At 72.9% G+C, this 112,690-nt stretch carries 104 protein-coding genes and 3 tRNA genes (2 of these 107 only partly in view); 62 read left to right on the top strand and 45 right to left on the bottom strand.

Annotated elements, in window-relative coordinates; translation table 11 throughout:
- The 3 genes from OG370_RS15290 to OG370_RS15280 all read left to right on the top strand — a co-directional run.
- Positions 1–1,135, top strand: the 3' portion of a protein-coding gene (locus tag OG370_RS15290) for an RDD family protein (protein ID WP_328464555.1). 158 nt of this gene lie to the left of the window's left edge; the window shows 1,135 of its 1,293 coding nt (coding positions 159–1,293); its start codon lies beyond the left edge, outside the window; it ends in the stop codon at positions 1,133–1,135.
- A gap of 103 nt (positions 1,136–1,238) precedes the next feature.
- Positions 1,239–1,913: an RDD family protein gene (locus OG370_RS15285; RefSeq protein ID WP_328464553.1), complete on the top strand. Its 675-nt coding sequence runs from the start codon at positions 1,239–1,241 to the stop codon at positions 1,911–1,913.
- A 133-nt stretch (positions 1,914–2,046) separates the two neighbouring features.
- Positions 2,047–2,520: an RDD family protein gene (locus OG370_RS15280; RefSeq protein WP_328464551.1), complete on the top strand. Its 474-nt coding sequence runs from the start codon at positions 2,047–2,049 to the stop codon at positions 2,518–2,520.
- 53 nt (positions 2,521–2,573) lie between these two features.
- On the opposite strand, the gene OG370_RS15275 is transcribed toward OG370_RS15280, so the two are convergent.
- The gene (locus OG370_RS15275) at positions 2,574–2,858 is read right to left on the bottom strand and encodes a hypothetical protein (protein WP_328464549.1); all 285 of its coding nucleotides are present in this window, start codon (positions 2,856–2,858) and stop codon (positions 2,574–2,576) included.
- A gap of 290 nt (positions 2,859–3,148) precedes the next feature.
- On the opposite strand from OG370_RS15275, the gene OG370_RS15270 reads away from it, so the two are divergent.
- Positions 3,149–5,590: an immune inhibitor A domain-containing protein gene (locus OG370_RS15270; protein ID WP_328464547.1), complete on the top strand. Its 2,442-nt coding sequence runs from the start codon at positions 3,149–3,151 to the stop codon at positions 5,588–5,590.
- A 92-nt stretch (positions 5,591–5,682) separates the two neighbouring features.
- Positions 5,683–5,997: a hypothetical protein gene (locus OG370_RS15265; protein WP_328464545.1), complete on the top strand. Its 315-nt coding sequence runs from the start codon at positions 5,683–5,685 to the stop codon at positions 5,995–5,997.
- On the opposite strand, the gene OG370_RS15260 is transcribed toward OG370_RS15265, so the two are convergent.
- Positions 5,981–6,577, bottom strand: coding sequence for an isochorismatase family protein (locus tag OG370_RS15260; RefSeq protein ID WP_328464543.1), 597 nt, complete (start codon positions 6,575–6,577; stop codon positions 5,981–5,983). The genes OG370_RS15265 and OG370_RS15260 overlap by 17 nt on opposite strands.
- Before the next feature lie 171 nt (positions 6,578–6,748).
- A complete protein-coding gene (locus tag OG370_RS15255) occupies positions 6,749–8,080 on the bottom strand; it encodes a nicotinate phosphoribosyltransferase (RefSeq protein ID WP_328464541.1) in 1,332 nt (443 codons plus the stop codon).
- A 178-nt stretch (positions 8,081–8,258) separates the two neighbouring features.
- Between OG370_RS15255 and clpS the strand changes: the two genes are divergently transcribed.
- The 8 genes from clpS (at position 8,259) to OG370_RS15215 (ending at position 13,841) form a co-directional block, all read left to right on the top strand.
- On the top strand, positions 8,259–8,564 hold the full coding sequence (clpS, locus tag OG370_RS15250) for an ATP-dependent Clp protease adapter ClpS (RefSeq protein ID WP_328464539.1): 306 nt from the start codon (positions 8,259–8,261) through the stop codon (positions 8,562–8,564).
- The gene (locus OG370_RS15245; RefSeq protein WP_328464537.1) at positions 8,564–9,127 is read left to right on the top strand and encodes a DUF2017 domain-containing protein; all 564 of its coding nucleotides are present in this window, start codon (positions 8,564–8,566) and stop codon (positions 9,125–9,127) included. The genes clpS and OG370_RS15245 overlap by 1 nt, the downstream gene beginning before the upstream one ends.
- 86 nt (positions 9,128–9,213) lie before the next feature.
- Positions 9,214–10,788 carry an amino acid permease gene (locus OG370_RS15240; RefSeq protein WP_328474119.1) on the top strand — a complete coding sequence of 525 codons (1,575 nt, stop codon included), beginning with the start codon at positions 9,214–9,216 and terminating at the stop codon, positions 10,786–10,788.
- 31 nt (positions 10,789–10,819) lie between these two features.
- Positions 10,820–11,230, top strand: a complete 411-nt coding sequence (locus tag OG370_RS15235; RefSeq protein WP_328464535.1) for a M67 family metallopeptidase — start codon at positions 10,820–10,822, stop codon at positions 11,228–11,230.
- 85 nt (positions 11,231–11,315) lie between these two features.
- Positions 11,316–11,405, top strand: a complete 90-nt coding sequence (locus tag OG370_RS15230) for a putative leader peptide (protein ID WP_328464533.1) — start codon at positions 11,316–11,318, stop codon at positions 11,403–11,405.
- A 133-nt stretch (positions 11,406–11,538) separates the two neighbouring features.
- Positions 11,539–11,865, top strand: coding sequence for a MoaD/ThiS family protein (locus tag OG370_RS15225; RefSeq protein WP_328464531.1), 327 nt, complete (start codon positions 11,539–11,541; stop codon positions 11,863–11,865).
- Positions 11,865–12,815, top strand: coding sequence for a PLP-dependent cysteine synthase family protein (locus tag OG370_RS15220; protein WP_328464529.1), 951 nt, complete (start codon positions 11,865–11,867; stop codon positions 12,813–12,815). Before OG370_RS15225 ends, OG370_RS15220 begins: the two co-directional genes overlap by 1 nt.
- 273 nt (positions 12,816–13,088) lie before the next feature.
- On the top strand, positions 13,089–13,841 hold the full coding sequence (locus tag OG370_RS15215; protein ID WP_328464527.1) for an MBL fold metallo-hydrolase: 753 nt from the start codon (positions 13,089–13,091) through the stop codon (positions 13,839–13,841).
- Between the two features lie 8 nt (positions 13,842–13,849).
- On the opposite strand, the gene OG370_RS15210 is transcribed toward OG370_RS15215, so the two are convergent.
- Positions 13,850–15,124, bottom strand: coding sequence for a PTS transporter subunit EIIC (locus OG370_RS15210; protein WP_328464525.1), 1,275 nt, complete (start codon positions 15,122–15,124; stop codon positions 13,850–13,852).
- A 606-nt stretch (positions 15,125–15,730) separates the two neighbouring features.
- On the opposite strand from OG370_RS15210, the gene OG370_RS15205 reads away from it, so the two are divergent.
- From OG370_RS15205 to rdgB, 4 genes are all read left to right on the top strand, one after another.
- On the top strand, positions 15,731–15,964 hold the full coding sequence (locus OG370_RS15205; RefSeq protein WP_328464523.1) for a PTS glucose/sucrose transporter subunit IIB: 234 nt from the start codon (positions 15,731–15,733) through the stop codon (positions 15,962–15,964).
- 45 nt (positions 15,965–16,009) lie between these two features.
- A complete protein-coding gene (gene rph, locus OG370_RS15200) occupies positions 16,010–16,744 on the top strand; it encodes a ribonuclease PH (protein WP_328464521.1) in 735 nt (244 codons plus the stop codon).
- A 185-nt stretch (positions 16,745–16,929) separates the two neighbouring features.
- Positions 16,930–17,496 carry a hypothetical protein gene (locus tag OG370_RS15195; protein WP_328464519.1) on the top strand — a complete coding sequence of 189 codons (567 nt, stop codon included), beginning with the start codon at positions 16,930–16,932 and terminating at the stop codon, positions 17,494–17,496.
- A gap of 7 nt (positions 17,497–17,503) precedes the next feature.
- Complete coding sequence (gene rdgB / locus OG370_RS15190; protein ID WP_328464517.1) at positions 17,504–18,109, top strand: RdgB/HAM1 family non-canonical purine NTP pyrophosphatase; 606 nt, start codon at positions 17,504–17,506, stop codon at positions 18,107–18,109.
- Between the two features lie 56 nt (positions 18,110–18,165).
- On the opposite strand, the gene OG370_RS15185 is transcribed toward rdgB, so the two are convergent.
- The 4 genes from OG370_RS15185 to bcp all read right to left on the bottom strand — a co-directional run bounded on the left by OG370_RS15185 (position 18,166) and on the right by bcp (position 20,027).
- A tRNA-Leu gene (locus tag OG370_RS15185) sits at positions 18,166–18,250 on the bottom strand.
- A 62-nt stretch (positions 18,251–18,312) separates the two neighbouring features.
- The gene (locus tag OG370_RS15180) at positions 18,313–18,822 is read right to left on the bottom strand and encodes an HNH endonuclease signature motif containing protein (protein WP_328464515.1); all 510 of its coding nucleotides are present in this window, start codon (positions 18,820–18,822) and stop codon (positions 18,313–18,315) included.
- Positions 18,819–19,469 carry an HNH endonuclease signature motif containing protein gene (locus OG370_RS15175; protein ID WP_328464513.1) on the bottom strand — a complete coding sequence of 217 codons (651 nt, stop codon included), beginning with the start codon at positions 19,467–19,469 and terminating at the stop codon, positions 18,819–18,821. The genes OG370_RS15180 and OG370_RS15175 overlap by 4 nt, the downstream gene beginning before the upstream one ends.
- A 90-nt stretch (positions 19,470–19,559) precedes the next feature.
- Positions 19,560–20,027, bottom strand: a complete 468-nt coding sequence (bcp, locus tag OG370_RS15170) for a thioredoxin-dependent thiol peroxidase (protein ID WP_328464508.1) — start codon at positions 20,025–20,027, stop codon at positions 19,560–19,562.
- Between the two features lie 99 nt (positions 20,028–20,126).
- On the opposite strand from bcp, the gene OG370_RS15165 reads away from it, so the two are divergent.
- Both OG370_RS15165 and OG370_RS15160 read left to right on the top strand, forming a co-directional pair.
- Positions 20,127–20,453 carry a DUF3618 domain-containing protein gene (locus OG370_RS15165; protein WP_328464506.1) on the top strand — a complete coding sequence of 109 codons (327 nt, stop codon included), beginning with the start codon at positions 20,127–20,129 and terminating at the stop codon, positions 20,451–20,453.
- 49 nt (positions 20,454–20,502) lie between these two features.
- The gene (locus OG370_RS15160) at positions 20,503–20,802 is read left to right on the top strand and encodes a GroES family chaperonin (RefSeq protein ID WP_328474117.1); all 300 of its coding nucleotides are present in this window, start codon (positions 20,503–20,505) and stop codon (positions 20,800–20,802) included.
- Between the two features lie 59 nt (positions 20,803–20,861).
- Here the strand turns inward: OG370_RS15160 and OG370_RS15155 are convergent, their stop codons facing one another.
- Complete coding sequence (locus OG370_RS15155) at positions 20,862–23,234, bottom strand: transglycosylase domain-containing protein (protein ID WP_328464504.1); 2,373 nt, start codon at positions 23,232–23,234, stop codon at positions 20,862–20,864.
- Positions 23,235–23,518: 284 nt separating this feature from the next.
- Between OG370_RS15155 and OG370_RS15150 the strand changes: the two genes are divergently transcribed.
- The 3 genes from OG370_RS15150 to OG370_RS15140 all read left to right on the top strand — a co-directional run bounded on the left by OG370_RS15150 (position 23,519) and on the right by OG370_RS15140 (position 26,364).
- Positions 23,519–24,322: an ABC transporter permease gene (locus tag OG370_RS15150; RefSeq protein ID WP_328464502.1), complete on the top strand. Its 804-nt coding sequence runs from the start codon at positions 23,519–23,521 to the stop codon at positions 24,320–24,322.
- Positions 24,323–24,494: 172 nt separating this feature from the next.
- Positions 24,495–25,259 (top strand): ABC transporter permease, encoded by a 765-nt coding sequence (locus tag OG370_RS15145; protein ID WP_328474115.1) that lies wholly within the window; start codon positions 24,495–24,497, stop codon positions 25,257–25,259.
- Positions 25,260–25,269: 10 nt separating this feature from the next.
- Positions 25,270–26,364: an ABC transporter ATP-binding protein gene (locus OG370_RS15140; protein ID WP_328464500.1), complete on the top strand. Its 1,095-nt coding sequence runs from the start codon at positions 25,270–25,272 to the stop codon at positions 26,362–26,364.
- A gap of 213 nt (positions 26,365–26,577) precedes the next feature.
- Here OG370_RS15140 and OG370_RS15135 read toward each other — a convergent pair whose 3' ends face one another.
- The gene (locus tag OG370_RS15135) at positions 26,578–27,708 is read right to left on the bottom strand and encodes an aminotransferase class V-fold PLP-dependent enzyme (RefSeq protein WP_328464498.1); all 1,131 of its coding nucleotides are present in this window, start codon (positions 27,706–27,708) and stop codon (positions 26,578–26,580) included.
- A gap of 133 nt (positions 27,709–27,841) precedes the next feature.
- On the opposite strand from OG370_RS15135, the gene OG370_RS15130 reads away from it, so the two are divergent.
- Complete coding sequence (locus OG370_RS15130) at positions 27,842–29,233, top strand: DUF445 domain-containing protein (protein WP_328464496.1); 1,392 nt, start codon at positions 27,842–27,844, stop codon at positions 29,231–29,233.
- A 305-nt stretch (positions 29,234–29,538) separates the two neighbouring features.
- A complete protein-coding gene (locus OG370_RS15125; RefSeq protein WP_328464494.1) occupies positions 29,539–30,393 on the top strand; it encodes a fumarylacetoacetate hydrolase family protein in 855 nt (284 codons plus the stop codon).
- A 36-nt stretch (positions 30,394–30,429) separates the two neighbouring features.
- Here the strand turns inward: OG370_RS15125 and OG370_RS15120 are convergent, their stop codons facing one another.
- Positions 30,430–31,509, bottom strand: coding sequence for a Gfo/Idh/MocA family oxidoreductase (locus tag OG370_RS15120; protein WP_328464491.1), 1,080 nt, complete (start codon positions 31,507–31,509; stop codon positions 30,430–30,432).
- A 161-nt stretch (positions 31,510–31,670) separates the two neighbouring features.
- On the opposite strand from OG370_RS15120, the gene OG370_RS15115 reads away from it, so the two are divergent.
- The 11 genes from OG370_RS15115 (at position 31,671) to OG370_RS15065 (ending at position 44,212) form a co-directional block, all read left to right on the top strand.
- Positions 31,671–32,423: a GntR family transcriptional regulator gene (locus tag OG370_RS15115; protein WP_328464489.1), complete on the top strand. Its 753-nt coding sequence runs from the start codon at positions 31,671–31,673 to the stop codon at positions 32,421–32,423.
- A gap of 131 nt (positions 32,424–32,554) precedes the next feature.
- Positions 32,555–33,673 (top strand): TIGR03364 family FAD-dependent oxidoreductase, encoded by a 1,119-nt coding sequence (locus OG370_RS15110; protein ID WP_328464487.1) that lies wholly within the window; start codon positions 32,555–32,557, stop codon positions 33,671–33,673.
- Between the two features lie 5 nt (positions 33,674–33,678).
- Positions 33,679–34,389: a phosphonatase-like hydrolase gene (locus OG370_RS15105; RefSeq protein ID WP_443060867.1), complete on the top strand. Its 711-nt coding sequence runs from the start codon at positions 33,679–33,681 to the stop codon at positions 34,387–34,389.
- A 1-nt stretch (position 34,390) separates the two neighbouring features.
- The gene (locus tag OG370_RS15100) at positions 34,391–35,707 is read left to right on the top strand and encodes an ABC transporter ATP-binding protein (protein ID WP_328464484.1); all 1,317 of its coding nucleotides are present in this window, start codon (positions 34,391–34,393) and stop codon (positions 35,705–35,707) included.
- Positions 35,694–36,608: a 2-aminoethylphosphonate ABC transporter permease subunit gene (locus OG370_RS15095; RefSeq protein WP_328464483.1), complete on the top strand. Its 915-nt coding sequence runs from the start codon at positions 35,694–35,696 to the stop codon at positions 36,606–36,608. The genes OG370_RS15100 and OG370_RS15095 overlap by 14 nt, the downstream gene beginning before the upstream one ends.
- Positions 36,595–37,392 (top strand): ABC transporter permease, encoded by a 798-nt coding sequence (locus tag OG370_RS15090; protein WP_328464481.1) that lies wholly within the window; start codon positions 36,595–36,597, stop codon positions 37,390–37,392. The genes OG370_RS15095 and OG370_RS15090 overlap by 14 nt, the downstream gene beginning before the upstream one ends.
- A 73-nt stretch (positions 37,393–37,465) precedes the next feature.
- Positions 37,466–38,557: a 2-aminoethylphosphonate ABC transporter substrate-binding protein gene (locus OG370_RS15085; RefSeq protein WP_328464479.1), complete on the top strand. Its 1,092-nt coding sequence runs from the start codon at positions 37,466–37,468 to the stop codon at positions 38,555–38,557.
- A gap of 89 nt (positions 38,558–38,646) precedes the next feature.
- On the top strand, positions 38,647–39,426 hold the full coding sequence (locus OG370_RS15080; protein WP_328464477.1) for an HAD-IIA family hydrolase: 780 nt from the start codon (positions 38,647–38,649) through the stop codon (positions 39,424–39,426).
- Positions 39,427–39,668: 242 nt separating this feature from the next.
- Complete coding sequence (locus tag OG370_RS15075; RefSeq protein ID WP_328464475.1) at positions 39,669–40,346, top strand: hypothetical protein; 678 nt, start codon at positions 39,669–39,671, stop codon at positions 40,344–40,346.
- Between the two features lie 5 nt (positions 40,347–40,351).
- Entirely contained in the window at positions 40,352–41,053 is a 702-nt protein-coding gene (locus OG370_RS15070; protein WP_328464473.1) for a class F sortase, read from the top strand.
- A gap of 192 nt (positions 41,054–41,245) precedes the next feature.
- Positions 41,246–44,212, top strand: a complete 2,967-nt coding sequence (locus OG370_RS15065; RefSeq protein ID WP_328464472.1) for an FAD-binding and (Fe-S)-binding domain-containing protein — start codon at positions 41,246–41,248, stop codon at positions 44,210–44,212.
- A gap of 239 nt (positions 44,213–44,451) precedes the next feature.
- Here OG370_RS15065 and OG370_RS15060 read toward each other — a convergent pair whose 3' ends face one another.
- Positions 44,452–45,660 carry a PP2C family protein-serine/threonine phosphatase gene (locus OG370_RS15060; RefSeq protein WP_328464470.1) on the bottom strand — a complete coding sequence of 403 codons (1,209 nt, stop codon included), beginning with the start codon at positions 45,658–45,660 and terminating at the stop codon, positions 44,452–44,454.
- Between the two features lie 341 nt (positions 45,661–46,001).
- On the opposite strand from OG370_RS15060, the gene OG370_RS15055 reads away from it, so the two are divergent.
- Together OG370_RS15055 and OG370_RS15050 are read left to right on the top strand one after the other, a co-directional pair.
- Complete coding sequence (locus tag OG370_RS15055) at positions 46,002–47,438, top strand: M1 family metallopeptidase (RefSeq protein WP_328464468.1); 1,437 nt, start codon at positions 46,002–46,004, stop codon at positions 47,436–47,438.
- 19 nt (positions 47,439–47,457) lie between these two features.
- Entirely contained in the window at positions 47,458–48,345 is an 888-nt protein-coding gene (locus tag OG370_RS15050) for a pentapeptide repeat-containing protein (protein ID WP_443060674.1), read from the top strand.
- 113 nt (positions 48,346–48,458) lie between these two features.
- Here the strand turns inward: OG370_RS15050 and OG370_RS15045 are convergent.
- Both OG370_RS15045 and OG370_RS15040 read right to left on the bottom strand, forming a co-directional pair.
- Positions 48,459–48,532 (bottom strand) — tRNA-Lys (locus OG370_RS15045).
- A gap of 45 nt (positions 48,533–48,577) precedes the next feature.
- Positions 48,578–49,336, bottom strand: coding sequence for an IclR family transcriptional regulator (locus OG370_RS15040; RefSeq protein ID WP_328474113.1), 759 nt, complete (start codon positions 49,334–49,336; stop codon positions 48,578–48,580).
- A gap of 398 nt (positions 49,337–49,734) precedes the next feature.
- Here OG370_RS15040 and OG370_RS15035 point away from each other — a divergent pair, with 398 nt between their 5' ends.
- Both OG370_RS15035 and OG370_RS15030 read left to right on the top strand, forming a co-directional pair.
- Entirely contained in the window at positions 49,735–50,859 is a 1,125-nt protein-coding gene (locus OG370_RS15035; protein WP_328464464.1) for an LLM class flavin-dependent oxidoreductase, read from the top strand.
- Between the two features lie 409 nt (positions 50,860–51,268).
- Positions 51,269–53,137 carry a glycosyl hydrolase family 18 protein gene (locus OG370_RS15030; RefSeq protein WP_328464462.1) on the top strand — a complete coding sequence of 623 codons (1,869 nt, stop codon included), beginning with the start codon at positions 51,269–51,271 and terminating at the stop codon, positions 53,135–53,137.
- A 113-nt stretch (positions 53,138–53,250) separates the two neighbouring features.
- On the opposite strand, the gene OG370_RS15025 is transcribed toward OG370_RS15030, so the two are convergent.
- Positions 53,251–54,144 carry a hypothetical protein gene (locus OG370_RS15025; RefSeq protein ID WP_328464460.1) on the bottom strand — a complete coding sequence of 298 codons (894 nt, stop codon included), beginning with the start codon at positions 54,142–54,144 and terminating at the stop codon, positions 53,251–53,253.
- Positions 54,145–54,302: 158 nt separating this feature from the next.
- On the opposite strand from OG370_RS15025, the gene OG370_RS15020 reads away from it, so the two are divergent.
- Positions 54,303–54,503: a hypothetical protein gene (locus OG370_RS15020; RefSeq protein ID WP_328464458.1), complete on the top strand. Its 201-nt coding sequence runs from the start codon at positions 54,303–54,305 to the stop codon at positions 54,501–54,503.
- A gap of 153 nt (positions 54,504–54,656) precedes the next feature.
- On the opposite strand, the gene OG370_RS15015 is transcribed toward OG370_RS15020, so the two are convergent.
- Positions 54,657–55,583 (bottom strand): winged helix-turn-helix transcriptional regulator, encoded by a 927-nt coding sequence (locus OG370_RS15015; protein ID WP_328464456.1) that lies wholly within the window; start codon positions 55,581–55,583, stop codon positions 54,657–54,659.
- A 78-nt stretch (positions 55,584–55,661) separates the two neighbouring features.
- Here OG370_RS15015 and OG370_RS15010 point away from each other — a divergent pair, with 78 nt between their 5' ends.
- Positions 55,662–57,065, top strand: coding sequence for an MFS transporter (locus OG370_RS15010; RefSeq protein ID WP_328464454.1), 1,404 nt, complete (start codon positions 55,662–55,664; stop codon positions 57,063–57,065).
- A 78-nt stretch (positions 57,066–57,143) separates the two neighbouring features.
- Here the strand turns inward: OG370_RS15010 and OG370_RS15005 are convergent, their stop codons facing one another.
- Positions 57,144–58,037: an oxidoreductase gene (locus tag OG370_RS15005; RefSeq protein ID WP_328464452.1), complete on the bottom strand. Its 894-nt coding sequence runs from the start codon at positions 58,035–58,037 to the stop codon at positions 57,144–57,146.
- Positions 58,038–58,186: 149 nt separating this feature from the next.
- Here OG370_RS15005 and OG370_RS15000 point away from each other — a divergent pair, with 149 nt between their 5' ends.
- Positions 58,187–58,612, top strand: coding sequence for a hypothetical protein (locus OG370_RS15000; RefSeq protein ID WP_328464450.1), 426 nt, complete (start codon positions 58,187–58,189; stop codon positions 58,610–58,612).
- A 23-nt stretch (positions 58,613–58,635) separates the two neighbouring features.
- Here the strand turns inward: OG370_RS15000 and OG370_RS14995 are convergent, their stop codons facing one another.
- On the bottom strand, positions 58,636–59,478 hold the full coding sequence (locus OG370_RS14995; protein WP_328464448.1) for a sulfite exporter TauE/SafE family protein: 843 nt from the start codon (positions 59,476–59,478) through the stop codon (positions 58,636–58,638).
- 102 nt (positions 59,479–59,580) lie between these two features.
- On the opposite strand from OG370_RS14995, the gene OG370_RS14990 reads away from it, so the two are divergent.
- Entirely contained in the window at positions 59,581–60,375 is a 795-nt protein-coding gene (locus OG370_RS14990; RefSeq protein WP_328464446.1) for an AraC family transcriptional regulator, read from the top strand.
- A 77-nt stretch (positions 60,376–60,452) separates the two neighbouring features.
- Here OG370_RS14990 and OG370_RS14985 read toward each other — a convergent pair whose 3' ends face one another.
- The gene (locus tag OG370_RS14985) at positions 60,453–62,213 is read right to left on the bottom strand and encodes a putative bifunctional diguanylate cyclase/phosphodiesterase (protein WP_443060673.1); all 1,761 of its coding nucleotides are present in this window, start codon (positions 62,211–62,213) and stop codon (positions 60,453–60,455) included.
- 605 nt (positions 62,214–62,818) lie between these two features.
- On the opposite strand from OG370_RS14985, the gene OG370_RS14980 reads away from it, so the two are divergent.
- Both OG370_RS14980 and OG370_RS14975 read left to right on the top strand, forming a co-directional pair.
- Entirely contained in the window at positions 62,819–64,075 is a 1,257-nt protein-coding gene (locus OG370_RS14980) for a M6 family metalloprotease domain-containing protein (protein WP_328464444.1), read from the top strand.
- Positions 64,076–64,077: 2 nt separating this feature from the next.
- On the top strand, positions 64,078–65,394 hold the full coding sequence (locus tag OG370_RS14975) for a M6 family metalloprotease domain-containing protein (protein ID WP_328464443.1): 1,317 nt from the start codon (positions 64,078–64,080) through the stop codon (positions 65,392–65,394).
- A gap of 68 nt (positions 65,395–65,462) precedes the next feature.
- On the opposite strand, the gene OG370_RS14970 is transcribed toward OG370_RS14975, so the two are convergent.
- The 8 genes from OG370_RS14970 to OG370_RS14935 all read right to left on the bottom strand — a co-directional run bounded on the left by OG370_RS14970 (position 65,463) and on the right by OG370_RS14935 (position 73,274).
- Positions 65,463–65,891 (bottom strand): OsmC family peroxiredoxin, encoded by a 429-nt coding sequence (locus tag OG370_RS14970; protein ID WP_328464442.1) that lies wholly within the window; start codon positions 65,889–65,891, stop codon positions 65,463–65,465.
- A 210-nt stretch (positions 65,892–66,101) separates the two neighbouring features.
- A tRNA-Lys gene (locus tag OG370_RS14965) sits at positions 66,102–66,175 on the bottom strand.
- A 56-nt stretch (positions 66,176–66,231) separates the two neighbouring features.
- The gene (locus OG370_RS14960; protein ID WP_328464441.1) at positions 66,232–66,813 is read right to left on the bottom strand and encodes a bifunctional DNA primase/polymerase; all 582 of its coding nucleotides are present in this window, start codon (positions 66,811–66,813) and stop codon (positions 66,232–66,234) included.
- A gap of 136 nt (positions 66,814–66,949) precedes the next feature.
- Positions 66,950–67,312 carry a hypothetical protein gene (locus OG370_RS14955; RefSeq protein ID WP_328464439.1) on the bottom strand — a complete coding sequence of 121 codons (363 nt, stop codon included), beginning with the start codon at positions 67,310–67,312 and terminating at the stop codon, positions 66,950–66,952.
- Positions 67,313–67,662: 350 nt separating this feature from the next.
- Positions 67,663–68,943, bottom strand: coding sequence for an AAA family ATPase (locus OG370_RS14950; RefSeq protein WP_328474109.1), 1,281 nt, complete (start codon positions 68,941–68,943; stop codon positions 67,663–67,665).
- A 110-nt stretch (positions 68,944–69,053) separates the two neighbouring features.
- Entirely contained in the window at positions 69,054–70,682 is a 1,629-nt protein-coding gene (locus OG370_RS14945) for a hypothetical protein (protein WP_328464437.1), read from the bottom strand.
- A complete protein-coding gene (locus OG370_RS14940) occupies positions 70,679–71,953 on the bottom strand; it encodes a hypothetical protein (RefSeq protein ID WP_328464435.1) in 1,275 nt (424 codons plus the stop codon). Before OG370_RS14940 ends, OG370_RS14945 begins: the two co-directional genes overlap by 4 nt.
- Positions 71,954–72,197: 244 nt before the next feature.
- Positions 72,198–73,274: a phosphatase PAP2 family protein gene (locus tag OG370_RS14935; RefSeq protein WP_328464433.1), complete on the bottom strand. Its 1,077-nt coding sequence runs from the start codon at positions 73,272–73,274 to the stop codon at positions 72,198–72,200.
- Between the two features lie 237 nt (positions 73,275–73,511).
- Here OG370_RS14935 and OG370_RS14930 point away from each other — a divergent pair, with 237 nt between their 5' ends.
- From OG370_RS14930 to OG370_RS14900, 7 genes are all read left to right on the top strand, one after another.
- Entirely contained in the window at positions 73,512–74,201 is a 690-nt protein-coding gene (locus OG370_RS14930) for a TetR/AcrR family transcriptional regulator (RefSeq protein ID WP_328464431.1), read from the top strand.
- A gap of 64 nt (positions 74,202–74,265) precedes the next feature.
- Positions 74,266–74,856 (top strand): histidine phosphatase family protein, encoded by a 591-nt coding sequence (locus tag OG370_RS14925; protein ID WP_328474107.1) that lies wholly within the window; start codon positions 74,266–74,268, stop codon positions 74,854–74,856.
- A 226-nt stretch (positions 74,857–75,082) separates the two neighbouring features.
- On the top strand, positions 75,083–75,499 hold the full coding sequence (locus OG370_RS14920; RefSeq protein WP_328464429.1) for a hypothetical protein: 417 nt from the start codon (positions 75,083–75,085) through the stop codon (positions 75,497–75,499).
- A 115-nt stretch (positions 75,500–75,614) separates the two neighbouring features.
- Positions 75,615–76,469 carry a spermidine synthase gene (locus tag OG370_RS14915; protein WP_328464427.1) on the top strand — a complete coding sequence of 285 codons (855 nt, stop codon included), beginning with the start codon at positions 75,615–75,617 and terminating at the stop codon, positions 76,467–76,469.
- Between the two features lie 47 nt (positions 76,470–76,516).
- Positions 76,517–76,996: a hypothetical protein gene (locus OG370_RS14910; RefSeq protein ID WP_328464425.1), complete on the top strand. Its 480-nt coding sequence runs from the start codon at positions 76,517–76,519 to the stop codon at positions 76,994–76,996.
- Between the two features lie 147 nt (positions 76,997–77,143).
- On the top strand, positions 77,144–77,836 hold the full coding sequence (locus OG370_RS14905; RefSeq protein WP_328464423.1) for a response regulator transcription factor: 693 nt from the start codon (positions 77,144–77,146) through the stop codon (positions 77,834–77,836).
- 25 nt (positions 77,837–77,861) lie between these two features.
- Positions 77,862–79,205, top strand: a complete 1,344-nt coding sequence (locus tag OG370_RS14900) for a sensor histidine kinase (RefSeq protein ID WP_328464421.1) — start codon at positions 77,862–77,864, stop codon at positions 79,203–79,205.
- Positions 79,206–79,457: 252 nt separating this feature from the next.
- Here the strand turns inward: OG370_RS14900 and OG370_RS14895 are convergent, their stop codons facing one another.
- A complete protein-coding gene (locus OG370_RS14895) occupies positions 79,458–80,159 on the bottom strand; it encodes a flavin reductase family protein (protein ID WP_328464419.1) in 702 nt (233 codons plus the stop codon).
- Between the two features lie 65 nt (positions 80,160–80,224).
- Here OG370_RS14895 and OG370_RS14890 point away from each other — a divergent pair, with 65 nt between their 5' ends.
- From OG370_RS14890 to OG370_RS14880, 3 genes are all read left to right on the top strand, one after another.
- Positions 80,225–80,983: an ArsR/SmtB family transcription factor gene (locus OG370_RS14890; protein ID WP_443060672.1), complete on the top strand. Its 759-nt coding sequence runs from the start codon at positions 80,225–80,227 to the stop codon at positions 80,981–80,983.
- Between the two features lie 184 nt (positions 80,984–81,167).
- Positions 81,168–82,316 carry a right-handed parallel beta-helix repeat-containing protein gene (locus OG370_RS14885; protein WP_328464415.1) on the top strand — a complete coding sequence of 383 codons (1,149 nt, stop codon included), beginning with the start codon at positions 81,168–81,170 and terminating at the stop codon, positions 82,314–82,316.
- A gap of 47 nt (positions 82,317–82,363) precedes the next feature.
- Positions 82,364–83,470, top strand: coding sequence for a methyltransferase (locus OG370_RS14880; RefSeq protein ID WP_443060671.1), 1,107 nt, complete (start codon positions 82,364–82,366; stop codon positions 83,468–83,470).
- Positions 83,471–83,609: 139 nt separating this feature from the next.
- Here OG370_RS14880 and OG370_RS14875 read toward each other — a convergent pair whose 3' ends face one another.
- The 7 genes from OG370_RS14875 to OG370_RS14845 form a co-directional block, all read right to left on the bottom strand.
- Positions 83,610–83,936: a TcmI family type II polyketide cyclase gene (locus OG370_RS14875; RefSeq protein ID WP_328464413.1), complete on the bottom strand. Its 327-nt coding sequence runs from the start codon at positions 83,934–83,936 to the stop codon at positions 83,610–83,612.
- Between the two features lie 6 nt (positions 83,937–83,942).
- On the bottom strand, positions 83,943–84,449 hold the full coding sequence (locus OG370_RS14870; protein WP_328464411.1) for an SRPBCC family protein: 507 nt from the start codon (positions 84,447–84,449) through the stop codon (positions 83,943–83,945).
- A 29-nt stretch (positions 84,450–84,478) separates the two neighbouring features.
- Positions 84,479–84,763, bottom strand: a complete 285-nt coding sequence (locus tag OG370_RS14865; RefSeq protein WP_328464409.1) for an acyl carrier protein — start codon at positions 84,761–84,763, stop codon at positions 84,479–84,481.
- Between the two features lie 53 nt (positions 84,764–84,816).
- Positions 84,817–86,076, bottom strand: a complete 1,260-nt coding sequence (locus OG370_RS14860) for a beta-ketoacyl synthase N-terminal-like domain-containing protein (RefSeq protein ID WP_328464407.1) — start codon at positions 86,074–86,076, stop codon at positions 84,817–84,819.
- A complete protein-coding gene (locus OG370_RS14855) occupies positions 86,073–87,356 on the bottom strand; it encodes a beta-ketoacyl-[acyl-carrier-protein] synthase family protein (RefSeq protein ID WP_328464405.1) in 1,284 nt (427 codons plus the stop codon). The genes OG370_RS14860 and OG370_RS14855 overlap by 4 nt, the downstream gene beginning before the upstream one ends.
- The gene (locus OG370_RS14850) at positions 87,353–87,802 is read right to left on the bottom strand and encodes a cupin domain-containing protein (RefSeq protein ID WP_328464403.1); all 450 of its coding nucleotides are present in this window, start codon (positions 87,800–87,802) and stop codon (positions 87,353–87,355) included. Before OG370_RS14850 ends, OG370_RS14855 begins: the two co-directional genes overlap by 4 nt.
- A gap of 79 nt (positions 87,803–87,881) precedes the next feature.
- Positions 87,882–89,048 (bottom strand): SchA/CurD-like domain-containing protein, encoded by a 1,167-nt coding sequence (locus OG370_RS14845; protein ID WP_328464401.1) that lies wholly within the window; start codon positions 89,046–89,048, stop codon positions 87,882–87,884.
- A 366-nt stretch (positions 89,049–89,414) separates the two neighbouring features.
- Between OG370_RS14845 and OG370_RS14840 the strand changes: the two genes are divergently transcribed.
- On the top strand, positions 89,415–91,253 hold the full coding sequence (locus OG370_RS14840; protein WP_328464399.1) for an FAD-dependent oxidoreductase: 1,839 nt from the start codon (positions 89,415–89,417) through the stop codon (positions 91,251–91,253).
- A gap of 163 nt (positions 91,254–91,416) precedes the next feature.
- Here OG370_RS14840 and OG370_RS14835 read toward each other — a convergent pair whose 3' ends face one another.
- A complete protein-coding gene (locus tag OG370_RS14835; RefSeq protein WP_328464397.1) occupies positions 91,417–92,604 on the bottom strand; it encodes a multicopper oxidase domain-containing protein in 1,188 nt (395 codons plus the stop codon).
- A gap of 330 nt (positions 92,605–92,934) precedes the next feature.
- On the opposite strand from OG370_RS14835, the gene OG370_RS14830 reads away from it, so the two are divergent.
- From OG370_RS14830 to OG370_RS14820, 3 genes are all read left to right on the top strand, one after another.
- Positions 92,935–93,333, top strand: coding sequence for a hypothetical protein (locus tag OG370_RS14830; protein ID WP_328464395.1), 399 nt, complete (start codon positions 92,935–92,937; stop codon positions 93,331–93,333).
- A gap of 227 nt (positions 93,334–93,560) precedes the next feature.
- Positions 93,561–94,277: a class F sortase gene (locus OG370_RS14825; RefSeq protein ID WP_328464393.1), complete on the top strand. Its 717-nt coding sequence runs from the start codon at positions 93,561–93,563 to the stop codon at positions 94,275–94,277.
- Positions 94,278–94,435: 158 nt separating this feature from the next.
- Positions 94,436–95,920, top strand: coding sequence for a cellulose binding domain-containing protein (locus OG370_RS14820; RefSeq protein ID WP_328464391.1), 1,485 nt, complete (start codon positions 94,436–94,438; stop codon positions 95,918–95,920).
- A 117-nt stretch (positions 95,921–96,037) separates the two neighbouring features.
- Here the strand turns inward: OG370_RS14820 and OG370_RS14815 are convergent, their stop codons facing one another.
- The 4 genes from OG370_RS14815 to OG370_RS14800 form a co-directional block, all read right to left on the bottom strand.
- Positions 96,038–97,510: a GH1 family beta-glucosidase gene (locus OG370_RS14815; protein ID WP_328464389.1), complete on the bottom strand. Its 1,473-nt coding sequence runs from the start codon at positions 97,508–97,510 to the stop codon at positions 96,038–96,040.
- A gap of 106 nt (positions 97,511–97,616) precedes the next feature.
- The gene (locus tag OG370_RS14810) at positions 97,617–98,537 is read right to left on the bottom strand and encodes a carbohydrate ABC transporter permease (protein WP_328464387.1); all 921 of its coding nucleotides are present in this window, start codon (positions 98,535–98,537) and stop codon (positions 97,617–97,619) included.
- Positions 98,538–98,539: 2 nt separating this feature from the next.
- Positions 98,540–99,547, bottom strand: a complete 1,008-nt coding sequence (locus tag OG370_RS14805) for a carbohydrate ABC transporter permease (RefSeq protein ID WP_328464385.1) — start codon at positions 99,545–99,547, stop codon at positions 98,540–98,542.
- 149 nt (positions 99,548–99,696) lie between these two features.
- Positions 99,697–101,031, bottom strand: a complete 1,335-nt coding sequence (locus OG370_RS14800; protein ID WP_328464383.1) for an ABC transporter substrate-binding protein — start codon at positions 101,029–101,031, stop codon at positions 99,697–99,699.
- Between the two features lie 363 nt (positions 101,032–101,394).
- Here OG370_RS14800 and OG370_RS14795 point away from each other — a divergent pair, with 363 nt between their 5' ends.
- Together OG370_RS14795 and OG370_RS14790 are read left to right on the top strand one after the other, a co-directional pair.
- Positions 101,395–102,474: a LacI family DNA-binding transcriptional regulator gene (locus tag OG370_RS14795; protein WP_328474103.1), complete on the top strand. Its 1,080-nt coding sequence runs from the start codon at positions 101,395–101,397 to the stop codon at positions 102,472–102,474.
- Positions 102,475–102,840: 366 nt separating this feature from the next.
- Positions 102,841–103,377 (top strand): RBBP9/YdeN family alpha/beta hydrolase, encoded by a 537-nt coding sequence (locus OG370_RS14790; RefSeq protein ID WP_328464381.1) that lies wholly within the window; start codon positions 102,841–102,843, stop codon positions 103,375–103,377.
- 156 nt (positions 103,378–103,533) lie between these two features.
- On the opposite strand, the gene OG370_RS14785 is transcribed toward OG370_RS14790, so the two are convergent.
- The 4 genes from OG370_RS14785 to OG370_RS14770 all read right to left on the bottom strand — a co-directional run bounded on the left by OG370_RS14785 (position 103,534) and on the right by OG370_RS14770 (position 108,815).
- The gene (locus OG370_RS14785; protein WP_328464379.1) at positions 103,534–104,196 is read right to left on the bottom strand and encodes a tetratricopeptide repeat protein; all 663 of its coding nucleotides are present in this window, start codon (positions 104,194–104,196) and stop codon (positions 103,534–103,536) included.
- 363 nt (positions 104,197–104,559) lie between these two features.
- Positions 104,560–104,925 (bottom strand): nuclear transport factor 2 family protein, encoded by a 366-nt coding sequence (locus OG370_RS14780; protein WP_328464377.1) that lies wholly within the window; start codon positions 104,923–104,925, stop codon positions 104,560–104,562.
- A 285-nt stretch (positions 104,926–105,210) separates the two neighbouring features.
- Positions 105,211–107,016 carry a discoidin domain-containing protein gene (locus OG370_RS14775; RefSeq protein WP_328464375.1) on the bottom strand — a complete coding sequence of 602 codons (1,806 nt, stop codon included), beginning with the start codon at positions 107,014–107,016 and terminating at the stop codon, positions 105,211–105,213.
- Positions 107,017–107,300: 284 nt separating this feature from the next.
- A complete protein-coding gene (locus OG370_RS14770; protein ID WP_328464373.1) occupies positions 107,301–108,815 on the bottom strand; it encodes a cellulase family glycosylhydrolase in 1,515 nt (504 codons plus the stop codon).
- Between the two features lie 458 nt (positions 108,816–109,273).
- On the opposite strand from OG370_RS14770, the gene OG370_RS14765 reads away from it, so the two are divergent.
- On the top strand, positions 109,274–112,198 hold the full coding sequence (locus OG370_RS14765; protein ID WP_328464371.1) for a glycoside hydrolase family 48 protein: 2,925 nt from the start codon (positions 109,274–109,276) through the stop codon (positions 112,196–112,198).
- Between the two features lie 237 nt (positions 112,199–112,435).
- On the opposite strand, the gene OG370_RS14760 is transcribed toward OG370_RS14765, so the two are convergent.
- A protein-coding gene (locus tag OG370_RS14760; protein WP_328464369.1) for a RidA family protein crosses the window boundary here: on the bottom strand, positions 112,436–112,690 show its 3' portion. It continues 150 nt past the right edge of the window; only the last 255 of its 405 coding nucleotides appear in the window; its start codon lies beyond the right edge, outside the window; its stop codon occupies positions 112,436–112,438.

The raw sequence follows: 112,690 nt of genomic DNA, 5'->3' as shown, positions 1-112,690 counted from the left end.
CAGCCGTCCCGCGCCGGTGGACGAGGCCCCTCCCGGCCGGGCCGCGGCGAGCGGTGCGCCCGCGCTCGACGAGTCCGGCCCGATGTTCCTCGACGAGGACCCCTCCGCGCCCACCGCCGACCACTGGCCCACCGCCGGCCAGGAGCAGGTGCCGGCACCGCCCGAGCAGTGGCGGCCGGCGCCCGACCCGCGGGCGCACCTCGCCCAGGACCCGGCGCCGTCCTGGCCCGCGCCGCAGGCCCGGCCGGAACCGCAACTGCCCCCGATCTCCTGGGGAGCCCCGGCCCAGCCCCAGACCCCGGCCCAGCCCCAGCCGCAGTCCCCGGCTCCGGCCCCCGCGCCCGGCCCCGCCCCGGCCGCCGACCGCGCGCCGCAGTCCGCGCTGCCGCGGCCGCAGGAGCGCCAGTCGCTGCCCGCCGCGGGTTCCGCCCCGGCCGGTCAGCAGCCGCCGCTCCAGCCGCAGCCCCCGCAGCAACCTCGGCCCGCGCCGCAGCCGTCGCCCCTGGTGCCGGCACCCGCGCCCGCGCCCGAGGCCGCCGCGCAGGCGTCCCCGCCGTGGGCCGCGCAGGTGCAGGACCTGGCCCGCGGCGAGGGCGGGGTCGTGCCGTGGCGACCGCCGGCCAGCGACCCGTTCGGCGTCTCGCAGGGCCAGGACCGGCCCGGCGGCCTGGTCCGCCGGTTCCTGGCGCGGCTGGTGGACGCGGTGGTGCTGGCCGCGGTGACCGGGGTCGCCGCGGTGCCGCTGGGCACCGCCGCCTATCACCACGCCAAGGACAAGGTGGACCAGGCCCGGCTGACCGGGGAGACGGTCAAGGTCTGGCTGATCGACGGCACTACCGGGGTCCAACTCGGCGTCGTACTGGCCACGTTCCTCGTCGCCGGGGTGCTGCTCGAAGTGCTGCCCACCGCCAGGTGGGGACGGACCCTCGGCAAGCGGCTGGTCGGCCTGCGGGTGCTGGACATCGAGGCGCAACTCCCGCCCGCCCTCGGCGCGAGCGTGCGCCGCTGGCTGCTGCGGACCGTGCTGAACCTGCTGGTGGTCGGCGTGGCGGGGGTGGCCTGGTGCCTGTTCGACCGGCCGTGGAAGCAGTGCTGGCACGACAAGGCGGCCCGCACGTTCGTGGCCCGCGGGTAACCGTCCCGGGCCGCGCGCCCGGCGCCGTGAGCCCGCCCGGCGCCGTACTCCGATCGGCTGCCGCCCACGGGCGGTGACGCACCGTGCGGGTTTGACTCGGGACATGAGTAGCGATCAGCCAGGCGGCGGCTCACCCTACGACAAACCGTCAGGCGGCCAGCCCCCGCCGAACCAGCCCCCGCCCGGCAGCCCGTACGGCGGCGGTCCGTACGGTGCCCCGCCGCCCGGCGGCCAGGGCGGTCAGGGCGGTCAGGGCGGCTTCGGCCAGAACCCGTACGAGCAGAACCCCTACGGCCAGAACCCGTACTCGGGCGGTCCGGGTGGCCCCGACCCGCTCGCCGGGATGCCGCCGCTCGCCGAGGCAGGCAAGCGGGTGCTGGCGCGGATCATCGACATCATCATCGTGCTCATCCCCGCGTTCCTGCTGGACTGGGCCGCCGTCGGGGTCCAGGACAGCCACTTCAGCACGGGCCGCTCCGCGGTCGGCGGGATCTTCACCGCCGGGTTCGGGTTCGTCTACGAGTTCCTGATGACCCGTGCGACCGGGCAGACCGTCGGCAAGAAGATGATGCGGCTGCGGACCGCCATGCTCGAGAACGGCAGCGTGCCCACCTCCAACGCCGCCGCGGTCCGCGCGGCCATCCTCTGGGTGCCCGCGTTCTGCTGCTCCTGCGTGTGGTTCCTCGTCATCGGCGCGACCGTCCTCGTCGACCGCCCCTACAAGCAGGGCATCCACGACAAGGCGGCGAAGACGGTGGTCGTCCAGACGGCACCCTGACGCTCCTTCCCGCGGAAGGAGCTGCCCTCCTCGGGGCGCGAGCAACCACCCACCGGCAGGTGGTCCCTGAACGGACAGAACCCGTCAACCCGGGGGGTGTGCCGTCACCCGAACGGCTGGTTTACTCAGGGTCATGACGGCAGAACACCCCGAGGGCATGGCGCCGCTGGCCACCTTGGGTCAGCGGTTCCTCGCACGGTTGATCGACACGGTGATCCTCCTCGCCGTGGTGGTCCTGGTCTCCTTGGCCGCGATGGGCGACGACATCCGGCACGGCACCGACGGGGCGCTCGGCAAGCGCGCGCTGGTCGCGGTCGTCGCCTACCTGCTGTACTTCGTGATCGAGGGCGCGATGACCGCCGCCCGCGGCCAGACCGTCGGCAAGATGGCGCTGCGCATCCGCGCGGCCCGACTGGTCGACGGCGGGGTGCCCGGCCCGGCCGGCTGGCTGCGCGCCGCGGTCTACGTCCTGCCCGCGGTGCTGAGCGCGATCCTGATCGGCCCGTTCTTCTGGTTCGTCAACTCGCTGTGGTGCACCTGGGACCGGCCCTTCCGGCAGTGCCTGCACGACAAGGCGGCCAAGACCGTGGTCGTGGCCGCCTTGTGACGTGAAGCATGTCCCGGGCGTGCCTGTGCCCCGGGACGTCGGAGCGACAGCGCCTACTGGAGTGAGTGCTCGCCCACCCGCGCCTCGGCGCTCTGCACCGAACCGCTCACCCGGGCCCGCGGCACCGCCGCCGGCACCGCGGGCGCGGCCATGGCGGCGGACCTGCGTCCGCCCGGGCTCAGCGCGGCGCCGACCAGCAGGCCGAGCAGCAGCCCGAGCGCGGCGACGGCGACCACCGCGCCGGCGGAGCGCACGTCCGCGAGCAGGAGGACCGCGAGGGTGAACAGGACGACGGTCGTGGAACCGTAGGCGACTTGCGCGTTCGTAGGACGTGGCATGAGGGGAACCGTCCTCGGAGTACGTCGATGCGGGGGCATGCTGACGGGGGGTGGCTCTACGGTTCGGAATGCCCAGGCCCGCCCCTGGGTAAGCATTACCTTACCGACGGTGCGGAGCACAGGGGGGCGCACGGGGTCGCACGTGTGACCGATGCCTCAACGCATGTGCACCGGGTGGCCGTTGGTGCGGTGACGTCCGGTCAGCGGATGGTGGACACCGGGAATCGGCCAACCTAACCGGCCGTCATGCTCAAGTCAAGATCTGTCTTTTCCCCCGCCGCTCCGGTGCAATGGCCTTTCCCAAGGGGAGGTCAAGGATCTTGAAAAGACAGCACTGGATCAGCCAAAGCGCCGCCCTGGCAGTCGCGATAGCCGTGCTCGGTGTCCCCGCGGTCGCCACCGGGGCGGCCGCGGCGACCCCGGGCCACAGCAGCAGCCCCGCGACTCCGGCGGCCGGCCACGACCCCGCGCAGAGCGAACCACACGACCTGCCGGGTCCGTTCAGCAAGCAGCAGGCGGCCGAGCACTCCGCCGCCCTCCAGCAGGTCGTCTCCGGCGACGCCACCGTCCAGCAGCGCGACGGCTCCCAGGTGGTCCAACTCGGCCACGGCAAGGGCAAGCAGAGCAAGTACGTCGAGCTGGGCCGGGAGAAGACCGACAAGATCTTCACCATCCTGGTGGACTTCGGCGACCAGGTGGACGACACCACCACCTACGACCCGGACGGCCCGGACGGACCCGAGCCGCCCACCACCAAGTACGGCGGCGACCCCGGGCCGGCGCACAACACCATCGCCCAGCCTGACCGTTCGCAGGACAACAGCACCGCCTGGCAGGCGGACTACAACCAGCAGCACTTCCAGGACCTGTACTTCTCGCACGACAAGGACAAGGAGTCGCTGGCGAAGTACTACGAGAAGCAGTCCTCCGGCCGCTACTCGGTCGACGGCGAGGTCACCGACTGGGTCAAGGTCCCCTACAACGAGGCCCGTTACGGCTCCGACTGGTGCGGCTCCACGATCTGCTCCAACGCCTGGGACCTGATCCGCGACGCCACCACCGCCTACGTCGCCGACCAGAAGGCGCAGGGCCGCACCGACGCGCAGATCAAGACCGACCTGGCGGCGTACGACCAGTGGGACCGCTACGACTACGACGGCGACGGGAACTTCAACGAGCCGGACGGCTACATCGACCACTTCCAGATCGTGCACGCCGGTGAGGACCAGTCGGCCGGCGGCGGCGTGCAGGGCACCGACGCGCTGTGGGCGCACCGCTGGTACGCCTACGGCAGCGACGCCGGGAAGTCCGGGCCCACCGGGAACAAGGCCGGCGGCACCGAGATCGGCGACACCGGCATCTGGGTCGGCGACTACACCCTCCAGCCGGAGAACGGCGGGCTGGGCGTCTTCGCCCACGAGTACGGCCACGACCTCGGCCTGCCCGACGAGTACGACACCTCGTACGTCGGCGAGAACAACACCGCGTTCTGGACGCTGATGTCCTCCGGTTCCTGGATGGGCACCGGGAAGGACGCGATCGGCGACCTGCCCGACGACATGAGCGCCTGGGACAAGCTCCAGCTCGGCTGGCTGAACTACGGCACCGCCAAGGCCGCCACCCGCTCCACCACCAAGCTGGGAGTCGCCGAGTACAACACCAAGGACAAGCAGGCGCTGGTGGTCCAGCTCCCCGACAAGTCCGTCACCACCACCATCACCACGCCCGCGGAGGGCGACAAGCAGTGGTGGAGCGGCATGGGCGACGACCTGTCCAACACCCTGACCCGCACCGTCGACCTCACCGGCGCGTCCAGCGCCTCGCTCGACCTCAAGGGCTGGTGGGACATCGAGCAGAACTACGACTTCCTCTACACCGAGGTCTCCACCGACGGCGGCGCGAACTGGACCGCGCTCGACGGCACCGCGAACGGCAAGGCCGTCCCGCGCGACGGCGGCGACCGGCCGGCCCTGACCGGCACCTCCGGCGCGTACGAGGACCTGTCCTTCCCGCTCGACGCCTACGCGGGCCGGCAGATCCAGCTCCGCTTCCGCTACGCCACCGACGGCGGCGTCGCCCAGCAGGGCTTCGCGGCCGACGCGATCACCATCACCGCCGACGGCAAGACGCTGCTCTCCGACGGCGCCGAGACCGACGACAACGGCTGGAGCGCCGACGGGTTCTCCCGGATCGGCGCGTCCTTCAGCAAGGACTACCCGGAGTACTACGTCGCCGAGAACCGGCAGTACACCTCGTACGACAGCACGCTGAAGACCGGCCCGTACAACTTCGGCTGGACCAGCACCCGGCCCGACTGGGTCGAGCACTACCCGTACCAGACCGGCCTGCTGGTGTGGCTGTGGGACACCTCGCAGCCCGACAACAACGTCGGCGCGCACCCCGGCAGCGGTGAGATCCTGCCGGTCGACGCGCACGCCAAGCCGGAGACGTTCACCGACGGCACGGTCATCCGCAACCGGGTCCAGGCGTACGACTCGGCGTTTAGCTGGTACCCGTCCGCCGGGTTCACCCTGCACAACGACGGCGTCGCCAAGCGCATCCCGGCGAAGCTCGGCAGCCCGGCCTTCGACGACCACTACGGAACGTACTGGTACGCGAACAACCCGTACGGCAGCGTCAAGGTCCCCGACACCAACACCCGGCTGACCATCCTCAGCCAGGCGCTCGACGGGAGCACCATGACGGTCCAGGTCGGCCCGTCGCACCGGTAACATGCGTCACATTCGCCGGTCTGACCTGCACTGATGCGACGTTCGGCCGTCGTCCCCTGGTGGGCGGCGGCCGATGCGCACAAGATGTGCACATGGCGGTCGGAGGTTTCATCAAGCTCCCGGGCGGCACGGTCGTGGTGGCGCTCGGCCTGCCGCACCCGGCGTGTCCCGAGCTGACCGTGCGGGTGGTCGTGCACGCCCTGAACCGCCAGCGCGCCCTGACCCGCCTCAGCAACCTGGGCTTTCGCGGCGCGCGGCTGTCCGGCAACGCCGAGCCGCCCACCCCCGACGAGGTCTCCGCGGTACTCCATCACCCGGACGGCCTGGTCTGGCGCGAGTACCGGGCCCGGGGCGGCGACCCCTGGCACCCCATCTCCGCGCTGAACCGGGTCACGCCCCGCCCGTAGCCGCCGGCTCGCCGCGCAGCTCCACGCCGGCCTCGCCCAGCTGGACGAGCGCCTGCCGGGTGGTGTCCGCGGCCACCCCCGCGGTCAGGTCCAGCAGCACCCGCGTCCTGAAGCCCTCCCGGGCCGAGTCCAGCGCGGTGGCCCGTACACAGTGGTCGGTGGCGATCCCCACCACGTCCACCTCGGTGACCTCCCGCTCGCGCAGCCACTCGGCCAGGGCGGCGCCGTTCTCGTTCCGGCCCTCGAAGCCGCTGTACGCCGCCGCGTAGGAGCCCTTGTCGAACACGGCGTCCACCGCGCCCGACGCCACCGCCGGCGCGAAGTTCGGGTGGAACCCGACGCCCTCGGTGCCCGCGACGCAGTGCGGCGGCCACGACGTCACGAAGTCCGGGTGGTCCGAGAAGTGGCCGCCCGGGTCCACATGGTGGTCCCTGGTCGCCACGACGTGCCGGTACGTCCCGGCGGACTGGCCGATCAGGTCCGTGACCGCCGCGGCCACGTCCGCGCCTCCCCGCACCGCGAGGCTGCCGCCCTCGCAGAAGTCGTTCTGCACGTCGACGACGATCAGTGCGCGGTGCATGGTCTCTCCGAGGTGTCTCCGGTCCGGGTTACCGAGCCTATTGCGGAAGCCCCGTACCAACCAGGCCCGGGGCGCCTGCCGCGGAAGACCCGCGCCCCTGATCGGTGCACGTCTTCCGCAACGGTGCCCCGGCCCCGGGAAGGGGGCGAGGTGGGGCGGGTGGGCGAGGTACTACAGGGTCTCCGTGGGAAGCACCGGCTCGCCCCGCGACAACTGCGTCGCCGACAGCGGAAGCCCCGCGCGGGCGGCGATGTGCCGGGTGCGGGCCGCGTCGAGCGGCTCGCGCCCCACCACCTTGCCGTCCCGCACCAGCGGGACCAGCAACTGCCGGTCCGCCAGCTCCGCGGGGACCGGCCCGCTGCCGATCACCTCCGCCTCGGCGACCCCGTCGGCGTCCAGCCGCCGGGCGGCCCACTTCCGGCCGCCGACGCTCGTCTTCCCGCCGAGCGCCTTCTTGGCGACCGGCGTGAGCGGCGCGTCGGCCCGGTCCGGCACCGACGCGCGGGCGACCAGTTTGTAGACCATGGCGCAGGTGGGCTGCCCGCTGCCGGTCACCAGCGACGTGCCGACCCCGTACGCGTCCACGGGGGCCGCGGCCAGCGACGCGATGGCGTACTCGTCGAGGTCGGAGGTGACCACGATCCGGGTGTCCTTCGCGCCGAGGTCGTCCAGTTGCTGCCGCACCCGGTGGGCGAGCAGCAGCAGGTCCCCGGAGTCGATCCGCACCGCGCCCAGCTCGGGCCCGGCCACCTCCACGGCGGTGCGCACCGCCTCGGTCAGGTCGTAGGTGTCGACCAGCAGCGTGGTGGAGCGGCCGAGGGATTCGACCTGGGCGGTGAAGGCGTCCCGCTCGGTGTCGTGCAGCAGTGTGAAGGCGTGCGCGCTGGTGCCGATGGTGGGCAGGCCGTAGCGGAAGCCCGCAGCGAGGTTGGAGGAGGAGCGGAACCCGCCGACGTAGGCGGCCCGCGAGGCGGCCACCGCGGCCAGTTCGTGGGTGCGCCGGGCGCCCATCTCCATCAGCGGCCGCCCGCCGGCCGCCACCGCCATCCGGGAGGCCGCCGCGGCGATCGCCGAGTCGTGGTTGAGGATCGACAGGATCACCGTCTCCAGCAGCACCGCCTCGGCGAAGCTGCCCTCCACCCGCAGGATCGGCGAGCCGGGGAAGTACACCTCGCCCTCGGGGTAGCCCCAGATGTCGCCGGTGAAGCGGTAGTCGGCCAGCCACTTCAGGGTCGCCGCGTCCACCACCTTCTCCCGTTCGAGGAACTCCAGCACGGGTGCGTCGAAGCGGAAGTTCTCCACCGCGTCCAGCACCCGGCCGGTGCCGGCCACGACGCCGTAGCGCCGCCCCTCCGGCAGTCGCCGGGTGAACGCCTCGAAGACCGACCGGCGGTGGGCGGCGCCGCTGCTGAGGGCCGCCTGGAGCATGGTGAACTCGTACCGGTCGGTGAACAGCGCGGTGGACGGCACGTCCACCGGCAGTGCCAGGTCTGCTGTGCTCATGGCGACGATGCTACCCCGCATTTCGTCAAACTGACGAGATGTCGCGGGGTGTGTGCCCCCTCACACGCCCATTTGTGCGACGACCCCACGGAGCGGCAGCATGGAACCTGTGAGTGCCCACCCGTCTCTGACCGTCCCTGCGAGGACGCTCCCCCAGCCTCCGGCCGGGGGGACCCCGATGTGCAGCGTCGCACCTGCCGAGATCGAGCGCACCGAGTCCAGCGAGGCCCCTTCGGTGGTCCCCGAACCGGACGTGCCCTGGGTGACCCTCGTGCACAACGACCCCGTCAACCTCATGAGCTACGTGACGTATGTCTTCCAGACGTACTTCGGGTACTCGAAGGGCAAGGCCACCAAGCTGATGAAGGACGTCCACTACAAGGGCCGGGCCGTGGTCTCCAGCGGCACGCGCGAGGAGATGGAGCGGGACGTGCAGGCGATGCACGGCTACGGCCTGTGGGCGACGCTGTCGCAGGACCGCTGATGGCGCGCCGACGGGGCCGTGCCGGCTCCTTCGAGCCGGTCCGCGGCGGCGGCGCCACCATCACGCTGGACGAGGTGGAGATCTCGATCCTGCGCAGCCTCGCCGTCCAGCTGCTGGAACTGGTCGGGCCGGGCGACCAGCCGGCCGACGCCGACGACGACCCGCTCGCGCAGCTCTTCGCCGAGGGCCCCACCAAGCCGCCGGACGACCCGGCGCTGGCCCGGCTCTTCCCCGACGCGTACGAGGAGACCGAGGACGCCTCGGAGTTCCGCCGCTTCACCGAGAACGACCTGCGGGCCCGCAAGCGCGAGGACGCGCTGGCGATGATCCGCGTGCTCGACGCCGGCGGCCCGGTGCTCAAGCTCACCGAGGACCAGGCCCGGCAGTGGCTCGGCACCCTCAACGACCTGCGGCTGACCATAGGGACCCGGCTCGGCGTCACCGAGGACGAGGCCGACGAGCTGTACCACCTGCCGGACGGCGACCCCCGCAAGCCGCTGGTCATGGCGTACCTGTGGCTCGGCGGCCTGCAGGAGAGCCTGGTCGAGACGCTGCTGCGCTGACCCTTCGCCCTTTCCGGTGACGTGCGGACCGGCGGCGGTCCCACCCCGCCGCGCGGACACCGCCGCGGGGTACGTATCCGCCCATGGTGGACGAAACGCGCGTGCGGCCCGTGTCGGACGGCCCGGAGGGCGGGCCGGGCGGCGGCCCGGCGACCCGCGAGGAGGGCTACACCCGCGGGCTGGGCAGCCGGCAGATCCAGATGATCGCGATCGGCGGCGCCATCGGCACCGGCCTGTTCCTGGGCGCCGGCAGCGCGATCCACCGGGCCGGCCCCAGCCTGCTGCTGATGTACGCCGTCGCCGGCGCCGTCGTCTTCTGCATCATGCGCGCGCTCGGCGAACTGCTCACCTACCGCCCGGTCTCCGGCTCCTTCGCCGACTACGCCCGGGAGTTCCTCGGCCCGTTCACCGGCTACGTCACCGGCTGGACGTACTGGCTGATGTGGGTGGTCACCGGCATGGCCGAGGTCACCGCCGCGGCCACCTACGTCAACTACTGGTGGCCGGGGGTGCCGCAGTGGACCGCCGCGCTGGTGTTCCTGCTGCTGCTGGCCACCGCCAACCTGGTGTCGGTGCGGCTCTTCGGCGAGATCGAGTTCTGGCTGTCGACGGTCAAGGTCACCGCGATCCTCGGGATGATCCTGATCGGCGTCGGCGTGCTCACCCTCGGGGTCTCCGCCGCCGGGCACACCGCGTCGGTCGGCCACCTGTGGCGGGACGGCGGCTTCTTCCCCAACGGGGTCGGCCACTCGCTGCTGACCTTGCAGATGGTGATGTTCGCCTACCTCGCGGTCGAGCTCGTCGGGGTCACCGCGGGCGAGGCCCGCGACCCGCGCAGGACCCTGCCCAAGGCGATCAACACGCTGCCGTGGCGGATCGTGCTGTTCTACGTCGGCGCGCTCACGGTGATCCTGTGCGTGGTGCCGTGGACGGAGTTCCAGCCGGGGGTCAGCCCCTTCGTGGCCGCCTTCGCGAAGATCGGCATCCCGTTCGGCGCCGGCGTGGTCAACTTCGTGGTGCTCACCGCCGCGCTGTCGTCCTGCAACTCCGGCATGTACTCCACCGGCCGCATGCTGCGTGACCTGGCCGCCAACGGGCAGGGCCCGCGCGCCTTCGACCGGCTCACCGCCCGCCGCACCCCGGCGCTCGGCACGCTCGCCTCGGTGGCCGTGATGGGCATCGGGGTGTGGATCAACTACGTGGACCCCAAAGGCGCGTTCACCTACATCACCGCGTTCGCCACGGTGGCCGCGGTGTGGACCTGGGCGGTGATCCTGGCCGCGCACATCCGCTACCGCGCCGCCGTACGCGCCGGGCAGGCCGCACCCGCGTGGTTCACCGCCCCCGGGGGAGCGGCCGCCAGCTGGTGCGCACTGGCCTTCCTCGCCCTGGTCGTGGTGCTGATCGGCCTCGACTCCGACGCCCGGGTGTCGCTGTACGGGGTGCCGCTGTGGGCGGCGCTGCTCGGCGCCGGCTACCGGGTGCTCAAGCGGCGCGACCCGGCGGCGTTCGCCCGCCGCCCGCACCTGCCGCCGCCGGCCGCGGCCCGCGCGCCCGGCGGCGGCCCGGCGGCGGACCCAGCGGTGGACCCGGCGGCGGGCAGCGCGGAGGACCCGGCGGCGGGGGAGTCCGGCGGACTTCCGGGCACCCCGGCGGTGTAGCGGCCGGGCCGGCCCCTGTTACTTTTCCCGCATGCTCACCATCACCCAGGACCTGTACGACGCGATCGTGGCCCACGCCCGCGCCGACCACCCCGACGAGGCGTGCGGGATCGTGGCGGGGCCGGAGGGCAGCGGCCGCCCCGAGCGGTTCGTGCCGATGCTGAACGCGGCCCGCTCGCCGACGTTCTACGAGTTCGACTCCACCGACCTGCTCAGGCTCTACCGCGACATGGACGACCGCGACGAGGAGCCGGTGATCGTCTACCACTCGCACACCGCCACCGAGGCGTACCCCTCCCGTACCGACATCTCCTACGCCAACGAGCCCGGCGCGCACTACGTGCTGGTCTCCACCGCGGAGGAGTTCCAGTTCCGCTCGTTCCGCATCGTGGACGGCCAGGTCACCGAAGAACCGGTCGAAGTAGTGCCTTCCACGTCGTGAGCTTCCGGATACTGGGACGGACCAGCCGGACGGGGCAAGGGAATCGATACGATGACCCCATGGTTCTCCTCGGTGTGAGCGACTCATGAGCGACACGGCGCCCGGCGCGCTGCTCGTGGCGCGGCTGCACGTCGACCTGTGCCGCCGTACCAGCGCGGCGTGTCCGCGCGCCTGAGCGCGCCCGCCGCCCGGGCGGCACACCGCTCGCCTCCGTACCGGCACCGCACCCGCACGGCCCGCACGGAACCACCCCGGCTCCAGACCGGCGCCACCCACCCAGCTTCGTCCGTACTCACAGGAGCGCAGTCATGGCCATCGAGGTCCGCATCCCGACCATCCTCCGCACGTACACCGACGGCCAGAAGGCCGTGCCGGGTGCCGGGACCACGCTCGACGAGCTGTTCACCGACCTCGACTCCCGCCACGCGGGTCTGCGCGACCGCGTCGTGGACGGCGGCGAGCTGCGCCGCTTCGTGAACGTGTACCTCAACGACGAGGACGTCCGCTTCCTCGACGGCATCGCCACCAAGGTCGCCGACGGCGACAGCGTGACGATCCTGCCCGCCGTCGCCGGCGGCTCGGGCGCCCTCGACCCGGCCGCGCACACCGCGGCCGTGCCGGCCGGCCGACGCTGATGCGGTACGACAGCCCGCTGGCCGCGGTCGGCAACACTCCGCTGGTGCGCCTGCCCCGGCTGTCGCCGTCGGAGCAGGTGAGCGTCTGGGCGAAGCTGGAGGACCGCAACCCCACCGGCTCGGTCAAGGACCGCCCGGCGCTGCACATGATCGAGCGGGCCGAGGCGGAGGGCGTGCTCACCCCCGGCTGCACCATCCTGGAGCCGACCTCCGGCAACACCGGCATCTCGCTGGCGATGGCGGCCCGCCTCAAGGGCTACCGGATCGTCTGCGTGATGCCGGAGAACACCTCCTCCGAGCGGCGCGAGCTGCTGGCCATGTGGGGCGCGGAGATCATCTCCTCGCCCGCGGCCGGCGGCTCCAACACCGCGGTGCGGGTCGCGAAGGAACTGGCCGCCGAGCACCCCGACTGGGTGATGCTCTACCAGTACGGAAACGCGGCGAACCCCGGCGCGCACTATGCCACCACCGGCCCGGAGATCCTCGCCGACCTGCCCACCATCACCCACTTCGTGGCGGGCCTGGGCACCACCGGCACCCTGATGGGCGTCGGCCGCTACCTGCGGGAGAAGGTGCCCGGCGTCGCCATCGTGGCCGCCGAGCCGCGCTACGACGACGTCGTCTACGGCCTGCGCAACCTCGACGAGGGCTTCGTGCCCGAGCTGTACGACGAGTCGGTGCTGACCACCCGCTTCTCGGTCGGCTCGCAGGACGCGGTCCGCCGCACCCGTGAACTCCTGTCCGAGGAAGGCATCTTCGCCGGGGTCTCCACCGGCGCGGCGCTGCACGCGGCACTCGGCGTGGCACGCAAGGCCGAGCAGGCCGGCGAGCGGGCGGACATCGTCTTCGTGGTCGCCGACGGCGGCTGGAAGTACCTGTCCACCGGCATCTACACCGCCGCCTCCACGGAGGAGGCCGTCGCCGCGCTGCACGGCCAGCTCTGGGCGTAAGCCCACAGGCGAGCGGGCCCGCGGCCGCCCGGCTGCCCGTGTTCTGCCCCGGTTCGCCTAGCACGGTGACCCGCTCCCCGCGGGGTACGCGGGGGCGGGTCGCGTTCGCAGCCGGGTTCGGGGTGACCCGGACTGGTGATTCCGCCCACAACCGGTGCCCGTAAGAGCGCGCTGCGCAGCCGCCCGCTTTACCCTTCCTAGAACGTGGCGGGAGTCCGCCACCTAGGAGCCGGATCGGGGCGATGCGCCGCGCCCTCGGAGGTGTACCCCGCGATGAACCTCACCGTCGTCGGCTGCTCGGGCTCGTTCCCGTCCGCGGACTCGGCCTGCTCGAGCTATCTGCTCGAAGCCGACGGCTTCCGGCTGCTGATCGACATGGGCAACGGCGCGCTGGGTGAACTCCAGCGCCACTGCGGCCTGTACGACCTGGACGCGGTGCTGCTGAGCCATCTGCACGCGGACCACTGCATCGACATGTGCGGCTACTTCGTGGCCCGTTACTACCGCCACGAGGGCGGCCCGGTCTCGGCGATCCCGGTCTACGGCCCGGCGGGCACCGAGCGCCGGCTGAGCATCGCCTACGGCGACGTGCCGGACGAGAAGTGCATGAGCGAGGTCTTCGACTTCCGCACACTGCGGCCCGGCGCTTTCCGGCTCGGCCCGTTCGAGGTCACCACGGCCGCGGTCAGCCACCCGGTGGAGGCGTACGGCTTCCGGATCGAGGCCGACGGCCGGACGCTGGCGTACTCCGGTGACACCGGACCGTGCGAGGCGCTGCGCGGCCTGGCCGAGGGCGCGGACCTGTTCCTGTGCGAGGCGTCCTTCACCCATGGCAAGGAGGACATCCCCGACCTGCACCTCAACGGGCGCGAGGCGGGGCAGATCGCCGAGGGCGCGGGCGTGGACCGGCTGGTGCTCACCCACATCCCGCCGTGGACCAACCCGTCGGTGAACCTCCGGGACGCGCAGGCCGCCTTCGCCGGTCCGGTGGAACTGGCGAAGGCGGGCGCGGTCTACGAGATCTGACGGAGCGACTACTTCGTCAGATCCTCGACTTCCTCCACGGGTTCACGCCCCGGTGTCTTGAGGTCGAACTTCACGATCGCGAACCGGAAGACGGTGTAGTAGACCGCGGCGAAGACCAGGCCGATCGGGATGATGAGCCATGGCCGGGTGGCGTGGTTCCAGTTGAGCACGTAGTCGATGAAGCCGGCCGAGAAGTTGAAGCCGGCGTGCACACCCAGGCCCCAGGTGACGGCCATCGACGCGGCGGTCAGCACGACGTGCACCGCGTACAGGATCGGCGCGATGAACATGAAGGAGAACTCGATCGGCTCGGTGACGCCGGTGACGAACGAGGTCAGGGCGAGCGAGACCATCATGCCGAGCACGGCCTTGCGGCGCTCGGGCCGCGCGGTGTGCGCCATGGCCAGCGCGGCGGCGGGCAGGCCGAACATCATGATCGGGAAGAAGCCGGACTGGAACATGCCCGCGGTGTGGTCGCCGGCCAGGAACCGGGTGATGTCGCCGTGCACGACGGTGCCGTCGGGCTTGGTGAAGTCGCCGAGTTGGAACCAGGCGACGGTGTTCACGAACTGGTGCATGCCGACCGGGATCAGCGCGCGGTTGACGCCGCCGAAGAGCGCCGCGCCACCCGCGCCGAGACCGGTCATCCAGTCACCGAAGTGCGTGATGCCGTTGCCGATCGGCTCCCAGACCAGGCCGAAGAAGACGCCGACGACCAGGCCGACGAAGGCCATCAGGATCGGCACCAGCCGGCGGCCGTTGAAGAAGCCGAGCCAGTCCACCAGCTTGGTGCGGTGGTACCGCTGCCAGATCGCCGCGGAGAGCAGCCCCATGATGATGCCGCCGAGCACGCCGGGGTCGTTGTAGACCGCGGCCACGTCCACGCCCTTGTCGGCGGTGGTGTTGATCACCGCGTCGTGCACCGGGAACGCCTGGAGCACCTTGCTGTAGACGAGGAAGCCGACGACCGCGGCGAGCGCCGTGGAGCCGTCCGACTTCTTGGCGAAGCCGATCGCCACGCCTATGCAGAACAGCAGCGGCAGCGCCCCGGTCAGCGCGCCGCCGGCGTTGCTGAAGACGGTGGCGACCTTGCCCCAGCCCAGGCCGTCCTTGCCGAAGACGTCGTCGGCGCCGAGCCGGACCATGATGCCCGCGGCGGGCAGCACCGCGATCGGGAGCTGGAGGCTGCGGCCGACCTTCTGCAGGCCCTGGAAAAGGCCGGAACCCCGCTTCTTCGCGGGGGCCGCGGGAGCCGCGGGGGCCGGAGCGGTGGCCGTACTCATCGAAAATCCTCCGTGGGGACAGGTCTATACCACTAAGTGGTGTAGACCTTTGTAACACGTGAGGCGGAGGGAGCGGAATCCTCGATTCCGTATGCGCTGCGCCACATCGGCCCGGCCGGCCCACCGTTGCCCGGCGCTGCCCGACGTCGTCCGTCCGTCGCCGTCGGCACCCTGCCCGCCCGCCTGGCTCCTCGGGCCGCCGACCGGGCGTTTTCGGGTCGAAAGGGAGGTCGGCAAAGCGGACGAGAACATAGTAGACCAGCGCGAAGCGGGCGCCGACGATCGGCGGCGGTCATGGCCGGCCGGCCGGGTTGTGGTCGGCGGCGCGACCGACCGCGCCCGCGGCTCCCTTGTGGCGGCCCGGTCGGGTTGGTCGCGTACGGTGGTCTAAACCACTGGTTGGGCGCCGGCGCGTCCCGTCGCCGCGGAGGACGCCCCGCGGACGGGGTCGTCGGAGGCCGGAAGGGTCGCCCCGGGCGGGCGTTCACCACCCGTGAAACAGGGCCAACCGTGGGTTAACGTGACATATCGGAAACATACCGACCCGCCGGCGGGTCCCGGTGGGCACGGGAAGCGCCCGGCGGGCCAGGACAACAGGAGAAGCAGATGGCCACCAAGGCAGAGAAGATCGTCGCCGGGCTCGGCGGAATCGACAACATCGAAGAGGTCGAGGGCTGCATCACCCGCCTGCGCACCGAAGTGGTCGACCCCACTCGCGTCGACGAAGCCGCGCTGAAGGCCGCCGGCGCACACGGCGTGGTCAAGATGGGCAACGCGATCCAGGTCGTCATCGGCACCGACGCGGACCCGATCGCCGGGGAGATCGACGACATGATGTAAGTGCGGGGGACAGGGGCGGCCGCTCACCCGGATAGGCTCAACCGCATGTCACGATTCGACGGCCGCACCCCCGACCAGCTCCGCCCCGTCACCATCGAGCGGGGCTGGAGCAAACACGCCGAAGGGTCCGTCCTGGTCGCCTTCGGCGACACCCGAGTGCTCTGCACCGCCAGCGCCACCCAAGGCGTACCGCGCTGGCGCAAGGGCAGCGGCGAGGGATGGGTCACCGCCGAGTACAGCATGCTGCCGCGCGCCACCAACACCCGCGGCGACCGCGAGTCCGTCCGCGGCAAGATCGGCGGCCGCACCCACGAGATCTCCCGGCTGATCGGCCGCTCGCTGCGCGCCGTCATCGACTACAAGGCGCTCGGCGAGAACACCATCGTCCTCGACTGCGACGTCCTGCAGGCCGACGGCGGCACCCGCACCGCCGCGATCACCGGCGCCTACGTCGCGCTCGTCGACGCGGTCGCCTGGATGCAGGCCAACCACCTGGTACGGCTCAAGGCCAAGCCGATCACCGGCACCGTCGCCGCCGTCAGCGTCGGCATCGTCGACGGCGCCCCCGTCCTCGACCTCGCCTACGAGGAGGACGTCAAGGCCGAGACCGACATGAACGTCGTCTGCACCGGGGACGGCCGCTTCGTGGAGGTCCAGGGCACCGCCGAGGGCGCGCCCTTCGACCGGGCCGAACTCGACGCGCTGCTCGCGCTCGCCACCGGCGGCTGCGCCGACCTCAGCAAGCTCCAGCAGGCGGCCCTGGCCACCGTGGCCGACTGACGGTTCCGGCCCGCGGCCCCGCACCGGGCGCGGAGGGCACCCCTCTCCGCGCCCCACCCCTATCCACACCCCACCCCTATCTGCGCCCGCACCCGAGTTCGGGGGCAACCCTCCCTGCGCACGCCGCGTGTCTACAGATGCGCGTGGTACGCCGCCGCGCGCGGAGCCGGGGAGGGATCACCGCAATGAACCGCCGCCGCACCGCCGTTCGCACCGCCCGCTTCGTACCCGCGCACGTCATACGCGCCACCGCCCCCGTACGCGCGCACGTCATACGGGTCTTACGCGCCATACGCGCCACCCGCGCCGAACGCCGTACAGGCCCCGCACCCGCCCACGGCAGGCGAACCGGCCGCTTCTTACGCACCCGCGCCGCCGTCCTGCCGCTCGCCGCCCTGCTGTTCGCCGCGACCCTCACCGCCTGCCACGGCGTCACCCGCGCACTGGACTGCGCCAGGACCGCCGCCACCGTCGCCGGCGACGTCCAGGACCTGCAGAGCAACGCCACCAACATCGGCCAGGTCTCCGACCCCAGCCGCCGCAAGGCCACCGTCAAGGCCCTCGACAAGGTGCAGACCGACCTCGACCGGATCGGCGACCGCCGCCACGACCCCGACGTCAGCCACGCCGTCTCCGACCTCTCCGCCTCGGTCCGCCGCGCCCGCACCAGCGCCGCCGACGGCCACAACCCCGACCTGCGCCCCGTCGGCAGCGCCGCCGGCCACCTCACCGCGGTCTGCGCCCAGGGATAATCGGTCCATGACCACCCGTCTCGTGCTCGCCACCCGCAACGCCCACAAGGTCACCGAACTCCGGGCCATCCTCACCGAGGCCGGCCTCGACAACGACCTCGTCGGCGCCGACGCCTACCCGGAGATCCCCGACGTCAAGGAGACCGGGGTCACCTTCGCCGAGAACGCGCTGCTCAAGGCACGCGCCCTCGCCGAGGCCACCGGGCTGCCCGCGGTCGCCGACGACTCGGGGCTGTGCGTGGACGTGCTCGGCGGCTCGCCCGGCATCTTCTCCGCCCGCTGGGCCGGCAAGCACGGCGACGACCTCGCCAACCTCGACCTGCTGCTCGCCCAGCTCGGCGACATCGAACACCCGCACCGCGCCGCCCACTTCGCCTGCGCCGCCGCCCTCGCGCTGCCCGACGGCACCACCCGCGTCGCCGAGGGCCGGCTGCGCGGCACCCTCCGGCACGCCCCGGCGGGCGCCGGCGGCTTCGGCTACGACCCGATCCTCCAGCCCGAGGGTGAGGAGCGGACCTGTGCGGAGCTGAGTGCGGCGGAGAAGAACGCGATCAGCCACCGCGGCAAGGCGTTCCGCGCGCTGGTCCCGATGCTCACCGAACTCCTCGGCTGAGCCCGCCATCCATGAGTGAAGCCCACCCGGAACTCCCGGGTGGGCTTCACCTCACGTGCGGCCGGTGGGACTCGAACCCACATGGGATTTCTCCCACGGCGACCTAAGCGCCGCGCTTATACCTGATTCAGCAACGGCCGCCTGCCCCACTATCGTACCGGGCCGCCGTGTGCCGCGTCGGCCGGATATTCCATCCCGGTGCCCTATCCGGCCGATTGCTTTGGACGCTGCCCGCCCCGGCACCAGGTGGGCGTGACCGCATGGCAGTTCGGGCAGAGCAGCCGCAGGTTCTCGGCCCGGTCGTCGGTCCGGTCGCCGTTGACGTGGTCGACCTCAAGGGTGATCGGCCGCCCCCGCCACACCGGCGGTGTCCCGCACTCGGCACACCTCTCGGGAACGCCGATCTCGACCAGCGCCCTGCGCAGCAGATGGGTCTTCGTGCGTGCGGGGCCGTCGTGCCTGACCAGCACGTCCATGGGGGCCCTGCGCGGGGTCGGTCCGGGCCGGCCCCTCTGGTGCGCCTGGCCGAGGAAGTGCGAGGTGTCGAGTTCGTCCTCGGCCACCCACTGCCGCAGCAGCGCCCGGGGCCGGCCGCCGTCCGACAGGCCGAGCGCGCGGAGCACACCCGCGATCGAGACCGCCTCGGCGACGGATGCCCGCAGTCGCTCGGCCGTGGGCCTGGCTGCCGCCCCGCGGCGGACCACGCTGCTCACGAGACGCGGCCCTTCGCTCGTCCGCGGTAGGAGTCCGTCGCCGCATGGCAGTTCGGGCAGAGCAGCCGCAGGTTGGGCATGCGGTTGTCCCGCCAGTTCCCGTCGATGTGGTCGACCTCCAGCGGGAGGGGACGGCCGCGCCAGACCGGCCCTGTCCCGCACTGCGCGCAGCGCTCCGAGACGCCCCGCTCCAGCAGTGCCCGCTTGAGCCGGTCGCCGGGTATCCGCCGTGCGCGTGCGGGGTCCTGCACCACCAGAAGCGATTCCGTGGTCCGCGGCCCGCGACGCTCGCCCCGGCGAGAGGGCCGCACGAAGTGCGACGTGTCGATCCCGAGCGCCCTGACCCGCCGAGTGATGTGCGTGTGATGGCCGCCGACCACCTCCAGGCCGAGCCGTCGCAGGACCTCACACATGTTCGTCGACGCGGCCACGGCCGGTTCCAGGATGTCCTTGGTCCAACGCGCGCCCTCCCGTTGCAGGTGCGAGGTGTCGATCCCGTAGCGGCGTATGAGCGCCCGGATGTACTTCCGGGTCGGGCTGCCGGGTTCCACCCCGAGCCGCCGCAACGCCTCGGAGAGCGTCTGCGACAGCTCCAACGCCGCCGCGAGCCGTTCCTTCGTATAGGGGCTCGCTGTTCTCGCTGCCACCGCCACCTCCACAACCGTGCACGTGTTCGTACTCTCGTACGGGTCAACGAAGGCGGTTGGTGGGGGTTACGTGGCGGGGGTGGGTGGGGGTCAGATCTTCAGGTCGCGGAGGAGTTTGGCGACGTGGCCGGTGGCCTTCACGTTGTAGAAGGCGTGCGCGACCTTGCCGTTCGGGTCGACCACGAGGGTGGAGCGGATGACGCCGGTGACGGTCTTGCCGTACATGGTCTTCTCGCCGAAGGCGCCGTACGCGGTGAGGACGGTGCGGTCGGGGTCGGCGAGCAGGGTGACCTTGAGGGACTCCTTGTCGCGGAACTTCGCGAGCTTCTCGGGCTTGTTCGGGGAGATGCCCAGGACGTCGTAGCCGGCGTCGGCGAACACCGCGAGGTTGTCGGTGAAGTCGCACGCCTGCTTGGTGCAGCCGGGGGTGAGGGCGTCGGGGTAGAAGTAGACGATCACGTTGCGGCCGAGGTGGTCGGCGAGCGAGACCGGGTTGCCGTCGGCGTCCGGCAGGGTGAACGCGGGGGCGGTGTCGCCGATGGAGAGACGGTCGGACATGAAGGCTCCTGGGGCAAACGGGGGTGCCGACGAGGCGCGGGCCGCGTCGTACTGACAGACTGTCCGAACGCTACCTAATCAGGCGATGGAGGCAGTGCGGTGTCGGAAGGTGCCAGGACGGCCGCTGAGATCGAGGCGGATATCGCCCGCAGGCGGCAGGACCTCGCGGTGACGCTTGACGAGATCGCGGTCCGGGTCCACCCGGTCACGATCATGCGGGACACCAGGGCGAAGGCGGTGTCCGCGCTGGACAACACGGTCGGGCAGGCCTATGTCGCGGCCAACCGCGCGGTCAGCCGGGCGCGGGCGCAGTTCGTCGACGAGGACGGCGCGCCGCGGATGGAGCGGATCGTGCCGGTCGCGGTGGCCGGGGCGGCGGTCGCGGCCGCGGTGGTCGGTCTCACCGTGTGGCGCCGTCGCCGGTAGGTTCGTCGGCGTGAGTTCGAAGAGTGCACACGACAAGCTGCCCATCCGTATGCTGCACGACCGCGTTCTGGTGCGGCAGGACAGCGGTGAGGGCGAGCGCCGCAGTGGCGGCGGCATCCTGATCCCGGCGACCGCGGCCGTCGGGAAGCGGCTGGCCTGGGCCGAGGTGGTCGCGGTCGGCCAGCACGTGCGGAGCGTCGAGGTCGGCGACCGGGTGCTGTTCGACCCGGAGGACCGGGCGGAGGTGGAGGTGCAGGGCGTGGCGTACGTCCTGATGCGCGAGCGCGACCTGCACGCCGTGGCCGCCGAACGCCTGCAGGGCGACGACTCGACCGGCCTGTATCTGTAGGACCCCCCCGACCTGTCCGCCCCGGCCGCTGCCGGCCGGGGCGTTGCCTTGCGTGCCGGTCAGGCCGGTCTGCCGGTCTGGCTGGTCTGGCTGTTCGACCCGTCCTGGGAGCCGTCCCCGTTCTGCGGGGCGAGGGTGTCGGTGGGGCCGCCGCCGGGCGGCTGCACCGGGCCGGTGGGCACGGAACTGGTCGGCGGGCTGCTCGGTGTGCCGGGCGGGGTCGTTCCGGTGGTCGGCGGGGTGCTGGTGGGCGGTTGCTGGGTGGTCGGCGGCGGGGTGTCGGTGGCGGGCGGTGTGGTGGAGCCGCTGTCCGGCGTGGTCGGCTGGTCGTTTTGCGGCGCGACCGTCTCGCTGCCCTTCTGGAGGTCGAGGTGGAAGCCGGTGACCGGCTGGTTCTTCAGGGCGGCGGCAGTGTAGTCGGCCCAGACGGCGCCGGGCGGGCCGCCGCCGTTGATCCGGCCGGTGTTCATGGAGCCGGTCAGCTCCTCCTGGGCGCCGTTGGTCGGGTTCATCCCGAACAGGGCGACGACGGTGGCGAGTTTGGGCGTGTATCCGGCGAACCAGGCGGCCTTGTCGTTCTCGGCGGTGCCGGTCTTCGCGGCTGACGGCCATCCGGAGTTCCGGGCGGCCGAGGCGGTGCCGGTGGGGCTGTCGACCACGCTCTTGAGCATCGCGGTGGTGGTGTCGGCGGCGCTGCGCGGCACGGACTGCACCGGCTTGCGGTCCGGCAGGTTCAGGGCGTTGCCGTCCTTGGTGACCTTCGCCACGATCGAGTACGGGATCTGCACGCCGTGGTTGGCGAGGGTGGCGTACGCCTGCGCCATGTCCAGCGGGCTGGCGCTGTTGGGGTTGGCCTGGCTGCTGCCGAAGGCGCCCAGTGCCATGGCCGGGGTCTGCGGGATGTCGACGGCGTCGGGGATGCCGAGGTCGTGTGCGGTGTCGATGACCTTCTTGGTGCCGACGTCCTGTGCCATCTGCGCGAAGACGGCGTTGACCGACTGGTCCATCGCGCGGGTGACGGTGATGTTGCCGTAGTCGACGCCGTCCTCGTTGTTCGGGTGGTAGCCGACCGGGCCGTTCGGGCCCTGCACCTGGCGGCCGCTGTCGCCGTTGTAGACGGTGGTGGGGGTGATCGTCCGGCCGTCCTGGGTGGTGGACTGGTTCTGCAGCGCGGCGGTGAAGATCACCGGTTTGAAGGTGGAGCCGGGCTGGTAGGTCCGGTTGGTGGCGCTGCTGACGTACTGCTTGGTGTAGTCGATGCCGCCGTAGAGCGCGACGACGTTCCCGGTGGAGGGGTCGATGGAGACGCCGCCGGCTCGGACGTACTTGTCCTGCTTGGTGTGGCCGAGCTTGTCGTAGACGTCGTCCTGGGCCGCCTTGACGAAGGCGTCCTCCTTGGGTTTCTGGATGGTGGTGACGATGCGGTAGCCGCCGTGGCTGAGTGCGTCGGCGTCCACGATGTGGTGGTCGGTGAGGTACTGGTTGACGGCCTCGATGATGTAGCCGCGCTGTCCGGCCTTGCTCGCGATGGGCTTGGGTTTGCCGATCGTCGGGAAGGTGACGGCGGCGCGCTGGGTCGGGGTGAGCCAGTGCTCCTTGACCATGCCGTCCAGGACGTAGTTCCAGCGGGCCTTGGCGGCGGGGGCGTTCTCGGGGTGCGCGGACAGGTCGTACTCGCTGGGTGCGTTGAGCAGCGTGGCGAGGTAGGCGGCCTGGGCGGTGGTGAGGTCGGCGGCGTTCTCGCTGAAGTACGCCTGGGAGGCGGCCTCGATGCCGTACGCGTTGCGGCCGTAGTAGCTGGTGTTGAGGTAGCCCTCGAGGATCTGGTCCTTCGTCTCGTTGCGGTCGAGCTTGATCGAGATGAAGAACTCCTTCACCTTGCGGGAGGCGGTCTGGCTCTGGGTGAGGTAGTAGTTCTTGACGTACTGCTGGGTGATGGTGGAGCCGGACTGCTTGCCCTTGCCGGTGGCGGTGTTCCAGGCGGCGCGCACCATGGACTTCGGGCTGACCGCGGACTCGTGGTAGAAGTTGCGGTCCTCCGCGGCGAGGGTGGCGTAGCGGGCGGTCGTGGCGACCTGGTCGAGCGGGATGCTCTGCCGGTTGACGGCGCCGTCGCGGGAGATCTCGGTCTTGCCGTCGGAGTAGAGGTAGACGTTGTTCTGCGCTATGGCGGCGGCGTTCGCGTCGGGGATGGACACCAGGGCGTAGCCGACGAAGAACGCGCCGACCAGGAGCAGCAGCAGGGCGAAGGACCCGCCCAGGACCATCCGCCAGGTCGGCAGCAGTCGGCGCAGGCCGGTGCGGCGCGGGCGGCCGGACGAGGACTGGCGGGGTGCCCACCCTTCCTGCCGCAGTCCCTGCGCTCCCGACGGCGAACCGTTTCCGTGGCCGTCGCTGCTCCGGTCCGTACTCGGGTTCGGATCGTCACTCATGTCTGTAAGGACTCCTCGGCCGCCGTCAGGGTTGGCCTGCGGCGGTACATCATGGACCAACCGTTACGTACGCTCCCGTACACCCACGTAGTCCTCCGACTCCCACACTGTCGCATCATCCGTCCGGTGCCGACCGGCATCGCGTATCCGTGACAGGGCTGTGACGGGCCGTCCGGCGCAGCTCGCCCACCCGTTCGGCCCAGGAAAACCGTTGGCAGCGCTGGCCGGCCGAACGCTAGGGTCGGCGGTTTGTGTGCCAGGCCACGTGAGGGGGTTCACAGTCGATGGGCGGTTTCTACGTGGCGGTGGTCACGCGGGGCTTCCGCCGCTACTCCACGTACCGTGTCGCCACCGTCGCCGGTGTCTTCACCAACTGCGTCTTCGGGCTGATCATCAGCTACAGCTACCTGGCCCTGTGGGACCAGCGCCCGCACCTGGGCGGCTACAGCGAGGGTCAGGCGCTGACGTACGTGTGGCTGGGGCAGGCGCTGCTGACGCCGATGGCGCTGATGGGCGGCGGGTGCGAGGACGAGTTGATGGAGCGGATCAGATCCGGGGACATCGCGGTGGACCTGTACCGGCCGGCCGACCTGCAGGGGTGGTGGCTGGCGCAGGACCTGGGGCGGATGGGGTTCCAGCTGCTGGGGCGCGGGGTGCTGCCGGTCCTGTGCGGCGCGCTCGTCTTCGACGTGGCGCTGCCGTCCACGCCCGTGACCTGGCTGCTGTTCGCGGTGTCGGTGGGGCTGGGCGGGCTGGTGAGTTTCGCGCTGCGCTTCCTGGTCGGGCTGAGCGCGTTCTGGCTGCTGGACGGCAGCGGGGTGAGCCAGGCCACGATGCTGACCGGGCTGTTCTTCTCGGGGATGCTGCTGCCGCTGACGGTCTTCCCGGGTGCGTTGGGCGAGCTGGCGCGGGCGCTGCCGTGGGCGTCGATGCTCCAGGTGCCCGCGGACGTGCTGCTGGGGCGGCACCACGGCACCGGGGCGGTGCTGGCGCTGTGCGGCCAGGCCGGCTGGGCGGTGGCGCTGCTCGGCGCCGGGCGGCTGCTGCAGACGGCCGCGGCGCGCCGGGTGGTGGTCCAGGGTGGCTGAGACGGAGCTGCCGCGGCAGCCCGGCGGGTACGGCGGCGGCGGCGGTCTCGGCCATGGTCTCGGCCGCGGTTTCGGCCACGGCCCGGAGCCGTACGGCGCCGGGCGGTACGGCCTTCGGCGGTCGGCGTGGCAGGCGCGCGAGGCGGTGCGCGCGTACGGCCTGATCGTGGGGATGTGGGTGCGCTCCACCATGGCGTACCGCACGTCCTTCTTCCTGACCGCGCTCGGCAACTTCGTCGCGACCGGGCTGGACTTCGCCACGATCGTGATGATGTTCTCGCACATCCACCGGCTCGGCGGCTTCTCGCTGCCGGAGGTGGCGTTCCTCTACGGCGCGTGCAGCACCTCCTTCGGCATCGCCGACCTGGTGATGGGCTCCATGGACCGGCTCGGCCGCCGGGTGCGCGACGGCACCCTGGACACGCTGCTGCTGCGCCCGGTCCCGGTGATCGCGCAGGTCGCCGCGGACCGCTTCGCGCTGCGCCGGGTCGGCCGGCTCACCCAGGGTGTGCTGGTCCTCGGCTGGGCGCTGCTGCGGGTGGACGTGCACTGGACGGTGGTGAACGTGCTGATGGTGCCGATGATGCTGCTGTCGGGCGGGGTGATCTTCAGCGCGGTGTACGTGGCCGGCGGGGCGTTCCAGTTCTGGGCGCAGGACGCCTCGGAGGTGCAGAACTCCGTGACCTACGGCGGCAACACGATGCTCCAGTACCCGCCGGGGATCTTCGCCCGGGACCTGGTGCGGGGCGTCACCTTCGTGGTGCCGCTCGCCTTCGTCAACTGGCTGCCCGCGCTGCACGTGCTGGGCGAGCCCGATCCGCTCGGCCTGCCCGGCTGGCTGGCCTTCGCCTCCCCGGCCGTCGCCGTGGTCTGCTGCGCGCTCGCGGCCACGGCCTGGCGGGTGGGCCTTCGTACGTATCGCAGCACAGGGAGTTGAGGGAGCCGACATGGTGAGCGACACCGAGGGGCCGGTCGAGCGGGGCCCGGTCGTCGAGCAGGGCCCGCGCGTCGAGGGTGAACCGGCTGTCGAGGGTGAACCGCGCGTCGGGGGTGAACCGGTGGGCGGCCCTGGCGCGGGGTCGGCTGTCGCCGATCCGATCATCGAGCTGGACGGGGTGGAGAAGGTCTTCGACGTACGCCGCAAGGCCGGGCTGCTGCGGCGCGAGCGGCACCAGGTGCGGGCGGTCGACGGGATCACCTTCAGCGTGCCGCGCGGCGAGATCGTCGGCTACATCGGGCCGAACGGCGCGGGCAAGTCCACCACGATCAAGATGCTCACCGGCATCCTCAACCCCAGCGCGGGGCGGGTCCGGGTCGACGGGATCGATCCGGCCCGGGACCGGACCCGGCTGGCCCGGCGGATCGGCGTGGTCTTCGGGCAGCGCACCACGCTGTGGTGGGACCTGCCGCTGCGCGACTCCTACGAGCTGGTCCGGCGGATGTACCGGATTCCGGCCGCCGCCTACGCCCGCAACCTCGGCGCCTGCGTGGAACTCCTCGACCTCGGGCCGCTGCTGGACGTGCCGGTACGGCAGCTCTCGCTCGGGCAGCGGATGCGCGGGGACATCGCGGCGGCGCTGCTGCACGACCCCGAGGTGCTCTACCTCGACGAGCCGACCATCGGTCTCGACGTGGTCAGCAAGAGCCGGGTGCGGGACTTCCTGCGCGACTTCAACGCCGAGCGCGGCACCACGATCCTGCTCACCACGCACGACCTCACGGACATCGAGAGCCTGTGCCGCCGGGTGATGGTCATCGACCACGGCAAGGTGATGTACGACGGCGGGCTCGGGGGATTGCACGCGGTGGGGGAGAGCGAGCGGACGCTGGTCGCGGACTTCGCCCGCGAGCTTCCTCCGGTGGAGTTGGCGGGGGCGCGGCTGGTGTCCGCCGACGGGCCGCGGCAGTCCTTCGCGTTTCCCGCGGGGGCGAGCGCGGCACCGCTCGTCGCCGAGCTGGCGACCCGGCATCCCCTGGTGGACCTGTCCATCCGCGAGCCGGACATCGAGGACGTCATCGCGCGGATGTACGGGCGCCCCTGACCCTCCGGGGTGCCTGGTGCTGTCGGTTGAGGGACCACCTGCCGGTGGTGGGTTGTGCGCGCAGTTCCTCGCGCCCCTTTGGGTTGGTTGCTTGCGCATTCACAGTGCTGGTGCGTTGTGGCTGGTCGCGCGGTTCTGCCCCCGGCGGAGCCAGGGCGAGTACCCCCAGCGCCCCTTGGTAGGCGGCCCTCCGTCCCGACGGAACGCACCACCCTAGAGGGATGCCAGGGCCGCGTGGACGTGGTCGGCGGCCGCGGGGGTGGTGGAACCGTGGGCCGACAGCCGGACGGAGTCGGGGCGGACGGTGGGCGTGACCCCGTGGGCGTGGAGGGCGGCGGCGACGTCGGCGGCGGGGGTGCGGGGCATGCGGAAGGAGAGGATGCCGCCGCGTTCGGCGGGTGCCTCGGGGGAGAGCAGGTGGCCGCCGCAGCGGCGTACCACCTCGATCAGCTCGTCGAGCCGCGCGGAGACGTGGGCCTCGATCGCGGGCACGCCGACCTTCTCCACGAGGTTCAGGGCGGCTTCGAGGCCCGCGGCGGCGACCGGGCTGAGGTTGGTGACGCTCCAGCGCTGGGCGCCATCGGCGGGCGGGTGCTCGCGGTCGTCGAAGAGGGCGGCGTCCTGGACGCCCGTCCACCCGGTGAGGGTGGGTTCGAGGCGCTCCAGGGCTCGGTCGGAGAGGGTCGCGAACCCGGTGGACCAGCTCGCGCGCAGCCACTTCTGCCCGCCGGTGACCATGACGTCGGCCGCCTGCCAGGGCAGGTCGGCGACGCCGAACCCCTGGATGGCGTCCACGATCAGCAGCCGGTCGGGGCCGATCACCTCGCGCAGGGCGGCGAGGTCGGCGCGGTACCCGGTACGGAAGTCGACCGCGCTGACCGACAGCGCGACCACGTCGTCGGAGAGCGCGACCCGTACCGCGTCCGGGGTGACCCGCCCGTCGGGGGCGGCGGCCAGCCAGTGCGGCACGGCCCGGCCGAGCCCGGCCGACCGGCGCCAGGGGTAGTGGTTGGCCGGGAAGTCGCCGGCGGGCACCAGCACGGCGCCGCCGGGCAGGCCGAACGCGGCGTGGAACATGCCGGTGGAGGCGTTGGGCAGGAGGACCGTGTGCGCCGGGTCGGTGCCGGCCAGCCGCGCGGCGGCTTCCCTGGCCCGTTGCTCCGCCAGCATGAGGTCGTTCACGGTGTGCCGGTCCGCGCGGGCGGACCGGTTCAGCGCGTCGGAGGTGGCGTCGAGCACCTGGCGGGACGGGGGGCCGTAGCGTGCGAAGTCGAGATAGCCCTCGGGCTCCTCGAAGTGCTCGGCGTATCCGGGCAGCCCTCCGCCGGTGCGCTGCGGTGTCATCGCGGTGTTCTCCTGGGGTCTGCGGAACGGTTCTGGGGGTCTTCGCACGGGCGCGGGGGCCCGCGGGAGGCGCCGGGAACCTGTCGTACGTTCCCAGACTGGCAGTGGCGGTGAGAATACCCGGGTGGAGCCGATGGACACGGGGCGAGTGGACGGCGCGGGCAGCGCGGACGACGCGGGCGACGCGGAGGGCGCGGGCGCGGCGGCGCGGTCGCGCGCGGATACGGGGCCGGGGCCCGGGCCGGGTGGTCCGGGCACTCCGGGTGTGCCGGGTGCCGACCCGGACGAGGCGCGGCGGGCCGGCGTACGCCGGATGAAGCTGATCGCGACCGGTTTCCTGCTGGTCGCGACCGTGGTGTACGGCCTGGCGAAGTGGGCCGGATCACAGGGCGCGGGCGGCTGGGCCGGTTACGTGGCGGCGGCCGCCGAGGCGGGCATGGTGGGTGCGCTCGCCGACTGGTTCGCGGTCACCGCGCTCTTCCGCCGCCCGCTGGGCCTGCCGATCCCGCACACCGCGATCATCCCGACGAAGAAGGACGCGCTGGGTGCGAGCCTCGGCGACTTCGTGGGCGAGAACTTCCTCTCCTCCGACGTCGTACGGACCCGGCTGCGCGCGGTCGGCATCGGGTCGCGGCTGGGCGGGTGGCTGTCCGAGCCGGCCAACGCGGACAAGGTGACCGATCAGGCGGCGGCCGCGCTGCGCGGCGCCCTGCGGGTGCTGCGCGACTCCGACGTGCAGGCGGTCGTCGGTGAGGCGATCACCCGGCGCGCCGAGGCCCAGGAGATCGGGCCGGGGCTCGGCAAGCTGCTGGAGCGGGTGGTCGCCGACGGCGGCCACAAGCGGCTGGTGGACCTGGTGTGCGTACGCGCCCACGACTGGCTGGTGGAACACGGCGACTCCGTGATGGTGGCGGTGCAGGGCGGGGCGCCCGGCTGGACGCCGCGGTTCGTGGACCGCAGGATCGGCGAGCGCGTCTATAAGGAGCTGCTGAGGTTCGTCACCGAGATGCGGGACTCGCCGGGGCACCCGGCGCGTGGTGCGGTGGACCGGTTCCTCGGGGATTTCGCGGGCGAGTTGCAGTCCGACCCGGACACCCGGGCGCGGGTGGAGCGGCTGAAGAGGGATCTGCTGGCGCGCAGCGAGGTGCAGGACCTCATCGCCAGTGCGTGGGGTTCGGTGCGGGCGATGGTGGTGGCCGCGGCGGACGACGAGCACAGCGAGTTGCGGCGGCGCGCGCGGACGTCCCTGCTGGCGCTCGGTGCGCGGTTGAGCAGCGACGCGCGGCTCCAGGCCAAGGTCGACGGGTGGTTGGAGGACGCGGCGACGTATCTCGTCACGACCTATCGCGACGAGATCACCTCGCTCATCAGTGAGACCGTCGCGGGGTGGGACGCGGAGCAGACCTCCCGCAAGATCGAGGCCCACGTCGGGCGTGACCTCCAGTTCATCCGGATCAACGGGACGGTGGTGGGCGCGATGGCCGGGCTGCTCATCTACGCTATCTCCCGCGTGGCGGGTGGCTGACCCCCCGGGGTGCCTGGTGCTGTCGGTCCAGGGACCACCTGCCGGCGGGGGGTTCTCGCCGGGGGTACCCCCTCCGGGGGAGTTCCCCGCGCCCCTGAGTGACCGCGGCTCCTTCCGCGGACGGACGGTCACCCTCAACGGCACGCAGCCGAAGGCAGCTTCGGGGGGACGTTGACGGGTTGGGCGTTTCGCAGGGAGGATCGGGGGAGACATCCGATGACCTGGTGAGGGCAGGGTGGCCCGTCCCCCGCCGGAGGCGCCCCCCAGGGGGTCGGCGGACCCTGAACCACGTATGGAGTGCACCTGTGAAGCTGTTGCGTGTCGGACCTGTCGGGGCGGAACGCCCGGCCCTGCTGGACCGCGAAGGCGTCCCGCGGGACCTCAGCGGGATCGTCTCCGAGATCGACGGGTCGCTGCTCGCGGACCCGGCCGCGCTCGCGCGGATCGCCGCGGCGGAGGCCGAGGGCACGCTGCCCGCGCTGGACCCCGCGGAGCGGGTCGGCCCGCCGCTGGCCGGCATCGGCAAGATCGTCTGCATCGGGCTGAACTACCACGACCACGCCGAGGAGACCGGCGCCCAACCGCCCGCCGAGCCCGTGGTGTTCATGAAGGCACCGGACACCGTGGTCGGCCCCGACGACACCGTGCTGGTGCCGCGGGGCAGCGAGAAGACCGACTGGGAGGTGGAGTTGGCGGTCGTCATCGGGCGCGAACTGCGGTACGCCGCCTCGCACGAGGAGGCGATGGCGGCCGTCGCCGGGTACGCGGTGGCGCACGACGTGTCCGAGCGGGCCTTCCAGATCGAGCGCGGCGGGCAGTGGGACAAGGGCAAGAACTGCGAGACGTTCAACCCGCTCGGCCCCTGGCTGGTCACCGCGGACGAGGTGCCGGACCCGCAGGCGCTGCCGCTGAAGCTGTGGGTGAACGGCGAGTTGAAGCAGGACGGCTCGACCGCGAGCCAGATCTTCCCGGTGGCCGAAGTGGTGCGCTACCTCAGCCAGTTCATGACCCTGTACCCGGGTGACGTGATCAACACCGGTACCCCCGCGGGCGTGGCGCTCGGGCAGCCCGACCCCAAGCCGTACCTCAGGCCGGGCGACGTGGTCGAGCTCAGCATCGACGGACTGGGCCGCCAGCGCCAGGAGTTCAAGGGCGCCTGACCCCTCGGGGTGCCCGGAAGGCACCACCCCGGAGGGTCAGAGCCGTACGGTCTCCCCGGTGGCCGCGGAGCGGTGGGCCGCTTCGATGACGTCCAGGGCCGCGGCGGCGTCGTGTGCCGTCACCGGGGCGGCCGCACCGGTGCGGAGCGCGGCCGCCACGGCCGCGTAGTACGCGGGGTAGTCGCCCGGGAGGGTGGGCACCGGGGCCGTGGTGCCGTCCGAACCGGCGGTGCCCTCCGTGCCGGCGGTGCCCCGGTCGGCGGGCGGTGCCTCGCCCCACGGGGTGCCGTCGCCCGGGCGGCGGCCGGCGCGGAGGGCCGCCTCCTGCGGGTCCAGCCCGTGCACGACATACCCCGCGGTGCTGCCGAGCACGCGGAAGCGCGGCCCGAGCAGCGGCGTGACGGCGCTCATCCACAGGTGGGAGCGCACCCCGGAGGCGTGGGTGAGCGCGATGAAGGCGTCGTCGTCGGCGCTCGCACCCGGGCGTACCGCGGCGGCCTCGGCGTAGACCAGCGCGGCCGGGCCGAAGAGCGCGAGCGCCTGGTCGACGAGATGCGCGCCGAGATCGTAGAGCAGACCTCCGATGTCCGCCGGGTCGCCCGACTCCCGCCAGCCGCCCTTGAGCTGGGGGCGCCACCGTTCGAACCGGGACTCGAAGCGGCGCACCTCGCCGAGCGCGCCGCGCTCGATCAGATCGCGCACCGTGCGGAAGTCGCCGTCCCAGCGGCGGTTCTGGAAGACGCCGAGCAGCAGGCCGCGGGCCTCGGCGAGCGCGGCGAGGGTACGGGCCTGGGCGGCGGTGGCGGCCAGCGGCTTGTCCACGACCACCGGCAGCCCGGCCTCCAACGCCTCGGTGGCCAGCGGCACATGGGTGCGGTTGGGGGAAGCGAGCACCACCAGGTCGAGTTCACCGGCCCGCGCCCACAACTCCTCGGCACGGTCGGCGAAGCGTACGCCCGGGTGTTCGGCGGCCGCCTGCGCCCGGCGTTCCGGGCTGCTCGTGACGATCGTGTCCAGGGCGAGGCCGGGGGTCGCGGCGATCAGCGGGGCGTGGAAGAACGAGCCGGCCGGACCGTATCCGACCAGGCCGACCCGCAGCGGTGGGGGAGTGCTCATGCCGTCACTCTCGCACGACCCCCGGCGTGACCCTCCGGCCGGCCGCGACGGGGCGGGCACCCGGCCCGGGTGGGCGCCCGTACGCCCGTACGCAGGTGGTATGCCGGGGACGGGCCCGGGGGCCGGCCGGGCGTGGCCGACGGATCTGGGAGGATCGTGGGATGAGTGATGCGGCTGATTCCCGGGCCCCGATCCGCGCGGGCATCCCGGAGCACGGCCGGGTGCCGAAGTACTTCGCGGTGAAGACCCGGCTGGAGGGCATGCTCGACGACCTCGGGGAAGGCGGGCTGCTGCCGACCGAGCGGGAGTTGGCGGCGGACTTCGCGGTGGCGCGGGAGACCGTACGGCAGGCGCTGCGCGAACTGCTCATCCAGGGCCGGGTCCGCCGCAAGGGCCGCGGCACCGTGGTAGCCGGACCCAAGCTGGTCCAGCCGCTGTCCACGGCGAGCTACACCGAGGGCGTACGGCGGCAGGGCCGCGTCCCCGGGCGCAATCTGATCGGCCTGGAACAGCTGGAGGCCGACCCCACGCTCGCCGCCGAGCTGCGGATCGAGACGGGGGACCCGGTCTGGCACATGGAGCGGGTGCTGCTCGCGGACGAGGAGCGGGTCGGGCTGGAGAGCACGTACCTGTCCGTCGCGCGACTTCCCCATCTCGCACGGGACTTCGCGCCCGACACCTCCTTCTACGCGTTCCTGAGCGAGCGGATGGGGCTGGCGCCGACGGTGGTGGACGAGCGGATCGAGACGGTGCTGGCGACGCCGCGGGAGGCGCTGCTCATCGGCACGCCGCCGGCTTTGCCGATGCTGCTGCTGCACCGGTCGAGCAAGGACGCGTCCGGGGTGCCCCTGGAGCGGGTGCGGTCCCTGTACCGGGGGGATCGGTTCAGCTTCACCGTCCACCTGGACAAGTGACGTAAGGGGGCGCCCTTCACCCGTTGGAATAACGGAACGATAACGGGTCTAGGCCAAGTTTGGAGCCTTGTTCACCGGGGCGACCGTATCCCGTTGTGTCGCGGACATCTGGGGTCGCGAACGTCGGGGTCGTGAGAGTCACTGTCGTAGGAGCCGGGGTGCTGGGCACCATGCACGCCTGGCATGCAATTGAACGCGGCCACGAGGTCGTCCACCTGGAGCGGGAGCGCGAGGCGCGCGGCGCCTCCGTCCGCAACTTCGGCCTGGTGTGGGTCGGAGGGAGAGCGGTCGGCGCGGAGCTGGAGACGGCGCTGCGCGCCCGGGAGCTGTGGGAGGAGATCGGCGCGAAGGTGCCGGGCGCCGGCTTCCGGGCGAACGGCTCGCTGACGGTGGTGCGCACGCCCGCCGAGCAGGCGGTCGCCGATGACGTCCTGGGCCGGCCCGACGCCGCCGAGCGCGGCTACAAGTGGCTGCCGCCGGCCGAGGTCCGCGCGTACAACCCGGCGCTGGGCGGCGACTTCCTCGGCGCGCTGCTGTGCGAGAAGGACGCCGCGGTCGAGCCGCGCACCGCGCTGCCCGCGCTGCGCGCCCACCTGGCCGCGACCGGCCGCTACACGTTCGTACCCGGCCGGGAGGTCCGCGACGTGGCGACGGGCTCGGTCCGGGACGACCACGGCACGGTGTACCGCTCGGACAGCGTGGTGCTGGCGACCGGCGCCTGGCTGGGCGGCCTGGTCAGGGAACTGGCCCCGGAGCTGCCGGTGCGCCGGGTCCGGCTGCAGATGGCGCAGACCGCGCCGCTGGGCGAGGCGCTCACCACGTCGGTCGCCGACGGCGACAGCTTCCGCTACTACCCCGCCTACGCCGGCGCCGCCCTGGAGGCGCTGCGCTCCGGCGAGCCGCAGCCGCCGGTCGCGGCCGAGCACCGGATGCAACTGCTGATGGTCCAGCGGCTCGACGGCGGCCTGACCATCGGCGACACCCACGAGTACGACGAGGCGTTCGCCTTCGACGTGACCGAGGACCCCTACGAGCACCTGCGCGAGCGGGCCGCCGCCCTGCTCGGCCGCTCGCTGCCGCCCATCCGGCGCCGCTGGGCCGGGGTGTACGCGCAGACCGTCGACACCGCCGAGGTCGTACACCGCGAGCAGGTGCTCGACGGGGTGTGGCTGGTCACCGGGCCCGGCGGACGCGGCATGACCTGCTCGCCCGCGATCGGCGAGACCACTGCGAACCGAATCGGCTGGTGAACACCGTGACCTCCACCCCCACCTCGACCCCGTCCTCTTCCCCCGCGCCCACGCTGGTCGTGCTCGACATGGCCGGCACCACCGTCGCCGACGGCGGGCTGGTGGAGTCGGCCTTCTCCCGGGCCGCGCAGGAACTGGGCGTCGAGCCCGGCAGCGCCGACCACGCCGAGAAGCTCGACTACGTCCGCGCCACCATGGGCGAGTCCAAGATCACCGTCTTCCGCGCCCTGTTCGGCACGGAGGAGACCGCCCAGCGCGGCAACTCCGCCTTCGAACGCGCCTACGCCGAGCTGGTCGACGGCGGGCAGTGCGAGCCGCTGCCCGGCGCCGAGGAGGCGATCCGCGAACTGCGCGCGCAGGGCCGCAAGGTCGTCCTGACCACCGGCTTCGCCCGCACCACCCAGGACGCCATCCTCGACGCCCTGGGCTGGCAGGACATCGCCGACCTCACCCTGTGCCCGGCCGACGCCGGCCGTGGCCGCCCGCACCCGGACATGGTGCTCACCGCGCTGCTGCGCACCGGCGCCGAGTCCGTGCAGCACGTCGCGGTGGCCGGTGACACGGCGTACGACATGCTCAGCGGTGTACGGGCCGGCGCGGCGGTCGTGGCCGGGGTCACCAGCGGCGCCCACGACGAGCCCCGGCTGCGGGCGGCGGGCGCCACCCACGTGCTCGGGTCGGTCGCCGAACTCCCGGCGCTGCTCGGGGGGTCGTGACATGACCCGCACGAGCACCGCCACCTCCTCCGCCCCGGGCGCGGCCACCGGCCCCGGCACCCTCAAGGGCGCTGCGGGCGCGGCGGGTTCGGCCCGCGCCGCCGGCCCCGCCTCCGGCATCCGCTTCGACCACGTCAGCGTCACGTACGGCGCCACCACCGTCCTGGACGCGCTGGACCTGACCGTCGAACCCGGCGAGGTGATGGCCCTGCTCGGCCCGTCCGGCTCCGGCAAGACCACCGCGCTGCGGGCGGTCGCCGGGTTCGTCCACCCCTCCGCCGGGCGGGTGCTGATCGGCGGCCGGGACGTCACCGGCCTGCCCCCGTACAAGCGCGGCATCGGCATGGTGGTCCAGCAGTACGCGCTCTTCCCGCACCTGCGGGTCGAGCAGAACGTCGCGTTCGGGCTGAAGGCGAACCGTACGCCGCGCGCCGAGGTGGGCCCGCGGGTCGCGGCCGCGCTGGAGATGACCGGCATGGCCGGGTACGCGCGGCGCTACCCGCGCGAGCTGTCCGGCGGCCAGCAGCAGCGGGTCGCGATCGCCCGCGCGCTGGCCATCCGGCCGGGCGTGCTGCTGCTGGACGAGCCGCTGTCGGCGCTCGACGCCCAGTTGCGCTCGGGCATGCTCGCCGAACTCGCCCGGCTGCACCGCGAACTGCCCGACGTGTCGATCCTCTACGTCACCCACGACCAGATCGAGGCGCTCACCCTGGCCGACCGGATCGCCGTCCTGGACCGGGCCAGGCTGCAGGACTGCGGGACCCCGCACGAGCTGTACCGCACCCCGCGCACCGCCTTCACCGCGAGCTTCGTCGGCAGCGCCAACCTGCTGCGGGTGCGGGCCGAGGGCGACGGCGTGTTCCGGCTCGGTACGGCCGCGCTGCGCGTCGAGGTGCCGGTGCCGGTGCCGGCTCCGGCCGCCGGCGCGGAGGCGACGGTGTGCCTGCGCCCTCACGTGCTGCGGCAGACGCCGCTCGCCGCCGAGCCCGGCGCGGAGGAGGTCAACGTGCTGCGCGGCACCGTCACCGCCGTGCAGTGGCGCGGCCACACCCACCGGCTGCTGGTCGACGCGTACGGGAGCGAACTGCGCGCCGACGTCGGCGACCTGCGGCAGCCGCCGGGGGTCGGCGAACCGATCGCGCTCACCTTCGACGCGCAGGACGCGGTGCTGCTGCCCGGCGGCCTGGCCGCGGACGGCACGGACCGAGCCCCCGAACCCGCCCCCGGGCGCGACGGCGGCCCCGCGAACCACGTCCCCGCGGACGGCGGCCCCGCGGACGGCGGCGACGGGGGAGGTGCCGGCGATGGCGTCGGCTAGCGCGGGCTCGACCGCGGTCGGCCCGCGGGCGGACGGCGCCAGCAGGCCCAGGCGCCCGCGCGCCGTACCGGCCTGGCTGTGGGCGGTGCCCCCGGTCGCCGGACTCGGCCTGGTCTTCCTCTATCCGCTGGTCCTGGTGGTCAAGCAGTCCTTCTCGCCCGACGCGGGCGGGCACTCCACCAAGCCCTGGTCGCAGGTGTTCCAGGAGCAGTCCTTCCGCAAGGCGCTGTGGAACACCGTGTGGATCGCGGCCGGTTCCACCGCGGGCTGCCTGGTCCTCGGCTTCCTGCTCGCCCTGGTGATCGCCTTCGTGCCGTTCCCCGGCGGGAAGCTGCTCAGCCGGTTCATCGACATCTTCCTCGCCTTCCCGTCCTTCCTGATCACCCTCGCGCTGCTGTTCATCTACGGCACGGTCGGCATGGCCAACGGGCTGTGGACGGACGCGACCGGGGCGGCCGCCGGACCGGTCGACTTCCTGCACACCCCCTGGGGCGTGCTGCTCGCCGAGGTCACCTACTTCACGCCGTTCGTGATGCGGCCGCTGCTCGCGGCGTTCTCGCAGGTCGACACGGCCCAGCTGGAGGCGGCCTCGTCGCTGGGCGCGCGGGCGCCGCGGATCGTCCGGCAGGTGATCCTGCCCGAGGCGCTGCCGTCGCTGGCCGCAGGCGGCGGACTCGTCCTGGTGCTGTGCCTCAACGAGTTCGGGATCGTGCTGTTCACCGGCGCGAAGAACACCACGACACTGCCGATGCTCGTCTACAGCAAGGCGATCCTCGACGGGGACTACCCGGGGGCGTGCGTCGTCGCGGTGGTCTCGGTGGTGCTGTCGGTCTCCTTGTACGGGCTCTACCGGGTCCTGGTGGCCCGCACCACGGGAGGTGCACGCCGTGCTGGTGCATAGCAGGCCGGGCCGGATCGCGTCCTGGGTGGTCTTCTTCGCGCTGTTCCTGCCGGTGTTCGCGCTGCCCTTCCTGGTCGTCCTGATGGCGTCGTTCGCGACGAACTGGAGCGGGGCCTTCCCCTCGCACGCCACGTTCGCGCACTACCGGGACATCGGGAGCGGCGACTCGCTGCACGCGCTCACCACGAGCCTGCTCACCGCGCTGTGCGCGAGTCTGCTCGCGCTCCTGGTCGGCGGGTGGGCGGCGCTGGCCGCGGAACGCCTGCGCGGGGGCGCCCGCAAGCTGCTCGACGGGCTGTTCGTACTGCCGGTGGCGGTGCCGTCGGTGGTGGTCGGGCTGTCGCTGCTGGTCGCCTTCTCCAAGCCGCCGTTCCTGCTCAACGGCACCGCGAAGATCGTCATCCTCGCGCACACCGTGCTGGTCACCGCGTTCGCGTACCAGTCCGTCAGCGCGGCGCTGGCGCGGCTGGACCCGGCGTACGAGCAGAGCGCGGCGAGCCTCGGGGCGCGGCCGTCGTACGTGCTGTGGCGGGTCCGCATCCCCCTGCTGCTCCCGTCGCTCACGGCCGCCGCGGGGCTGTGCTTCGCGCTGTCCATGGGGGAGCTCTCGGCCACGATGATGCTCTACCCGCCGGACTGGATGCCGTTGCCCGTACAGATCTACGGCGCCACGAACCGGGGCTCGCTCTTCGAAGGAGCCGCCCTCGCGGTGGTGCTCATGGTCAGCACGCTCGTCGTGCTCCTGGTGATGGGCCGGATACGGACCCGGGCCGCCTTCCGCTGACCCGCCCCACCTCTCGCCTCACCTCTTGCCCCACCTCACCACAACGTTCATGACTCAAGGAGTTAGATCTGCCATGCGCAAGCGCAACAGCAGCAGCCGTCTGCTCAGCCCGATCGCCGCCGTGAGCGGGGTCGCCGTGATGGGCCTCGTCCTGGCCGGCTGCGGGGGTTCGTCGTCGGCGGACAGCGGCAAGCCGTCGACGACGGTGACGGTGTACAGCGCGGACGGGCTGCACACGGACACCGGGGACGGGTTCTACAACAAGGTCTTCAAGGACTTCACCGCGAAGACCGGGATCAAGGTCAAGTACGTGGAGGGCGGCTCCGGCGAGGTCGTGCAGCGGCTGGTGCGGGAGAAGTCGAACACGCAGGCCGACGTGGTGGTGACGCTTCCCCCGTTCATCCAGCAGGCGCAGGAGAAGGGGCTGCTGACGTCGTACAAGCCCGCGGGCGTGGACAAGGTGGCCGCGGCGGACAAGGACGCGGACGGCTCGTGGGAGTCGATCGTCGACAACTACCTGTGCTTCATCTACAACACCAAGGAACTCGCGCAGCCGCCGAAGACGTGGGACGACCTGCTCGACGGGAAGTTCAAGGGCAAGCTGCAGTACTCGACGCCGGGCGTCGCCGGTGACGGCACCGCCGTGGTGATCAAGGCGATGCACGACCTGGGCGGCAAGGACGCGGCGATGGCGTACCTGAAGAAGCTCCAGGCGAACAACGTGGGCCCGTCGGCGTCGACCGGCCAGCTCGCCCCGAAGGTCGACAAGGGCGAACTGCTCGTGGCCAACGGCGACGTGCAGATGAACTACGCCGACAAGGCGTCCATGCCGAACCAGGGCATCTTCTTCCCGGCGGCGAACGCGACCGGCAAGCCGACCACGTTCGCGCTGCCGTACGCGGCGGGTCTGGTGAAGAACGCCCCGCACGAGGACGCCGGCAAGAAGCTGCTGGACTACTTCCTCAGCCCGGCCGTGCAGCAGGAGGTCTCCTCGGTGGGCGGCGGCTTCGCCGCCCGCACCGACGTGACCGCGACCGACGCCAACGCGGCCGCCCTGAAGCAGATCATGGCGGGCGTGGACGTCTTCACGCCGGACTGGAAGGACATCAACGACAACCTCGACTCGTACGTCGAGGCGTGGAGGTCCGCCACCGGCAGCAGCTGATACCGCGGGCTGGACGGCCGGGGCGGGGCCGACCCGCCCCGGCTACGCTTGGTACATCTCAGGCGGTACCCAGGACAGGAGAGCGAGCCGTGTCGACACGCAAGCCGATCGAGTCGTGGCTGACCGACATGGACGGGGTGCTGATCCACGAAGGCACCCCGATTCCGGGCGCGGACGCGTTCCTCAAGGGGCTCAGGGCGTCGGGCAAGCCGTTCCTGGTGCTGACCAACAACTCCATCTACACCCCGCGCGACCTGCACGCGCGGCTGACCCGGATGGGTCTTGACGTGCCGGTGGGCAACATCTGGACCTCGGCGCTGGCCACCGCGAAGTTCCTCGACGACCAGCGGCCGGGCGGCACCGCGTACGTCATCGGCGAGGCGGGCCTGACCACCGCGCTGCACGACGTCGGCTACGTCCTGACCGACCACGACCCGGACTACGTGGTGCTCGGCGAGACCCGCACCTACAGCTTCGAGGCGCTGACGAAGGCGATCCGGCTGATCAACGGCGGCGCCCGCTTCATCTGCACCAACCCCGACCAGACCGGCCCCTCGCCGGAGGGCGTGCTGCCGGCCGCGGGCTCGGTGGCGGCGCTGATCACGAAGGCGACCGGCAAGGACCCGTACTTCGTCGGCAAGCCGAACCCGCTGATGATGCGGGCCGGGCTGAACGTCATCGGCGCGCACTCCGAGAGCAGCGCGATGATCGGCGACCGGATGGACACCGACGTGCTGGCCGGGCTGGAGTCCGGCATGGAGACGTTCCTGGTGCTCACCGGGCTGACCACCCGCCGGGACATCGACCGATACCCCTTCCGCCCGTCCCGGGTGGTCGACTCGATCGCGGACCTCGTCGACGAGATCTGACCCTCGGCACCGGCACCCCCTCGGCACCGGCACCCCCCCGGCACCGGCACCCCGCGGCTGCGGCACCCTCTACGGCGGTCGGCCCGCACCTGTGAGCCGGACGCGCCGTTTTTACTCTCCGTAGACGAATAGTCACCCCAATGGACCACTGAGCCGCCGCTCGGAGTGCGGGCGGCGCCGGGCGGCGGAATCTTCGTAAGCACCGGGCGCGGGTCCCCGCTCCCGGCTGAGCGGAGGTCCTCATGTTTGGTCTGAAACTGCCCGCCGTCGCTGCTGCCGGCGCCGTCGCCGTGCTCGCCGTGGGCGGCGTCTCCGGACTGCCGAAGCCGGCCGTCGCCGACGACGGCGGGGGAGGGGCGGGCAGCTCCTCGTCCAGCAGTTCGTCCAGTTCGTCGAGCTCGTCGAGCAGCTCGTCGTCCGGCGCGGGCAGCATGGACGTCTCGCCGCGGACCGTCGCCCCCGGCGGCGTGGTCTCCCTGCACCTTGCGACCTCCTGCAAGGCCGGGAAGAGCGCGACGGCCAGCGCCGACGTGTTCGTGGACACCGTGACCCTGGCCCCGGCCGGCGGCGGCCGGGGCATGGAGGGTGACGCGTTCATCAGGTCCGACGCCGTGCAGGGCTCGTACGCGATCGCGGTGCGCTGCCAGGACGGCACCAGCTCCGCCAGCGCGTCCATCACGGTCAGCACCAGCAGCAGCGTCACGCCGGTCAACCCGATCCACCCGGTCAATCCGGTGCCGGCCGGCGGTGGCGGCGCGGCCCGGCAGCTCGCCGCCCGCAGCGGTGGCGCCGAGCAGCTCGCCGCCGGTCCGGCGGCGGCCGGTGGCAGCACCGCTCCGCTGCTGGTCACCGGTGGTGTCGCGGCGGCCGGCCTGGCCGGTCTCGCGCTCTACCGGCGCCGCAGCGCGGCCCGCGGCTGACCGGCATGCCCGAAGGGGAGGACGCGGAAGCGGTCCAGGCCGACACCCGGGCCAGGCCCGACAGCAAGACGTGGACGGCCCTGGCGGTCGGACTGCTCCTGCTGGCGGCCTGGCTGGTCGGACACGGCTCCGGCGGCGGTACCGCCGCCGCCGGGGCCGTCCGTGCGCAGGCCGCGGCGGCGAACGACCACCCGCCGCACCTGTACGCGGCCCATGTCCCGCTGCCCGCGTCCGACCCGGTCCGGCTCGACATCGGCTCGGTCGGGCTGCACGCCGACCTGGTCGGGCGCGGGTTGACCGACGGCACGATCGACCCGCCGCCGTACTCGACCCCGAAGGTGGCCGGCTGGTACACCGGCGGCCCGACCCCGGGGACGGCCGGCGCGGCGCTGATCGTCGGGCACGTGGACACCGAGACCGGTCCCGCGGTCTTCTTCCCGCTGAGCACGGTCAAGCCCGGCGCGCTGGTCGCGGTGACCCGGGCGGACCACTCGGTCGCGGACTTCTCGGTGGAGGCGGTGGAGGTGGTCCCGAAGGACCACTTCGACGCGACCCGGGTCTACGGCTCCGACGCCGCGGACCGCCCCGAGCTGCGGTTGATCACCTGTGGCGGCGACTTCGACAGCGCGCGGCAGGCGTACTCGGCGAACGTCGTGGTCTATGCCTCCCTGACCGGCTCGCGCGCGGCGCCCGGCAGCGGGGCTTAGGGTGCGGACAGGTGCAAGGGTGCCCATCGAGATGGGCGCGTACGGGGACGGAACGCCCGGCGGGGTTCCGTACCGGACGATCGGCGGGACGACGGACGGAACAGCCGGCGGGACGACGGACGGAACGGCGTACGGAGTGGCCGGCGGAACGGTGTGCGAAGCGGTGTGACGATCCCCTTATCGGAGGTCCGGATGCCCAAGCGTGACCCGCGGGGGGACAGGTGGCGGCCCGTGCCCGCCGCGGATGTGCGTCCGGCGCCGGACCGGGTCGAGGAGGCCCGCGCGGGCGGCACCCCGCACGGGCTGCGCACCGACCTCGAAGTGCTGCTCGGCCCGGGCAAGGTGCTCGGCGGCATCTCCGACCTGGTGCGCTACGCCTCCGACGCGAGCCCGTACCGCTTCGTGCCGCAGGTCGTGGTGGTCCCCGACAGCGTGCAGGACGTCGTCAAGCTGATGGGTTACGCCCGCGGGCAGCGCCGCAACCTGGTCTTCCGGGCGGCCGGCACCAGCCTGAACGGGCAGGCGCAGGGCGAGGACATCCTGGTGGACGTGCGGCGCCACTTCAGCGGGGTCGAGGTCGAGGCCGACGGCGCCCGCGCCCGGGTGCTGCCCGGGACCGTACTGGCCCGGGTGAACGCCGCGCTGGCCCGGCACCGGCGGGTGCTGGGGCCCGACCCGGCCAGCGCGGGCGCCGCCACGATCGGCGGGGTGCTGGCGAACAACGCCTCGGGGATGGCCGCCGGCACCAGCCGCGACTCCTACCGCACGGTCGTGTCGCTCACCGCGGTGCTGCCGTCCGGGACCGTGGTGGACACCGGCGACCCCGAGGCCGACACGGCGCTGGCCGCCGCCGAACCCGAGCTGCACCAGGGCCTGCTGGACCTGAAGGACGAGATCGAGGGCGACCCGGGGCTGACCGCCCGCATCCGCGCCAAGCACGCGATCAAGAACACCAGCGGCTACCGGCTGGACGCCTTCCTCGACGCCGAGACCCCGGTGCAGATCCTGCGCGGGCTGATGGTCGGCTCGCAGGGCACCCTCGGCTTCGTCGCCGAGGCGGTCTACGAGACGCTGCCGGTCCGGGCCGCCGCCACCGCCGGGCTGCTCTTCTTCCCCACGCTCGACGCCGCCGCGGCCGCGGTGCCGCTCTTCGCGCAGGCCGGCGCGGAGGCCGTCGAGCTGATGGACGGCCATGTGCTGCGGGCGTCCGTCGGCGTGGCCGGGGTGCCGGCCGACTGGGAGGGGCTGCCGGCGGAGTGCGCCGCACTGCTGGTGGAGTTCCAGGCCACCGACGAGACCGAGCTGGCCGCGTACGAGCGGGCCGCGCGCCGGGTCTGCGACGACCTCGGGCTGGTCGCGCCGGTGCCCTCGGCCGGCAACGACTTCAGCCGCGACCCCGAGACGATCGGGCGGCTGTGGCGGGTCCGCAAGGCCTTCGTGGCCGCGGTCGGCGGTCGCCGGCCGCCCGGCACCACCCTGATCACCGAGGACTTCGCGGTGCCGCCGGCCCGGCTGGCCGAGGCGTGCGCGGAGTTGCTGGCGCTCCAGGAGCGACACGGCTTCGACGCGGCGGTGGCCGGCCACGCCGCCCACGGCAACCTGCACTTCCTGCTCGCCTTCGACGCGGCCGACCCGGCCGACGTGGAGCGGTACGCCGCCTTCATGGACGACTTCTGCCACACCGTCACCGAGCGGTTCGACGGGTCGCTGAAAGCCGAACACGGCACTGGGCGCAACCTTGCTCCGTTCCTGGAGTTGGAGTGGGGCTCGCGCGCCACCGCCCTGATGTGGCGGGTCAAGGCGCTCCTGGACCCCGACGGCATCCTCGCCCCCCGCGTCGTCCTCGACCAGGACCCGCGCGGCCACCTGCGCGGCCTCAAGACGCTGCCCGCCACCGAGGCCGCCGCCGACCCCTGCATCGAGTGCGGCTTCTGCGAACCGGTCTGCCCCAGCCGGGACGTGACCACCACCCCCCGGCAACGGATCGTGCTGCGCCGCGAGATGTTCCGGCAGCCGGCCGGCTCGCCGGTGCTCCGCGAACTCCTCGACGCCTACGGCCACGACGCCGTCGACACGTGCGCCGGCGACTCGCTGTGCGCGGCCGCCTGCCCGGTCGGCATCGACACCGGCGCGCTGATGAGGGACTTCCGCCGGGCCGGGCACACCCGCGCCGAGCAGCGTGCCGCCGCCTCGCTCGCCACCCACTGGCCCACGGTGGAACGGGCCGTCCGCGCCGGCCTCGGCGCGGCCGGCGCCGTACGCGACCGGGCCGGCGACCGCCCGCTCACCTCCGCGAGCGGGCTCGCCCGCCGGGCGCTGCGGCCCGAACTCGTCCCCGAATGGCTGCCGGAGACCCCGGGGGCCGCGCCGCACCTGCCGCGGACGCAGCGGCAGGGCGCCGCCGCGGTCTACTTCCCCTCGTGCGTCAACCGGATCTTCGGCCCGCCGCGAGGCAGCGGCCGCGGCTGGGTGGTGCAGGCGCTGGTCACCCTCGCCGAGCGGGCCGGGCAGCCGCTGTGGATTCCGCCCGACGCGACCCGCGCCTGCTGCGCCACCATCTGGCACTCCAAGGGGTACGACGCGGGCAACGCGGTCATGGCGAACCGGGTCGTGGAGCATGCCTGGGCGTGGACCGGCGGCGGGCGGCTGCCCGTGGTCGTGGACGCCCAATCCTGTGCGCTCGGGCTCTCCCGCGAGGTCGTGCCCTACCTCACCGACGCCAACCGCGAACTGCACGGGGAGTTGACCGTCGTCGACGCGGTGGCCTGGGCGGCCGGCCAGCTCCTGCCCAAGCTGGTGGTCACCCGGCCGATCGAGTCCGTGGTCCTGCACCCCACCTGCGCGGCGGTCCACCTCGGTGACGCCGCCGGCACCGGCGACGGCGTGACCGCGCTTGAGGCTGTCGCCCGGGCCTGCGCGCAGGACGTCGTCGTCCCCGACGACGCGGGGTGCTGCGGCTTCGCCGGGGACCGGGGCATGCTCCACGAATCGCTCACCGCCGCGGCGACCCGCCCCGAGGCGGAAGAGGTCGCCGCCCGCGCCTTCGACGCCCACCTCTCGGCGAACCGGATGTGCGAACTGGCCATGGAACACGCCACGGGTGAGCCGTACGAGTCGGTCCTCCTCGCCCTGGAGCGGGTGACCCGTAGGGGGCCCTGACCCCCCGGGGTGGTGCGTTCTGTCGGTGGAGGGACCACCCCTCGGTGGTGGGCTGAGCGCGCAGTTCCCCGCGCCCCTGTGCAGGTGCGGCTCCTTTCGCGCAGACCCCGCCACCCAGGGGCGGGGGAACCCGCGGACGACAGCGCAGATCAGCCCCAACAGGGGCGCGGGGAACTGCGCGCTCAGCCCAGCACGGGGCTGTGGTCGGGAACGAGACCGCGACCGGGACGGCGGGGCGGCTAGACGAGGGGTGGGTCCGGGGGGTGGGTGGGGAGGGGGCGGGGGATGGGGGAGAGGAGCAGGAGGACGACGTCGTCGGCGAGGGAACCGCCGGCGTGCCGCAACAGATCCGCGTAGACGCGCTCGACGGCGCCGTCGAGGTCGTGGCCGCAGCCGGCGACGAGGGGGCCGACCCGCTCCGAAAGCGGGTAGAAGGAGTTGTCGCGGGGGCTGCGCGCCTCGATCACACCGTCGGTGCACAGCACGAGGATGTCCCCGGGCAGGAGCGGCACCCGCCAGGGCGCGGGCCCCCGCGCGGCACGGGCCGAGGCGTCGGAAGACCCGGACCCGGGCGCGGACACCTGCGCGGGCGATGACGTCGAGACCATGTCCGCGAGCCCCAACGGCACCCAGGGATCGACCGGCTCCAGCGTCTCCACGGAGCCGTCGCGAGAGACCCGCAGCGGCGCCACATGGCCGTAGTGCAGCAACTCGACGCTGTCCGGCTTGTCGAACTGCGCGAAGAGCGCGGTGATGAAGTCCCCGGTGTCCACGTGCCGCGCCACACTCGTGTCGACCCGCGCGGCGACCGTGTCGAGCCCGCCCTCGTCGTACGCCGCCTCGCGGAACGCGCCGAGCACCACCGCCGAGGTCTGCACGGCGGCCAGCCCCTTGCCGCGGACGTCGCCGATGAGCGCGCGCACGCCGTGCGGGGTGTCCAGGACGGCGTAGAGGTCGCCGCCGATCTGGGCGGCATCGGCCGCGGAGACGTAGCGCACCGCGAGCCGGAGCGTGCCGACGCGGGGCGCGGGCGGGTGCATCAGGGCGTGTTGGGCGGCCTCGGCGACGGAGGTGATCGCCGTGAACGCCTTCGCGCCGGTCTCCCGGCGCCAGGCGATGTAGATGCTGAAGAGGCTGACCAGGCAGTACGCGAAGAGCTGGCCGAACAGGACGTCGTGGTTCGGGATGTCGGTCACGCCGTCGTACGGCGACAGGGCGCCCTGGATGGCGACGCCGAGCAGGCTGATGAACAGCGTGCGCTGCCAGCTGACGGTGATCGCGGCCAGCGGGGGCGCCGCCACGATGCCGGGGGTCAGAAAGTGGTCCCTGCCCGCGAGCAGGTCGGCGACGACCACGATGACGAGAGCCGCCAGCGGCAGGGACAGGCCCATGCGGGAGAGGTAGTCGCTCTCCAGCCGCTGTACGGCTCGAACCCAGGCGTTCTTCACATGGTGTACCTATCTGGCCTTCCCGGCCGCGTCAGCCGCCCGCCTCCCAGGCCACGGAACAACCGCCGGTCGGGACCGGCACCGCCATGACCAGGAACGCTCCGAACAGTTCCAACGTTCCCAGCTTCACCTGTGCGTGCAACCTGATGCCGAGCGATACCCCACCCGACCCAGCCCGCAAACATCCCGGCGGCAGGGAATTGCGCGCAGTGTTGCGCCGGGTGAAAGTTGTGCGACGGCAGGGGGATCAGGGGTGGCAGAGGCGGCGGTCTCTTCCTAGGGTCTGCATGTACCTGCCACCGTGGCCGGGTACATGCAGACCCCGCGCTGGAGGAACCCCTGTGCGTTTCCGACTGATCGCGTCCACCGCCGTCGCCACCGCCTTCGGACTGCTGGCGATCCCGGCATCCGCGGCGAGCGCCGGCCCGGGCGCCCCGGGCATCGGCGACCCGTACTACCCGACGTACGGCAACGGCGGCTACGACGTCTCGCATTACGCGCTCGACCTCAGTTACCAGCCCACCACCGACACGCTCTCCGGCACCACCGTCGTCACCGCGACCGCCACCCAGGGGCTGACCAGCTTCGACCTGGACTTCGCGCTGGACGTCAGCAAGGTCACCGTCAACGGCCGGCCGGCCCGCTTCGCCTCCAGCGGCGAGCAGGAGTTGGTGGTCACCCCGGACCGGACCATCGGCAAGGGGCACCGCCTCACCGTCGCCGTCACCTACTCGGGGGTGCCCTCGAAGGTCCAGCGCTACGGCTTCACCTCCTGGATGCGCACCCCGGACGGCGGGGTCGCCGCCAACGAGCCGGAATCCGCGTGGTGGTGGTTCCCCAGCAACGACCACCCGGCCGACAAGGCCACCTACGACGTGAACGTCCGGGTGCCCAAGGGCGACCAGGCGATCAGCAACGGCGTGCTGGTCTCGCAGCACACCAGCGGCGACTGGACCGGCTTCCACTGGGTGGAGGACAAGCCGCAGGCCACCTACCTCGCCACCCTCGCGGTCGGGCACTTCGACATCACCCGCTCCCGCACCGGCACCGGCGTGCCCGTGGTCAACGCCTACAGCCCCGACCTGGACCCGGCCACCGCCGCCAACGCCAAGGCCAGCGTCGAGCGCACCGGCGAGATCGTCGACTTCCTCAGCGGCTACTTCGGGCCGTACCCGTTCGACTCGGCCGGCGGCTACGTCCCCGATGTCACCGCCGGCTTTGCGCTGGAGACGCAGACCCGGGTCTTCTACAGCCCGAAGTTCTTCACCAAGGGCCCGGACACCTCGGTGGTCGCGCACGAGCTGGCCCACCAGTGGTACGGCGACAGCGTCTCGCTGGAGCGCTGGTCCGACATCTGGCTCAACGAGGGCTTCGCCGGCTATGCCGAGTGGCTGTGGGCCGAGCACGAGCACACCGGCACCCCGCAGGAACTCGCCCAGCAGGTCTACGACGCCCACCCGGCCGACGACGCGTTCTGGACCGTCAAGCCCGGCGACCCGGGCGCCGCGAACCAGTTCGACGACGCCGTCTACGACCGCGGCGCCGTCGCGATCCAGGCGCTGCGCGACACCATCGGCGACACCGCGTTCCTGAAGCTGCTCAAGGCGTGGCCGACCCGGCACCGCTACGGCAACGGCACCATCGCCGAGTTCGAGTCGCTCGCCGAGCACCTGTCCGGCAAGGACCTGAGCGCCTTCTTCACCAGCTGGCTCTACACCGCGGCCAAGCCCGCGGTCTTCCCGGCCGCGCCCGCCGCGAGCCGGTCCGCCGCGAACTGACCCGGCGCCGTGCGGCACCATGGACCGCGGGCGGGGCCCGACCCCGCCCGCGGAACGGCCGTACGGAAGGAGCGCGGTGAGCGCAGGGGATGCCCGGTCAGGACAGTTGCCGGAGCTGCGGGCGGACTGCGGGAACTGCTTCGGCCTGTGCTGCGTGGCCCTCGCCTTCACCCGCTCCGCGGACTTCGCGGCCGACAAGCGCTCCGGCGAGCCGTGCGGCAACCTCACCGACGGCCACCGCTGCGGCATCCACACCCGGTTGCGGGCCGACGGCTACCGCGGCTGCACGGTCTACGACTGCTTCGGCGCCGGCCAGCAGGTGTCCCAGGTCACCTTCGGCGGTCGGGACTGGCGCGGCGCCCCCGACGGCGGCCGGGCGATGTTCGACGCGCTGCCCCGGATGCGCCAGCTGCACGAACTGCTCGCCTACCTGACCGAGGTCCGCGACCGGCCGGCCGCCGCCGCGGTGCACCCGGCCGCCGACCGCGAACTGTCCCGGGTACGGGCGCTGACCGGCCTCGACCCGGACCGGCTGGCCGCGCTCGACCTCGACGCCGAGCGCGCCGCGGTCAACCCGCTGCTGCTGCGGGGGAGCGAGCTGGTCAGGGCGCAGGCCCCCGGCCGCCGCCGTGCCGACCGGCGCGGCGCGGACCTCGTCGGCGCCCGGCTGCGCGGCGCGGACCTGAGGGGCACCGATTTCCGCGGTGCCTGCCTGATCGCGGCCGACCTGCGCGGGGCGGACCTGCGGCTGGCCGACCTGATCGGCGCGGACCTGCGGGACGCGGACCTGCGCGGCGCGGACCTGACCGGGGCGCTGTTCCTCACCCAGTCCCAGGTGAACGCGGCGCGCGGCGACGCCCGTACCCGTATCGCGCCGGGGCTGGACCGGCCGGCGCACTGGAGCTGAGGGCCGCGCGGGCGGGGGAAGGAAGAGCGGGCGGGCGGCATCGGGCGGGCTCGGGGCGGCAGCGAGTGGGCATGGAAAAGGCCCCCCGCTCGCGCGAGGGGCCTCACCTCAGGTGCGCCGCCAGGGACTCGAACCCCGGACCCGCTGATTAAGAGTCAGCTGCTCTAACCAACTGAGCTAGCGGCGCCTGCTGACATGGAGATCGTACCGCATGGCGGGGCCGCGAAGAAAATCAGATGCTCATGCTCAGCAGCACCGGAGCGGCCCGCTCGTGCAGGGTGTCCACGGCCGGGCGCAGCCGGTGCGCCTGGGTGTACGGCATGGACAGCGCGAGGCAGGCGACGGTGTTGCCGATGGTGACCGGGATGGCCGCGCAGACGGTGCCGACCGCGTACTCCTGCAGGTCGAGGGTGGGGACGCTGGCGGGCTGCCGCTCCAGCTTGGTGAGCAGCACCCGGTCGTCGATCACGGTGCGGGAGGTGAGCCGGGCCGGACGGTGCCGGGACAGGTGCTCGCGGCGGCCGTTGTGGTCGAGCTGGGCGAGCAGGCACTTGCCGACCGCGCTGGCGTGGGCGGCGGAGCGGAAGTCGACCCACTCGTTGACCTTCGGCGCCTTCGGGCCGTCGGCGAAGTCGATGATCCGCACCTCGCCGTCGTCGTACCGGCTGAAGTAGACGGCGGCGTCGACCTCGTCGCGCAGCTTGATCAGGATCTCCTTGAGCTTCTCGGCGAGCGCCATGTCGCGGTTGGCGGCGCCGAGCAGGACCAGGGACTCGCCGACCACATAGCCGCCGCCCGGCAGGAATCCGAGGTAGCGTTCGCGGCGCAGCATGGAGAGCAACTGGCTGAGATAGCTCAGCGGCACGCCGATCTCGCGGGCGAGCTGTTCGGCGCTGACGCCGTCGCGATGCGTGTTCACGGACTCCAGCACGCGCAGTGCGTACTGGACCGCGTACACCCCCGGTCCAACCTGTCGGTGCTCCAGCGCCACGGTGACCCCCTGCAAGGTAAGACCGTCTGCGTGCCTGGCCCCACCGCTGGTCGTGGGTCAGTGTCAAGGCCTGACCCGCGGTAGGACCGATACTCCACGATAGCGCCAATAGGCTTTCCGGCAGAGGTGGTTGAGAGGTGGTTGAAGGTTGTTCCGACCGCTCACAGCCGTATATGCAGGAAGAGGGCACGCTGGCATATGACATGGTCATTGCCCTCTTCGGGGTGATCTGCAATTGCTGTTCCGGCGGGGTGTGCCGGGAGCACGTGGGGGTGGGAATAAGGCGGTCGCGCGCTCCGGTTGCACCCATCGGACGCTCTGCGCCCGCACAGCACCTCGCCCCGGCGGGCCGGACCCGTCCGAGGGCACCACGATCGACGACCAAGGAGGCGCCCACCGTGGCCGACGCAAGCCTGCCCGACCCGGGACACGGCATCCGGGGGACGGTCCGCGGGAGCGCGCCGGTGCCCCTGTCCGTACTGGATCTGGCCACCGTCGGCAGCGGCTTCACCGCCACCGACGCGCTGCGCACCAGCGTGGAGATCGCCCGGGTCGCCGAGACCCGTGGGTACCACCGGATGTGGGTCGCCGAGCACCACTCGATGCCCGGCGTGGCAAGTTCCTCGCCCGCGGTGATCCTCGCCCACCTCGCCGCCCACACCGGCACCCTGCGGCTCGGCTCGGGCGGGGTCATGCTGCCCAATCACGCGCCCTTGGTGATCGCCGAGCAGTTCGGCACCCTGGAGGCGCTCGCGCCCGGCCGGATCGACCTGGGCCTGGGCCGCGCCCCCGGCACCGACGGCGCCACCGCCGCCGCGCTGCGCCGCACCGAGACCCTGCACGAGGGCGCCGACGACTTCCCGCGCCAGCTCGCCGAGCTGACCCGGTTCCTGGACGACGACTTCCCCGACGGCCACCGCTACGCGCGTATCCACGCCATCCCCGGCCCGGTGCAGGGCAGTTCGCCCGGCGGGGTGCAGTCCCCGGCCCGGCCGAGCGTGTGGCTGCTGGGGTCCTCCGGCTTCAGCGCGCAGCTGGCCGGAGCGCTCGGGCTGCCGTTCTCCTTCGCGCACCACTTCTCCGCCGTCAACACGCTGCCCGCGCTGGCGCTGTACCGCGAGTCGTTCCGCCCCTCCGCCGTCCTGGACCGCCCCTACGCCTCGATCGGCGTGGCCGCGCTGGCCGCCGAGGACCCGGAGGTGGCCCGCCGGCAGGTGCTCACCGGCGCGCTGAGCATGCTGCGGCTGCGCACCGGCCGCCCCGGTCTGGTGCCGACCCCCGACGAGGCGGCGGCGTACCAGTTCAGCGCGATCGAGCGGGACTTCGTCGACTCCTGGCTGGGCAACGTGATCTACGGCGACCCGGCGGCGGTCCGCACCGGGCTCGATGAACTGGTGGAGCGCACCGGCGCCGACGAACTGGTGATCACCGCCAACGCGCACACGCCGTCCGCCCGGCTGCGTTCGTACGAACTCATCGCGGACGCGTACGACTTCCCGAAGGACGTCGCCGCGACCTCCTGAGCGCGCGCCGACCCGCCGGCCCCGCCGGGCGCACGGGCGGAACGGACGAACTGAACGGACGAGCCGTCGTCGGTCGAGAGGCCGGCGGCGGCTCCTTCGCGTGTCCGCGCCGCGTCCGCGCCGGTTAAAGGCCGGTTACCGGCGGGTCGGTGGTCCGGCGCCGCGGGTGAGCGGCGGCGTCGGCTTAAGCGCGACTTAAAGCCGCTTGTCATCGCGGCCCGCGGGCGGCCGCGCCCGGGGTGCCGAGCGGGCCGCCGCACCCCGTCGCCACCAGATTGGTCTAGTCCAAGTCTGGTTCAGACCATTGACGTGCACTTGACCAAGGGTTAACCATGCTGGTCGCCCCCTGTTGTTCCTCCTTCTCCCCCCGGAGGTCCTTGTGCAGTCAAGGTCAAGGAAGAGAGTGTTCGTGGCCGCCGCCACGAGCGCCGCCGTCGGACTGGGCTTGTTCACCGCCCTGGTCGGCGGCCTCGGCACCGCGCAGGCGGACTCCGCCACCACGGCCGCGAAGCCCGCGGCCGCCGCAAAGCCCGCGGCCGCCGCCGCGAGCAGCGGCGGGGCCAAGATCGCCTACTACGACCAGTGGAGCGTCTACGGCAACGCCTTCTACCCCAAGAACCTCGACACCGAGGGCCTGGCCGGCAAGCTCGACGTCCTCAACTACTCGTTCGAGAACATCGACCCGACCAACCTCACCTGTTTCGAGGCGACCAAGGCGTCGGACTCCACCAACGAGCAGGACCCGAACGCCGGTGACGGCGCGGGCGACGCCTTCGCCGACTACCAGAAGTCGTTCGGCTCGGACATCAGCGTCAACGGCACCGCCGACGTCTACAACCAGCCGATCGTGGGCAACTTCAACCAGCTCAAGGAGCTGAAGGCGAAGTACCCGAACCTCAAGATCCTGGTCTCGCTGGGCGGTTGGACGTACTCCAAGTACTTCTCCGACGCCGCGGCGACCGACGCCAGCCGCAAGAAGCTGGTCAGCTCCTGCATCGACATGTTCATCAAGGGCAACCTGCCCGAGCAGGGCGGCTACGGCGGCAACGGCAGCGCGGCCGGCATCTTCGACGGCTTCGACATCGACTGGGAGTACCCCGGCTCGCCGGGCGGCCACGTCGGCAACCACTACAGCGCCGACGACAAGGCCAACTACACCAAGCTGCTCGCCGAGTTCCGCACCGAACTCGACGCGTACGGCTCGGCCAACGGCGGCAAGCACCTGCTGCTCACCGCGGCCCTGCCGTCCGGCCAGGACAAGATCGCGAACATCGAGACCGACAAGATCGGGCAGTACCTCGACTACGCGAACGTCATGACGTACGACATGCACGGCGGGTTCGAGGCCACCGGCCCGACCAACGAGCAGGACCCGCTCTACCAGTCGTCGAGCGACCCCTCCGCGGTGATCCCGCCGGGCAACGAGAAGTACAGCACCGACAACGCGATCAAGGCGTGGACCCAGGGCGATCCGGCCTACGGCATCCCAGGCGGCATGCCGGCGAGCAAGGTCACCATGGGCTATCCGCTCTACTACCGCGGCTGGGACGGCGTGGCGGCGGGCAGCAACCACGGGCTCTACCAGCCCGCGAGCGGCCCCTCCGCGGCGCGCGGGATCAGCGCGACCGCCGGGATCGCGTACTACAAGGAGCTGACCGGGGTCGTCGACAACCCGGCCGACACCTATTACGACGCGCAGTCGCAGTCGGCCTACTTCTACAACGGGTCCACCTTCTGGACCGGGCTCAGCGACCAGTCGATCACGGCCAAGGCGAACTACGCGCACTGCAACGGGCTCGGCGGGTCGATGATGTACTCGCTGCTCGACCTGGACGCCTCGGCGACGCTCTTCAACAAGATCGTCACCGCGACCAACGGGTCGGCCTCGGACTGCTCCGGCACGGGGACCACCAGCGGGGGCACCTCCACGGGCACCTCGTCGGGTAGCACCGACGGCGGCACCACGGCGGGGACCACCGACGGCGGCACATCCTCCGGCACCACGGCGGGGACGACGGACGGCGGCACGTCGACCGGCACCTCGACGGGTACCTCGACCGGCACGTCCACCGGCACCTCGACGGGCACGTCGAGCGGCACCACCGGTGGCAGCGGCGGCAGTTGCACGCTCGCGTCCTGGAGTTCCAGCGCGGTCTACACCGGCGGCGACCAGGTCTCCTGGAACGGCCACAACTGGCAGGCCAAGTGGTGGACCACCAACGAGGAGCCAGGCACCACCGGCGAATGGGGCGTCTGGAGCGACCTCGGCGCCTGCTGATCGTTCCTCTCACCGGCGGGCGTCCTCACGCGCCCGCCCCACCGGGGCCCGCGTCCTTACTCCCCCCGAGGACGCGGGCCCCACCCATGTGCCGGTTCCGCCGTTCTGCCTGCTCAGTGCGGGCGTCGGCCGAACCGCGCCGCCACGGACTGCTCCAGGGTGAGGCCGTCGGCGTCGTCGTCCGGCTCCAGGAACGCGTGGATCACCGCCAGCGCGACCGTGCCCATCAGGGAACCGCGGCGGTCGTGGTCGACGACACCGGAGGCGGGGTCGCCGATGGCCCTGAGCGTCATCCCGTCGGTCGCCGCGGACAGCGCGTTCGCCAGGTCGTCGAGGGTGAGCCCCCTGCGCAGCCGTAAGTGCCGCTCGCGGAGCACCGTCTCGTACAGCTTCTTCCACGAGCCGAGGTAGTCCTCGTACACGGTGGAGATGATCCGGGTCACCTCCTCGTCCCCCTCGGCGGCCGTCATGAGCGCCAGGCCGAGCCGGACGGAGGGCAGCCGGACCCCTTCGGCGGTGTGCTGGTAGGCGATGTCGTGCACGGCCCGTACGAAGTCCGGTCCGTGCACCAGCCGTTTGATGTGGGCGACCCGCCGCTCCCGGAACTCCGGCCGGTAGTTCTCCCGCCACACCGCGAAGTTGATCAGGTCGGTGACGAAGTCCGAGTGCGGGCTCCAGCGGTCGCGCAGCATCGACACCCCGTTGCCGTACCGCGTGAAGGGCTGCGGGCCGGCGGCGAACTCCTCGGCGACCCTGCGCTGCGAGAGGGAACCCAGCAGCAGGCGCTCGCTGTTGACGCGGCTGCGGCCGCCCGGGCCGAGATGCGCCACGAGCAGCCGCATGCCGGCCGCCAGGAGCGCGGCGGTGACCCGGTCGTTCGCGAGCCGGTCACGCCCCCAGCGGGTACGGCGGTTGAGGTTGTTCAGCACCCCGGACAGATCCTGGTCGTACGGGAAGGGCAGGCTCCGCTTCCCCCGAGGGCCCCGCGGCTCGTCCATGTCGTCCATGCCCGGGATGCTGCCCGCTCCCTCGCGCCGCCACCAGGGGCGCAGGTGCGCGGAGTTCGGGCCCGGCCGGCCGACTCCACGCGACCGCGGGTAAGCGGCCGCGCCGCCGGTCGCGCTAGACCGGAGGTCCGCCGTCAGTTCCGGACAAGGGATCGAAGATGCTCACACCCACCATGGGAGCCGCCGCATGGGTTCTGGCCTGCGCCGCCGTCAGCGGCGCCGCGGTCAGACTCCTCCTCGGGCTGCTCGCCGCGCACGCCGCCCGCACGGCGCTCAGGCCCTCCACCCCCTCCGAATCCGCCCACCGCCTCGCGGTACTGCGCGCCCTCCTCGACGAACTGCGCTCCCACCGCCGCTGATGACTTCGTCGGTGCCGAGCGACCCGTCGGCCGGCACGTTTCCGCCGGACCGCTTCCCGCCCGACCGTGTCCCGGGTCGGTGCCACCACGATCACCGGACGCGAGCGGCGCGCGGGCAGCCGCGGGCGATGTACGGACATGACGTGCGCGTTCTCAACGGGGGCCGGGAAGTCGCTGGTCGGCGGCTGTGACCTCGTCGAGGAGAGCGAGGGCGTCGCCGACCGAGCCGGCCGGGTCCGGGACGGGGTAGAGCACGCCGCGTACGGTGCGTTCGGCGTCGATCAGCAGGGTCAGGCGCTTGAGGCGGTCGAGTCCGGACGCACGGAAGGTGGGCAGCCGCAGTGCGGCGGTCAGCCGCAGGTCGGCGTCCGACAGCAGGGGGAACGTGATGCCCGCGTGTTCGGCGAACGCGGCGAGTTGGTCCGGACGTTGGGTGCTGACGCCGTACACGCGGGCGCCGCGCTCCTCGAACTCCGGAAGCCGGTCGCGGTAGGTGCACGACTCGAGGGTGCAGCCCGCGGCGCCGGGGATCTCTCCCCAACCCGGCGGGTAGCCCTGGACATCCGGGGCGTAGGCGCCGGGGAAGCAGTACAGGACCGTCCACGGTTCGCCGGCGACCGGATCGCGTTCCGCGGGGGTGTCCCACGGCTCGCCGGAAGGGGCCGCGGGCAGGACCGTCTCCGGGACGCGGGCACCGACGAGCGCGTGCACCCGCCGGGTCTCGGCGGAATCGGCCGGGCTGGTCGCGGAGAGCGTGCCGTCGCCCATCACGTACTGCCCGCCCCAGTCCTGCAGCGCGACCAGGACCGGCAGCAGGCCCTGGCCGACACGGGTGAGGTGGTAGGAGTGGCGCGGCGGGTGGGCGTGGTAGAGCCGCTTCTCCAGCACGCCGTCCCCGACGAGGGCGGCCAGCCGATCGGCGAGCACCTTGCGGCTGATGCCCAGCGCGTCGCGCAGCGCGTCGAACTGGTGGGTCCCGCCGGCGATGTCGCGCACGATCAGCAGCGTCCACCAGTCGCCGACGACCGCGAGCGCCTGGGCGATGGAGCAGTCCGGGTCCGCGACCCTCGAATAGCGCATGACCCCACCTTGCCACCGGGTTCCTCCCGACCTCTATAGCGAGTCTCCTTTAGAGACTTACTTCTCATGGGGGACGTCATGTCCGGTACGGAGGTGCACGGCGCCGACCGCGACGCGCGGGAGAGCCCGGAGGGTTCCGGCTCGGCGGGCGCCGTCTCGGAACGCGCGGAGGGAGCCGGGGGCAAGGCGCGCCCGGCCCGTGGGCGGGCCGCGGTGTTCTGGCGGTACTGGACCGCCTCGACCGTCAGCGGCGCCGGCGACGCGGTCACCTCCGTCGCGCTGCCGCTCATCGCGGTGGGAGCGCTGGGCGCGGAGGGTTTCGAGGTCAGTCTGGTCACGGCGGCGGAGTTCGCCGCATGGATACTGATCGGCCTCCCCGCGGGGGTGCTGGTCCAGCGGCTGCCGCTGCGGGGCACCCAGGTGGCGATGGACCTGGTGCGGGCGGCGGCGATCGCCTCGGTGCCGGTGGCCGCCGCGATCGGTGCGCTGCGGCTGGCGCAACTCGTCGTGGTGGCGCTGCTGGTCGGCCTGGCGAGCGTCGTCTTCGACGTGGGCAACGCGACGTTCCTGCCGTCGGTGGTCCCGAAGGAGGAGCTGACCTCGCGCAACAGCCTGACCTCCGGCACGCAGGCGGTGAACCAGTTGGCCGGGCCCTCGCTGGGCGGAATGCTGGTGCAGTTCGCGGGTGCGGCGGCCACCCTGGTCGTCGACGCGGTCAGCTATCTGGCGTCGGCGGCACTGCTGCGGACGCTGCCCCGGGCGGAAGGGCGCCCGCGGGTCGCGGCGCCGGGCACGGGTGCCGCGTCGGGTCCCGCGGGCGCCCGGTCGGATGGCGGGTCAGGCGCGGGTGCCGGGGCCGGGACGTTCGCCCTGATCCGGGAGGGATGGAGATACGTCGTACGGCACCGGGTGGTGGCTCCGTGCGTGGCCATGGCCACCTCGGTCAACTTCGTCTGCGGCGGGTTGACCGCGCTCATCCCCGTCTTCCTGGTGCGGACCCTGGGCGCCCCCGCGGTGGCGGTCGGCGCGCTGATGGCCGCCGAGGGAGTCGGCAGCCTGATCGGCGCGGCTGTCACCCCTCGGCTGGCGGCGGCGGTCGGAAGCGCGCGGGCGCTGCTGTTCGCGGGCGGCGCCGGAGCGTGCGCGGCACTGCTGATGCCGCTGGCCGGCGGCGGCGCGGGCCTGCTGCTGTTCGCCCTGGGCAACGCCGGTTTCGGCGCGGGTGTGGTGGTGCTGAGCATCCTGACCCGTACGCACCGCCAGACGACGACGCCGCCCGATCTGCTGCCCCGGGTGATGGCCACGGTGCGGTTCGTGTCCTGGGGAGCGATCCCCTTCGGCGCGCTGACCGCGGGGGCTGTCTCCGCCCTCTGGGGGAACCGGGGAGCGCTGTGGCTGGTGTGCGGGCTGGCCTTCGTCTCGCCGGTGATCCTGCTGGCGGGCCCGCTGCGGCGGACCCGCCGGCTGGAGGACGTCCTGTGACGCCTTGGCCGTGGTGGCTACGGGAACGGGCCTGACACGACGCGCCCGTTTCGCGCCGTGGCTCGGGGGTTCAGGGGTTCACAGGCGGGCCAGGTCGGTGGGGGAGAGGCGCAGGGCGGCGGCGGCGACGTTCTCGGTCAGGTGGGCGGGGTTGCCGGTGCCCGGGATGGCGAGGACGTGCGGGGCGCGGTGGAGGGTCCAGGCGAGGCGGATCTGCGCGGGGGTCGCCCCGTGCGCGCGGGCGACGGCGAGGAGTTCGTCGTCGTACACGCCACCCGTGGCCGCGGGCGCTTCCCGCCGCTCCCCGGAGATCGCGAAGAACGGCACGAACGCGATGCCCTGCTCGCCGCAGCGGTCCAACAGGCCGTTGTCGTCGGCGCGTTGGTGGTCGAGCCCGTACCGGTTCTGCACGCAGACCACCGGCGCGATCGCCATGGCCTCGGCGAGGTGCTCGGGTCGGACGTTGGAGATGCCCAGGTGGCGGATGAGGCCCGCGTCGCGCAACTCGGCCAGGGCGCCGAAGTGTTCGGCGATCGACTCCTCGCCCATCCGGCGCAGGTTCACCACGTCGAGGTGGTCGCGGCCGAGTTGGCGCAGGTTCTCCTCGACCTGCCCGCGCAGCTCCCCGGGCGTGGCCGCCGGCAGCCACTCGCCCGAAGGACCGCGCCCGGGCCCGACCTTGGTGACGATGACCAGGTCGTCGGGGTACGGGGCCAGTGCCCGGTTGATCAGCTCGTTGGCGGAGCGCAGCGGCGAGAAGTAGAACGCCGCCGTGTCGATGTGGTTCACCCCGAGTTCGACCGCGCGGCGCAGCACCGTGACCGCCACGTCGCGGTCGATCGGGGCGCCGGCGCCGTTTCCGGCCATGCCGTTGCCCGTCAGCCGCATCGCGCCGAAGCCGAGGCGGTTGACCTCCGGGTCGCCGAGCTTCCAGCTGCCGGCCGCCGCCGCGCTGATCGTCCCTGCCGTCATATGCCCTCTCCCCACGCTCACCGAGCCGCCCCCGTGCGGCCGGCGTTGCAGTATGCGGCCCCGCTCGCCGCGTCCGAAAGGCACCCGGGGCGCGGGGAAACTCACACGGCGTACCGGAACACCCGCGGCGCCGTGATCGTTCTTCTTGCGTGAAGCGCTACCTGATCCAGGGCCGAGAGGGACTGGACGTCGTCCGCTTCGGGCAGGACCGGGCGGACGCCGTCGCCCGGCTCGGCGGTGACCCCGCGGTCTTCCGCCGCCCCGACGGCCCGGAGGACTACTTCTACCTCTGGGGTCTGACCCTGTCCTACGACGACCGGCAGCGGGTGCACTTCATCTCCGTCGAGCTGGGCCCCGAAGTCCTCTACCGCGGCGTCCGGTTGCTCGGTCCCTCCTACGAGGACGTGCACCGGGACCTGACCGCGCTCGGCCTGCGCGGCGACGAGTCCGAGGCCGGGATCGCCTTCAACGCCCTCGGCTTCGCGGTCCTCGGCGCACCCGACGACCCCAAGGTCCACACCTGGGGTGTCGAGGTCTTCCCCCCGGGCACCGAGATCGACCTCGCGGACTACTGAGCCCCGCCCACCTCGCCTCCGCGTCACACCCCCATCGTCACCATCACGATCAGGACGACCAGCAGCAGCGCCACGTACGCGGCCGAGTGCACCCGGTCCGGGACGCGGCCGGCGACCCGCCGCACCACCGCGATGGTGGGCAGGGAGCCGGCGAGCAGGGCGGCGCCCGCCGCGAGGTCGACGTAGCCGAGCCGGCCCGCGCCGGCGGACGCGGCCGGGCCGGACGTGGAGGTGAGCACGGGCGCGAGCGCGTAGACGAGGGTGCCGGTCAGGGCGACGGGCACGCTGAGCGGGTTGGCCATGGCGGTCGCCTCGGCCATCGGCAGGCCCCGGCGCCGCAGCAGCGGGACCGTCATGACGCTGCCGCCCACCCCCAGGCCCGCGGCCACCAGCCCGATCCCGATGCCGCCGAAGGTGGTGGTGCCGCGGTCCAGCGGCTTCGGCCGTCCCCGGGGTGCCACCGAGAGGAAGCCCTTCCGCAGCAGGCTGTCGGCGATCGTCACCAGGAGGTAGCCGGCGAAGAGCAACCGCAGCGCGGTGCCGCCGATCAGCGTGGCGGCCAGCGAGCCCGCGGCGGCGCCGACCGCGATGAACGCCGCCAGCGGCCAGACGTACTCGGCGCGCAGCCGCTCCTGCCGCCACTGCGCGAGCGCCGCGACCGAGGCGTTGACGACCATGACCGCCGCCGAGGTCGCCACGGCGACGTGCATGGCGTCCTGCGTCCCCGGCCGCGCGGTGACGGTCAGGACGCCGTAGACGACCGGGACCGTGATGAACCCGCCGCCGAAGCCGAAGAGCACCGTCGTGACGCCGGTCAGGCAGCCGAAGAGGACCAGGGTGAGGAAGGAGGTCAGGGAGGGAAGCACGCATACGACGCTAGGGATCACCCGCGGTGGCGGGCAATCGATGGTTCGCCATCTTCCTACGCGCAGCAGACAGCACCGGCGCTTCCGCGTAGCCTCGTGCGCATGCGCAATGTCCCGCTCGCGGAGGTGGACACCCTCGATCGCGCGGTGCTGGCGATCGGCACCGACTACCCGCACGACCACCTGCTCGGCTGGCACGAGCACCGCCGCGCCCAGGTGCTGTACGCGGCGACCGGCGTGATGCGGGTCGAGGCCGCGGACGGCAACTGGACGGTGCCCACCGCCCGTGCCGTGCTGATCCCGCCGATGACCAGGCACCAGGTCGAGATGACGGGCGTCAGCACCCGCAGCCTCTACATCGAACCGGCCGCGGTGCCCTGGTTCCCCGCGCGCTGCCGGGCCGTGGACGTCTCCGACCTGCTGCGGGCGCTCCTGCTCGCGGCCGTCGACATGGAGCCGCGGTACCCCGAGCACAGCCGGGACGAGGCGGTGGTCGCCCTCATCCTGCACGAACTGAAGGACCTCTCCCCGCTGCCCCTGGACGTGCCGCTGCCCGCCGACCCCCGGCTGCGCGGCCTGTGCGAGGCGTTCCTGCGGCAGCCGGACATCCACGACCCGCCCGCCCGCTGGTGCGCCCGGCTCAACGTCAGCGAACGCACGCTCGCCCGCCACTTCCGCCGCGGCACCGGCCTGAGCTTCTCGCAGTGGCGGCAACGCGCCTGCATCCTGCACTCGTTGCCGCACCTCGCCGCGGGCACCCCCGTGACGCGCGTCGCCGCCCTGCTGGGTTACGACAACCCCGCCGCGTACACCGCCGCGTTCGGCAAGCTCCTCGGCCGCCCGCCGACCGCGTACGCGGACCCGCCCTCCGCGCAGGCGAACCCGCCGACGTCGTAGGCGAATCCACCTCCCGCGCACGCGAACCCGCCTACCGGGTCGGCTAATCCGCCTACCGCGTACGCGGACTCCCTTGCTCAGCCCAGCAGTTGGGAGATGGAGGCGGCGGCCACCGGGCGGGAGTAGTGCCAGCCCTGCCCCGTGTCGCAGCCGATCCGCCGCAGCCGCTCGGCCTGGTCCGCGTTCTCGACGCACTCCGCGGTGACCGTGAGCCCGAGGCGGTGGGCGAGGTCGACCAGCGCCTCGACGATGGTCTCGTCGGCGGGGTTGGGGTGTTCCGCGGACCGGAAGCCCTGCACGAAGGAGCCGTCGAGCTTGAGGGTGGAGACGGGCAGCCGGCTCATGTAGGCGAGGTTGGAGTAGCCGGTGCCGAAGTCGTCGATGGCGATGCGCACCCCCATCTCGTGGAGAGCGTGCAGGGCCTGGAGGGGCCGGCCGGCACTGCCCATGACCGCGGACTCGGTGAGTTCGAGCTGGAGCAGGCGGGCCGGCAGCCCGGTCTCGTGCAGGATCGCGGCCACGTCGGCGACCAGGTCGGAGTCCCAGACCTGGCGGACCGCGACATTGACGCTGACCACCAGGGGCGTGCCGGGCCGCTCCCGCTGCCAGGCGCGGGCCTGGCGGCAGGACTCGGCGAGCACCCAGCGGCCGAGCTGCACGATCGAGCCGTCCTCCTCCGCCAGGCCGATGAAGCGGTTGGGTGCGAGCCGCCCGAAGTGCGGGTGCTCCCAGCGGACCAGCGCCTCCACACCGCGCACCTCGCCGGTGTCCAGGGCGACCAGCGGCTGGTAGTCGAGCACGAACTCGCCCCGCTCGACGGCCTGCCGCAGCGTGCTGGACAGCGACTGGCGGGTCATCCGGTGCTCGTTGCGCTCCGGGTCGAAGAGTGTCCAGCGGCCCTTGCCGTCGTCCTTCGCCCAGTACAGCGTGGTGTCGGCGGCCTGCATCAGCCCGGTGGGGGTGGTGCCCTGGGCCTCCCGCTCGACCACGCCGATGCTCGCGGAGACCGCCAGCCGGTGCCCGGAGACGTCGAACGGCCGCTGGAACGCGTCGAGTACGGCCTCGGCGAGCGCGGTCGCCTGCCCGGTGCCGGTGGAGTCCCGGAGCAGCAGCGCGAACTCGTCGCCGCCCAGCCGGGCCGCGAGGTGGCCGCCGGGCCCGGCGCAGGCCAGCAGCCGGTCGGCCACCGCGGCGAGCAGCTCGTCGCCGACGCGGTGCCCGAGCGTGTCGTTGACCGCCTTGAAGCCGTCCAGGTCGAGGTAACACAGCCCGATCCGGCCGGTGCCGCGCTCCGGGGCGCGCGCGAAGGCGTCCGCCAGCCGTTCGAAGAACAGCGCCCGGTTGGGCAGCCGCGTCACCGCGTCGTGCATCCGCAGATGCCGCAACTGCCGCCGCAGCGACTCGCGTTCGCTGACGTCCTCGACGGTCAGCAGCAGCGCGCGGCTGTCGGTGCGGGCCAGGGACAGCTCGGCGCGCAGGTCGGTGCCGTCGGCCCGGGTGAGCCTGCGGGTGCAGCGCAGCCGGCGCCGGCTGCCGGTGAGGACGTCGTCGAAGGCGGTGCCGGCGTGCGGGTCGCCGGTGAGGCCGAGCAGCACGCGCGCGTCCGCCGACACCATCCGCTCCAGCGGCACGCCCAGCAGCCGGCCCAGCGCGGCGTTCGCCGCGAGCACGCCGCCGTCGGGGCCCAGCAGCGCCATCGCCGACCGGGCCACCGCGAAGGCGGCGCGGTAGTCGGTCGGCTCCGCGGCGTACGAGGACCGGCGCAGCCGATCACTGCGCGTGATCGTGGCTGCTGTGCTGTCGGGCTCGACGCCGGGGCCGCCCGCGGGTCCGCCCATGGACTGCTCCCTGTTCGCACTTCCGTCACTCGCGATCATATGGGCTGGCGGAGTTGGTGATCCAGCGCCGCTCTGGTGATTTCCCGCACGGATGCCACCCAGGCGACCGTTTCTGCGCGTGCGGGTCGAGCAAGTGAACGCTCTCCGCACATCATGACGCAGCGTAGTCACCCGGAGGAGTGGTGTCGCGGCCGGCGCAGGCGCTCACCCCCGTCCGATCGGCCGCGCCGGTCGTACGTTTTCGCGCCCCGCGCCCCCGCGGCCACTCACGCGTTCCGGGCCCTGCCGCGCACGCGCGCCACCGCCCGCCGCTGACGCGATCCGGGCCCCGTTGCCCGCGTGTTCCGGCCCCTGTCGCCCGCGCGCTCCGGGCCCGTGCCACCCGGGCGGTCGTACGGCCCCTCAGCTGCGCCGCCGCGCCACTCCGGCGGCAACCCGCACGGAGCATCCGAAACCGACAAACCGCCACAATCCATAGCAATGTGGGGAAAGTCCCGGACCGAATCCCGAACCTCCCGGAGGTCCTTGTGCGGCGGTCAGACCTCGCGTCAGACAACCCGGCGGACGGTACCCCCGGAACGGGCGCCGTCCCCCGGTCGCCGGGCGTGCCGTCCGGCGCGCGGCACCGGGTCCTGCGGGCGTTCGCCGCCGCGTTCGCCGGCTTCTCCGCGCTCGTCGCGTGGACCTTGATGACCGGTCCGGCCGCCGGCGCCACCGAGAGCAGCGCGTGCCTGCTGCCGCGCACCACCGTGCACCACTCCGAGGGGGTCGACGGCTGGGACGGCGACTACGCCCGCCCGGTCGGCGACGTCAAGGCGCTGATGGTCTTCCTGTCCTTCCCCGGCACCGACCCGCAGCTGACCCCCGCGCAGGTCGCCGCCGACCACTACCCGGCCACCGGCCGGTTCTGGGCCAACGCCTCCTACGGCCAGTTCCGGCTGCACCTGCACGCCGAGACCCGCTGGCTGCGGATGCCCCACCCGGCGACGGACTACCTGATCAGCCGGAACTGGGACGCGGCCGACCGCGACGCCTACCTGCGCGACGCGATCGCCACCGCCGACCCGTCGGTGGACTTCGCCGGCTACGACGTGATCTACCTCGTCGCCGACCCGGACGCGCCCGGCGTCGACTCCGACGCCACCAAGGTGGTGAACCTCGCCGCCCCGATCGCCGTCGACGGCAACCCGATCCGCCGCATGGTGACCGTCTTCGAGCACCACCCACCGGACCGCAACGTGCTCGCCCACGAGACCGGCCACATCTTCGACCTGCCCGACCTGTACTACCAGCCGCCGCCCGGCAGCAACGCCGACTGGGACACCCACGTCGGCGACTGGGACCTGATGGGCAGCCAGTTCGGGCTGGCCCCCGACCCCTTCGCCTGGCACAAGTGGCGGTTGGGCTGGCTCAGACCGGACCAGGTCGGCTGCATCGTCGGCATCGGCACCACCTACCACGACCTCAGCCCCGACGAGACGCCCGGCGGCACCAAGCTCCTGGTGGTGCGTACCGGTGAGGACACCGCGCTGGCGATGGAGGCCCGCACCCGTACCGGCAACGACCGCGCCTCCTGCAGCGAGGGCGTCCTGCTCTACGACGTGCGCTCCGACCGCGAGTCCGGCGACGGGCCGATCGACGTGATCGACGGCCATCCGGGGCACTCCGCGTGCCCGGCCACCTCCGTCTACCCGCCGCTGGCCGACGCGCCGCTGGGCGTCGGCGAGTCGTACACGGTGCCCGGCGGCAGCACCCAGGTCACCGTCCTCGGCCGGCAGACCGACGGCACCTGGTCGGTCCGGGTCACCGAGGCCGCCACCCAGGCCACCAACCAGCCGTCCGGCGTCGGCACGGTGGACTGACGATGGCCGGCCGCTTCCGTTTCGGCGCCCGGGACCCCTCCCGTCCCCGCGCCCGCTCCGGCACGCAGACCAGGACCGGCGCCCGCTCACGCCCCGGCATACGCGCCGCCGCCCTCGCCGCCTGCGGCCTGCTCGCGGTCGGGTCCACGGTGATCGCCGAGCCCCGGCTGGTCGGCTCCAACGCCGCGCCGCCGCCCGCGAGCCGCCCCTGCGCGCTGCGCGCCAAACCCGGCGTCGCCATGTCGGAGGGCTTCCCGCCGCACCCCTACCACGGCAGCGACGAGGAGTTCGCCCCCTCCACCGGCAAGGTCCGCGCGCTCACCCTGCTGATCGACTTCCCCGACGCCAAGGCCCCCTACAGCGCCCGCGAGCGGTACTCCGAGTTCTTCCCGGCGGTCAAGCAGTGGTACTCCACCGCTTCCTACGGCCGGCTCGACTACCGGTCCACCCCGGTGCTGCGCTGGATACGCATGCCGCGGCCCTTCTCCGCGTACGGGATCGGCCGCGGCTACGGCTGGGACGCGCACACCGAGATGATGCGGGACCTGATCAAGGCCGCCGGCACGAGCGTGGACTTCCGCGGCTACGACATCGTCAACATCCTCGTCACCCCCAACGCCGGGCCGCCGGCCGACCAGGCGGTGCTCTCCGTGACCTGGACCGGCGCCTCGGCCGCCACCACCGACGACGGCACCCACCTGGACAAGGTCTCGCTGATCTACGGCCACGACCAGTCCGGCTTCCGCGTCCTGGCGCACGAGAACGGCCACGCGCTCGGCCTGCCCGACCTCTACTCCGCCGACGACTTCCCGCGCACCGACCGTCTCGCCGGCCAGTGGGACACCATGTCGCTGGACTGGGGGCTGCAGGGCGACCTGCTCGCCTGGCACAAGTGGAAGCTCGGCTGGATCGACGACCGGCAGATCGACTGCGTCACCACCGCCGGCACCCGCACGTACAAGCTGCGGCCGATCGAGGTGCCCGGCGGCGGGAAGGCGGTGGTCATACCGTTCGGCGACACCACGGCGTACGTCCTGGAGTTGCGCGAGCCGCTGGGCAACGACAAGGACGCCTGCCGCAAGGGGATACTCGCCTACCGGGTGCGCACCGACGTCGACTCCGGGAAGGGCCCGGTCACCGTCGAGGACGCCCATCCGCTCACCGGCGCCTGCGACTTCAGCAGCGCGTCGTTCAACTCGCTCAACGACGCGCCCTTCACCCCCGGCGAGGGGTGGACCGACACGGCGGACGGCTTCGACTTCAAGGTGCTCTCACCGGACGCGGCGGGTGACTGGCGGGTGCGGGTCACCCGCCGCTGAACCGGGCCGATCGGCGGACCGGCCGACCGCGGGAACGCGGGGCCGGCCGACGCCGATCGGGAGGGCGATCAGGAGAGCAGTTCGGCCTCAAGGGTGATGTTCACGCCCGCGAGCGCCTTGCTGACCGGGCAGTTCGCCTTCGCGTCCTGCGCGGCGGCCTCGAACGCCTCGGCGGTCAGGCCCGGGACGCGCGCCTTCACCGCGAGGGTGATCCCGGTGATGCCCTCACCCGGCTGGAACGTGACGTTCGCCACGGTCTGGACGGTCTCGGGCGGGGTGCCCGCGCCCGCCAGGCCGTGCGAGAGCGCCATGGAGTAGCAGGAGGAGTGGGCGGCGGCGATCAGCTCCTCGGGGCTGGTCTTGCCGTTCGCGGCCTCGGCGCGCGACGGCCACGACACCTCGTACGTGCCCACGCCAGAGGTGTCCAGCGAGACCGTCCCGGCGCCGCCCATCAGCGGGCCCTTCCACTGGGTCGTCGCGGTACGAGTGGTTGCCATGGTGAAGCCTCCAAGAGTACGAACCGGCAGGCGGCTCGCGCCGCCGTAGGAACGCTACCTCGCGGCGGGGCGGGCGGGGGCGAAGGCACCGGTGCGCACGAGGAGTTCGCGCGGCGTTCGGGCATCCGGTGCGGCGAGAGGTCCGGCTCCCCGGGGTATCGGGGCACGACGAAGGCCCTCCGCTTCCGCGAAGGGCCTTCGTCTCTCAGGTGCGCCGCCAGGGACTCGAACCCCGGACCCGCTGATTAAGAGTCAGCTGCTCTAACCAACTGAGCTAGCGGCGCCTGCTGACGTCGTAGACATTAGCACCCGCTCCAGCAGGGTGTGAAATCGATGGACGTCAGCCCGTCACGGGTGTGCTGACCAGCGGCGGAGCCGGCGGCACCGGCCGTGGCCGGTCCTGCCGGACCGCCCTGACACAGGCCCACAGCAGCACGTCCGCGCCGGGCAGCCAGGGCTTGCGGGTGTCCGGCGCGACCACCCAGCGGGAGCGGCCGGTCTCGGGGCGCGGACCGCGCCCGCCGGCGGGCGCGCAGTCGTAGAGCGGCGGCACCGTCACCGCGTCGCCGCGGCCGTGGCAGAGCAGCGGCGGCACCCGCCGGCCCCACTCCTCCCACTCCAGCAGCGCGGGCAGCCGGTGGGCGGTGCCGGGCGCGGCCAGCACCAGCACCCGGCCGCGGTGCACGGCGGCGGGGCCGCTGCCGGGGCCCGCCGACCATAACTGCTCCAGCACCCGCCGCCCGAAGAGCAACGGCAGGTTGACCACGTCGAAGGCGGTGCCGCACGGCAGTACGCTCGGCGCGGCCGGGCGGGCCGCCCACAGCGCCTGGACGCTGCGCGGGAAGGCGCTGGCGGAGGCGAGCCACTCGGCGCCCGCCGAGGTGACGTACGCGGTGTGGTGCTGACGCTGGATCTCGTCCATGGCAGATAGATCTACCGACTGCATGCTTGCCCCCCGGGAGAAACCGGAGAAAGCGGGACAGGGGCGGCGCGGGGGAGTACCTTGCCCCGCCGGGGAAGCGGTCGGGGGTGCGGTCGGCGGCAGGGCAGGGGTGCGGCTACGGGGTGGCGCCGCCGCCCTTGATCAGGCCCTCGCCGTACTCGACCATCTTCTTCGCGTAGTCCTCGGTCCATCCGGCCCGCTCGGCGAGCTTCGCGAACGTCAGCCGGTCGAAGCGGCGCGGGTCCGCGAGTTGGGCCGCCGCCATCGCCTGGAAGTCCGTGGCGCGGTCGGCCGCGGCGCGGAAGGCCACCGCCAGTTCGGTGGCCCGCTCCAGCAACTCCCGCGGGTCGTCCATCGACTCCAGGTCGAAGAACCGGTCCGCCCCCTCCTCCGGCGCCGCCCCCGGCTCGAACAGCAGCGGAACGGGCCGTTTCGGCCGATCCCGGCCCGGCCGGTCCGCCTGTGGCGGCTGGCTCATCTCCCTACCTCCCAAGCTCGGCAACCCTTCCATTGTCCCGCACCCGCCCTCCGCCCTCCCGGGCCGCCGGCGCAGGCAAGGTCTTGGTGATGAGGGTGCGGAGCCCGAGGCGGGCGGCGTCGTGGTCGTGGCGGGCGTGCCAGGCGAGGCCCGCGGGGACGGGCGGGGTGGGGCCGGCGGGTTTGGCGCGCCACGTCCTTGGCCGAGCGCGCCGTTCCCCGCGCCCCTTGGGGGTCGCGGTCCTTCCGCGGAGGAGCCGCACCCACCCAGGGGCGCGGGGAACGGCGCGAGAACCCCCCACCGGCAGGTGGTCCCTCGACCGGCGGAACGCACCACCCCGGAGGGTCCAGCTAGCCCCGCCAGGACACGCGGTGCTCCGCGAGGTGGGCCAGGACCGAGTGGTTGGCCTCCCAGCCGTCGGGGAACTTGACGGTGACGCCGAGCCGGACCGGCTCGGAGGAGGGGTGCTCGTCGAGCAGGTCGGCCACCCCGGCCCGGCAGACGACGATGCAGGCGTGCCGGTGCCGGGACGCCAGCACGCACAACCGCCCGGTCTCGAGGTGGAACGCGGTGGCGTCGGGACGCCCGGACAGCGGGTGCAGGACGACCGTGACGTCGAACTCCCGCCCCTGGAGCCGGTTGGCGGTGTCCACCGCGACCCCGCAGACCCCGAGGGCCGTGAGCGCGGCGCGCACCGCGGCGGCCTGGTCGCGGTGGGCGGTGCCGACCGCGATCCGCTCGGCGGTGAGCGGCGCGGGGTCCGGGTCGGGCGCGGAGTACGTGAGCCCGCCGCGGTCGAGCAGGCGGCGGACGAGCAGCGCGACCGCCCGTACGGCCTCGGGGTCGGTCCGCGGGGTGTGCCGGGCGGGCAGCTCCAGCAGACCCCAGCCGCTCTCCGCGGCCTCGTCCAGGGTGCGGTCGAGCCCGCCGCCGTCGCCGCGCACACCGAAGCCGAGCCGCCGGTCGCCGGACCCGGTGCCGCTGCGGAACGGCGTGTACGGATAGAACGCCCGCGACACCAGCGGAGCGGCGGACGCGGGCAGCCGCCAGGACACCGGCAGCCGGTGCTGCGGCAGGCCGGGGTTGTGCGCGAGCAGCGTCACCACCGCGCTCGCCGACGGGTCCCAGCTCAGCCCGGCCCACTGCTCCGCGCCCACCACGCTGAACGGGTCGAGCTGGCCCGGATCACCCACGAACAGGGCGCGTTCGAAGAGCCCGGCGACCTGGAGCAACGCGTCCGACCGCATCTGGTACGCCTCGTCCACGATGGCGTGCCGCCACGGCTCGACGTCCTTGACGTACGCCCACTTGGCCGCGGTCGCGATCACCACCGCGCGGTCCCGCAACTCGGCGACGGAGGTGGACTTCGCCAGGGACGGGTGGCGGTCGAGCGCGGGGTCGGGCGGCGAGTCGGTGCCGTGCAGCCGGCCCACCGGCAGGTCGGGGTCGGCCGTGGCCAGCCGGTCGGCGAGGTCGTCGACCTGGGCGTTGGTCTGCGCCACGATCATCAACGACTCGCCCGCCGCGGCCAGTTCGCGCGCCGCGCGCACCACGAGCGTGGACTTGCCCGCACCCGGCGGCGAGTCCACGACGACTCCCCGCGCGGTGCCGCGCAGGGTGCTCGCGAGGATCGCCGAGGTCGCCTCGGCGGCGGCCCGGCCCGGGTCGAACGGCTCGTCCGCGCCCTGCGGGCCGTACGCCCCGCCGGCGGCGGCCGTGCCGGGGCTTCGCACGGGCTGGGTCACAGGTAGTCCTCCGCGGTCACGGGGTCGGGGGCGGTCGGGGCGGGCTCCGAGCCGGGCGGGCCGCCGTGCGTCCACGGGGTCTGCTCCGCGTCGGGGAGGGCCGGGCCGCTTCTCGGGTCGTGCTCGAACAGCGTGAAGGTGACCGTGTCGCCAGGGGCCGGCACCGAGCCCTCCCGCGGGGTGCGGCCACTGCCCATGCCGCCGGTCAGCTTCACCCGCACGCTCCACGCGGGGCTGTCCGCGGCAGCGCCGTCGGGGGTGCCGGCGGTGGCACGGAGGTCGTCGGTGCCGTCGGTGTCCGGGTCCCCCGCCGTACGCACCTCCAGCGCCGTACGCACCTCCAGCAGTTCCGCCCCCTGCGCCGACTTCGCGTCCGGAAGCGCGCGGTACGCCTTCGCGCCCGGCTCGGCCTGCGGCAGGTCGTCGGTGGCGATCGTGAGGAGGGGCCGGGGCATGGGGCGGCGGCCCTCGGACCAGGTCATCTCGACCTCGACGACCGTGCCGGTGAACGCCTCGCCGGACAGCCGTCGCGCCGCCATGGCGAGGGGGTCGTCCAGCGCTTCCTGGGCGGCGAGCCGGGCCTGCGCGGTCTCCCGCCCGGCGAGCTTCTGGGCCGCGGCGATCGCGTCGTCCCGCTTCGGCTGCGGCGGCTCGCCCGCGCCGACCCGGTCGCGGTGCCCGGTGAACGACCAGCGGTCCCGCTTCCACCGCTCCTCGACGTGCGCGCCCTCGGGCAGGGCCCGCAGCAGGTCGAGGCCGCGCCACATGTCGTCCCAGGTGGGGCGGAGCTGGGAGGCGACCAGATCCCGTATCCCCGCCTCGGCGGCGGCTCGCTCGGGCGCGGTGCGGGCCTTGTCGTAGCGGGCCTGGGCGGGGGCGAGGACGCGGTTGTCGAAGACCGGGTCGGTGGCCGGGCCGGCCGGGGGGCTGAGCAGCAGGCCGTCGGGGGCGCGGCCGGTCTGGGCGCGGGCCGCGGCGGTGGGCCCGTCGAGGCCGGGAGGCGGGTCGATCCAGCCGAGCAGGGCACCCAGGTGCTGGTCCTCCATGGCGCTCTGGCCGGTGGCCCAGTGCCGGGTGAGCAGGTCGGTCATGGCGAGCAGCAGGCCGCTGCCGGGGGTGCGGGCACGCTCGGCGTAGTGGGTGAGCCAGCGGCCCAGCAGCGGTACGGGGACCGGTACCGGGTGCGGGGCGTCCGGGTCCTCGACGGTGCGCAGGAAGCGGGTGGAGCGGCCGACCAGCCGGACGTATTCCAGGGCGGCGCCGTTGGGCACGACGACCTGGAGGGCGTCCGCGCACAGCTCGGTCTCCTCGCGGTTGCGGGTGGCCGGCTCGACCTCCACCTCGTCGCAGTAGGAGGCCAGCGCGCGGAGCAGCTCACCGGCGAGCCCGGCGAAGAAGCCGAACCGCAGCTCGCGGTCGAGCGGTTGCGGCACCACCAGCAGGGCGGGCGCGTCCCGGTCGGTGCCGATCATCGCGCCCAGCGGCGCGCCCGCCTCGCCCGCGGTGGTCAGCGGCACCAGCACCAGCGGCCGGCCGGAGAGGTGGCAGTGGCGTACGGTCGCCGCCGGGACGGCCCGCCGGGCGGAGACCGCCTCGGCGCGGGCGAGGGTGTGCAGCACGCTCACGCCGGGCCTCCCGGCGTACGTACGGTGCCGGCGCCAGGCTGCTCGGCGGCGGCGGTCGGCGCGCGTGGCGCGGGCGGTTGGGCCGGAGCCTGGGCCGGGACCTGAGCGGCGGTGCGGGCGGTGGCGTCGTCGCCGGCCGGGCCGGGCGCGGCCTCCGCCGCGGCGGACATCGCCTCCCCGCGCAGCGCGGCGGCCCGGCGCAGGGCGGCGACCGCCGGGTCCCGCGGGTCGCCCGCGCGGCCGTGCGCGGCGGCGAGCACCGCCTCGACGGTGGTGAGGTCGCCGAGTTCGCCGCGCAGCGAACGGCCCAGGGCCTCGACCCTGCCCGCCGCGCGCGACCGGTCCCGGCAGTGGAAGGCCAGCTCGCAGGTGGACAGGCACTCGGGGGCGTACGCGGCGGGGACGGTGTCCACGGCGGCGGCCAGCTCGGCCCGCGGCCGGGTCGGGGTGCGGCCGTCGGGCGTGTACGACAGGTCGAAGGTGGTGCCCTCCGGCAGCAGGTCGGTGATGTCCGAGATCCGGGTGAGCCGGGTGAGCTGGCGGCGGGTGACGGCGAGCTGCTTGCGGATGTCGACCCGGTCGGCGGTGGGCAGGTTGGAGAAGTCCTTGGGGCAGACCAGCAGGATGTCGGCGCGGGTCCGGCCGGGGTCGACGGCGTCCAACGCGAGTACGTAGACCGCCGACTGCCGGGCCGCCGCGCCGACCTTCATCGCGTCGGCGCCGCCGTCCAGGATCGGGAAGGACTTGATCTCGACCACGGTCCAGGTGCCGTCGGGCGCGATCACCACCGCGTCGGGTTCGAGGTGGACCGTGGAGCCCGCGACGTCCAGGGCGAGCAGCGGGTGGTCGAGCAGGGTCCATTCGCCCGGTACGGCATCGGCCAGCGCCATCCGGGTCCTGGCCACCCGCCCCTCGGGCCCCGGCGCCGACAGGTCGGGCAGCGCCGCCTTGCCCTCGGAGCCGAGCAGCCGCAGCAGTTCGGCGCAGCCGTCGGCCTTGACCCGCGCCTCGAAGGCGTGGCCGCGGGAGAAGGCGAACCGGGACTGGCCGAACCGGGCGGGGGAGCCGAGCGCTTCGGCGACCGCGCCCTTGTCCACCCCGGCGGCGTCCATCACCGCGCGGCGCTTGCAGCCGGGGTTGGCGGCGAGCGCGGCCAGCGCCCGCGCGTCCATCGGACGGGATGCGGTGGTGGGGCCGCGCAGGACGGCCAGCCGCTCCCGCAGGGAGTGCGTAGTGCTCACCCGGGAGAGTGTGGCATCCGGCAGTGACAACCGGGCCCAGGCCGTGTTGTGGAAGTCCCGCCTGCCCCGTGGCGCCTGGTACGCGCGCTCGCTGCGTTGTAGGGCTTGTCCGAGTAGGCCCACTACGAGGGCAACCCTCCGCCTTGCGATCTGGGGGCACCCCCACGCCGAAGGCTGTGGGGGAGCACCAGACGCCACGGGCCCCGCCCTTCGGGCGAACGGCGCTACTTCCAAAACACGGCCCAAGCGACCCGGAACGCACCCTCCGGGCGGGTCAGTTGCGCGCGGCCGGTTCGCCGTCGGGCAGGGGCGCGGTGCCGCTGCGGTCGTCGGGAGCCGGGGCCGGGCGTGGCACGGACGGCGCGGCAGCGGGGTCCGCGCTCTCCGCCGCCGGTTCGCCGCCCGAGGGGTCGGCGGATGCCGCTCCCGTGATACCCGTCGTATCGGACGGGGCGCCGGCGGAAGCGGTCGACCCGGCCGGCGCGGCCACGGCAGCCGCCGTACCCGCGACAGCGCCCGGAGCCGCATCCGCACACGCATCGGCGGCGTCCTCGCCCCGGGCCGCGGCCGGCCGCCCGAAGCCGTACCGCGCGTACAGCGCGTCCACCATCCGCAGCCCCGGCTTGGCCAGCAGGAAGCCGATGCCCATCACCAGCACGCCCGCGGCGGCGTCCAGCAGGTAGTGGTTGGCGGTGCCCATCACCACGAACGCGGTCATCAGCGGGTAGATCACGCCGAGGGTGCGCACCGTCCAGTGCCGCCCGTAGCGGAAGAGCATGATCCCGCACCACAGCGACCAGCCGACGTGCAGGCTCGGCATCGCCGCGTACTGGTTGGTGAGGTCGCCCATGCCCCGCGGCGCGCTCGCCTCGCCGCCCCACCAGCCGTAGGAGCCGTACTGCGCCATGGTGTCGATGAAGCCGTGGTGGCCGGTGAGCAGCCGGGGCGGCGCGGTGGGCATCAGGGTGAAGCCGATCAGCCCGATCAGGGTGGACAGCATCAGCCAGGTGCGGGCCACCCGGTAGTGGGTGGGGCGGCGGCGCCACAGCCAGACCAGGACCGTCGGCGTGACGATGTAGTGCAGCGACGCGTACGCGAAGTCGGCCGGCACGCCGAGGAAGGCGTGGTCGGTGAAGAGCCGGTTGAACCAGCGCTCCGGGTCGATGTGCACGATCTGCTCGAAGTGCAGGATGTCGGCGCCGTGCTGCACGGCGCTGCTCACGTCGCCCCGCACCAGCAGCCGCGCTCCGGAGTAGAGCGCGTAGACCACGGCGATGAGCGGAAGTTCGGTCCACCAGCGCAGCCTGCCGCGGTAGGCAGCGGCGCGCGGCGCAGTGGCGGTGATCGTCATCCGGACGTCTCTCCAGGTTCTCCGTTGGCCGCGGGTCCGGCGGTCTGGTCGGTGGCGTAGGCTCAACCGTACGCCGTACGTTACGTGCGGCGCACATCGCCCCCGAAGTTTCGCAGATACCCCGAGTTCGTACGGTGTTCAGCCCGGTTGTGCAGGGTAAGGACACCGCGAAGGACGCCCCGGTTCCGCTCCCGGGTTGCCTGCCGCGAGGTACGAAGGACGAGAACAGAGATTCCGATGTCGGTATCCCCGTCGGCCCAGCCGCTCCGCTCCCCACGGCGCCGCGCACCCCGTAACACGCTCAACCCGGATCGTATCCTTGATGCCGCCATCGCTCTGCTCGATCGGGACGGCGCCGAGGCTTTCACCATGCGCGCGCTCGCCGAGCAGTTGGGCGTCGCCACGATGGCCGTCTACTCGCACTTCCGCGGCAAGGACGAGATCAGTGACGCCGTCGCCCAGCGCCTGCTGGACACCGTGGAGCTGCCGAGCGCCTGCGGCGCCCACCCGGACCGCGAGCTGCGCGAGGTCTGCCTCGGCGTCTACCGGCTCTTCACCGAGCACCCCTCGGCGCTCCAGCTCCTCACCACCCGCTCCACCCGGGGCGACGACGCGATCGCCGTGATCGACCGGATGCTCGCGCTGCTGCGCGGGTCGGGGCTGTCGCCGCAGGCCGCGGTGCGCGCGCATGTGGCGCTGATGCAGTACACCGTGGGCTCCGCGCTGTGGAGCACCCGGCGCGCCCGGGTGCTGTGCGAGGAGGGCGCCCGCGAGCGGGTCCGGGCCAAGCTGGACGCCCTCCCGGCCGAGCGCTACCCCGCGCTGGCCTCGCTGGTCCCCGAGCTGCTGTGCGCGCAGGAGGACGCCGGGGCGCAGTACGAATGGGGGCTCGACCAGCTGCTGCGAGGGCTGCTCGCCGAGGTCTGACGGCGGTGGGCGATGATGGAGGCGTTTCGGCCCGGTCCGCGAAAGGTCCTTCGGTATGGCAGTGGTGGCGCCGCGTATTCTCCTGGTCCGGCACGGGCAGACGGAGTGGTCCCGCACCGGGCGGCACACCGGCCGCACCGACATCCCGCTCACCGAGGAGGGCCGGCGTACCGCGCTGCTGCTCGGTGAACGCCTCGCCCGCGCCCCCTGGAACGGCCTGCCCGGCGCCGAGGTGCGCACCTCGCCGTTGCTGCGCGCCGCCGGCACCGCCGACCTGGCCGGGTTCGGCCGGGCCAAGGAGTGGGACGCCCTGCTCGAATGGGACTACGGGCAGTACGAAGGGCTGACGCCCGCGCAGCTCCAGGAGCTGCGGCCCGGCTTCCACATCTGGCGGGACGGGGTGCCCGGCGGGGAGAGCCTGGCCGCGGTCGCCGAACGCGCGGACGAGGTGATCGGGTGGGCCCGGTCCGCGCCGCGTGACGTGCTGGTCTTCGCGCACGGCCACTTCCTGCGCGTCCTGGGCGCGCGGTGGCTCGGCTTCGACCCGGCCTTCGCGGCCGCGCTGCGCCTCGACCCGGCCTCGCTGTCGGTCCTCGGCTGGGCCTACGGCGCGCCGGCGATCGAGCGCTGGAACGATTCGGCGCACCTCGAGTAGCCCGCGGGCAGCGGCGGCCTCCCGGTGACCGCGGCGGTGGCGTTCCCCGCGGCCTCGGCAGCTCCCCGGTGGCCCTCGCCCGCAGGCCCCCGGCACCCCCGAACAGGGGGGCGGCGTGGGGATTCGCCAGGCAACGCCACCCCTGGCGACGGCCCCCCGGTACCACGGATGCCGTTGTACCAAGTGGGAGCCGATCACGTCGGTTTCCCCTTGGAGGGAGGTTGCCGTGGAGAAGAGCAGTGCTTCGGGCCACAGCCCCGAACCGAGCGTGCCCCCGGCGCGGGAGGTGGTGACCGTGCCGTCCAGGCAGGGTCTGGAGGCCGTGGACCTGCTCCGGTTGAGCACGGGCGTGGGGCCGGTGTTCCATGACCGCGTCGGGGACAGCCTGGCGTTCCTGGTCCCGCTGGGCACCGCGGACCGCTGGGACCTGCCCGGCAGCCAGTGTCACCGTACGGGCGGCGACCTGACCCCCTGCGGCAGCGGCTGGGTGGTCCCGCCGCACACCGACCGGGCGGTGACGGACCCGGCGGTGCTGCGGGAGGCGCTGGGCGTGGCCGCACGGACCATCGAGCTGGTCGACGGGTTCGCACAGCAGGCGCAGCACCAGCCGCAGCACCACCAGCCGCCGACGTCGGCGTCGTGAGGTGGCGTGACGCCGACGTGAGGTCGGCCGCGTCCTGAGCGCGGGATACGGCGCCGTGTCCGTGGCCGGGTGGACCGCGAAAGGCGACGGCAGTGTCGTCGTCGATAATCGGACCATGGCACGTCATCGGCGCGGCACCGAGGAGCCCCGCACCACACCCGTGGGCGGGGGCCTCGCCGAGCTGCGCCCGGACCGCGAGCGGCCGCAGGCGTGGACCCTGCTGGTGGGCGGCGCCCCGCAGTCCCATGTGGACCTCGCCGACCCGGCCCACCTCGACTTCGCCTACCAGCGCAGGCTCGGCCATGTCATCGACCTCGCCGCGCCCCCCGGCCGCCCGCTGCGGGTGGTGCACCTCGGCGGCGGCGCGCTCACCCTCGCCCGCTATACCGCGCACACCCGGCCGCGGTCGACCCAGCAGGTCGTCGAGCTCGACACCGCGCTCACCGAGCTGGTCCGGGCCGAACTCCCGTGGGACCGCACCTGGCGGATCAAGGTACGCGGCGGCGACGCGCGGGAGGGCCTGGCGAAGGTCCCCGACGGCTGGGCCGACCTGCTGATCGCCGACGTCTTCGCGGCCGCCCGCACCCCCGCGCACCTCACCAGCGCCGAGTTCCTCGCCGACGTCCGCCGCGCCCTCGACCCCCAGGGCCTCTATGCCGCCAACCTCACCGACGGCGGCGCGCTCGCCTTCCTGCGCGGCCAAGTAGCCACCGCACAGGCGGCGTTCGCCGAGACCGCGCTCGCCGCCGACCCGGCGGTGCTGCGCGGCAAGCGCTTCGGCAACGCGATCCTCCTCGCCGCCGACCGCCCCCTGCCCGTCGCCGAACTCACCCGTCGCGTCGCCACCGACCCCCACCCCGGCCGCGTCGAACACGGCCGCGCCCTCGCCGACTTCACCGCCGGCGCCCCCGTCGTCACCGACACCACGGCCACCGCCTCCCCGCCGCCCCCCGCCCACGTCTTCGACTGACATCCATCGGAGCATCCCGGCCGGCCCGTCCAGGGCAGGATGGGGGCGTGCGCAGAGGGGCACTGCACGTCGGCGTCTGGGCAGTGGCTACCGCGGTGGCGGTCGCCATGTCCTGGTTCGGCGTGCGCTCGGTGCTCCGCGGCACCGCCTACGACCCCCCGCGCACCCTCCCGATCCCCGCGGCGAGCAGCGGCCCCCCACCCGGCATCTCCAGCGCCGTCCACCGCCCCAAACCCCCACCCCACCCCACCACTTCACGCCCCCCCGCCTCCCCCCGCCCCACCGGCGACCCCGCCGACGTCCACAGCTACACCGTCGCCGGCGGCCAGGTCGTCCTCGACCTCGGCCCCACCTCCGCCTCCCTCGTCTCCGCAACTCCCGACCCCAACTGGAAGATGCAACTCTGGACCACCCAACCCGGCTGGCTCCGCGTCACCTTCACCTCCCCCTCCACCTCCACCGCCTCCACCCTCCTCTGCACCTGGAACGGCCACCCCCCCACAGTCCAGACCTACAAGGACGGCTGACCGACCAAGCCCGCGCGGCGTTTGAGCGCAAAAGTGACGCGCGCACGTCCACCACCGCCAGCCCGCGCGGCGTTTGAGCGCAGACAGGCTCCCCCGGGCAAGCAACCCCGGCTCTTCCCGCGGAGCGAATTCGCTAGGTTCGGCTCCATGGCAACAGTCCTCGTCGTCGAAGACGACCAGTTCGTGCGGTCCGCCCTCATCCGGCACCTCGGCGACGCCGGGCACACCGTGCGCAGCGTCGGCACCGCGCTGGAGGCGCTGCGCGAGGTGGCGCAGGTCGGCTTCGACGTGGTGATCCTCGATCTGGGGCTGCCGGACCTGGACGGCTCCGAGGCACTGAAGATGCTGCGCGGGCTGAGCGACGTACCCGTGATCGTGGCGACCGCGCGGGACGACGAGGCCGAGATCGTACGGCTGTTGAACGCCGGTGCCGACGACTACCTGGTGAAGCCGTTCTCCGTGGAGCACCTGTCGGCGCGGCTGGCGGCGGTGCTGCGGCGGGCGCGCGGCGGGGCGTCGGGGGAGCCGGCCGGGGGCGGGCGGATCAGGGTCGGCGGCCTCGAGATCGACGTACGGCGCCGGCTGGCGTTGCTGGACGGCGGCCAACTCGACCTCACCCGAAGGGAGTTCGACCTGCTGGCGTTCCTGGCGGCCCGCCCGGGCGTGGTGGTGCCGCGCCGCGAGCTGCTCGCGGAGGTGTGGCGGCAGTCGTACGGCGACGACCAGACCATCGACGTGCACCTGTCGTGGCTGCGCCGCAAGCTCGGCGAGACCGCGGCCCGGCCGCGCTACCTGCACACGCTGCGCGGGGTCGGCGTCAAGCTGGAGCCGCCGGCGTGACCGGTATACGGAGGGCGGCCCGGCGATGAGATGGGCGCTGATACGGGTGTCGGTGGCGGTCACCGCGATGGTGGTGCTCGCCTTCGCGGTGCCGCTCGGCCTGGTGGTCAAGGAACTGGCCAGGGACCGGGCGCTGACCAACGCCGAACGGCAGGCCGCCGCCGTGGCGCCGGCGCTGGCCATCACCACCGACCGCACCGAACTCGCCCGGGCCGTCGCCACCGCCCAGGCCGGCGGCGAGAACCGGATCGCGCTGCGCATCCCCGCCACCGCGCACTCGGCGGCGGTCGACCTCGGCCGGCACCGCGCCCCGCGGGCCGCGCTCGACGACGCGTCGGCGCACGGCGAGGCCGCGACCGTACGGGTGGCCGGCGGATACGCCCTGCTGCGGCCGACCGCGGTCGGGACCGGCACGATCGCGGTCGTCGAGGTGTTCGTGCCCGAGGCCGACGTCACCCGGGGAGTGGCCACCGCGTGGCTGGTGCTCGGCGCCGTCGGACTGGGCCTGATCGCGGGTTCCGTGGTGGTCGCGGACCGGCTCGGCAGCCGTACGATCCGGCCCGCGGTACGGCTGGCGGGCGCCGCGCGCCGGCTCGGCGAGGGGGACCTCGCGGTCCGGGTGCCGGAGGCGGGGCCGGACGAACTGCGGTCGGCCGCAGCCGCGTTCAACGCGATGGCCGACCAGGTCGTCCAACTCCTCGCCAACGAAAGGGAACTCGCGGCCGACCTCTCGCACCGGCTGCGTACCCCGCTGACCGTGCTGCGGCTCAACACCGCTTCCCTCGGGGAGAGTCCGGCCGCCGAGCACACCCGCGCGGCCGTCGCCCAACTCGAACGCGAGGTGGACCAGATCATCCGTTCCGCGCGCGAGCAGCGGTCCGGCCCGGCGGTGCCCGCGGGGTGCGACGCGGCCGAGGTGGTGCGCGAGCGGATGGCGTTCTGGTCCGCGCTCGCGGAGGACGAGAACCGCGAGGTGCGCACGGCCGGCGCCGACCGGCCGGTACGGGTGCCGGTCGCCCGGGCGGACCTCGCCGCCGCGCTCGACGCGATGCTCGGCAACGTCTTCCGGCACACCCCGGAGGGGACGGCCTTCGCCGTGGACGTGCACGAGTTCGACGGCGCGGTGATCCTGCTCGTCTCCGACGCCGGCGCCGGCGTCGCCGACCCCGCCGCCGCGCTCCGGCGCGGCCACGGCGACGGCGGTCCCGGGTCCACCGGGCTCGGGCTCGACATCGTGCGCCGGGTCGCCGAGTCCACCGGAGGGGACCTCGCCATCGGCCGCGGCGTCCTCGGCGGCACCGAACTCCGTATCCGCCTCGCCCGCACCCTCCCCACCCCTGCCCCTCGCCCCACCCACCGCCGCGGCTAGGGCCTGTCGTGCGGGTCTCCGCGGCGTCGCGTCGCCCGGCACGCACATCTCCGCGTTCTCGTCGGTCGCCGACTCCCCCCCCACAGCCTGGGGGGTGGGGGCACCCTCACCGCGTCGACTCCCTCCTCCGCCTTGCGGCTTGGGGGTACCTCCACGCCGCAGGCCGTGGGGGACCACCGGACACCGCTCCTTCACCCGCGGAGATTCGAACGACAGGCCCCAGCCGTGTCGACCCGGGGAGCCGGGTGCGGCTCAGCCGCCGGCAGGCGACCGCGGGGTTTCGGAGCGGTAGGTGTGGCCGAGTTCCGGGCCGAGCCCGAAGTAGTGGCGGAAGTTGTAGACGAGAGGGCTCCAGGCGGCCGGATCGACATGGTGCGTACCGGGCACGACGATCCGGGGATCGGCGTGCACCCGGAGAACCGCCGCTTCCACGATGACGAAGTCACCGGAGACGTCCGCCCGCACCCGTTCGGCGCGGGCCTCGAACTGGAGCGGGCACGTCGCGACGCGAGGCGGCCGGACCAGGTCGGAGGGCTCGGCGCGCAGCCCGGCCGCGCCGAACTTGTCCGGCTCGAACCGGCAGCCCGCGGCCTTGCCCTTGGGCACCGGATTCCGCCCGGTCAGCGGCGCCAGCCGCTCCACCGCGGGCCACTGCGCGGGCGCGGGCAGGCTGATCACCAGCTCGGGCCGGACCGCGAGGTTGCGCGCGGTCTGCCCCTCCCCGCCGAGGCCGAGCACGATCGTCCGGCCGAGCGCCCACGCCGAGGACATCGGGGCGAGGTTGAACGAGCCGTCCGCGTTCTCGGTGCTGAGGAGCACCACCGGCGTGCCGAAGTACAGCACGCTGGGCTCGATGACCTGGTGCGGCGGTGCCGGTGACGGTGCCGATACCGGGGCGGGTGCCGTCGGTGGTGCGGTCGCCCCGGGCCCGGCACTCGTGGATGCGCTGTTCATGGCCCGGACCCTACGAACCGGACGCTTCGGCGGCCGCCGAAGCGTCCGGCGCGACAATGGACCGTATGCACACGCACGGCGCACGCGACGCGGGCCCGGACCTCGCCCACGTGGCCGGGCTGATCGCCGACGGCACCCGGGCGGGTTTCTGCCTGGCGCTGCTCGACGGCCGGGCCTGGACGGCGAGCGAACTGGCCCGCCATATGGGCGTCGCCGCCTCGACCGCGACCGGGCATCTCAACGCGCTGGTGGCGGGTGGCCTGCTCGCGGAGGCGCGGCAAGGGCGCCATCGGTACGTACGGCTGGCGGGCCCGCAGGTGGCCGAGCTGATCGAGGGCCTCGCGGCGCTCGCCCCGGCCCGCACCCCGCCGCCCCCGCCACCGTCGCTGTCGGCGTCCGGCCGCCGCCAGGCCCTTGCCCACGCCCGCACCTGCTACGACCACCTCGCCGGGACCCTCGGCGTCGCGATCACCGACGCGATGGCCGCGCGCGGCCTGTTGAGCGACGCCCACGGCCTCGGCCTGACCGCTGAGGGGGCCGCCTGGCTCACCGGCCTGGGCATCGCCGTGCCCGCGGGCACCCGCCGGCCCGCGGTGCGCTCGTGCCTGGACTGGACCGAGCGCCGTCCGCACCTCGCGGGCAGTGTCGGCGCCGCGCTGTGCCGGCACGCCTTCGACGCGGGGTGGATCACCCGCATCGGCACCACCCGCGCGGTGGCGGTCACCCCGGCGGGCCGGCACGCCCTGCACGACCTTCTCGGCCTGCCCGCCGACGTCCTCCCGGCACCCGGCCGCACCGCGAGGACGTCAGCCGCTCGCGTCTAGCCCCACCTCGTACGGCGGACCGCCGCCGGAGTGCGTATCACCCCAGTGACTTGTGTGAGTGGCGGTGCGGGTGGGGCGTCCATAGCGTCGAGTCGGCGGCCCGAGCCGCCGTTTTTACGTCGATGCCCCTGCGCGGGGCCGAACGGAAGCGGGTCGGGCGATGGGTCGGGCGATGGTGAAGCGCGTGGTAGCAGGGACGTCGGTGGCGGCAGCGGCGGTGGCGGCGGTGGGAGCCGGGGGAGCACCGGCGCAGGCGGCCTCCGTGCGGGTGGTGCACCCGGGGGAGTCGATCCAGGCGGCGGTGGACGCGGCCGCGCCGGGCGACACCGTACTGGTGCTGCCGGGCACGTACCGGGGCAGCGTGCAGATCAGCAAGCCGCAGGTGACGCTGCGCGGCACCGGCGCGGGCATCACCGTACTGGCCCCGGCCACGACGGCGTCCGACCCGCAGAGCACGACCGGTCCGGCGAACCCCGCGATCAACCCCGCGACGAATCCCGCGACGAATCCCGCGACCAACCCCGACACCGGCACCGCGACAAGCACCAGCAGCAGCGCCGTCGCCTGTGCCGCGGCCGGTGACGGCCTGTGCGTCACGGGCGCGGACGGCGTGCGCGTCGAGTCCCTGACGGTCACCGGCTTCGCGAAGTACGGCATCTGGGCCACCTCCGCCGACCGCCTCACCGTCGACCACGTGCGGGCCGACGCCAACGGCCAGTACGGCATCGGCCAGGAGAAGTCGATCCGTTCGCGGTTCACCTCCAACGAGGCCAGCGGCAACGGCGAGGCGGGCCTGTTCGTGGCGAACGCCGTCTCCGAGGAGGGCGGCGCCACCGACACGCAGGGCACCGAGATCCGGGGGAACGCGCTCACCGGCAACCACATGGGCCTGGTCGTCCGCCGGCTGCGCCGCGTCACGGTCGACGCCAACACGATCTCCGGCAACTGCGCCGGCGTCTTCCTCGTCGGCGACGAGAACACCCCGCGCGCGGGCGAGATGACGGTCACCGGCAACACGGTCGACGCGAACAACGCCTACTGCGCGGCCAGCGCCCGCCTGCCCTACGTCCAGGGCTCCGGCATCGTGCTGACCGGCGTGGAGAACACCCTGGTGAGCGGCAACGAGGTCACCGGCAACGTCGGCGCCTCCCCGCTGTCGGGCGGCGTCGTGCTCTTCCCGAGCTTCACCGGCAAGCCCGACTCCGGCAACACCGTGCGGAACAACACGCTGCTGCACAACGGCCCGGCCGACCTCGCCGACCGTGACCACGGCACCGGCAACACCTTCACCGCGAACGAATGCCAGGTCTCCCTGCCCGCGGGCCACTGCTGACCTGCGGTGCCCGAAACCGCCATGACGCCACGAGAAAGGGCGGCACCATGACGACCACCCCGGACACCGAGGCCCAACGGGGGGCCCAGCCGCCCCCGTCCGACCCCGCCGCGGCCGAAGGCTCGGCCGGAAACCCAGGAGCCGACGCGGGAGCCGCCTCGATGCGGCTGCGCGAGATCGTCTTCGGCGCCGCCTGCGCCGCGTCCGTACGCGCCGCCGCCCGGCTGGGACTTCCCGACGCCCTCGGTGAATCCCCGCGCACCGCGGAGGAGTTGGCCGCCGACCTCGACGTACGGCCGGAGCCGCTGCGCCGGCTGCTGCGCGCGCTCGCCTGCTACGGGGTCTTCACCGAGGAGGCGGACGGCCGCTTCACGCACACCGACATGTCACGGCTGCTGCGCGAGGACGCGCCCGGCAGCCTGCACCACATCGCGCTGTGGTGCACCGAGCCGTGGACCTGGGACGCCTGGCCGCGCCTGGACGAGGCGGTCAGGTCCGGCCGCGACGTCTTCGCCGACCTCTACGGCAAGAGCTTCTTCGAGTACCTGCACACCGACGCGGCCGACTCCGCCCGCGTCTTCGACCGCGCGATGACCTCCTCCAGCCGGCAGGCGGCCCGCGACCTCGCCGCGTACGTCGACCTGACCGGCGTCCGCAGCGTCGTCGACATCGGCGGCGGCCAGGGCCTCGCGCTCGCCGGGCTGCTGGAGAAGGAACCCGGCCTGCACGGAACCCTGTTGGACCTGCCCGACGTCGTCGCCCACGCGGACCCGCGGCTGCGGGACGGCGGGGCGCTCGCCGGCCGGGTCCGGCTCGTGCCCGGCGACTGCCGCACCGAGATCCCGGTCCGGGCCGATCTCTACGTGCTGAAGAACATCCTCGAATGGGACGACGCCAGCACCCGTGCCACCCTGCGCAACGTCGTGGCCGCCGCGGAGCCCGGCGCCCGGGTCCTGGTGATCGAGAACCTCGTCGACGACAGCCCCTCCATGCGGTTCACCACCGCGATGGACCTGCTGCTCCTGCTCAACGTCGGCGGCGCGAAGCACTCCCGGGCGAGCATGACCGCGCTGATGGCCGAGGCCGGGCTCCCCGTGAGTGCGGTGCGACCGGTCAACCCCCACCTGTTCGCGTTTGAATCTCGGGTGAGCTGACCCTCCGGGGTGGGTGGTTCTGTCGGTTCCAGGACCACCCACCGGTGGACGGTCGGGGGTACCTCCCAGGAGGAACTCCGGGGGAGCACAGCTCCCCGCGCCCCTGATCTCAGGGGCGCGGGGAGACCGGGCGGAACGGCTAGTCGCGTTCCCAGCGGTAGAACTCCTGGGCCATCGCGTCCTTCGGCTCACGCCAGTTGACCGGGTCGTACGCCGACACGTAGGGCGCGAGGGCCTCGCTGATGCGGCGGAACTCGGGGTGCCCGGTGTGCTTGGCGACCTCGGGTCCCGGCGGCCGGTCGGCCTCGATCAGGTGCAGGTAGAGGTCGTCGTGGAACCGGAAGAGGCTGCGCCCGGTGACACCGATCAGCCCGGGCAGTTCACCGCGGTCCGACGCGGCGAACTCTTCGGCGATGGCGGCCGCGGTGTCCGGCTTCATCCGGGCCACGATCAGGCTGCGGTGCATGCGCGCTCACGCCCCCTCGGCGGTGCGGGGCGGCATCGCGGACAGCCCGCGCTCGGCGGCCTGCTTCTCGACGCGCTCGCGGATGCGCTCCATCTGGACCACGGAGTTGCGGTTGATCCGGTCGGTCATGGCCGCGTCGTCCACGGGCGCGGTCGGCTTCATCGCGAAGTCCTGCACCCACCGCATGGAGGTGCCGCCGGGCACCTCGGCGTACTCCCAGTGGATGTCCATGTGCGCGAACGGGCCGGTCTCCACCCGCCGGGCGCGCACGGTCAGGTTGCGGCGGTCGGTCACCCGCTCGGAGACCCAGCTCCACACGGTGCCGTTCTCGTCGGGGTGCATGGTGAGCCGGAAGGTGACCTTGTCGCCCTCGCGCGCCATGATCTCGACGGCCGCGTACTCGCTGAACAGCTGCGGCCAGCTCTCCAGGTCGTTGGTGAGGTCCCAGGTGAGGTCCACCGGGGCGGCGATGATGATCTCGTTCTCGGTGTGCCCTGCGGTCGATGCTGCCATGAGCTGAACTCCTTCTCGTGGGGTACGGGTCAGGCCGCGGCGGCGTTGAGCTGGGAGTTGACGCTCGCCAGGAACTCGTGCGGGGTCTTGCAGGTCTCCGCGTCGTCGCCGATCTTGCGGCTGTAGCGCTTCTCCAGCTCGGCCACGATGCCCAGCAGGCCCAGCGAGTCGAGGTTGAACTCCTCGAACGTCGTCGCCGGGCTGGACGCCATCGCCGACGGGTCCACCGACAGCCCGGCCCGGTTCTTCATCAGGTCGGACAGCTCGTCGAAGGTGACGGGGCCGTCCGCGGTCGTGTTCGTCGGGTCGTTCATGGGTCCTTCTCCTTCGGTGGGGGGAACTTCGGTGGGGGAACTTCGGGGGAACCTCAGTGGGGGGAAAGGGGGGACTCGGGCACGCGCAGCACCAGCGCCGCGTTGCAGCCCATCAGCCCGCGGCTGAGCACCAGCGCGGTGCGCAGCGGCGCGATGCGGGCCTCGCCGGTGACCACGTCGAGGTCGTGCCGGACCTCGGTCACGTTCGGGGTGGGCGGCACCACGCCGTGTTCGAGGGCGAGCACGGCCGCGGCGGCGTCCAGCGCCGAGGCGGCCGCGTAGGCGCGGCCGAAGCCGGTCTTGGGGGCGGTGACGGGCACGGTCGCGGCGCGCGGCCCGAGCGCGTCGGCGATGGCGAGGGCCTCGGCCTGGTCGGCCTCGGGCACGCCGAGCGCGTCGGCGAAGACCACGTCCACCTCCTCGGGCGCGCAGCCGGCCTCCGCCAGCGCGCCCCGCGCCGCCCGCGCGAGGCCCTCCCGGGAGTGCCGCCAGCCGCCGGTGCCGGTGAACGTGGCCGCGTGCCCGGCGACCACCGCCCGTACCCGCGCGCCGCGCCGCCGGGCCGCGGACTCCTCCTCGACCACGAACATCGCGCCGCCCTCGGCGGGGGAGTAGCCGCAGGCGTCGTCGGTGAACGGCAGGTAGGCGTGCCGCGGGTCGGTGGCCAGGCTCAGCTCGTCGTAGCCGAGCTGGCACACCACGGAGTACGGCGCGAGCGGGGCCTCGGTGGCGCCGACCACCATCGCGTCGGTGCCGCGCCGGATGGCCCGGCCGGCGTGCGCGAACACGTCCAGGCCGCCGGCCTCGTCGTCGGCGAGCACCCCGCACGGGCCCCGGAAGCCGCCGCGGATCGAGACCTGGCCGGTGCTGGCCGCGTAGAACCAGGCGATGGACTGGTACGGGCCGACGAACTGCGGCCCGCTGCCCCACAGTTGCTGCAACTCGCGCTGGCCGAACTCGCCGCCGCCCGAGCCGGCCGCGGTGACCACGCCGATCGCGAACGGCGAGTCCGGGTCCGCCGCCAAGTGGGCTTCGGACAGGGCGAGTTCCGCGGCCGCCATGGCGAAGTGGCTGAACCGGTCGGTCTGTACGAGGAAGCGGTCCTCGACCAGCCCGGCCGGGTCGAAGCCGTCCTCGACCTGGCCCGCGACCTTCAGCGGGAGCCGCTCGCAGCCCTCCCGGCGGACCGGGCCGAGCACCGAACCGCCCAGCTGCACCGCCTTCCAGAACGCCTCGGTGCCCACGCCGTTCGGCGCGACGACGCCGATCCCGGTGACCACGGTCTGCCCGCGGCCGCTGTCGGACCCGCTCATGACGTGCTCCTCTCGGCGTGTGCGAGCACCACCGCGGACTGGAAGCCGCCGAAGCCGCTGCCGACCGACAGCACGGACCGCAGCCGGACCTGCCGCGCGGTGCGGGGCACGTAGTCCAGGTCGCAGTCCGGGTCCGGGGTCTCGTAGTTGGCGGTCGGCGGCACCACGTCGTGCGTCAACGCCAGCGCGCACGCGGCGAGTTCGATCGCGCCGATGGCGCCGAGCGAGTGCCCGACCATCGACTTGATCGAACTCATCGGCACCGAGCGCGCGTGCTCGCCGAGCGAGCGCTTGACCGCCGCCGTCTCGTGCCGGTCGTTCTGCTTGGTGCCGGAGCCGTGCGCGTTGACGTAGTCCACGCCGGTCCGGTCGATCCGCGCGTCGGCCAGCGCCTGGTCGATCGCCTCGGACATCTCCCGGCCCTCGGTGGTCAGTCCGGTCATGTGGTAGGCGTTCCCGAAGGTCGCGAAGCCGCGCAGCTCGCAGAGGATGCGGGCACCGCGCCGCCGGGCGTGCTCCCACTCCTCCAGCAGCAGCACCGCCGAGCCCTCGCCGAGCACGAAGCCGTCCCGGTCCGCGTCGAACGGGCGCGAGGCGTGCGCCGGGTCGTCGTTGCGGGTCGAGGTGGCCTTGATCGCGTCGAAGCAGGCGACCGTGATCGGTGAGATCGGCGAGTCCGCCGCCCCGGCCACGATGATGTCGGCCTTGCCCTCCTGCACGGCGTGGAAGGCGTGGCCGACCGCGTCGAGACCCGAGGTGCAGCCGGTGGAGACCGTCTGCACCGGGCCGTGCGCGCCGATGTCCTCGGCCACCTCCGAGGCGAGCGCGCTGGGTTGGAACGCCCGGTGCAGATGGGCGCCCGCCTCCTGCGGCGACACGTCCCAACGGCTTCCCGACGCACTGACCTTGACGTAGTCCCGTTCCAGCCGGGTGGTGCCGCCGACGGCCGAGCCCAGGCACACCCCGACCCGCCACGGGTCCTGCGCGGCGAGGTCGAGACCGCTGTCCCGGATCGCCTCGCGCGTCGCGGTCAGCGCGAACTGGGCGTAGCGGTCGGCGCGTTCGGCCAGTTCGGCGCCGAGCCCTGCCGTCCTCGGGTCGAAGTCGCACTCCGCGGCGATCCGGGAGCGGAAGCCGGCCGGGTCGAAGAGGCTGATGCCGCGGGTGGCCGTACGACCGGAGGTCAGCAGGTCCCAGAAGGCCGGTACCCCGATGCCGCCGGGGGCGACCACCCCGAGGCCGGTGACCGCGACCCGGCGGTCGCCGCCAGGGCGGTTCACGCCCGCGCCTTGGTCGGGTCGGGAGGCGCCGAGGCAGCCTCGCCGGCCACCTCCGCCACGCCCTCGGTCTCCTCGGTGTCCACGTGGCCCAGCTCCGGGCGGGGCGCGAGCGGGCCCAGGTGGAAGACCATCCGCGCCTCGCTGTCACCCACGTTCCGGAACCGGTGCCGCATGTCCACCGGGATCATCAGGCCCTGCTCCGGCCGCAGCGGGTGGCTCACGCCGTCCAGGTCCACCTCCAGCTCCCCGCTCAGCACGTAGACGAACTCCTCGGAGTACGGGTGGTAGTGCTCGCCGATCCGCTCGCCCGGCTGCACGATCGCCACGCCCATGAAACCGCTGGTCGCGCCGACCGACGCGGGCGTCAGCAGGGCCCTCAGGTCGCCGCCGCGCCGGCGGTTCGGGCTGGTGTCGTCCAGGTGCACGAGGCGCACTTCGTTCGTCATTGCGGCTCCTTCGGGGCGGGGTGTCCTGCGGGTGTGGGCGGGGACGCGGGTGCGGGGCCGGGGTCGCGGGGCTGTCGGGTCACCGCGAGGCGCGGTCCGTGACGGGGGTCATGGGGTGGCCGCCGTGGCCGAGCCCGGTGGGGTCGGCGGGCTCGCCCGGCACGAGGAGTTCGCGCAGCACGTCGGTCGGGCCGTCCGCGGGGACCGGCGCGGCCGGGCCGTCGGAGGGGAGCCCGCGGACGTCGATGACGCGGACCACCGTGTCGTCGCGCTGGAAGACCGTGGAAGCGGCCAGCGGGTGCGTCGGGTCGGTGGCGGCCGCGGCGTCGAGGGCGCCGAGCAGCCGGGCCGCGTCGGCGCCGCGGCCGGGCCGTACCGGGTACAGGAACGCCTGCCGGGTCAGCGGCTCGCCGCCGCCGGCGCCGAGGGCGGGGGCCGGGTCCGTCTCGTGGCCGACCGCGGGCAGGGCCGCCCGGGCGAAGAAGGCCCGCGCCGAGGCGGCGGCGGTGAGGTCGCGGTCCTCTTCCAGGTAAGGGTTGATCGCCTCCTCGACGGCCCTTACCTCCGGCTGCGCCGCCACGTGCCGTAGCGCGTTGCCGAGGTCACCCGCCACCTCGACCGCCCGGACCACTCGGTTGCCGTACATGAAGAGCGACGTGCGCAGCAGCCGTGTGGTGTCGTCCACCTGGGCCTGCGGCGCTCGGTAGTCGGACAGCAGCTTCGCCACCGCTTCCTCGCTGCCCGGCTTCACCGTGAAGGTGATCGCGTGCCGCACCACCCCGCCCGAGCACAGCGGCGGCGCGGGCACCGGGTCGAGCCCGGCGGCGGGCGCCGCCGGCGGCTTCGCCGCGGCCCGGGCGGTCCGCGCGCCCTGTGCACCGGGCGCGCCCTGCTCCGGCGTCTCCCGCGCCACCAGGAACCGCAGCGACCTGGTGTCCCGCACGCACCCGTGCAGCGGCTCGACCATCGCGCGGTGCGCGGCGCTCTCCACCCACTCCAGGAACGGCTCGCTGCCCTCCCACTCGCTGGTGATCAGCCACTGCGAGGAGTTCCCGAGTGACTGGCACAGCTGGTCGCTGATGTGTCCGGGCACAGCCGCCACCTGGTGGCGTATCTGCTCGTACGCCTCCAGGAAGCGCTGCTGCCTGCCGTCGAGCACGTCCAGCAGCAGTACGACGCGCAGCCGGGCCGTGCCGGGTACGGCGGAGGAGGAGGGCGGGGCGAGCCGGTCGTCCAGAGTCGTCATGGAAGATCGTTCCTCTCGGGTGGGGCGGGGTGCGGACGGCCGCGGGCCGAGCCGCGTGGTGGGGAGCCCCGTGGTGGTGCCGTTGCCGGGGCGCGGCCGGAGGGCCCTGAGCCGCGGGGCCGCCGCCGGGCGGTGATGCCTTCCGCATATGCGTCAGGCCGTATGCGCGCGGCGGGACCGCCTGTTTCCGATGCTCAGCCCCGGGCGGGAATCGTGCGCGGCACGTGAGGCGGCCGAGTGAAGCACCGCCCGACCCGGCCCGCGGAACGCCTCGGCAGGGAAAGGAGCTACCGCCGGGAAGCATCCGCGCGGCGGGCCCGCGCCCCACTGCCGCGCGCACCCCCCACCCCCACTCCGGAGACCCCCATGACGAACGCCCCGCACCCCGCGCCCCCGCCCGGCTCCCCGCCGCCCGGCTCAGCCGCCCCATCCACCTCGGCCGGCTCGGCCGCCGCCGACGGGCACACCGACGACCGGGTGCCCGTCCTGATCGTGGGCGGCTCCCTCGTCGGCCTGTCCGCGTCGCTCTTCCTCGGCCGCCTCGGCGTGCCGCACCTGCTGGTCGAGCGGCATGCCCGCACCTCGTACCACCCGCGCGGGCGCGGCAACAACGTCCGCACCATGGAACTGATGCGCGTCGCGGGCGTCGAGGACCGTATCCGCGCCGCCGCGTCCGTGCTCGCCGAGAACCACGGCATCCTCCAGGCCGACACCCTCACCGGCTCCGAGCAGGAGTGGCTCTTCCGCACGATCGACCCCGGCGGCGGACTCTCCCGGATCAGCCCGTCCGGCTGGTGCCTGTGCAGCCAGAACGACCTGGAGCCCGTGCTGCTGGCGGCCGCCCGCGAGGCGGGCGGCGACATCCGCTTCGGCACCGAACTGGTGTCGTTCGCGCAGGACGCGGACGGCGTCACCGCCGAGATCGCCGATCGCGCCTCCGGCCGGGTCCGCACCGTGCGCGCCGACTACCTGATCGCCGCGGACGGCCCGCGCAGCCCCGTCCGCGAGCGCCTGGCCATCCCCATGACCGGGCCCGGCGACCTCTTCCACAACGTCAGCGTCACCTTCCGCGCCAAGCGGCTGGCCGACGCGGTCGGCGACCGCCGCTTCATCGTCTGCTACCTCACCAACCCCGACAGCCCCGGCGCGCTGCTGCCGGTCGACAACGCCCAGGACTGGGTCTTCCACGCGCCCTGGCGCCCCGACGACGGCGAGCGCCTGGAGGACTTCACCGACGAGCGGTGCACCCACCTCATCCGCACCGCGGTCGGCGTGCCCGACCTGGACGTCGAGATCACCGGGAAGGCGCCCTGGCACGCGGCGGAACGTGTCGCCGAGCGGTACGGGCACGGCCGCGTCCTGCTCGCCGGGGACTCCGCGCACGAGATGTCGCCCACCGGGGCGTTCGGCTCCAACACCGGTATCCAGGACGCGCACAACCTCGCGTGGAAGATCGCCGCCGTCCTCGAAGGATGGGGCGGGCCCGGCCTGGTGGACAGCTACGACGCCGAGCGGCGCCCGGTCGCGCTGGCCACCGCCGCCCGCGCGTCGGCCCGTTCCGCCGAGCACAGCCACCCCGGGTACGAAGCCGCGCCGGTCATGGCCGGGCCGCGGGCCGGCCTGCTTCCGGCCGTCCTCGGCTACCGCTACCCGCTCGGCGCGGTGCTCGGCGCAGATCCCCAAGAGGCCGCCGTTCCGGCCGACTTCAGCCCGCGGGCGGTGCCCGGCGGGCGCGCGCCCCACCTGTGGGTGCGCCGCGGCGGCGAGCGGATCTCCACGCTCGACCTCTACGAGCGCACGCCGGTCCTCCTCACCGGGCCGGCCGGCGGCGCCTGGCACGATGTCGCGCGGCTCGCCGCGGAACGGACCGGGGTGCCCCTCGCGTGCTACCGGTTCGGCCAGGAACTGGAGGCCGACCCGGACGGCCCGGGCGCCCCGGACGGCCCGGGCGCCCCGGGCGGACCTGCGGGCCCGGGTGGACCTGCGGGCCCGGGTGGACCTGCGGGCCCGGGTGGACCGCCCGGGGGAGCCCCCGGCGGCGCACCGGCCGGGCCGCCCGACTTCTGCGGGTTGCACGGCATCGGGGAGGAGGGCGCCGTGCTGGTGCGGCCCGACGGGTTCGTGGCCTGGCGCTCCGAGGGCGCCCGCCCCGACCCGGAGGGGGTGCTCCGCGCGGCCCTGGACGAGGTGTTCTGCCGGGACTGACCCGCCAGGGTGCCCCCGCCCGTGATGCGCGGAATCTCGGGGGCCTCGCGGGGCCCTCGCGGGACGGGCCCACCACCGGCAGGTGGGCCCGGAACCGGCAGCGCCGGGCGGCCCGGGGGGTCCCGTCACCGCGCGACCCGCCGGGCGGCCCCGGGGGGGCCCGTCACCGCGTGACGCGGTACCTCCCGGCCATCCCGTGCATCATGTGGGCGGCCACATGGCAGTGGTAGAGCCAGTCACCCGGGTTGTCCTCGCGGTACTCGACGGTGAGGGTCGTGGCGGGCCCGAGCACCTGCGCGTCGGTCCAGCCGGACGGGCCGAGCCAGCGGTGGCCGTGGATGTGGAAGACGTGGAAGGAGTTGCCGAGCGTGGCGACCCGCCACCGCACCCGGTCGCCGCTGCGCGCGCTGAACGTGGGGGCGTTGTCGACGAACGCCCCTCCGTTGCAGAGCGAGAGGTCCTGCTTGAGCGGGGACGCGTCGGGCGCGGCGAGGTCGTGGAAGAAGAGCACGAACTCCCGGTCGACCTCGGGCGTCCGGGCGTCGGTGACCGCGATCATCCCGAAGAGCCCCAGCTCCGCGCCGATCTCCATGACCGGTCCGCCGCCGACGAGCGCGCGCGAGTCCATCGAGCCGGGCCCGGGCGACGGGGGTTGATCGGCGGTGCCGCCCGACCCGGTGGCGGGGCGCGGCGGGATCTGCGGCGCCGCGTGGTCGTGGTACGGCCAACTCCCCACGGAGCTGGGCACGCAGATCCACGTGTAGGTGTAAGTGCCCTGGTAGGGAACGGCGGTTCCCTCCGCGTCGGGCGTATCCGCCATCCAGGCACCGTCACTTGACGGGCTGTACCGCACGCCGTGCGGGTGCATGGTGTGCGGCCACTTGTAGTGCGCGTCGTTGTTGCGGAAGTGCACCTTGATGACGTCGCCGACCTCGGCGCGCAGCACGGGGCCGGGGATGCCGCTGTTCGCGCCGATGCCGTGCGGGCCGAGGTCGGCGGGCAGCGGCTGCTCCCAGTTCGGGGTGTAGGCGCGGTAGCCGATCGCCTGATACGTCGTCTGGTCGGCGGTGAAGGCCATGCCGGTCATGCCGTCTCGCCCGTTCGGCACGGCGTTGTGCGCGAAGGAGTCGGCCTGGACCCAGTACTCGCGGACACGCCGGCCGGCGGTGGCCCGGAAGGCTTCCGTGGCGAAGGGGTCGGCGCCGGTCCCGCTTCCGGTGACGGCCTCGGCGGGCGTGGCGGGCGCGGCGGCCATCGCCAGCGCGGCGGCCGCACCGCCGCCGGTCAACGCACGCAGCAGGTTGCGGCGGCCGCCGTCTCGGCGCGGTTCACGTACCGGCTCCGGTGACATGGACGTCCTCTCGCTCGGGGGTGGTGGTCGGGTGTCCGGCGTTCCTGAAGGGCACTCAGGAGGGCCGCCGGGCGCGGCCTGCGGGCTCGCCGCCGCGTTCCCACTGTGCGGGGTGCCGGTGGCGGCGGCCGTGCGCCCCGCCCCGGGAGGGTGACCGAAACAGGCAGGTGGCGGTGCCGGCCACCCGAAGAGCGGACGCGTTCACCCTCGTGCGGCTCTCTCCGGTGGCGGTCCCGCCAGGGCTGGCTGACGGTGAGCTTGCCGTCACTGCGCTTGTCGGGTTGACACGTTGTCAGCCGGCGCACGTCGTCGGCGGAAGGAATCGTCCCTATGCGTACTGCCCGCACCCTCGTGGCCGGAGCCGCACTCACCGCCTGCCTCGCCCTCGCCGCTCCGGCCGCTCACGCCGCGGGTGCCGTCAACATCTACGACCCGAGCGGCCAGGGCTCGTCGTCGTCCTCTTCCACCTCTTCCTCCTCCGCGTCGGATTCCGGTAAGTACTCGCACTCGTCCGACAGCGACGGTTCGCAGGACTGGACCGGCCAGGGCTCGGACGGCGGCCAGTGGCACAAGCCGCACGGCGGCATGCACACCGGTGGTGGCGGCATGTCGCTGGCCGGCGGCAGCAGCCTGGCGGCCGGTTCGGTGCTGCTGCTCGGCGGCCTGGGTGCCGGCGCGTACGTCCTGCGCCGTCGTCGCGGTACGGCCGGGGCCGGCGCCCTCGCCTGACCCGTCCCACCGTCCGGCCTTCGCCGGCCGGACCGTAGTGGCCACCGCCGCGGTACGGCGGTGGCCACTCCCCGGAGCCTCGTCCCGGGAGGCCCCTTTTCCGGCGGCCGGGTGCGTGCCGTCCCGCAACGCGCCCGGCCGCCCGCCCGTTGCCGTTCGCCCGCTTGGCGGTCAGTGGCCGGCCCCGGCTCCTCGTATCTCGCCCGTCGTCAGAAAGGCAGCACCGTATGAGCACGCAGCCGCCGCAGCGCGACCCCAAGGGGGCGGACGCGCCGCCGCCGGCGCGGGACAGCGGCACCCGGGTCCTGCGCTGGGCCGTCGCCGCGACCCTGGTCGGCGCGTTCCTGGTCTTCCGCTCCTTCGACTCCTCCGGCGCGGACACCGCCGTCGGGGCGCCGACGCCGCCCGCCGCCAGTGCCGCCTCGGCGCCGTCGGCCGATCCGGTGGTGACGATGGCGCCGACCACCGCACCCTCGCTGCCGCGCGCGACGCCGACGAAGATCTCCATCCCGAGCATCGGGGTGAACGCCCCCTTCACCATGCTCTCGATGGACGCCACCGGAGTGCTCCAGCCGCCGCCCGACACCGACCGCAACCTCGCCGGCTGGTACCAGGGCGGCGCCAGCCCCGGTGAACGCGGCAACGCGATCGTGGCCGGCCATGTGGACACCACGAGCGGCCCGGCGGTCTTCTACCTGCTCTCCTACCTCAAGAAGGGCGACCCGATCGACATCACCCGCGCCGATGGCACCGTCGCCACCTTCACCGTCGACGAGGTCGACACCTTCGCCAAGGGGGACTTCCCCGACCAGCGGGTCTACGGCGACACCCCCGACGCGCAACTGCGGATCATCACCTGCGGCGGCGTGTTCGACCACAAGAAGCGCGACTACGAGTCGAACGTGGTCGTCTTCGCGCACCTGACCTCGTCGCGGAACGCGTGATCCCGCAGGGCCCCGGCGCCGATCGTTAAGCCGCCCCTTCCGGTTCCTTAAGCCCGTCCTAAGAAGCCGATCAACCGTCCTGAACTGGGCTTTTGTCCGATCCGTGCCCGCTAGCGTGCTGCCCGCCCCCACCTCCGAGTACAACAAGGCAGGCAGCCATGGCAGCCACCACCCACCGCCGGCGTCCCGGCCGCAGGACGCAGGTGCTCTGCGGGATCACCGCGGCGGCGGCCGCCGCCGGCGGCGCGTTCGCCTTCGCCGGCTCCGCGAGCGCCGCCACGGTCGCGGCGGCGTACCGCACGACCAGCGACTGGACCACCGGCTACACCGGGCAGTACGAGATCAGCAACCCGAGCGACAGCCCGCTGGACGGCTGGACGCTCTCCTTCCGCCTGCCGGCCGGCAGCACCATCGGCTCGCTGTGGAACGGCGCGTACACCGTGTCCGGGCAGACGGTGACGGTCACCCCGGACAGCTGGAACCACACGCTCGCCCCCGGCGCGACGGCGGACATCGGCTTCACCGCGAACGTGCCCGGCGGCAACGGGCCCGCCGCCGCGCCCGCCGGCTGCACGATCAACGGCGCGAAGTGCTCGGTCGACGACGACCCGACCACCGCGCCGACCGGCCGTCCCACTGGGACCGCCACGCCCACCGCGACCCCGACCGCGACCACGACCGCGACCCCGTCAGGGACCCCCGCCCCGACCGCGACCCCGACAGCGGGGACCGGTGCCGGCTCGGCGGCCTCCGGCGGGTTCGCCCCCTACGTCGACACCTCGCTCTATCCCGCGTACGACCTGACGGGGGCGATGAAGGCCGACGGGGTGAAGCAGTTCAACCTCGCCTTCGTCGTCTCCGGCGGCGGCTGCACCCCGAAGTGGGGTGGCGTCACCGACCTCGGCAGCGACGCGGTGGCCGCCCAGATCGGCGCCGTGCGCGCGGCGGGCGGCGACGTACGCGTCTCCTTCGGCGGCGCCAACGGCACCGAACTGGCCTCCGCGTGCTCCTCGGTGAGCGACCTCGCGGCCGCGTACGGCAAGGTCGTCGACGCGTACCGGCTCACCAAGGTCGACTTCGACGTGGAGGGCGGCGCGCTGGCCGACACCGCGGCCGACACCCGCAGGGCGCAGGCGATCTCGCAGCTCCAGGCGAGCCACAGCGGCCTGGAGGTGTCCTACACGCTGCCTGCGATGCCGAGCGGGCTCACCCAGGACGGCATCGACCTGCTGGCGAACGCCAAGAGCAACGGCGTCGCGGTGCAGGCGGTCAACATCATGGCGATGGACTACGGCGCCTCCTACAGCGGCGACATGGGGCAGTACGCCGTCGATGCCGCCACCGCCACGCAGGCCCAGGTCAAGAGCGTGCTCGGGCTCTCCGACACCGCCGCCTGGCACGCCGTCGCCGTCACACCGATGATCGGCGTCAACGACGTGAGCAGCGAGACCTTCACCCTCGCGGACGCGAGCACGCTCGCCGACCTCGCCACGTCCAAGGGCCTGGCCTGGCTGTCGATGTGGTCCGCGACGCGCGACAAGCAGTGCCCCGGCGGCGCCCAGAGCTACGCGGACGCCACCTGCAGCTCCGTCACCCAGCCCGACGGCGCGTTCGCGCGGGCCCTGGGCGGCGCCACCGGCTGACCCCCCGGACATCCCGCTCCGGCCGCTCTCCTGTCCCACCCCCACGGGGCAGGACGGCGGCGGGCTCCGGTCGTCGCGCACCCTCGTTCGCGGCGACCGGAGCCCTTCTTCGTCCCCTCAGGACCTCCCGGCCTCCTCCGGGGAGTCCGGAAGGACGTTGTCGCGCGCCACCTCGGCGTACCAGTGGGCGCTCTGCTTGGGGACCCGGCGCTGGGTGCCGAAGTCGACGTACACCGCGCCGAAGCGCTTGCTGTAGCCGTAGGACCACTCGAAGTTGTCCAGCAGCGACCACAGGAAGTAGCCCCGGACGTCGGCGCCGTCGGTCAGCGCGCGGTGCACCGCGGAGAGGTGGCCGCGCAGGTACGCGATCCGCTGCGGGTCGTTGATCGCGCCCTCGGGCGAGATGTAGTCGTCGAAGGCGGCACCGTTCTCGGTGACCATCATCGGCAGGTCGGGGTGCTCGTGGTGGACGCGCATCAGCAGGTCGTACAGGCCGCTCGCGTCGACCGCCCACCGCATCGCGGTGGTCTCGCCGGGCGGCTGGTGGAAGGCGACGTGCTCGGAGCCGGGCCAGGGCGAGTAGTCGCTCGCGCCGTGGCCGTCGTTGCGCGGCAGGTCGGGGTTCTCCCGGCCGTCGGAGACCAGCGTCGGCGTGTAGTAGTTGATGCCGAGCAGGTCGATCGGGCGGGAGATCTCCGCCAGGTCGCCCGGCTTGACCAGCGTGTCCCAGTCGACCAGATGGCCGGTGTCGGTGAGCAGGTCCTCCGGGTAGCCGTCGCCGAGGATCGGGCCGAGGAAGACCCGGTTGCCGACCGCGTCGATCCGGCGCGCGGCGTCCAGGTCGGCGGCCGACTGGCTGTACGCGCGCACCTGGTGCAGGTTGAGGGTGATCGAGGTCTGCGCGGTAGCGGGGAGAACGGAACGCAGAACCCCGATCGCCCGGCCATGGGCGAGGTTGAGGTGGTGCACGGCCTTCAGCGCCGACTCCGGCTCGGTGCGGCCGGGAGCGTGCACCCCCGAGCCGTAGCCGAGATACGCCGAGCACCACGGCTCGTTGAGCGTGGTCCAGTACGGCACCCGGTCGCCGAGCGCCTGCGCCATGATCGCCGCGTACTCCGCGAAGCGCTCGGGCGTCTCCCGCGCCGTCCAGCCGCCGATGTCCTCCAACTCCTGCGGCAGGTCCCAGTGGTAGAGCGTGGCGACCGGGGTGACGCCCTTGTCGAGCAGCTCGTCGACCAGCCGGCGGTAGAAGTCCAGGCCGCGCTGGACCGCGGGGCCGCGGCCGGTGGGCTGCACCCGCGACCAGGAGATCGAGAAGCGGTAGGCGCCGAGGTTGAGGTCCCGCATCAGCGCGACGTCGTCACGGAACCGGTGGTAGTGGTCGGCCGCGATGTCCCCCGTGTCCCCGTTGAGGACCCGGCCGGGGGTGTGGCTGAAGGTGTCCCAGATCGACGGGGTACGGCCGTCCTCGGCGGCGGCGCCCTCGATCTGGTAGGCGGCGGTGGCCGCCCCCCAGACGAAACCGGGGGGGAACCGGAGCGAGGCCGGGCTCGCCGAGAGTTCGGGACTCTCTGAACGGACAGCAGTCATAACGGGGGACTCCAGGGGAATCAGGGGTCGTCGGGGGAGGGTGGGGGGTGCCGAGGGCGGGCCGCGGAGGTGAGGGTGCGGGCAGGGAAGGGGGAGCGGGGCGGCGTCAGTTCTTGACCGCGCCGGCGGTGATCCCGCCGACGATCTGCCGGCCGAGGACCGCGAAGACCAGCAGCAGCGGCAGCGTCGCGACCAGCGCCCCGCACACCACCACGGCCTGGTTGATCGTGTGGTCGCCGGAACCGAGCCCCTGCAGTGCGACCTGCACCGTCGGGTTCTGCTGGTTCAGCGCGATGAACGGCCAGAAGAAGTCGTTCCAGGACTGGACGAAGACGAGCATCCCGAGCACGGCCATCCCCGGCCGGGCGATCGGGAACACCACGTGCCAGATGATCCGCAGGCTGTGCGCCCCGTCCACCCGCGCCGCCTCGACCAGTTCGACCGGCAGCGCCTCGGAGAGGAACTGCCGCATGAAGAACACGCCGAACGCGGCCACCAGCGACGGCAGGATCACCGACTGGATGTGCCCGACCCAACCCACCTTCGTGATGATCTGGTAGAGCGGGATCACGGTGAGCTGCGGCGGGATGGTCATCGTCGCCACCACCAGGGTCAGCAGCGCGTTGCGGCCGCGGAACTGCAGCTTGGCGAAGGCGAATCCGGCCAGGGTCGCGAACAGCACGGTGCTCACGGCCACACAACCCGCCACGATGGTGGAGTTGATCAGGGCCTTGGTCATGTCGACCTGGTTCCACACGATCTTCAGGTTCTCGACGAGATGGCTGCCGGGCAGCAACGGCGACGGCGGGGTGATCACTTCGGTGCCGGTGCGCGAGGCCGCCACCACCGTCCAGTACAGCGGGAACAGCGAGACCAACGTGGCCAGGATCAGCAGGACATACGCGATCGGGCCGGCCTTCTGCTGCCCGCCCGCGCTTCCCGAACGCCGCCGGCGGCGGGTGGTTCGCGGGCTGGTGGTGGAGTGCCGGGGCCCGGCTGACGGGATCGGCTGGGTGAGTTGTGCCATCGTCAGCTCCCAAGCTTCCGGCGGTTGCTGCGAATGACGAGGAACTGGACCGCGCCGATGAGCAGCAGGATCAGCAGCATCACCCAGGCCACGGCGGACGCCTGACCCAGCTCGCCGACCTGCCAGCCCTTGTCGTACATGTACAGGCTGAGGGTCTGGTACTGGTGGTCGGAGCCGCCGGAGACGCCCACGTTGCCGCCGAACATCAGCGGCTCACCGAAGAGCTGGGTGGCGCCGATGGTGGAGACGATGATCGTGAAGAAGATCGTCGGCCGGATCGACGGGATGGTCACGCTGATGAACTGCCGCCAGCGCGAGGCACCGTCGAGTGCGGCCGCCTCGTACAGGTCGGCGGGCACGGCCTGCATCGCGGCCAGGTAGATCAGCGCGTTGTAGCCGGTCCAGCGCCACGTCACGATCGAGGAGATCGCTATCTGCGCGGGCCACTTGGACGACGCCCACTGCACGTCCCCGATCCCGATGTGGTCGAGGACCTGGTTGATCATCCCGTAGTCGGGGTTGAAGAGCTGGATGAAGACCAGGGTGGCGGCCGCGATCGAGGTCGCGTACGGCGCCAGGATCGCGACCCGGAAGAACCCGCGTGCCCGCATCTGGTAGTTGAGCAGGTGGGCCAGACCGAGCGCCATCATCAGCTGCGGCACCGTGGAGATCACCCCGAGGGTGAAGGTGTTGCGCAGCGCGGTCCAGAAGAAGCTGTTGTCCCACAGCGCGGTGTAGTTGCGCAGGCCCACCCAGTTGGCGTGCGTGCCGAGTTCCACCTGGTGGAAGGAGAGCCAGCCGGTGTAGATCAGCGGGAACAGGCCGAACGCGGCGAAGCAGAGGAAGAAGGGGGCGATGTACGCGTACGGCGACGCCTTGGTGTCCAGCCGGTACGCCTTGGCGCGCCAGCCGCCGGGCGGGCCGTTGTCACCGCTCTTGCGGTTCGTGCTGGGGTCGGTCCGGGACGACCGGGGGCTGCCGTCGGACGTCGCCCTGACGGAGGTGGCCACGAGTGGCGTCCTTCCGGTAGGGGATCAGCGGGTGTCGACGGATGTCGACGGGGGAGCGGGCGGAGCGGGAGCGGGGAGAAGGGGGAGCGGGGGCCGGACGCGGGCCGCCCGGCAGGTGGGAGTCACTGCCGGGCGGCCCCGAACTCCGGTCAGCTCGTGGTGACCTGGTCCTTGACCGTGGCCTGGACCTTCTTCCAGGCCGCGTCCTTGGACGTGCCGCGCTGCTCCATGTCGAGCAGGCCGTTCTTCGTGATGATGTCCTTCACGGTGCCGTCGTTCGGACCGATCGGGGCCGGCTGGATGTTGTGCGCGGTGTCCGAGAAGATCTTGCCGATCGGGGTGCCCGGGAAGTACGGGTTGGTGGTGTTCGCCACCGCCGGGTCGTCAAGACCGGCCTTCGTCGACGGGATGTTGCCGAACTTCTGGAAGACCTTGACCTGCTGCGCCGGGGCGGACAGCCACTGGGCCAGCGCCTCGGCCTCGGCCAGGTGCTTGCCCGACTTCGGGACACCGAGGAACGAACCGCCCCAGTTGCCGGCCTGCGGCGGCTGGGCGATGTCCCAGTTGCCCTTGTTGGCGGGACCGGAGTTCGAGGCGACCTGGCCGATCATCCAGCTCGGGCAGGCCACGGTGGCGAACTTGTTGGTCTTGAACGCGGAGTTCCAGGTGGTGTCGAACTGCTGGAGCTTGGCGGTCAGCCCGTCCTGCACCGCTTCGGCGGACAGGTTCCAGGCGGTCTGCACACCGGGGCTGGAGGCGTAGATCAGCTTGCCGCTCTGGTCGGAGTACTGCGTGGTCTGGCTGGACAGCACCGCGTTGAACAGGCCACCGGCGGAGTCGGTGAAGGCCACGCCCTTGGGGGCATTCGCCTGGAACTTCTTGCCGGCGTCCACGAACTTCTGCCAGTCGCCCGCCCACAGCGCGGCGACCGCGTTCCGGTCGGTCGGCAGCCCGGCCGCCTTGAACATGTCCTTGCGGTAGCAGATCGCGGTCGGGCCGACGTCGGTGCCGACACCGATGATCTTGCCGTCGGAGGTGGTGGCCTCCTTCTCCTTGTAGTCCAGCCAGTCACCGGCGTTGAAGCCCTTGACCGACTTGAAGTCCACGAACTTGTTCGCGTACTGCGGCTGGGTCGCGTTCGCCACGAAGCCGATCTCGATCGCCTGGATGTCGTCGAGGCCGCTGGTCTGGTTGAGGTGCAGCTTCAGGGAGTTCCAGTACACGCCGCTGTCGGAGACGTTGTCTTCCTTGACGGTGATGTTCGGGTGCAGCTTGTGGTACTCGGCGAAGAGCTTCGCGCCCGTCTTGTCGTCGTAGCCGAACGCGCCGTAGTCACCGATGCGCAGGGTGATCTTCTCGTTGGACGAGCTCCCCTTGCTGTCGTCCTTGCTGTTGCTGCTGCAGCCGGTGATCAGGGTCGCGCAGGCTGCGAGACCCGCGACCGCGATGACGGCGGCCTTGCGGGTTCTGCCGGAAGTGCGCATTCCACTCTCCTTGTCAGGGTGGGTCGTGCGGTGCGGTGGTGCGGGTGATGCGGTGGAGCTGTCCCCGGGTGATCTTCGATCGTCGAGCGCAATGTGTGGGAACGCTGTGTGGGAGCGCTCCCACTAGGCTTGCCGGAACACTCACGCCTGGGAGGGGTCAGTGTCAAGATGTGAAGTCGATTTCGTTGCCGGAACGTGTCCGGGGCGGACGGATGGTCACTTCTTGAACGGATGGCCTCGCGCAAGCATCGCCGGAGGCCGGCGCGGGTGCTTGTAACGTGGGAGCGCTCTCACGAGCCGCGCCTCAGCGGATGGACCTCGCGCTAAGGTGGCGCGCAATGAGTACAGGAGGCTCCAGTGGCCATGAACGGGCGGCACAGCGGACGGCCCACCCTTGAGGAGGTCGCCGTGCGCGCGGGGGTGGGGCGTGGCACGGTCTCCCGGGTGATCAACGGGTCGCCGCGGGTCAGTGAGCGGGCGAAGGCGGCGGTGGAGGCGGCGATCGCCGAGCTCGGTTACGTGCCGAACCGGGCGGCCCGGGCGCTGGCCGGAAACCGTACGGACGCGATCGCGCTGGTCATTCCCGAGCCGGAGACGCGGTTGTTCGCGGAGCCGTACTTCTCGGACATCATCCGGGGGATCGGGGCGGAACTGGCCGACACGGACATGCAGTTGCTGCTGACGTTGATTCGGACGCCGAAGGAGCGGGCGCGCTTCGCGCAGTATCTGGCGGCGCATCGGGTGGACGGGGTGCTGCTGGTGTCCGTGCACGAGGATGATCCGCTGCCGGATCTGCTGGAGCAGCTCGACATGCCCGCGGTGCTGAACGGGCGGCGGTCGGATCTGGAGTCGGTGTCGTATGTGGACGCCGACAATGTGGGTGGGGCGCGGGCGGCTGTCGCGCATCTCATCGAGCGGGGGCGGCGGCGGGTCGCGACGATCACCGGGCCGCTGGACATGTATGTGGCGCGGTCGCGGTTGGACGGGTATCGGCAGGCGGTGGCCGAGGCGGGGTTGGGGGGTGGGGGCGGGGCTTCTTCGCCTGGGGTTTCCGGGTCGTCCGGGTCTTCCGGGGGCTCCTCCGAGGAACTCATCGCCGCCGGGGACTTCACCGAGGAGGGTGGGCGGCGGGCCATGCGGGAGTTGCTGGCGCGGCGGCCTGACGTCGACGGGGTGTTCGCGGCGTCGGATGTGATGGCGGCCGGGGCGCGGGCGGTGCTGCGGGAGGAGGGGCGGAGGGTGCCGGATGATGTGGCGCTGGTGGGGTTCGAGGATTCGGCTATCGCGCGGCATATGGACCCGGCGTTGACATCGGTGCGGCAGCCGACGGAGGAGATGGGGCGGACGATGGCGCGGGTGCTGCTGGAGGAGATCGCGGAGCGGGAGTCGGTGCGGCGGCATGTGGTGCTCGCGACGGAATTGGTGCGGCGCGAGTCCGTGTGAGGGGTGCCGGTGCCGGTGCGGGTGGCTGTGCCGCTGCGGGTACGGGTGCTGCGTGGGCGCCGTCGTCCGTAACGGCGGTGCTGCGGTGGGTGGTTGCGGTCGCGGGGGCGCCGGCGGCGGGGTTCGAGACTGCATATTTACGGCGCCTGCGGGTCATTTCGTAGCGGTGCCCTCTTCCGTGCGCCACAAATATACGAACGTCTCGAACCCCGCCACCTTCGCCCCCGCTCCGGTCCGAGTGTGCAGGGCGCCGGAGTTGGTGCGCGCTTGGCTTGAGGGCGCGCCGGGTTCGGGGGATGAGGGAGCCGTTCTGGTCGTGGGCGCCGGTACGGTGGGCTGACGTGTGAGGCGAGGAGGGAGCGGGGCATGGCGCGGAATGCGGTGGTGTTTCACGGGACCGGGGCGAACCCGGGGGTGGCCTGGTATCCGTGGCTGGGGCGGAGGTTGGCGGAGCGGGGGTATTCCGTGGAGGTTCCGCACTATCCGGAGCTGAATGTGGAGCCGATCGGGACGTTTCTGCCGAAGGTGCTGGCTGAGCAGCGGTTCGATGAGGAGACGGTACTGGTGGGGCACTCCGGGGGTGCCGCGCTGCTGTTGGCAGTGCTGGAGCACATCGGGGTGGAGGTGGCGCAGGCGGTGCTCGTGGCGGGGTACGCCACGCCGCCGAACGAGTCGGAGGAGCCGGTGCTCCAGGACGCGTACGACTGGGCGGCGATCAGCTCGCATGTTCGGGACTTGTACTTCATCAACTCCCGTGTGGACCCATACGGTTGCGACGACCGTCAGGGCCGCGCGATGTTCGAGCGCCTGGGCGGCACCCAGATTGTGCGCAACGACGGGCACTTCGGGGACTACGACCAGCCTTACGAGACCTTCGAGTTGCTGGATCGGCTGATTGGGTGAGGGGTTGTGGTGGGGGAGGGGTTGCGGTGGGTGGGCGGCTGGTTGGGGTGAGTGAGGGGTTGTGGTGGGTGACGGGCTGGTTGGGGTGAGGGGTTGTGGTGGGTGGGTGGCTGCTCGGTGGTGGGGCTTTTGGTGGGCCGGTGGTGCGGGCTTCCGCTACATGCGGGTGCGCGCGTCGGCTATCCACTGGAGAACGCCGGCCGCGCCGCACTGCGTGGCCGTTGTGTGGGCCTGGTCCAGTAGCTGGCGTGCCGTGTGGTGGTCGCCGCAGGAGTGCCAGAGGAACTCGGCGAGGGCGAGTTGGGCCGCGGCCGCGGCGGCGGGGAGGCCCAGGTCCTCGCGCAGGTGGACTGACTGCTCGAAGCGCGCGCGGGCCTCGTCCAGGTGGCCGGCTGCCTCCGCTGCGAACCCCAGGTGGCGTGCGGCGTACGACTGGGTGAGTCGGTCGCCCGCCGACTCGGCCAGTTCGTAGGACCGTTGGAAGCACGGCACCGCCTCGCCGTATGCCTCCCGGACCACTTGGTGCCAGGCGCCGAGCCAGAAGAGGGCCTCGCCTTCGCCGCGGACGTCGCCGAGCGCGCGGTAGAGGGTCACCGCCTGCTGGAACAGCTTTCCTTCCTGCCCTTCGACCACCTCCTTTCGGTCCGTCAGATAGCGTGCGTGCAGGGTTTTGCCGCGGGCGAGCGCGAGGTCCGCCGCCAGTCCGTCGAGCACCCGCTCGGCCCGCGCGGGTGCTGTCCGGTCGCCACCGAACGTCGCTGCTTCGTACAACTGGTCGACCTGGCGGAGTCGTTCCCGGTCGCTGATGAGATCACCCATACGGCCCAGCGTAGTGACGGCGAGGAACCGAAGTCGGGTGCCGGACCGTCGTAGTTCGCACACGGTCACGCGTTGTCCGAGCGTGGCACGACTCCCGGGAGGCACCCATGGACGGCGGCGGCGGGCACGGCGACTCCGGGCACAGCGACTTCGGGCACGGCGGGCATCACGGTGGGCATCACGGTCACCACGTTCATCACAGCGGGTATGACGGGGACCCTGGCGCGGGGGGTTCGGCCGGCCAGGGTCCCGTTCGCGGGACCGGGGGGAAGGAGGGCGGTGCTGCGGTCTTCGCCGTCGCGGTGGCCGTCGTGGTGGTCGCGTTCCTGATCTATCTGGGTACCCGCTGAGGTCGGACGCGGGTCAGGCGCCGGCCGGGACCTTGTCGAGGAAGCCGTGGACGGTGTGGATCAGGCCGTCCGTGCCGACCGACACCACGTCGAAGCCGACCACCAGCGACTCGCCGCCAGCGGGGCCCAACTCCCAAGTGAAGCGGGCGATGTTGTGGTGGGCGTCGACCGGGCCGAGGGTGAAGACCAGGCCCGCGAACTGGGCCTGGGCGCCGGCGACCACCTCGCCGAAGGCGGCCCGGCCCGCGACGTCCGCGAGCGGGTCGGTGTAGCTGCCGTTCTCGGCGAACACCTCGGCGATCTTCCAGGTGCGCAGGGCCGGGTCCGCCTCGTTCCAGATGCCGATGTACTGCTCGACGAGGTGCTGGATGTCGCTCATGGCGTTCTCCCATGTGTCGTGACCGGCACCGGTGTGCCGTGTCGTCGCTGGTCACGACGGTACGGAGCGGGAGCGGGCGGCGAATCAGTCACGTATAGGTAGTCGCGCCGGGCCGGATGCGGAAGTACCGCCGGGGGCGAGCCGGGGCACACGCGGATTCGTGTGCCCGGCCCGCCCCCGGCGGCTCCTGTGGGGGGATCTGCGGGAAACGGTTCTCGGGGGGAGCGCGGTCCGCACGGCGTGGGGAAGATGTGGGGGGCCGTGCGGACCACGCCGGTCGCGGAGCTAGAAGCCGACCGCGACCTCCATCCACTGCGGGTTCTGCATCGAGGCGTACGCCGCCTGTCCGGCCACGTCGTCGTACGGGAAGCCGTAGGCCAGTCCGTTGATGGCGTGGTCGTGCCAGAACTTGGCGTACCAGTTGGCCGGGTCGCCCGAGTAGAACTTCGTCGGGTCCTGCTGCTGGTCGGCCGGGAGGGTGGCGGTGTGCCGGTTGAGCGCGGCGCACATGCTCGGGTCGCCGGCCAGCGAGCCCGCGCAGCCGAAGATGTCGGAGGTCGCCGCGTTCACGCCGACCGACTGGGCGTAGGAGGTGAAGTAGTTCTCGTTGGCGCCGCCGGCCCGGAAGCTCGGGTCGCTGCCCGGGGCGATGATCCGGTACGGCGCCTGGGTCTGCGCCAGCACCTTGAACTGCTGCGGCACGGCGTCCTGGAACTCCTGGAAGACCTGGTCGCGGCTGGTGGTGAAGAGGTCCTGGTTGTCACCGAGTTGGATGTCCTGACCGGTGTGCGAGTGCAGCCGGATGGCCAGCGGCAGCGCCCAGGCGTCCACCCGGGTGGTGTTGCCGTTGAAGACGTCCGGGCCGATCGTGAACTCGATGAAGTCGTTGTACTGGCTGTTCGGCGAGCCGACGTAGAAGTACATCCGGCCCGAGGAGTTGGCCGGCATGTCGAAGTACGGCTGCTCGGCGATCGAGTGTTCCTGGCCGTCGAAGCTCCAGTAGACCTGGCTGTCGGGATACGCACCGTTGGTCCGGTTGAGTATCGCGACCTCCATCACGTTGTTCGCGGCCGGGATCTGGCTGGTGTCGCCCCAGAAGGAGTCGTCACCGCCGGTGGGCGGAGGGCTGGTGGGGGGTGTGGTGGTGCCCGCGGCCAGGTGCACCGAGAACTCCCACAGCGACACGCCGTACGCCGTGGCCCGCGCGGTGGTGTAGACGCGGACGTAGCGGCCGGTGCCGGTGACGTCGATGTTCTGGATGCCGCCGGTGCCGGTCGTGGTGGAGTACACGGTGGTCCAGTTGGTGGCGTCGTCCGAGACCTGGATCTGGTACGCGGTGGCGTACGCGGTCTCCCAGTTGAGGCCGACGCTGCAGAGCGGCACCGAGGCGCCGAGGTCCACCCGCAGCCACTGCGGGTCGCTGAACGCGCTGGACCAGCGGGTGCCGGTGTCGCCGTCGACCGCGGCGGAGGCCGGGGAGGTCGCGTTCTCGGTGGAGGACGCCGCGGCCGTCCTGCCCTGCGCCGCGTTGTCGGTGGCGCACGCGGCCGGGGTGCCGGTGCCGCCGCCGTAGACCTGGAACTCCCAGAGGGAGTAGCCGTACTGCGTGGCGCGCTGGCTGCCGTACATGCGGACATAGCGGCCGGAACCGTTTACGGACAGGGTCTGGTTGCCGCCGGTCCCGGTGGTGGTGGAGTAGACGTCGGTCCAGTCGGTGCCGTTGGACGAGGTCTGGATCTTGAAGGCCTTCGCGTACGCGGTCTCCCAGTTGAGGGTCACCTGGCTGATCGACTGGTTGCTGCCCAGGTCGACCTGGAGCCACTGGGGATCGGCCGCGGCGCTGGACCAGCGGGTGCCGGTGTCGCCGTCGACCGCGGCGGAGGCCGGGGTGCCCGCGTTCTCGACCGACGAGGCGGTGGCGGGCCGCCCCTGCGACAGGAGCGCGCCGGCCGCGCGGGCCGGCGACTGCGAGGTGACGACGAGGGCGAGGCCCGCCGTCAGTGCGAGCAGGAGGGCAAGGATGAGATACGGCCGGGATCTGTCGTGCCGTCCGGGCCGTGGCCGCACCAACAGCGAAGTGCTGCCTGACATTTGGTATCTCCTCAACCGGGTGGGGGTCCGTGATGGAGGCCAGCGAGACGCGTGTGAGAGAGCGCTCTCTGGCGAGGTGATGTTTACAAGGCCCGTACATCGGCGTCAATAAGTTGTTCAATACTGGCCTGTTGGGCACTGTCGCCGTTTCGAGTCCCGAACGGACAACCCGCTGCTCACGCGGGAATCGCCGGACAACCCGGACATGCGTGAAGGGGCGGCCCCGTACACGCCATCCATGTACGGGACCGCCCCGTCCGGGGGCGCCGGGAGCCCGGCCGAACTCAGCCCAGCGCGGCCAGATGGTCCTTGAGGCCCTGCCCGTAGGCGGTGGGCGTTCCGTCGTAAGAGGAGATCAGCGACGGGCCGGAGGAGCAGTCCCAGGTGTTCCAGGTCCAGCCCAGGTAGGACAGGTGGTGCGCGTCCAGCCAGTTCATGAAGGTGTCGGTGAAGGAGTGGGCGCAGGTGTTCTCACCGATCTCGCCCGCCACCAGCGGCACCTGGGCGGCGACCGGGGCGATCTGCGAGTCCCAGCAGGACTGGTTGGCGCACGAGTTGAAGTTGTAGACGTGCAGGGAGGCGGCGAGGTTGCCGGTCGGGTCGGTCGGCTCGTGGGCCAGCCAGCCGGTCTCGTCGTTGGAGTACGCCAGGCCGCCGAGCATGATCACGTTCTGCGCGCCGGTGCCGCGTACCGCGTCGACCAGGTCCTGCATGCCGGCCACCTGGTAGCCGATGCCCGGGCAGGTGCCGCCGTCCCGCCAGCAGGTCCACGCCTGCTCCGAGGTGGAGGTGGCGCGGTCCGGGTAGGGCTCGTTGAACAGGTCGAAGACGACCGAGGTGTCGGACTTGAAGGTGTCCGCGACGCTCTGCCAGAACGGGACGGCGTACTGCGCGTCCGGCATCGGCTTCTGGCAGGTGGCGTTGACGTCCGAGCAGCCCGCCGAGTTGCCGGTGTACAGGCCGTGCGTCCAGTGCAGGTCGAGGATGGGCGTGATGCCGTGCGCGACCAGCCGGTTCACCCAGTCGGTGATCGCCGCGATGTAGGCGGCGCCGCCGTCTTCGGCCGGCACGTACGAAAGTCCCTCCCAGCAGTCCTCGTTGAGCGGGACGCGGACCGCGTTGACGCCCTTCCAGCTGGTGATCGCGTCGATCGCCGTGTCGTCGACCGGGCCGTCGAAGATGCCGTCGCCCTGCGCGCAGGCGAACTCGGTGCCGGAGCGGTTCACGCCGTGCAGCACCACCTGCCTGCCGGTGGAGTCCACCAACTCGTTGCCGGAGACGTGCAGTTTCGGCGGGGCCGGGTCGCCGCCGCCGTCGCCCGGCGGGGTGGTCGGGGGCGTGGTGGGCGGAGTGGTCGGGGGAGCGGTGCCGTCGTCCTCGTTGCAGGTGGTGCCGTTGAGCGTGAACGCGGTCGGGCTCGGGTTGCCGCCGGACCAGTCGCCGAGGAACCCGGCGCTGATGCTGCCGCCGCTGGGTATCACGCCGTTGTACGACTCGGACGCCACGCTCACGGTGCTGCCGGCCTGCGACCAGGTGCCGTTCCAGCCCTGGGTGACGTGCTGGCCGCCGGCGAAGTCGAAGGTGAGGCGCCAACTGGTGGTGGTGGCGGAGTTGTTGGTGATCACGACGTCGCCCTGGAAGCCGGCGTCCCACTGGTTGGTCACCGAGTAGGCCACCGTGCAGGCCGGGGTGGCGCCGGCCGCGGCGCCGGCGCCGAGCGCGGGCAGCAGCGCGGCGGCGGCCGCCGCCGTGGTGACGGCGGCGACGGAGAGCGCCGCGGTACGTGTTGGTCGTCGCATGTGCGACTCCTGGGAGTGTGGGGGGATGGTGGTGCGGTGGTGCGAGGTGCCGGACGTGCGGGATGTGCTGTGGGGGTGGGCGTGGGGCCCGGGGCCGGGCGCGGACGAGGCGGCCCGGGCCGGGCGGCCCCGGCGGTGCGGGCCGCCTCGTGGCCCGGGTGGTGCGCAAACGGGGAAGGAACATGGACGCGCTCCCACTGGTCCGCCGGAGACCCTAGCGGGTCGTAGTCCGTCCCGGTAGGGGTGAGGTAAAGGCCGAGTCGGTTTCCGGTCGGCTCGATCGGGATGAAGTGGGCGGTTTTCAGGAGCAATTGACGGGTGATGCGGCATGGGCATGCCGCTGCGATCGGCCTCTTGACAGCGCTTCGCGGCGCCCCGATGGTGGGAGCGCTCCCACTGGTTCAGTTGCATTTCCCCCCACGTTCCCCCCACAACGAACCGCGAGGAGGACCTCTCGCATGCCCAGAGGAAGACCTTTCAGAAAGCGGCTGAGAAGGCTGGTGACGGCCTTCACGGCCGCGCTCGCCGTGCCGCTCGCCATGACGGTGGCGGGCGGTACGGCCGCGCACGCGGCGGACATCCGGTGCGCCGTCGACTACACGACCAACGACTGGGGCGGCGGCTTCACCGCCAACGCCGAGATCACCGACCTCGGCGACGCCCCGATCGACGGCTGGACGCTGACCTACGCGTACTCCGGTGACCAGACGCTGCAGAGCGGCTGGAACGGCGACTGGTCGCAGGCCGGCAAGGCCGTGACTGTCAAGTCGCTGGACTGGAACAAGACAATCGCGGCCGGCGGCAGTGTCACCGCGAGTGCCAATTTCACCTACACGGGCAGCAACGCGGCACCCACCGCGTTCGCCGTCAACGGCACGGCCTGCGGCGGCGCCCACCAGCCACCGCTGCCGGTGCTGACCAGCCCCGCGGCCGGCGCCACGTACAACGCGGGCGCCGACATCCCGCTGGCGGCCACCGCCGTGGCCGCGGACGGCGCGACGGTCACCAAGGTCGAGTTCTACAGCGACGACGTGCTGCTGGGGACCGACACCACCGCGCCCTACACCGTGGACTGGGCGTCGGTTCCGGCCGGGGACTACTCGGTGTACGCCAAGGCGTACGACAGTCTCGGCGCGAGCGCCGAGTCCACACCGGTGGGCCTGCACGTGGTGGCCGGGCCGTCGATCGTGGCCACCCCGGCGCAGGTCTCCGTCCAGCAGGGCGGCACCGGCGGCTTCGCGGTGAAGCTGTCCAGCGCTCCGACCTCCGATGTCACGGTGGCGGTGGCGCGGACCGCGGGCAACACCGGGCTGAGCGTCACGTCCGGCGCGAGCCTGACCTTCACGCCGTCGAACTGGAGCACTTCGCAGCAGGTCACCCTCGCGGCCGACAGCGGCGGCACCGGCGCGGCGACCTTCATCGCGACGGCCGACGGCTATCTCAAGGCGAGCGTGACCGCCACGGAGATCGGCGCCACCAGCGACTACGACGCGCGCTTCCTGTCGCTGTACGGCAAGATCACCGACCCGGCCTCCGGCTACTTCTCACCCGAGGGGATTCCGTACCACTCGGTGGAGACGCTGATCGTGGAGGCCCCGGACTACGGCCACGAGACGACCTCCGAGGCGTACTCGTACATGATCTGGCTGCAGGCGATGTACGGCCAGGTCACCCAGGACTGGAGCAAGTTCAACGCGGCCTGGGCGACCATGGAGAAGTACATGATCCCCACCCACGCCGACCAGCCCACGAACAGCTACTACAACGCGAGTTCACCGGCGACCTACGCGCCGGAGCACGACCTGCCCTCGGAGTACCCGTCGCAGCTCGACGGCAGCGTGCCGGTCGGTCAGGACCCGATCGCGGGCGAGCTGAAGTCGGCGTACGGCACCGACGACATCTACGGCATGCACTGGCTGGAGGACGTCGACAACGTCTACGGCTACGGTGACACGCCCGGTGGCGGCTGCGAGCTGGGCCCGACGGCGAAGGGGCCGTCGTACATCAACACCTTCCAGCGCGGCTCGCAGGAGTCGGTCTGGGAGACCGTGCCCCAGCCGACCTGCGACGACTTCAAGTACGGCGGCAAGAACGGATATCTGGACCTGTTCACCGGCGACTCCAACTACGCCACGCAGTGGAAGTACACGGACGCGCCGGACGCCGACGCGCGGGCGATCCAGGCCGCCTACTGGGCGGACACCTGGGCGCAGGAGCAGGGCAAGGAGGCCGACGTGAAGGCCACCGTCGCGAAGGCCGGCGAGATGGGCGACTACCTGCGCTACTCGTTCTTCGACAAGTACTTCAAGAAGATCGGCGGTTGCACGAGCCCCACCTCGTGCCCGGCCGGCACCGGCAAGGACAGCGAGCACTACCTGCTGTCCTGGTACTACGCCTGGGGCGGCTCGACCGGCTCCGGCGGCGGCTGGGCCTGGCGGATCGGCGACGGCGCCTCGCACTTCGGCTACCAGAACCCGCTGGCGGCCTACGCGTTGACCACCGACGCCAACATGGCGCCCAAGTCGGCGACCGGCAAGCAGGACTGGACCACCAGCCTGGGCCGGCAACTGGAGTTCTACCAGTGGCTCCAGTCCGACGAGGGGGCCATCGCCGGTGGCGCCACGAACAGTTGGGACGGCGCCTACGCCCAGCCCCCGGCCGGCACGCCCACCTTCTACGGGATGGCGTACGACTGGGAGCCCGTCTACCACGACCCGCCGTCGAACCAGTGGTTCGGCATGCAGGCGTGGTCGATGGAGCGGGTCGCGGAGTACTACCAGCAGACCGGTGACGCGAAGGCCAAGGCGATCCTGGCCAAGTGGGTGAGCTGGGCGATGTCCGAGACCACGGTGAACGCGGACGGCACCTTCCAGATCCCGTCCGACCTCGCGTGGTCCGGCGCACCGGACACCTGGAACCCGGCCAGCCCGGGCGCCAACTCCGGCCTGCACGTGACGGTCACGTCCTACGGCGACGACCTGGGCGTCACGGCGGCCTACGCCAAGACGCTCGCCTACTACGCCGCCAAGTCCGGTGACACCGCGGCCCAGGCGGAGTCGAAGGCCCTGCTCGACGGCATGTGGGACCACTACCAGGACCCGCTGGGCATCGCGGCCCCGGAGAACCGCGCGGACTACTCGCGGTTCTCCGACCCGGTGTACGTGCCGTCCGGCTGGACCGGGACGATGCCGAACGGCGACAAGATCGACTCCAGCTCCACCTTCCTGGAGCTGCGGTCCTTCTACAAGGACGACCCGAACTGGTCGAAGGTCGCGGACTACCTGAACGGCGGGGCCGTGCCGACCTTCACCTACCACCGGTTCTGGGCGGAGGCGGACATCGCGATGGCGATGGGCACGTACGCCCTGCTCTTCGAGGAATAGCGCCACCAGGCCCCCGGGGGCGGGGCGGCGGGAGATGACCCGGGCGGCCTGACCGCTCCCGGCCCGCCGTCGCCCGTCCCCGGACCGGGCGCCGGGGCCCGCCCCTCGCCGAGAGTGCGGGGGCGGGCCGCCGGCGCCGTATCGCGCGCCTGCGCCGGTGTGCTGCGGCTCGGCGCCTGCGTACCGGGGCCCGTGTCCGGGTGCCGGGTGCCGGGTGCCGGTCGCGGGTGCCGCGCCCTACGCCTTCGCGCCGTCGACCACGGCCATCGCCTCGATCTCCACCCGGAACGCCGGATGGACCAGGGCCGAGACCTGGACCAGCGAACTGGCGGGCAGCCGGGCCGGGTCGAAGTGCTCGTCCCGCACCCGGCGGAAGGCGGGCAGGTCGGAGCCGATGTCGGTGAGGAAGACGGTGATCTTCACGACGTCCGCGAGGTCCGCGCCCGCGGCGTCCAGTACGGTCGCCAGGTTCGCGAACACCTGCCGGACCTG

This window comes from Streptomyces sp. NBC_00448 (genome assembly GCF_036014115.1).
In the GTDB taxonomy this organism is placed as follows: domain Bacteria; phylum Actinomycetota; class Actinomycetes; order Streptomycetales; family Streptomycetaceae; genus Actinacidiphila.
This window is presented reverse-complemented; position numbering and strand designations above follow the sequence as displayed.

What these genes read in the sequence shown, in the direction of transcription:
- OG370_RS15285 (WP_328464553.1), top strand. Translation starts at nt 1,239, where the DNA reads ATGAGTAGCGATCAGCCAGGCGGCGGCTCACCCTACGACAAACCGTCA.
- OG370_RS15280 (WP_328464551.1), top strand. Translation starts at nt 2,047, where the DNA reads ATGACGGCAGAACACCCCGAGGGCATGGCGCCGCTGGCCACCTTGGGT.
- OG370_RS15275 (WP_328464549.1), bottom strand. Translation starts at nt 2,858, where the DNA reads ATGCCACGTCCTACGAACGCGCAAGTCGCCTACGGTTCCACGACCGTC.
- OG370_RS15270 (WP_328464547.1), top strand. Translation starts at nt 3,149, where the DNA reads ATGGCCTTTCCCAAGGGGAGGTCAAGGATCTTGAAAAGACAGCACTGG.
- OG370_RS15265 (WP_328464545.1), top strand. Translation starts at nt 5,683, where the DNA reads ATGGCGGTCGGAGGTTTCATCAAGCTCCCGGGCGGCACGGTCGTGGTG.
- OG370_RS15260 (WP_328464543.1), bottom strand. Translation starts at nt 6,577, where the DNA reads ATGCACCGCGCACTGATCGTCGTCGACGTGCAGAACGACTTCTGCGAG.
- OG370_RS15255 (WP_328464541.1), bottom strand. Translation starts at nt 8,080, where the DNA reads ATGAGCACAGCAGACCTGGCACTGCCGGTGGACGTGCCGTCCACCGCG.
- clpS (WP_328464539.1), top strand. Translation starts at nt 8,259, where the DNA reads ATGTGCAGCGTCGCACCTGCCGAGATCGAGCGCACCGAGTCCAGCGAG.
- OG370_RS15245 (WP_328464537.1), top strand. Translation starts at nt 8,564, where the DNA reads ATGGCGCGCCGACGGGGCCGTGCCGGCTCCTTCGAGCCGGTCCGCGGC.
- OG370_RS15235 (WP_328464535.1), top strand. Translation starts at nt 10,820, where the DNA reads ATGCTCACCATCACCCAGGACCTGTACGACGCGATCGTGGCCCACGCC.
- OG370_RS15230 (WP_328464533.1), top strand. Translation starts at nt 11,316, where the DNA reads ATGAGCGACACGGCGCCCGGCGCGCTGCTCGTGGCGCGGCTGCACGTC.
- OG370_RS15225 (WP_328464531.1), top strand. Translation starts at nt 11,539, where the DNA reads ATGGCCATCGAGGTCCGCATCCCGACCATCCTCCGCACGTACACCGAC.
- OG370_RS15220 (WP_328464529.1), top strand. Translation starts at nt 11,865, where the DNA reads ATGCGGTACGACAGCCCGCTGGCCGCGGTCGGCAACACTCCGCTGGTG.
- OG370_RS15215 (WP_328464527.1), top strand. Translation starts at nt 13,089, where the DNA reads ATGAACCTCACCGTCGTCGGCTGCTCGGGCTCGTTCCCGTCCGCGGAC.
- OG370_RS15210 (WP_328464525.1), bottom strand. Translation starts at nt 15,124, where the DNA reads ATGAGTACGGCCACCGCTCCGGCCCCCGCGGCTCCCGCGGCCCCCGCG.
- OG370_RS15205 (WP_328464523.1), top strand. Translation starts at nt 15,731, where the DNA reads ATGGCCACCAAGGCAGAGAAGATCGTCGCCGGGCTCGGCGGAATCGAC.
- rph (WP_328464521.1), top strand. Translation starts at nt 16,010, where the DNA reads ATGTCACGATTCGACGGCCGCACCCCCGACCAGCTCCGCCCCGTCACC.
- OG370_RS15195 (WP_328464519.1), top strand. Translation starts at nt 16,930, where the DNA reads ATGAACCGCCGCCGCACCGCCGTTCGCACCGCCCGCTTCGTACCCGCG.
- rdgB (WP_328464517.1), top strand. Translation starts at nt 17,504, where the DNA reads ATGACCACCCGTCTCGTGCTCGCCACCCGCAACGCCCACAAGGTCACC.
- bcp (WP_328464508.1), bottom strand. Translation starts at nt 20,027, where the DNA reads ATGTCCGACCGTCTCTCCATCGGCGACACCGCCCCCGCGTTCACCCTG.
- OG370_RS15160 (WP_328474117.1), top strand. Translation starts at nt 20,503, where the DNA reads ATGCTGCACGACCGCGTTCTGGTGCGGCAGGACAGCGGTGAGGGCGAG.
- OG370_RS15155 (WP_328464504.1), bottom strand. Translation starts at nt 23,234, where the DNA reads ATGAGTGACGATCCGAACCCGAGTACGGACCGGAGCAGCGACGGCCAC.
- OG370_RS15150 (WP_328464502.1), top strand. Translation starts at nt 23,519, where the DNA reads ATGGGCGGTTTCTACGTGGCGGTGGTCACGCGGGGCTTCCGCCGCTAC.
- OG370_RS15145 (WP_328474115.1), top strand. Translation starts at nt 24,495, where the DNA reads ATGTGGGTGCGCTCCACCATGGCGTACCGCACGTCCTTCTTCCTGACC.
- OG370_RS15140 (WP_328464500.1), top strand. Translation starts at nt 25,270, where the DNA reads ATGGTGAGCGACACCGAGGGGCCGGTCGAGCGGGGCCCGGTCGTCGAG.
- OG370_RS15135 (WP_328464498.1), bottom strand. Translation starts at nt 27,708, where the DNA reads ATGACACCGCAGCGCACCGGCGGAGGGCTGCCCGGATACGCCGAGCAC.
- OG370_RS15130 (WP_328464496.1), top strand. Translation starts at nt 27,842, where the DNA reads ATGGACACGGGGCGAGTGGACGGCGCGGGCAGCGCGGACGACGCGGGC.
- OG370_RS15120 (WP_328464491.1), bottom strand. Translation starts at nt 31,509, where the DNA reads ATGAGCACTCCCCCACCGCTGCGGGTCGGCCTGGTCGGATACGGTCCG.
- OG370_RS15115 (WP_328464489.1), top strand. Translation starts at nt 31,671, where the DNA reads ATGAGTGATGCGGCTGATTCCCGGGCCCCGATCCGCGCGGGCATCCCG.
- OG370_RS15100 (WP_328464484.1), top strand. Translation starts at nt 34,391, where the DNA reads ATGACCCGCACGAGCACCGCCACCTCCTCCGCCCCGGGCGCGGCCACC.
- OG370_RS15095 (WP_328464483.1), top strand. Translation starts at nt 35,694, where the DNA reads ATGGCGTCGGCTAGCGCGGGCTCGACCGCGGTCGGCCCGCGGGCGGAC.
- OG370_RS15085 (WP_328464479.1), top strand. Translation starts at nt 37,466, where the DNA reads ATGCGCAAGCGCAACAGCAGCAGCCGTCTGCTCAGCCCGATCGCCGCC.
- OG370_RS15075 (WP_328464475.1), top strand. Translation starts at nt 39,669, where the DNA reads ATGTTTGGTCTGAAACTGCCCGCCGTCGCTGCTGCCGGCGCCGTCGCC.
- OG370_RS15070 (WP_328464473.1), top strand. Translation starts at nt 40,352, where the DNA reads ATGCCCGAAGGGGAGGACGCGGAAGCGGTCCAGGCCGACACCCGGGCC.
- OG370_RS15065 (WP_328464472.1), top strand. Translation starts at nt 41,246, where the DNA reads ATGCCCAAGCGTGACCCGCGGGGGGACAGGTGGCGGCCCGTGCCCGCC.
- OG370_RS15050 (WP_443060674.1), top strand. Translation starts at nt 47,458, where the DNA reads ATGGACCGCGGGCGGGGCCCGACCCCGCCCGCGGAACGGCCGTACGGA.
- OG370_RS15025 (WP_328464460.1), bottom strand. Translation starts at nt 54,144, where the DNA reads ATGGACGACATGGACGAGCCGCGGGGCCCTCGGGGGAAGCGGAGCCTG.
- OG370_RS15020 (WP_328464458.1), top strand. Translation starts at nt 54,303, where the DNA reads ATGCTCACACCCACCATGGGAGCCGCCGCATGGGTTCTGGCCTGCGCC.
- OG370_RS15015 (WP_328464456.1), bottom strand. Translation starts at nt 55,583, where the DNA reads ATGCGCTATTCGAGGGTCGCGGACCCGGACTGCTCCATCGCCCAGGCG.
- OG370_RS15010 (WP_328464454.1), top strand. Translation starts at nt 55,662, where the DNA reads ATGTCCGGTACGGAGGTGCACGGCGCCGACCGCGACGCGCGGGAGAGC.
- OG370_RS15005 (WP_328464452.1), bottom strand. Translation starts at nt 58,037, where the DNA reads ATGACGGCAGGGACGATCAGCGCGGCGGCGGCCGGCAGCTGGAAGCTC.
- OG370_RS14990 (WP_328464446.1), top strand. Translation starts at nt 59,581, where the DNA reads ATGCGCAATGTCCCGCTCGCGGAGGTGGACACCCTCGATCGCGCGGTG.
- OG370_RS14985 (WP_443060673.1), bottom strand. Translation starts at nt 62,213, where the DNA reads ATGGGCGGACCCGCGGGCGGCCCCGGCGTCGAGCCCGACAGCACAGCA.
- OG370_RS14975 (WP_328464443.1), top strand. Translation starts at nt 64,078, where the DNA reads ATGGCCGGCCGCTTCCGTTTCGGCGCCCGGGACCCCTCCCGTCCCCGC.
- OG370_RS14970 (WP_328464442.1), bottom strand. Translation starts at nt 65,891, where the DNA reads ATGGCAACCACTCGTACCGCGACGACCCAGTGGAAGGGCCCGCTGATG.
- OG370_RS14960 (WP_328464441.1), bottom strand. Translation starts at nt 66,813, where the DNA reads ATGGACGAGATCCAGCGTCAGCACCACACCGCGTACGTCACCTCGGCG.
- OG370_RS14955 (WP_328464439.1), bottom strand. Translation starts at nt 67,312, where the DNA reads ATGAGCCAGCCGCCACAGGCGGACCGGCCGGGCCGGGATCGGCCGAAA.
- OG370_RS14935 (WP_328464433.1), bottom strand. Translation starts at nt 73,274, where the DNA reads ATGACGATCACCGCCACTGCGCCGCGCGCCGCTGCCTACCGCGGCAGG.
- OG370_RS14930 (WP_328464431.1), top strand. Translation starts at nt 73,512, where the DNA reads ATGTCGGTATCCCCGTCGGCCCAGCCGCTCCGCTCCCCACGGCGCCGC.
- OG370_RS14915 (WP_328464427.1), top strand. Translation starts at nt 75,615, where the DNA reads ATGGCACGTCATCGGCGCGGCACCGAGGAGCCCCGCACCACACCCGTG.
- OG370_RS14905 (WP_328464423.1), top strand. Translation starts at nt 77,144, where the DNA reads ATGGCAACAGTCCTCGTCGTCGAAGACGACCAGTTCGTGCGGTCCGCC.
- OG370_RS14900 (WP_328464421.1), top strand. Translation starts at nt 77,862, where the DNA reads ATGAGATGGGCGCTGATACGGGTGTCGGTGGCGGTCACCGCGATGGTG.
- OG370_RS14895 (WP_328464419.1), bottom strand. Translation starts at nt 80,159, where the DNA reads ATGAACAGCGCATCCACGAGTGCCGGGCCCGGGGCGACCGCACCACCG.
- OG370_RS14890 (WP_443060672.1), top strand. Translation starts at nt 80,225, where the DNA reads ATGCACACGCACGGCGCACGCGACGCGGGCCCGGACCTCGCCCACGTG.
- OG370_RS14880 (WP_443060671.1), top strand. Translation starts at nt 82,364, where the DNA reads ATGACGACCACCCCGGACACCGAGGCCCAACGGGGGGCCCAGCCGCCC.
- OG370_RS14875 (WP_328464413.1), bottom strand. Translation starts at nt 83,936, where the DNA reads ATGCACCGCAGCCTGATCGTGGCCCGGATGAAGCCGGACACCGCGGCC.
- OG370_RS14870 (WP_328464411.1), bottom strand. Translation starts at nt 84,449, where the DNA reads ATGGCAGCATCGACCGCAGGGCACACCGAGAACGAGATCATCATCGCC.
- OG370_RS14865 (WP_328464409.1), bottom strand. Translation starts at nt 84,763, where the DNA reads ATGAACGACCCGACGAACACGACCGCGGACGGCCCCGTCACCTTCGAC.
- OG370_RS14860 (WP_328464407.1), bottom strand. Translation starts at nt 86,076, where the DNA reads ATGAGCGGGTCCGACAGCGGCCGCGGGCAGACCGTGGTCACCGGGATC.
- OG370_RS14850 (WP_328464403.1), bottom strand. Translation starts at nt 87,802, where the DNA reads ATGACGAACGAAGTGCGCCTCGTGCACCTGGACGACACCAGCCCGAAC.
- OG370_RS14845 (WP_328464401.1), bottom strand. Translation starts at nt 89,048, where the DNA reads ATGACGACTCTGGACGACCGGCTCGCCCCGCCCTCCTCCTCCGCCGTA.
- OG370_RS14840 (WP_328464399.1), top strand. Translation starts at nt 89,415, where the DNA reads ATGACGAACGCCCCGCACCCCGCGCCCCCGCCCGGCTCCCCGCCGCCC.
- OG370_RS14835 (WP_328464397.1), bottom strand. Translation starts at nt 92,604, where the DNA reads ATGTCACCGGAGCCGGTACGTGAACCGCGCCGAGACGGCGGCCGCCGC.
- OG370_RS14830 (WP_328464395.1), top strand. Translation starts at nt 92,935, where the DNA reads ATGCGTACTGCCCGCACCCTCGTGGCCGGAGCCGCACTCACCGCCTGC.
- OG370_RS14825 (WP_328464393.1), top strand. Translation starts at nt 93,561, where the DNA reads ATGAGCACGCAGCCGCCGCAGCGCGACCCCAAGGGGGCGGACGCGCCG.
- OG370_RS14820 (WP_328464391.1), top strand. Translation starts at nt 94,436, where the DNA reads ATGGCAGCCACCACCCACCGCCGGCGTCCCGGCCGCAGGACGCAGGTG.
- OG370_RS14815 (WP_328464389.1), bottom strand. Translation starts at nt 97,510, where the DNA reads ATGACTGCTGTCCGTTCAGAGAGTCCCGAACTCTCGGCGAGCCCGGCC.
- OG370_RS14810 (WP_328464387.1), bottom strand. Translation starts at nt 98,537, where the DNA reads ATGGCACAACTCACCCAGCCGATCCCGTCAGCCGGGCCCCGGCACTCC.
- OG370_RS14800 (WP_328464383.1), bottom strand. Translation starts at nt 101,031, where the DNA reads ATGCGCACTTCCGGCAGAACCCGCAAGGCCGCCGTCATCGCGGTCGCG.
- OG370_RS14795 (WP_328474103.1), top strand. Translation starts at nt 101,395, where the DNA reads ATGAACGGGCGGCACAGCGGACGGCCCACCCTTGAGGAGGTCGCCGTG.
- OG370_RS14790 (WP_328464381.1), top strand. Translation starts at nt 102,841, where the DNA reads ATGGCGCGGAATGCGGTGGTGTTTCACGGGACCGGGGCGAACCCGGGG.
- OG370_RS14785 (WP_328464379.1), bottom strand. Translation starts at nt 104,196, where the DNA reads ATGGGTGATCTCATCAGCGACCGGGAACGACTCCGCCAGGTCGACCAG.
- OG370_RS14780 (WP_328464377.1), bottom strand. Translation starts at nt 104,925, where the DNA reads ATGAGCGACATCCAGCACCTCGTCGAGCAGTACATCGGCATCTGGAAC.
- OG370_RS14775 (WP_328464375.1), bottom strand. Translation starts at nt 107,016, where the DNA reads ATGTCAGGCAGCACTTCGCTGTTGGTGCGGCCACGGCCCGGACGGCAC.
- OG370_RS14770 (WP_328464373.1), bottom strand. Translation starts at nt 108,815, where the DNA reads ATGCGACGACCAACACGTACCGCGGCGCTCTCCGTCGCCGCCGTCACC.
- OG370_RS14765 (WP_328464371.1), top strand. Translation starts at nt 109,274, where the DNA reads ATGCCCAGAGGAAGACCTTTCAGAAAGCGGCTGAGAAGGCTGGTGACG.